Annotated in this window: 104 protein-coding genes, 4 tRNA genes and 1 pseudogene (1 of these 109 running past the window's edge); 72 read left to right on the forward strand and 37 right to left on the reverse strand. The window is 69.7% G+C overall.

All coding sequences use genetic code 11. The annotated features are described in order from the left end of the window. From hemL to LY41_RS18815, 8 genes are all read left to right on the forward strand, one after another. Positions 1–116, forward strand: the 3' end of a protein-coding gene (hemL, locus tag LY41_RS18780) for a glutamate-1-semialdehyde 2,1-aminomutase (protein ID WP_253865388.1). The gene continues 1,207 nt to the left of window position 1, outside the view; only the last 116 of its 1,323 coding nucleotides appear in the window; its start codon lies beyond the left edge, outside the window; it ends in the stop codon at positions 114–116. Further along, entirely contained in the window at positions 113–742 is a 630-nt protein-coding gene (locus tag LY41_RS18785; RefSeq protein WP_253865390.1) for a histidine phosphatase family protein, read from the forward strand. Before hemL ends, LY41_RS18785 begins: the two co-directional genes overlap by 4 nt. After that, positions 739–1,350 (forward strand): TlpA disulfide reductase family protein, encoded by a 612-nt coding sequence (locus tag LY41_RS18790; protein WP_253865392.1) that lies wholly within the window; start codon positions 739–741, stop codon positions 1,348–1,350. Before LY41_RS18785 ends, LY41_RS18790 begins: the two co-directional genes overlap by 4 nt. A 264-nt stretch (positions 1,351–1,614) precedes the next feature. Beyond that, on the forward strand, positions 1,615–2,373 hold the full coding sequence (locus LY41_RS18795) for a cytochrome c biogenesis CcdA family protein (protein WP_253865579.1): 759 nt from the start codon (positions 1,615–1,617) through the stop codon (positions 2,371–2,373). Between the two features lie 5 nt (positions 2,374–2,378). Beyond that, on the forward strand, positions 2,379–4,130 hold the full coding sequence (gene resB / locus LY41_RS18800; RefSeq protein ID WP_253865580.1) for a cytochrome c biogenesis protein ResB: 1,752 nt from the start codon (positions 2,379–2,381) through the stop codon (positions 4,128–4,130). A gap of 12 nt (positions 4,131–4,142) precedes the next feature. Then, complete coding sequence (gene ccsB / locus LY41_RS18805) at positions 4,143–5,135, forward strand: c-type cytochrome biogenesis protein CcsB (protein ID WP_253865393.1); 993 nt, start codon at positions 4,143–4,145, stop codon at positions 5,133–5,135. A 225-nt stretch (positions 5,136–5,360) separates the two neighbouring features. Continuing rightward, on the forward strand, positions 5,361–6,770 hold the full coding sequence (locus LY41_RS18810) for a MinD/ParA family ATP-binding protein (protein WP_425563731.1): 1,410 nt from the start codon (positions 5,361–5,363) through the stop codon (positions 6,768–6,770). Positions 6,771–6,925: 155 nt separating this feature from the next. Then, positions 6,926–7,378, forward strand: coding sequence for an acetyltransferase (locus LY41_RS18815; protein ID WP_253865397.1), 453 nt, complete (start codon positions 6,926–6,928; stop codon positions 7,376–7,378). Here LY41_RS18815 and LY41_RS18820 read toward each other — a convergent pair. The 3 genes from LY41_RS18820 to LY41_RS18830 form a co-directional block, all read right to left on the reverse strand. Beyond that, positions 7,362–7,658, reverse strand: a complete 297-nt coding sequence (locus LY41_RS18820) for a transposase (protein ID WP_253865399.1) — start codon at positions 7,656–7,658, stop codon at positions 7,362–7,364. The two genes, LY41_RS18815 and LY41_RS18820, sit on opposite strands and share 17 nt — an antisense overlap. 290 nt (positions 7,659–7,948) lie before the next feature. Continuing rightward, the gene (locus LY41_RS18825) at positions 7,949–8,143 is read right to left on the reverse strand and encodes a hypothetical protein (RefSeq protein WP_253865401.1); all 195 of its coding nucleotides are present in this window, start codon (positions 8,141–8,143) and stop codon (positions 7,949–7,951) included. 109 nt (positions 8,144–8,252) lie between these two features. Then, positions 8,253–8,462 (reverse strand): BldC family transcriptional regulator, encoded by a 210-nt coding sequence (locus LY41_RS18830; RefSeq protein WP_253865402.1) that lies wholly within the window; start codon positions 8,460–8,462, stop codon positions 8,253–8,255. 215 nt (positions 8,463–8,677) lie between these two features. On the opposite strand from LY41_RS18830, the gene LY41_RS18835 reads away from it, so the two are divergent. Genes LY41_RS18835 through cds1 form a run of 3 tightly spaced genes read left to right on the forward strand, consistent with a single transcriptional unit; the run spans position 8,678 to position 10,740 of the window. Beyond that, positions 8,678–9,154 carry an Lrp/AsnC family transcriptional regulator gene (locus LY41_RS18835; RefSeq protein ID WP_253865403.1) on the forward strand — a complete coding sequence of 159 codons (477 nt, stop codon included), beginning with the start codon at positions 8,678–8,680 and terminating at the stop codon, positions 9,152–9,154. Between the two features lie 3 nt (positions 9,155–9,157). Further along, complete coding sequence (locus LY41_RS18840) at positions 9,158–9,667, forward strand: DUF4229 domain-containing protein (protein WP_253865405.1); 510 nt, start codon at positions 9,158–9,160, stop codon at positions 9,665–9,667. A gap of 5 nt (positions 9,668–9,672) precedes the next feature. Beyond that, a complete protein-coding gene (gene cds1, locus LY41_RS18845) occupies positions 9,673–10,740 on the forward strand; it encodes an L-cysteine desulfhydrase Cds1 (RefSeq protein ID WP_253865581.1) in 1,068 nt (355 codons plus the stop codon). A gap of 144 nt (positions 10,741–10,884) precedes the next feature. Here cds1 and LY41_RS18850 read toward each other — a convergent pair whose 3' ends face one another. After that, positions 10,885–11,757 carry a 1,4-dihydroxy-2-naphthoate polyprenyltransferase gene (locus tag LY41_RS18850; RefSeq protein WP_253865407.1) on the reverse strand — a complete coding sequence of 291 codons (873 nt, stop codon included), beginning with the start codon at positions 11,755–11,757 and terminating at the stop codon, positions 10,885–10,887. Between the two features lie 371 nt (positions 11,758–12,128). Between LY41_RS18850 and LY41_RS18855 the strand changes: the two genes are divergently transcribed. Next, on the forward strand, positions 12,129–12,932 hold the full coding sequence (locus LY41_RS18855; RefSeq protein WP_253865409.1) for an alpha/beta hydrolase fold domain-containing protein: 804 nt from the start codon (positions 12,129–12,131) through the stop codon (positions 12,930–12,932). Between the two features lie 33 nt (positions 12,933–12,965). Here the strand turns inward: LY41_RS18855 and LY41_RS18860 are convergent, their stop codons facing one another. After that, positions 12,966–14,237: an AMP-binding protein gene (locus LY41_RS18860; protein WP_253865411.1), complete on the reverse strand. Its 1,272-nt coding sequence runs from the start codon at positions 14,235–14,237 to the stop codon at positions 12,966–12,968. Positions 14,238–14,405: 168 nt separating this feature from the next. Between LY41_RS18860 and LY41_RS18865 the strand changes: the two genes are divergently transcribed. Next, the gene (locus tag LY41_RS18865; protein ID WP_253865413.1) at positions 14,406–14,561 is read left to right on the forward strand and encodes a helix-turn-helix transcriptional regulator; all 156 of its coding nucleotides are present in this window, start codon (positions 14,406–14,408) and stop codon (positions 14,559–14,561) included. Positions 14,562–14,685: 124 nt separating this feature from the next. On the opposite strand, the gene LY41_RS18870 is transcribed toward LY41_RS18865, so the two are convergent. Continuing rightward, entirely contained in the window at positions 14,686–15,609 is a 924-nt protein-coding gene (locus LY41_RS18870; RefSeq protein WP_253865415.1) for a 1,4-dihydroxy-2-naphthoyl-CoA synthase, read from the reverse strand. A gap of 48 nt (positions 15,610–15,657) precedes the next feature. Here LY41_RS18870 and menD point away from each other — a divergent pair, with 48 nt between their 5' ends. Both menD and LY41_RS18880 read left to right on the forward strand, forming a co-directional pair. Further along, entirely contained in the window at positions 15,658–17,388 is a 1,731-nt protein-coding gene (gene menD, locus LY41_RS18875) for a 2-succinyl-5-enolpyruvyl-6-hydroxy-3-cyclohexene-1-carboxylic-acid synthase (RefSeq protein WP_253865416.1), read from the forward strand. Between the two features lie 141 nt (positions 17,389–17,529). After that, on the forward strand, positions 17,530–18,000 hold the full coding sequence (locus tag LY41_RS18880; RefSeq protein ID WP_253865417.1) for a DUF3592 domain-containing protein: 471 nt from the start codon (positions 17,530–17,532) through the stop codon (positions 17,998–18,000). Between the two features lie 77 nt (positions 18,001–18,077). Here LY41_RS18880 and LY41_RS18885 read toward each other — a convergent pair whose 3' ends face one another. Beyond that, positions 18,078–18,905 (reverse strand): inositol monophosphatase family protein, encoded by an 828-nt coding sequence (locus LY41_RS18885; protein WP_253865419.1) that lies wholly within the window; start codon positions 18,903–18,905, stop codon positions 18,078–18,080. A gap of 307 nt (positions 18,906–19,212) precedes the next feature. Between LY41_RS18885 and LY41_RS18890 the strand changes: the two genes are divergently transcribed. From LY41_RS18890 to LY41_RS18930, 9 genes are all read left to right on the forward strand, one after another. Beyond that, positions 19,213–20,331 carry a glycosyltransferase family 4 protein gene (locus tag LY41_RS18890; RefSeq protein WP_253865421.1) on the forward strand — a complete coding sequence of 373 codons (1,119 nt, stop codon included), beginning with the start codon at positions 19,213–19,215 and terminating at the stop codon, positions 20,329–20,331. Positions 20,332–20,496: 165 nt separating this feature from the next. Further along, positions 20,497–21,051 carry a hypothetical protein gene (locus LY41_RS18895; protein WP_253865422.1) on the forward strand — a complete coding sequence of 185 codons (555 nt, stop codon included), beginning with the start codon at positions 20,497–20,499 and terminating at the stop codon, positions 21,049–21,051. A 5-nt stretch (positions 21,052–21,056) separates the two neighbouring features. Continuing rightward, complete coding sequence (locus tag LY41_RS18900) at positions 21,057–21,692, forward strand: DUF3558 domain-containing protein (protein ID WP_253865582.1); 636 nt, start codon at positions 21,057–21,059, stop codon at positions 21,690–21,692. Between the two features lie 19 nt (positions 21,693–21,711). Then, positions 21,712–21,924 (forward strand): hypothetical protein, encoded by a 213-nt coding sequence (locus LY41_RS18905; RefSeq protein ID WP_253865423.1) that lies wholly within the window; start codon positions 21,712–21,714, stop codon positions 21,922–21,924. Positions 21,925–21,956: 32 nt separating this feature from the next. Next, entirely contained in the window at positions 21,957–22,568 is a 612-nt protein-coding gene (locus LY41_RS18910) for a DUF3558 domain-containing protein (RefSeq protein ID WP_253865425.1), read from the forward strand. Between the two features lie 19 nt (positions 22,569–22,587). After that, positions 22,588–22,800, forward strand: coding sequence for a hypothetical protein (locus tag LY41_RS18915; RefSeq protein WP_253865427.1), 213 nt, complete (start codon positions 22,588–22,590; stop codon positions 22,798–22,800). 38 nt (positions 22,801–22,838) lie between these two features. Continuing rightward, positions 22,839–23,447, forward strand: a complete 609-nt coding sequence (locus LY41_RS18920) for a DUF3558 domain-containing protein (protein WP_253865429.1) — start codon at positions 22,839–22,841, stop codon at positions 23,445–23,447. Between the two features lie 79 nt (positions 23,448–23,526). After that, a complete protein-coding gene (locus LY41_RS18925; protein WP_253865431.1) occupies positions 23,527–24,957 on the forward strand; it encodes a hypothetical protein in 1,431 nt (476 codons plus the stop codon). A gap of 6 nt (positions 24,958–24,963) precedes the next feature. Beyond that, positions 24,964–25,701: an ESX secretion-associated protein EspG gene (locus tag LY41_RS18930; protein ID WP_253865433.1), complete on the forward strand. Its 738-nt coding sequence runs from the start codon at positions 24,964–24,966 to the stop codon at positions 25,699–25,701. A gap of 60 nt (positions 25,702–25,761) precedes the next feature. Here the strand turns inward: LY41_RS18930 and LY41_RS18935 are convergent, their stop codons facing one another. Both LY41_RS18935 and LY41_RS18940 read right to left on the reverse strand, forming a co-directional pair. Further along, positions 25,762–27,300 carry a class I adenylate-forming enzyme family protein gene (locus LY41_RS18935; protein ID WP_253865435.1) on the reverse strand — a complete coding sequence of 513 codons (1,539 nt, stop codon included), beginning with the start codon at positions 27,298–27,300 and terminating at the stop codon, positions 25,762–25,764. A gap of 227 nt (positions 27,301–27,527) precedes the next feature. Then, positions 27,528–28,496, reverse strand: a complete 969-nt coding sequence (locus tag LY41_RS18940; RefSeq protein ID WP_301297284.1) for a phosphotriesterase family protein — start codon at positions 28,494–28,496, stop codon at positions 27,528–27,530. A gap of 124 nt (positions 28,497–28,620) precedes the next feature. On the opposite strand from LY41_RS18940, the gene LY41_RS18945 reads away from it, so the two are divergent. The 19 genes and pseudogenes from LY41_RS18945 to LY41_RS24110 form a co-directional block, all read left to right on the forward strand. Then, positions 28,621–29,226, forward strand: a complete 606-nt coding sequence (locus LY41_RS18945; protein ID WP_253865438.1) for a QsdR family transcriptional regulator — start codon at positions 28,621–28,623, stop codon at positions 29,224–29,226. Positions 29,227–29,336: 110 nt separating this feature from the next. Next, positions 29,337–30,080, forward strand: a complete 744-nt coding sequence (locus tag LY41_RS18950; RefSeq protein WP_253865439.1) for a class I SAM-dependent methyltransferase — start codon at positions 29,337–29,339, stop codon at positions 30,078–30,080. Continuing rightward, on the forward strand, positions 30,077–31,348 hold the full coding sequence (locus LY41_RS18955; protein ID WP_253865441.1) for a geranylgeranyl reductase family protein: 1,272 nt from the start codon (positions 30,077–30,079) through the stop codon (positions 31,346–31,348). The genes LY41_RS18950 and LY41_RS18955 overlap by 4 nt, the downstream gene beginning before the upstream one ends. Positions 31,349–31,968: 620 nt before the next feature. Further along, positions 31,969–32,376: an NADH-quinone oxidoreductase subunit A gene (locus LY41_RS18960; RefSeq protein WP_253865584.1), complete on the forward strand. Its 408-nt coding sequence runs from the start codon at positions 31,969–31,971 to the stop codon at positions 32,374–32,376. 6 nt (positions 32,377–32,382) lie between these two features. Next, positions 32,383–32,931, forward strand: a complete 549-nt coding sequence (locus LY41_RS18965) for a NuoB/complex I 20 kDa subunit family protein (protein WP_253865443.1) — start codon at positions 32,383–32,385, stop codon at positions 32,929–32,931. A gap of 9 nt (positions 32,932–32,940) precedes the next feature. Further along, complete coding sequence (locus LY41_RS18970; RefSeq protein ID WP_253865445.1) at positions 32,941–33,699, forward strand: NADH-quinone oxidoreductase subunit C; 759 nt, start codon at positions 32,941–32,943, stop codon at positions 33,697–33,699. Positions 33,700–33,850: 151 nt separating this feature from the next. Then, positions 33,851–35,224: an NADH-quinone oxidoreductase subunit D gene (locus LY41_RS18975; RefSeq protein WP_253865446.1), complete on the forward strand. Its 1,374-nt coding sequence runs from the start codon at positions 33,851–33,853 to the stop codon at positions 35,222–35,224. Then, the gene (nuoE, locus tag LY41_RS18980; RefSeq protein ID WP_253865447.1) at positions 35,221–35,985 is read left to right on the forward strand and encodes an NADH-quinone oxidoreductase subunit NuoE; all 765 of its coding nucleotides are present in this window, start codon (positions 35,221–35,223) and stop codon (positions 35,983–35,985) included. Before LY41_RS18975 ends, nuoE begins: the two co-directional genes overlap by 4 nt. Before the next feature lie 73 nt (positions 35,986–36,058). Continuing rightward, a complete protein-coding gene (gene nuoF, locus LY41_RS18985; RefSeq protein WP_253865448.1) occupies positions 36,059–37,417 on the forward strand; it encodes an NADH-quinone oxidoreductase subunit NuoF in 1,359 nt (452 codons plus the stop codon). Next, entirely contained in the window at positions 37,414–39,954 is a 2,541-nt protein-coding gene (locus LY41_RS18990; RefSeq protein WP_253865450.1) for an NADH-quinone oxidoreductase subunit G, read from the forward strand. The genes nuoF and LY41_RS18990 overlap by 4 nt, the downstream gene beginning before the upstream one ends. Further along, complete coding sequence (gene nuoH / locus LY41_RS18995) at positions 39,954–41,336, forward strand: NADH-quinone oxidoreductase subunit NuoH (protein ID WP_253865452.1); 1,383 nt, start codon at positions 39,954–39,956, stop codon at positions 41,334–41,336. The genes LY41_RS18990 and nuoH overlap by 1 nt, the downstream gene beginning before the upstream one ends. Further along, a complete protein-coding gene (nuoI, locus tag LY41_RS19000; RefSeq protein WP_253865453.1) occupies positions 41,323–41,889 on the forward strand; it encodes an NADH-quinone oxidoreductase subunit NuoI in 567 nt (188 codons plus the stop codon). Before nuoH ends, nuoI begins: the two co-directional genes overlap by 14 nt. Beyond that, positions 41,886–42,833, forward strand: coding sequence for an NADH-quinone oxidoreductase subunit J (locus LY41_RS19005; protein ID WP_253865455.1), 948 nt, complete (start codon positions 41,886–41,888; stop codon positions 42,831–42,833). Before nuoI ends, LY41_RS19005 begins: the two co-directional genes overlap by 4 nt. Continuing rightward, positions 42,830–43,129 (forward strand): NADH-quinone oxidoreductase subunit NuoK, encoded by a 300-nt coding sequence (gene nuoK / locus LY41_RS19010; protein WP_183779849.1) that lies wholly within the window; start codon positions 42,830–42,832, stop codon positions 43,127–43,129. Before LY41_RS19005 ends, nuoK begins: the two co-directional genes overlap by 4 nt. Positions 43,130–43,323: 194 nt before the next feature. Further along, complete coding sequence (gene nuoL / locus LY41_RS19015) at positions 43,324–45,222, forward strand: NADH-quinone oxidoreductase subunit L (protein ID WP_253865457.1); 1,899 nt, start codon at positions 43,324–43,326, stop codon at positions 45,220–45,222. Further along, positions 45,219–46,766 carry an NADH-quinone oxidoreductase subunit M gene (locus LY41_RS19020; RefSeq protein WP_253865459.1) on the forward strand — a complete coding sequence of 516 codons (1,548 nt, stop codon included), beginning with the start codon at positions 45,219–45,221 and terminating at the stop codon, positions 46,764–46,766. The genes nuoL and LY41_RS19020 overlap by 4 nt, the downstream gene beginning before the upstream one ends. A 6-nt stretch (positions 46,767–46,772) precedes the next feature. Then, entirely contained in the window at positions 46,773–48,347 is a 1,575-nt protein-coding gene (gene nuoN, locus LY41_RS19025) for an NADH-quinone oxidoreductase subunit NuoN (protein ID WP_253865586.1), read from the forward strand. A gap of 238 nt (positions 48,348–48,585) precedes the next feature. After that, positions 48,586–49,614: a polyprenyl synthetase family protein gene (locus LY41_RS19030; RefSeq protein WP_253865461.1), complete on the forward strand. Its 1,029-nt coding sequence runs from the start codon at positions 48,586–48,588 to the stop codon at positions 49,612–49,614. Between the two features lie 1,997 nt (positions 49,615–51,611). Continuing rightward, positions 51,612–51,809: pseudogene (locus LY41_RS24110) on the forward strand (sunset domain-containing protein); the annotation flags it as partial. A 190-nt stretch (positions 51,810–51,999) separates the two neighbouring features. Here LY41_RS24110 and LY41_RS19040 read toward each other — a convergent pair. The 4 genes from LY41_RS19040 to LY41_RS19050 form a co-directional block, all read right to left on the reverse strand. Further along, positions 52,000–53,064, reverse strand: coding sequence for a 2-oxoacid:ferredoxin oxidoreductase subunit beta (locus tag LY41_RS19040; protein WP_253865462.1), 1,065 nt, complete (start codon positions 53,062–53,064; stop codon positions 52,000–52,002). After that, a complete protein-coding gene (locus LY41_RS23695; protein ID WP_301297285.1) occupies positions 53,061–53,195 on the reverse strand; it encodes a hypothetical protein in 135 nt (44 codons plus the stop codon). The genes LY41_RS19040 and LY41_RS23695 overlap by 4 nt, the downstream gene beginning before the upstream one ends. Continuing rightward, entirely contained in the window at positions 53,192–55,108 is a 1,917-nt protein-coding gene (locus LY41_RS19045; RefSeq protein WP_253865463.1) for a 2-oxoacid:acceptor oxidoreductase subunit alpha, read from the reverse strand. Before LY41_RS19045 ends, LY41_RS23695 begins: the two co-directional genes overlap by 4 nt. A 178-nt stretch (positions 55,109–55,286) precedes the next feature. Next, positions 55,287–55,733 carry an Lrp/AsnC family transcriptional regulator gene (locus LY41_RS19050; protein ID WP_253865464.1) on the reverse strand — a complete coding sequence of 149 codons (447 nt, stop codon included), beginning with the start codon at positions 55,731–55,733 and terminating at the stop codon, positions 55,287–55,289. Between the two features lie 73 nt (positions 55,734–55,806). Between LY41_RS19050 and LY41_RS19055 the strand changes: the two genes are divergently transcribed. Next, a complete protein-coding gene (locus LY41_RS19055) occupies positions 55,807–56,868 on the forward strand; it encodes a dimethylarginine dimethylaminohydrolase family protein (RefSeq protein ID WP_253865466.1) in 1,062 nt (353 codons plus the stop codon). A 150-nt stretch (positions 56,869–57,018) separates the two neighbouring features. Here LY41_RS19055 and LY41_RS19060 read toward each other — a convergent pair whose 3' ends face one another. The 7 genes from LY41_RS19060 to LY41_RS19090 form a co-directional block, all read right to left on the reverse strand. Further along, on the reverse strand, positions 57,019–57,783 hold the full coding sequence (locus tag LY41_RS19060; RefSeq protein WP_253865468.1) for an MBL fold metallo-hydrolase: 765 nt from the start codon (positions 57,781–57,783) through the stop codon (positions 57,019–57,021). A gap of 72 nt (positions 57,784–57,855) precedes the next feature. Further along, positions 57,856–58,257, reverse strand: a complete 402-nt coding sequence (locus LY41_RS19065) for a VOC family protein (RefSeq protein ID WP_253865469.1) — start codon at positions 58,255–58,257, stop codon at positions 57,856–57,858. Positions 58,258–58,430: 173 nt separating this feature from the next. Then, on the reverse strand, positions 58,431–59,297 hold the full coding sequence (locus LY41_RS19070) for a metal ABC transporter permease (RefSeq protein ID WP_253865471.1): 867 nt from the start codon (positions 59,295–59,297) through the stop codon (positions 58,431–58,433). Beyond that, positions 59,294–60,175, reverse strand: a complete 882-nt coding sequence (locus LY41_RS19075) for a metal ABC transporter permease (protein ID WP_253865587.1) — start codon at positions 60,173–60,175, stop codon at positions 59,294–59,296. The genes LY41_RS19070 and LY41_RS19075 overlap by 4 nt, the downstream gene beginning before the upstream one ends. Positions 60,176–60,279: 104 nt before the next feature. Next, on the reverse strand, positions 60,280–61,008 hold the full coding sequence (locus LY41_RS19080; RefSeq protein WP_253865473.1) for a metal ABC transporter ATP-binding protein: 729 nt from the start codon (positions 61,006–61,008) through the stop codon (positions 60,280–60,282). Further along, positions 61,005–61,202: a hypothetical protein gene (locus tag LY41_RS19085; RefSeq protein WP_253865475.1), complete on the reverse strand. Its 198-nt coding sequence runs from the start codon at positions 61,200–61,202 to the stop codon at positions 61,005–61,007. The genes LY41_RS19080 and LY41_RS19085 overlap by 4 nt, the downstream gene beginning before the upstream one ends. Next, on the reverse strand, positions 61,199–62,215 hold the full coding sequence (locus LY41_RS19090; protein ID WP_253865476.1) for a metal ABC transporter solute-binding protein, Zn/Mn family: 1,017 nt from the start codon (positions 62,213–62,215) through the stop codon (positions 61,199–61,201). The genes LY41_RS19085 and LY41_RS19090 overlap by 4 nt, the downstream gene beginning before the upstream one ends. A gap of 224 nt (positions 62,216–62,439) precedes the next feature. Between LY41_RS19090 and htpX the strand changes: the two genes are divergently transcribed. After that, a complete protein-coding gene (gene htpX, locus LY41_RS19095) occupies positions 62,440–63,300 on the forward strand; it encodes a zinc metalloprotease HtpX (RefSeq protein WP_253865478.1) in 861 nt (286 codons plus the stop codon). Between the two features lie 295 nt (positions 63,301–63,595). Here htpX and LY41_RS19100 read toward each other — a convergent pair whose 3' ends face one another. Further along, the gene (locus tag LY41_RS19100; RefSeq protein ID WP_253865479.1) at positions 63,596–64,198 is read right to left on the reverse strand and encodes a TetR/AcrR family transcriptional regulator; all 603 of its coding nucleotides are present in this window, start codon (positions 64,196–64,198) and stop codon (positions 63,596–63,598) included. Between the two features lie 61 nt (positions 64,199–64,259). Here LY41_RS19100 and LY41_RS19105 point away from each other — a divergent pair, with 61 nt between their 5' ends. Continuing rightward, positions 64,260–65,450 (forward strand): MFS transporter, encoded by a 1,191-nt coding sequence (locus tag LY41_RS19105; RefSeq protein ID WP_253865480.1) that lies wholly within the window; start codon positions 64,260–64,262, stop codon positions 65,448–65,450. A gap of 165 nt (positions 65,451–65,615) precedes the next feature. On the opposite strand, the gene rfbA is transcribed toward LY41_RS19105, so the two are convergent. The 3 genes from rfbA to LY41_RS19120 form a co-directional block, all read right to left on the reverse strand. Then, on the reverse strand, positions 65,616–66,497 hold the full coding sequence (rfbA, locus tag LY41_RS19110; RefSeq protein ID WP_253865482.1) for a glucose-1-phosphate thymidylyltransferase RfbA: 882 nt from the start codon (positions 66,495–66,497) through the stop codon (positions 65,616–65,618). Between the two features lie 50 nt (positions 66,498–66,547). After that, positions 66,548–67,696, reverse strand: a complete 1,149-nt coding sequence (locus LY41_RS19115) for an exo-alpha-sialidase (RefSeq protein ID WP_253865484.1) — start codon at positions 67,694–67,696, stop codon at positions 66,548–66,550. Between the two features lie 476 nt (positions 67,697–68,172). Further along, entirely contained in the window at positions 68,173–68,664 is a 492-nt protein-coding gene (locus tag LY41_RS19120; protein WP_253865486.1) for a YajQ family cyclic di-GMP-binding protein, read from the reverse strand. A gap of 153 nt (positions 68,665–68,817) precedes the next feature. On the opposite strand from LY41_RS19120, the gene LY41_RS19125 reads away from it, so the two are divergent. Together LY41_RS19125 and LY41_RS23935 are read left to right on the forward strand one after the other, a co-directional pair. After that, a tRNA-Tyr gene (locus tag LY41_RS19125) sits at positions 68,818–68,899 on the forward strand. Between the two features lie 466 nt (positions 68,900–69,365). Next, positions 69,366–69,572, forward strand: coding sequence for a hypothetical protein (locus tag LY41_RS23935; RefSeq protein WP_308292278.1), 207 nt, complete (start codon positions 69,366–69,368; stop codon positions 69,570–69,572). Between the two features lie 87 nt (positions 69,573–69,659). On the opposite strand, the gene LY41_RS19135 is transcribed toward LY41_RS23935, so the two are convergent. Next, positions 69,660–70,232 (reverse strand): QsdR family transcriptional regulator, encoded by a 573-nt coding sequence (locus LY41_RS19135; protein ID WP_253865489.1) that lies wholly within the window; start codon positions 70,230–70,232, stop codon positions 69,660–69,662. Positions 70,233–70,483: 251 nt separating this feature from the next. On the opposite strand from LY41_RS19135, the gene LY41_RS19140 reads away from it, so the two are divergent. Then, positions 70,484–71,539 (forward strand): esterase/lipase family protein, encoded by a 1,056-nt coding sequence (locus LY41_RS19140; RefSeq protein WP_253865490.1) that lies wholly within the window; start codon positions 70,484–70,486, stop codon positions 71,537–71,539. A gap of 111 nt (positions 71,540–71,650) precedes the next feature. Here LY41_RS19140 and LY41_RS19145 read toward each other — a convergent pair whose 3' ends face one another. The 3 genes from LY41_RS19145 to LY41_RS19155 form a co-directional block, all read right to left on the reverse strand. Beyond that, positions 71,651–71,899, reverse strand: a complete 249-nt coding sequence (locus LY41_RS19145; RefSeq protein WP_253865492.1) for a hypothetical protein — start codon at positions 71,897–71,899, stop codon at positions 71,651–71,653. A gap of 635 nt (positions 71,900–72,534) precedes the next feature. Beyond that, positions 72,535–73,974, reverse strand: a complete 1,440-nt coding sequence (locus tag LY41_RS19150) for a carboxylesterase/lipase family protein (protein WP_253865493.1) — start codon at positions 73,972–73,974, stop codon at positions 72,535–72,537. A gap of 24 nt (positions 73,975–73,998) precedes the next feature. After that, positions 73,999–74,916 carry an MBL fold metallo-hydrolase gene (locus LY41_RS19155; RefSeq protein WP_253865495.1) on the reverse strand — a complete coding sequence of 306 codons (918 nt, stop codon included), beginning with the start codon at positions 74,914–74,916 and terminating at the stop codon, positions 73,999–74,001. A gap of 136 nt (positions 74,917–75,052) precedes the next feature. Between LY41_RS19155 and LY41_RS19160 the strand changes: the two genes are divergently transcribed. Further along, positions 75,053–75,955 carry a helix-turn-helix domain-containing protein gene (locus LY41_RS19160; protein ID WP_253865496.1) on the forward strand — a complete coding sequence of 301 codons (903 nt, stop codon included), beginning with the start codon at positions 75,053–75,055 and terminating at the stop codon, positions 75,953–75,955. An 874-nt stretch (positions 75,956–76,829) separates the two neighbouring features. Here LY41_RS19160 and LY41_RS19165 read toward each other — a convergent pair. Next, positions 76,830–77,459, reverse strand: a complete 630-nt coding sequence (locus LY41_RS19165; protein ID WP_253865498.1) for an HNH endonuclease family protein — start codon at positions 77,457–77,459, stop codon at positions 76,830–76,832. A gap of 408 nt (positions 77,460–77,867) precedes the next feature. Between LY41_RS19165 and LY41_RS19170 the strand changes: the two genes are divergently transcribed. Continuing rightward, positions 77,868–78,191 (forward strand): SDR family NAD(P)-dependent oxidoreductase, encoded by a 324-nt coding sequence (locus LY41_RS19170; RefSeq protein ID WP_301297366.1) that lies wholly within the window; start codon positions 77,868–77,870, stop codon positions 78,189–78,191. Between the two features lie 84 nt (positions 78,192–78,275). On the opposite strand, the gene LY41_RS19175 is transcribed toward LY41_RS19170, so the two are convergent. After that, a complete protein-coding gene (locus LY41_RS19175) occupies positions 78,276–78,929 on the reverse strand; it encodes a TetR/AcrR family transcriptional regulator (RefSeq protein WP_253865589.1) in 654 nt (217 codons plus the stop codon). Positions 78,930–79,454: 525 nt separating this feature from the next. Here LY41_RS19175 and LY41_RS19180 point away from each other — a divergent pair. The 7 genes from LY41_RS19180 (at position 79,455) to LY41_RS19210 (ending at position 86,569) form a co-directional block, all read left to right on the forward strand. Then, positions 79,455–79,940, forward strand: coding sequence for a carboxypeptidase-like regulatory domain-containing protein (locus LY41_RS19180; protein ID WP_253865501.1), 486 nt, complete (start codon positions 79,455–79,457; stop codon positions 79,938–79,940). A 2-nt stretch (positions 79,941–79,942) separates the two neighbouring features. After that, the gene (locus tag LY41_RS19185; RefSeq protein ID WP_253865592.1) at positions 79,943–81,148 is read left to right on the forward strand and encodes an MSCRAMM family protein; all 1,206 of its coding nucleotides are present in this window, start codon (positions 79,943–79,945) and stop codon (positions 81,146–81,148) included. A gap of 167 nt (positions 81,149–81,315) precedes the next feature. Continuing rightward, the gene (locus LY41_RS19190; protein ID WP_253865502.1) at positions 81,316–82,071 is read left to right on the forward strand and encodes an SDR family oxidoreductase; all 756 of its coding nucleotides are present in this window, start codon (positions 81,316–81,318) and stop codon (positions 82,069–82,071) included. A 20-nt stretch (positions 82,072–82,091) separates the two neighbouring features. After that, positions 82,092–82,949, forward strand: a complete 858-nt coding sequence (locus tag LY41_RS19195; protein ID WP_253865504.1) for a LysR family transcriptional regulator — start codon at positions 82,092–82,094, stop codon at positions 82,947–82,949. Between the two features lie 94 nt (positions 82,950–83,043). Beyond that, positions 83,044–84,234 carry an MFS transporter gene (locus tag LY41_RS19200; protein ID WP_253865506.1) on the forward strand — a complete coding sequence of 397 codons (1,191 nt, stop codon included), beginning with the start codon at positions 83,044–83,046 and terminating at the stop codon, positions 84,232–84,234. Between the two features lie 181 nt (positions 84,235–84,415). Next, positions 84,416–85,633: a formaldehyde dehydrogenase, glutathione-independent gene (gene fdhA, locus LY41_RS19205; protein WP_253865507.1), complete on the forward strand. Its 1,218-nt coding sequence runs from the start codon at positions 84,416–84,418 to the stop codon at positions 85,631–85,633. A gap of 231 nt (positions 85,634–85,864) precedes the next feature. Next, the gene (locus LY41_RS19210; RefSeq protein WP_253865509.1) at positions 85,865–86,569 is read left to right on the forward strand and encodes a tyrosine-protein phosphatase; all 705 of its coding nucleotides are present in this window, start codon (positions 85,865–85,867) and stop codon (positions 86,567–86,569) included. Between the two features lie 91 nt (positions 86,570–86,660). On the opposite strand, the gene LY41_RS19215 is transcribed toward LY41_RS19210, so the two are convergent. From LY41_RS19215 to LY41_RS19225, 3 genes are all read right to left on the reverse strand, one after another. Further along, on the reverse strand, positions 86,661–87,146 hold the full coding sequence (locus LY41_RS19215; protein ID WP_253865510.1) for a DUF309 domain-containing protein: 486 nt from the start codon (positions 87,144–87,146) through the stop codon (positions 86,661–86,663). Next, positions 87,139–88,830, reverse strand: coding sequence for an aa3-type cytochrome oxidase subunit I (gene ctaD, locus LY41_RS19220; RefSeq protein ID WP_253865594.1), 1,692 nt, complete (start codon positions 88,828–88,830; stop codon positions 87,139–87,141). Before ctaD ends, LY41_RS19215 begins: the two co-directional genes overlap by 8 nt. Before the next feature lie 381 nt (positions 88,831–89,211). Further along, entirely contained in the window at positions 89,212–90,231 is a 1,020-nt protein-coding gene (locus tag LY41_RS19225) for a GNAT family N-acetyltransferase (RefSeq protein WP_253865512.1), read from the reverse strand. A gap of 292 nt (positions 90,232–90,523) precedes the next feature. Here LY41_RS19225 and LY41_RS19230 point away from each other — a divergent pair, with 292 nt between their 5' ends. The 6 genes from LY41_RS19230 (at position 90,524) to LY41_RS19255 (ending at position 95,227) form a co-directional block, all read left to right on the forward strand. Next, positions 90,524–93,310, forward strand: a complete 2,787-nt coding sequence (locus tag LY41_RS19230) for a putative bifunctional diguanylate cyclase/phosphodiesterase (protein WP_253865514.1) — start codon at positions 90,524–90,526, stop codon at positions 93,308–93,310. A gap of 119 nt (positions 93,311–93,429) precedes the next feature. Further along, a tRNA-Thr gene (locus tag LY41_RS19235) sits at positions 93,430–93,501 on the forward strand. A gap of 212 nt (positions 93,502–93,713) precedes the next feature. Continuing rightward, a tRNA-Met gene (locus LY41_RS19240) sits at positions 93,714–93,787 on the forward strand. A 54-nt stretch (positions 93,788–93,841) separates the two neighbouring features. Continuing rightward, entirely contained in the window at positions 93,842–94,009 is a 168-nt protein-coding gene (gene rpmG, locus LY41_RS19245; protein WP_075848953.1) for a 50S ribosomal protein L33, read from the forward strand. 373 nt (positions 94,010–94,382) lie between these two features. Next, complete coding sequence (locus tag LY41_RS19250; protein WP_253865515.1) at positions 94,383–94,832, forward strand: MaoC family dehydratase N-terminal domain-containing protein; 450 nt, start codon at positions 94,383–94,385, stop codon at positions 94,830–94,832. Continuing rightward, positions 94,829–95,227 carry a MaoC family dehydratase gene (locus LY41_RS19255; protein WP_253865516.1) on the forward strand — a complete coding sequence of 133 codons (399 nt, stop codon included), beginning with the start codon at positions 94,829–94,831 and terminating at the stop codon, positions 95,225–95,227. The genes LY41_RS19250 and LY41_RS19255 overlap by 4 nt, the downstream gene beginning before the upstream one ends. A gap of 5 nt (positions 95,228–95,232) precedes the next feature. Here LY41_RS19255 and LY41_RS19260 read toward each other — a convergent pair whose 3' ends face one another. The 3 genes from LY41_RS19260 to LY41_RS19270 all read right to left on the reverse strand — a co-directional run bounded on the left by LY41_RS19260 (position 95,233) and on the right by LY41_RS19270 (position 98,201). Next, a complete protein-coding gene (locus LY41_RS19260) occupies positions 95,233–96,192 on the reverse strand; it encodes a DUF1648 domain-containing protein (RefSeq protein WP_253865517.1) in 960 nt (319 codons plus the stop codon). Beyond that, complete coding sequence (locus tag LY41_RS19265) at positions 96,189–96,539, reverse strand: GntR family transcriptional regulator (protein ID WP_253865519.1); 351 nt, start codon at positions 96,537–96,539, stop codon at positions 96,189–96,191. The genes LY41_RS19260 and LY41_RS19265 overlap by 4 nt, the downstream gene beginning before the upstream one ends. 429 nt (positions 96,540–96,968) lie before the next feature. Further along, a complete protein-coding gene (locus LY41_RS19270; protein ID WP_253865521.1) occupies positions 96,969–98,201 on the reverse strand; it encodes a pyridoxal phosphate-dependent aminotransferase in 1,233 nt (410 codons plus the stop codon). Between the two features lie 216 nt (positions 98,202–98,417). Between LY41_RS19270 and LY41_RS19275 the strand changes: the two genes are divergently transcribed. The 5 genes from LY41_RS19275 (at position 98,418) to rplA (ending at position 101,359) form a co-directional block, all read left to right on the forward strand. Beyond that, positions 98,418–98,490, forward strand: a tRNA-Trp gene (locus LY41_RS19275). Between the two features lie 34 nt (positions 98,491–98,524). Continuing rightward, positions 98,525–98,959 carry a preprotein translocase subunit SecE gene (gene secE, locus LY41_RS19280; RefSeq protein ID WP_253865523.1) on the forward strand — a complete coding sequence of 145 codons (435 nt, stop codon included), beginning with the start codon at positions 98,525–98,527 and terminating at the stop codon, positions 98,957–98,959. 81 nt (positions 98,960–99,040) lie between these two features. Further along, positions 99,041–100,024 (forward strand): transcription termination/antitermination protein NusG, encoded by a 984-nt coding sequence (gene nusG, locus LY41_RS19285; RefSeq protein ID WP_253865524.1) that lies wholly within the window; start codon positions 99,041–99,043, stop codon positions 100,022–100,024. Positions 100,025–100,111: 87 nt separating this feature from the next. After that, on the forward strand, positions 100,112–100,546 hold the full coding sequence (gene rplK / locus LY41_RS19290; protein WP_253865527.1) for a 50S ribosomal protein L11: 435 nt from the start codon (positions 100,112–100,114) through the stop codon (positions 100,544–100,546). 90 nt (positions 100,547–100,636) lie between these two features. Next, positions 100,637–101,359, forward strand: a complete 723-nt coding sequence (gene rplA / locus LY41_RS19295) for a 50S ribosomal protein L1 (protein ID WP_253865528.1) — start codon at positions 100,637–100,639, stop codon at positions 101,357–101,359. A gap of 143 nt (positions 101,360–101,502) precedes the next feature. Here the strand turns inward: rplA and LY41_RS19300 are convergent, their stop codons facing one another. Beyond that, complete coding sequence (locus LY41_RS19300; RefSeq protein WP_253865529.1) at positions 101,503–102,564, reverse strand: hypothetical protein; 1,062 nt, start codon at positions 102,562–102,564, stop codon at positions 101,503–101,505. A 319-nt stretch (positions 102,565–102,883) separates the two neighbouring features. Here LY41_RS19300 and rplJ point away from each other — a divergent pair, with 319 nt between their 5' ends. The 3 genes from rplJ to LY41_RS24115 form a co-directional block, all read left to right on the forward strand. Beyond that, on the forward strand, positions 102,884–103,429 hold the full coding sequence (rplJ, locus tag LY41_RS19305; RefSeq protein ID WP_253865531.1) for a 50S ribosomal protein L10: 546 nt from the start codon (positions 102,884–102,886) through the stop codon (positions 103,427–103,429). Between the two features lie 52 nt (positions 103,430–103,481). After that, on the forward strand, positions 103,482–103,874 hold the full coding sequence (rplL, locus tag LY41_RS19310; protein ID WP_253865533.1) for a 50S ribosomal protein L7/L12: 393 nt from the start codon (positions 103,482–103,484) through the stop codon (positions 103,872–103,874). Positions 103,875–104,122: 248 nt separating this feature from the next. Further along, positions 104,123–104,317, forward strand: a 195-nt coding sequence (locus LY41_RS24115) for a helix-turn-helix domain-containing protein (RefSeq protein WP_372493322.1), incomplete at its 3' end; no start/stop codon positions are given.

A 104,317-nucleotide genomic window follows, 5' to 3' on the forward strand; every position in this document is an offset into this window, starting at 1 on the left:
TCGAGGCGTGGTTCGTCAACGCGGCGATGCTCGACACGGATTTCGAGGCCATCGAGGCGGCCGCACCCGCAGCCGCCCGCGCTGCGGCGTCGGCGACCCCGCCGGAGCGGGCATGACCCGCACGATCGTCCACCTGCTGCGGCACGGCGAGGTCCACAACCCCGAGCGCATCCTCTACGGACGGCTGCCCGGGTACGGGCTGTCCGACCGCGGCAGGCAACAGGCGGTCACGGTCGCGCAGGCGCTGACGGCGCACAACCTGGTGCGCGTCGTGGCCTCGCCGCTGCAGCGGGCGCAGGAGACGGCCGCGCCGGTCGCAGGCGGGCACCGGCTCGACGTCGTCACCGACGAGCAGCTCATCGAGGCGGACAACACGTTCGAAGGCCTGCGGGTCAGCGTCGGCGACGGGGCGTTGCGCCGGCCCCGGCACTGGCCGAAGCTGCGCAACCCGGTGCTGCCGTCGTGGGGCGAACCGTACGTCGACATCGCACGCCGCATGCTCGGCGCCGTCTACCGGGCGCGGGCCGCCGCGGAGGGCGGCGAGGTGCTGTGCGTGTCGCACCAGCTGCCGATCTGGACCGTGCGCAGGTTTCTCGAAGGCAAGCGGCTGTGGCACGACCCGCGGGCCCGGCAGTGCTCGCTGGCGTCGCTGACCAGCCTGGTGTTCCGTGAGGAGGAGCTCGTGGACATCGTCTACAGCGAACCTGCAGGCGCGACGGACCCGACGGTGACCGGCGCATGAGCGGGCGTGGCCGCAACGGCAGGTCGCTCGGCACCCGGCTGGCGGCCGCCGTGCTCGTCGGCGGTCTGGCTCTCACCGGCTGCAGCATGGGCGACGGCTCGGCGGCGACGTCGTTCAACTTCGTCGCACCGGGCGGGAAGACCGACATCACCTACACCGGCGCCGACCGGCAGGAGATGCCCGAGATCAGCGGCGAGGACCTGTTCGACGCCGACAAGGAGATCTCCAGCGAGGACTTCCACGGCAAGGTGCTCGTCATCAACATCTGGGGCCAGTGGTGCGGACCGTGCCGTACCGAGGCGCCGGAGCTGCAGAAGGTGTACGACCAGACGAAGGACGAGGGCGTCCAGGTGCTCGGCATCGACGTGCGCGACTTCGACCGGTCCGCACCGCAGGACTTCATGCGTAACCGTGACCTGACGTACCCGTCGATCTACGACCCGTCGGGGCGGTCGCTGCTGGGGCTGACCGGATATCCGCGCAACGTCGTCCCGTCGACGATCATCGTCGACAGGCAGGGCCGCGTCGCCGCGGTGTACCTGCGTGACCTGCTCGCGGGCGACATCCTCCCGGTCGTCCGCGACCTGGCCGACGAGGACGGTTCCTGACCCGACACCGTGTTGCGGCTTCCGGAGACCGTGTTGCGGGTTCCGGGGACCGTGTTGCATGTTCCGGGGGCCGTGTTGCGGGTTCCGGGGGAGTCGCGGATCGTCCGTCACCCGGCCCCGTGATCGGTCAGGGCCCGGAGTCGTCGTGGCCTCGAGCCGCCAAAAGTGACGGGCGCCGCATTCTCGCAGGTGGAGGCAGGGGGCGGCGAGTTAACACCGACCCCATTCCCTAGTCTGGGTGTCGTGAACGCGACCGAGCTGGCGATGTCAGGGCCGCTGCTGCTGGCCGCAGCCGTGGCGTTGCTGGCCGGCACGATCTCGTTCGCGTCGCCGTGCGTGGTGCCGCTCGTCCCTGGCTACCTCGCCTACCTCGCCGCGCTGGTCGGCTCCGAAGCCCCGGCCGTCGACGCCGGGGAAGCCGGTGAGAAACGGAAACGTGGCAAGCGTTCCGTCGTCGGCGCGACCGCGCTGTTCGTGCTCGGCTTCACCGTGGTGTTCACCGCCGGGGTCGGCAGTCTCGTCTGGCTCGCCGACGCGCTCCTCGTGAACGCCGAGACGCTGCAGCGCATCGGCGGTGTGATCACCATCTTCATGGCGTTCGTGTTCCTCGGCTTCGTACCCGGACTGCAGCGGGAGGTGCGTTCGCACCACACCCCGCGCGCAGGCCTGTGGGGCGCGCCCGTGCTGGGCGCCGTGTTCGGACTCGGCTGGACGCCCTGCATCGGACCGACGCTGTCGGGTGTGCTCGCGATCTCCGCGGCCAGCGGCAGCACCGGTGCGCGCGGGTTCGTGCTCGTGCTCGTCTACTGCGTCGGCCTGGGACTGCCGTTCCTGCTCATCTCGGCGGGCACGAAGTGGGCCGTGTCGGCGACGGCGTGGCTGCGCCGCAACGGCAGGCGGGTGCAGATCTTCGGCGGCGCGCTGCTGCTCGTCGTCGGGGTCATGCTGGTCACGGGCCTGTGGATGGACCTCACGTCGTGGCTGCGGGACGCCTTCATCACCGACACGAGGTTGCCCCTGTGACTCCAGTGCCCGACCGGATCGACGCGACGGACCGGACCGACGAGCCCGACAGCGCCGCGCCCGCCTATCGCGCGACACGGCTGCGCAGGGCATGGGCGCCGGTCCGCAACACCTGGCGCGGCCTGACGTCGATGCGCACTGCGCTGATCCTGCTGTTCCTGCTGGCGGTCGCCGCGCTGCCGGGGGCGCTGTTGCCGCAGCGGTCGGTCAACGAGCAGAACGTCAACGGCTACCTGGCCGAGTACGGCTGGTGGGGCAGGCTGCTCGACAACCTGCAGCTGTTCGACGTCTACTCCAGCGTCTGGTTCTCGGCCATCTACCTGCTGCTGATGGTCTCGATCATCGGCTGCCTGGTGCCGCGGACATCGGACTATGTCCGGAGCATGCGTTCCAAGCCGGTGCTGACCCCGCGCAACCTCCGCAGGCTGCCGCATCACGAACGGGCCGAGACCTCCGACGACGTCGACGCCGTGATGGCCGCCGCGCGCAAGCGCCTGCGCGGGTGGCGCCTCACCGAACGTGAGGAGGCGGGCGGGGCCCGCAGCATCAGTGCCGAACGCGGCTACCTGCGTGAGACCGGCAACCTGCTGTTCCACTTCGGCATGCTCGGCGTGATCATCTCGTTCGCCGGGGGAGCGCTGTACTCGTACGAGGGTCAGGTCATCGTCCTGGCCGACGGTTCGGAGTTCTGCAACGCCGGTATCTACAACTTCGACTCGTTCCATCCGGGGCTGCAGGTCGACGGGACCGGACTGAACCCGTTCTGCGTCCAGGTCAACGACTTCCACGCCGAGTTCGAGCGCGGCCAGCCGGTGTCCTACGAAGCGAACATCGACTACCAATCGGGCGACGACCTCGCCGAGGGTGATTGGCAGCAGTACGACCTCGCGGTGAACGAGCCGCTGCGCACCGCGGGCGACCGGCTGTACCTGCTCGGCCACGGTTTCGCGCCGACGTTCACCGTGACCTATCCGGACGGGCAGAGCCGGACGCAGACCATCCAGTGGCGGCCGGTCGACCAGACCACCCTGCTGTCCGAGGGTGCGACGAAGTTCGAGGAACCAGGCATCACCGACCCGGTGGAACGGCGGGAGCGGCAGCTCGCCGTGACGGGCCTGTTCGCGCCGACGCCCGCGATGCACGGCGACATCCTGTCGTCGGCGGGTCCCGAGCTGACGGATCCGACGGTCGCGGTCGACATCATGCGCGGCGACCTGGGGGTCGACTCCGGACGGGGACAGTCGATCTTCGAGATCGACCAGTCGATGGTGGACGAGGGCAGGCTCGAACGGGTGGCGCGCGAGAACCTCGAGGTCGGCGAGTCGGTGACCCTCGAGGACGGGACGACGGTCTCGTTCGACGAGGTCGAGCGGTTCGTGTCGCTGCAGGTCTCCCACGATCCGCTGCAGAACTGGGTGCTCGCCTCGGCGATCGTGATGTTCGCGGGGCTCGGGGCGTCGCTGTTCATCAAGCGGCGCAGGCTGTGGGTGCGGGCCACCCCCGCGGGCGGCGGTTCCCGGGCCGGTGATGCTGCCGGCACCCCGGCCGACGCGGCCCCGGTCGACGCGGCCCCGACCGGCGCGGCAGCGGGTGACGCGGCAGCGGGTGACACGGCAGCGGGTGACACGGCAGCGGGTGACACGGAAACCGAAGAACGACGTACCGTAGTAGAAGTGGGCGGGCTCGCCCGCACCGATCAAGCCGGGTACGGCGAGGAGTTCACGCGGATCGCAGCCGAACTCCTCGGCCGGAAGTAGAAGGGCCTGGAGATGCCGGTCAACGAGACGTTGTCGCAGTACAGCGACTGGTCGTACACCACATCCGTCGTCATCTACATCCTGGCGATGGTGTTCTTCCTCGTCGAGCAGTCCTTCGGCCGACGCGGTCAGCAGGCGGCCGAGCGCACCCGCAGTCGTGAGCTCGTGGGCGCAGGCGCCGGAATCGACAACACGGCCCCCGGAGTCGGCAACACGAGCCCCGGAGTCGGCAACACGGGTGGTGGGCGCACCCGGGCGGAGCGGTTCGGTCGCATGGGCGTCGCGCTCACGGTGCTGGGCCTGCTGCTGCACGCCTCGGCCCTGGTGCTGCGCGGCCTCGCGACGGACCGGGTGCCGTGGGGCAACATGTACGAGTACGTGATGATCACGTGCCTCGTCGCCATCGCGGCCTGGTTGGTACTGCTGCGCAAGTATCCGGTGCGGCACCTGTCGATGTTCGTGCTGCTGCCGAACGTGATCCTGATGTTCATCGGCGGCACGTGGCTCTACGCCGTTGCCGCTCCGCTGCAACCCGCGCTCCAGTCGTACTGGCTGATCATCCACGTCGCGGCCGCCGCGGCGTCGTCCGGCGTGTTCCTCGTGCCCGGTGTCGCGAGCATTCTCTACCTGGTCAAGGCGCGCAACGAGAGTCACCCGGAGAAGTTCGCGAAGTTCGCGGCCAGGCTGCCCGCGAAGGACGTCCTCGACCGCATCGCGTACCGGACGACGGTGTTCGCGTTCCCGGTCTTCACCTTCGGCGTGCTGTGCGGAGCGGTCTGGGCCGAGGCCGCGTGGGGACGGTTCTGGGGTTGGGATCCGAAGGAGACGGTCGCCTTCATCGCGTGGCTCGTCTACGCCGCCTACCTGCATTCGCGTGCCACGGCGGGCTGGCGCGGGAACCGTGCCGCGGTCATCAACGTGATCGGTTTCGCGATGACTGTTTTCAACCTGTTCTTCGTCAACCTCGTGACGACGGGCCTCCACTCGTATGCGGGAGTCGGCTGACGGAAGCGCCGAGTGCCGGGTAGCGTCGCACCTGGTACGACGACCATGCGGAGGAAGGCAGCGGTGACCGCAGCGAACGACCCCAACGGGCAGGAACCGCAGAAGCCTCATGGAGCGCACCACCTCCACGACGCCGCGGAGGTCACGGGTGACGCCACGGATTCCACCCCGGCGCCCACGAATGCGGCGCCCGCGGACCCGTTGAGTGCGCCCGACAGCCCGGAGGTGACGCAACGCGTCGGCCCGCCCCCGGCCCAGCAAGCACAGGCTCAGCAGGCCGGTCAGGCGGCCCCGGGTGAGGAGACCCAGCCCGCGGTGCATTATCCGCCCCAACAGCCGTACGACCCGAACCTGCCGCCCCTGACCCCGGACCGGACGACCGGTGACGGCGCGCAGCAGGTGCACGCCGCGCCGTACCAGCAGTACGCCCAGCCGCCGGAGGCGCCGCGCGATTCCTACGCACAGCGGTACTTCGAGGGGCAGCCCGGGCAGTTCGGCGGGCCCGCGCAGCCGCCGCAGGGGCAACCCCAGCCGCCGCAGGGACACCCCCAGCAGCAGGCCGCGCCGCAGCAGCCGCAGGCGCAGCAACCGCAGGCCCAGTACCCGCCGCAGGCCCAGTACCCGCAGCAGGGGCAGTACCCGCCGCAGGGGCAGCCGGGCGAGCAGGGGCTGCCGCCGTTGCCGCAGCCGCAGCGCTCCGCCCACGGAGCCGGTGACCTGGCGGGCAGCAGTCTCGTCAAGCAGACCAAACGGCCGCCCCGGTCGGGCTGGCGCAAGGCCGTGTACGTCGGCACCGGCAAACTCGTCAATCCGGGTGAAGGCCCCGCGGACCGCGCGGAGCGGGATCTGACCGCACGGGTGCAGCAGCCGCTGCGCGGGTGCTACAAGATCGGCATTCTCAGCCTCAAGGGTGGCGTCGGGAAGACGACGACCACGACGACGCTCGGGTCGACGTTCTCGTCGCTGCGCGGGGACCGCGTGATCGCGGTGGACGCCAACCCGGACCGCGGCACGCTGTCGCAGAAGATCCCGATCGAGACGACGGCGACCGTGCGTCATCTGCTGCGGGACGCCGTGGGAATCACGCGCTACAGCGACGTACGGGCCTACACGTCACAGGGCGGCAGCAGGCTCGAGATCCTCGCCAGCGAGCAGGATCCGGCCGTGTCGGAGGCCTTCTCCGAGGACGACTACCGCAGAGCCGTCGACCTGCTCGAGCACTTCTACAACATCGTGCTCACCGACTGCGGCACCGGACTGATGCACTCGGCGATGAAGGGTGTTCTCGACCTCGCCGATTCGCTGGTGATCGTGTCGTCGGGGTCGGTGGACGGCGCGCGCAGTGCGTCCGCGACCCTCGACTGGCTCGACGCGCACGGCTACGGCGAACTGGTGCAGCGTTCGATCACAGTGATCAACTCGGTGCGTCCGAAGTCCGGATCGGTCGACCTGGACAAGCTCACCGCGCACTTCTCGGCCCGCACGCGCGGCGTGGTCAAGGTGCCGTTCGATCCGCACCTCGAGGAAGGTGCCGAGATCGACCTGGACCGGCTGGACAAGGAGACCCGCACGGCGCTGCTCGAGCTGGCCGCGACCGTCGCGGACGGTTTCGCCATGGACCGTCTGGCTCACTGACGACACGGCTCACTGACGACACGGCCCACTGACGGCGTGGCCCGCTGACGGCGTGGCTCACTGGGCCGTGTTGCTAAACGGGCGACGGCGGCGTGTTCGCCCGTCATCGTGCGCTCTGGAAAGATGGGCCGATGTCTTCGCGGGAGGAACCTGCCGTGCCCGTTTTGAGCATTCGGCCCTCGATCGGAGCTGAAGAGTATCGGGCGCTCGCTGCGATCTGGCGTAGGGCTGTGGACGCCACGCACGACTTCCTAGCAGAAGCGGATCGAGATGAGATCGAGGCCGGACTGCAGTCCGCCTACTTTCCGGCAGTCGTGCTCTCGGTCGCAGAGCGTGATGGTCGACCGGTGGGATTCTCGGGCGTGCTCGACGGAACGCTGGAGATGCTGTTCGTCGATGCGACGCAACGTGACGGTGGAATCGGCACCGGGCTTCTAGCCCATGCGATCAAGGATCACGGCGTCACCAAGGTTGATGTGAACGAGCAGAACGTCTCGGCCGTGGGCTTTTATGCTCACCGTGGATTCGAGGTCGTCGGTCGCAGCGAGACCGATGAGGCCGGTCGGCCATACCCGCTGCTCCACTTGAGGCTCAGTAGGCCGTCCTGACCTGCTGATCCGCCCCGAGGCAGGCTTCCAGAGGCGAACTACAGCCATTGGAACGGCCGATCGCGTGATCGGGAGGCTCCTCACTGAACTTCTTGTAGCTCGTGTTCCAGTTCCCGAACCGCTCCGGCATGTCCCGACACGGAGCCCCGGTGCGGAACCGCCACGCCGTCGCCTCGACCACCGTGCGGCGATCCACCGGCGGGCGGCCCGTGGCCTTCGCAGTCGGGAACAACCGGCCGATCACAGCCCACACCTCATCTGAGATCACATCACGCGACACGACCGCAACCCTCACCCGCGCGCCACCAAGGCCGGTTCGGCAACACGCCCCAGGGGGCCTGGCCCACTGACGGCATGGCCCGCTGACCGGAAGCGTTCCCTGCGCACCGATCGTTCGGGCATCGGCCGCACGCTCTCGTGCCACCCGGTCGTCGACACGACGTCGGCCGCGGCCCCGTCGTGGTGGACGGAGTCGCGGCCGAGGCGCGGTTGCGGGGTGGACGCGTGCCTGCCGATCCGCGAGCGAGCCGTCCGAGGCCGCGTACGCCGAACCGGGGTATGCGGACCCGGCTACTTGGTGTCGTCCTCGTCGGGACGTTTCGGCTTCTGTTCGCCGAGCTTGCGCAGGAATTCCGGGTCGTCGTCCGGCGCGACCGGGTTGGCGCGATCCGGTCGAGTGCCGGCACCGACGCGCTCCTGGCTCAGCAATCGCCACACCACGACGGAGATCGTGATGGCGCCGACCACCGCGAGCAAATACAGCATGCCCGCTCCTTCCCATGGGCTGACTGGTACCAGCCTAACGGGTCGGCGGGTGGCGCCGGGCCGCAACGGGCGATCCGGACAGGGTGTCGCTGCCTCGGCGAGGCGAACCTCAGGAGTTCTCCGGCCCTCCGGGGTCGGTGGTCAGCTCCGCGAGCAGCTCGTTGACCTCGGCCTCCCGGAACCGGCGGTGTCCGCCCGGGGTGCGGATGGAACCGATCCGGCCCGCCGTGGCCCAGCGTGTCACCGTCTTCGGATCCACTCGGAACAACGAGGCCACCTCACCGGGGGTGAGCAGCCGTCCTCCTGTGGTTGCGGTCACGAATCCGCCTCCTTCGAACCACCGTTCATGTCAGTCCGGATGCAGGACTGTTCCGTAATCGTTGCACTCCGCCCGTCAGGTACTCGAACGGTGTTTGCCGAGTAAAGAGGAGGTAATGGACAAACGGGCCGGTTCGGACATTTTCCCAGGTCGTGGTGCTGCCGGGATCGAACCCGGACGGGCGTCGTGCGTCAGGTGGCCTTTAGCGTGGCCGCGTGGATCGTCTCGACCGTCAGATCATCGCCGCCCTCCGGGACAACGGCAGGGCGACGTACGCCGACATCGGCAGGACCGTCGGGCTGTCGCCGTCGTCGGTGCACGAGCGGGTCGGCAAGCTCGAGGCCGCGGGCGTCATCACCGGGTACCACGCGACGGTCGATCCGCGCTCGGTCGGCCTCGGCGTGACCGCGCTCGTCGGTATCCAGCCCACGGACACGGCCTCCAACGACGAGATCGCCGACGAGCTGGTCGGGCTGGCCGAGGTGGAGAGCTGCTACGCCGTGGCGGGCGACGAGGCGTTCGTGGTCAAGGTGCGCGTGGACACCGTCGACGAGCTCGAGCACACGCTCGGCAGGCTCCGCCGGATCGACGGCGTCGCGCGCACGCGCACGACGGTGGTGCTGTCCACCCGGTTCGAGGGCAGGCCCAACAACCGTCTACTCGACGCCGAGGACGACGGCGTAACCTCGTAAAACGTGAACGCACCGGCATCGTCGGCCGCCGCGGCCCCGTCGCGGCTGGGCCGGGACCTGACGTTGTACCTGCTCGCGCGGTTCGCGCTCGTCGTGGCCATCGCCGCGGTGCTCACGGTCGCCGGAGTGCCGCTGCTGGTGGCGGTGCTCGTCGCGCTGGTCGTCGGCCTGCCGCTCGGCATGCTGCTGCTGCGTGGTCTGAACGCCCGCGTGACCGCCGGGCTCGCCGCACGGAACAAGGACCGCGCCCGCGAGCGCGCCCGGCTGCGTGCCGAGTTGCGCGGTGAACGCATCGAGACGGATGCCGGTACCGACCCGGAGGACACGGACGCCGCTGCCGAGGCGGACGGCTCTGCCGAGGTTGACGCCGGTACCGAGGTTGACGCCGGTACCGACTCCGGCACCGATGCGGATTCCGCCGGTGACGCGACGGTGGACGGTGCTGCGGACGCGGAGGACGAGAGCTCCGACGGTGGGGCCGGGTCCCCGACGGGAAAGAAGGCGGACGAGTGACCGCGGTGCCGGAACGGCGCTGTTGGGTGCGCGAGGCCATCCGCATCATCGAGGCCGACGCCAACCGCTCCGCCGACACGCATCTGCACGTCTTCCCGCTGCCGCCCGAGTGGGGCATCGATCTCTACCTCAAGGACGAGTCGGTGCATCCCACCGGCTCGCTCAAGCACCGTCTCGCGCGCTCGCTGGTGCTGTACGGCCTCGTCAACGGGCAGATCGGGCCGGAAACGACGCTGATCGAAGCCTCCAGCGGCTCCACCGCCGTGTCCGAGGCCTACTTCGCGCGGATGCTCGGCCTCGACTTCGTCACCGTCGTCCCGCGCAAGACCAGCCAGGAGAAGATCGACCTCATCGAGTTCTACGGCGGGCGCTGTCACTTCGTGGACGTCCCGGTCGCGATGTACAGCGAGGCCGAGCGGCTCGCCTCCGAGTGCGGTGGGCACTATCTGGACCAGTTCACCTACGCCGAGCGGGCCACGGACTGGCGCGGCAACAACAACATCGCCGAGTCGGTGTTCGCGCAGCTGGAGCTGGAGCGGAATCCCGTGCCCGCGTGGATCGTCGTCGGCGCGGGCACCGGGGGCACGAGCGCCACGTTCGGCCGCTACGCGCGCTACCGCCGCTACGACACCCGTATCGCGGTCGTCGATCCGGAGAACTCGGCGTTCTACGGCGCCTGGGAGACCGGCACCCGCGACTACGCCACCGGCATGCCGTCCCGCATCGAGGGCATCGGGCGGCCGCGGGTGGAGCCGTCGTTCGTGCCGGAGATCATCGACGACATGATCCGGGTGCCCGATGCGGCGTCCCTGGCGGCCATCCGGTTCCTGCGCGAACGCACCGGGCACTGGGCGGGCGGTTCCACCGGCACGAACCTCTACGGCGCGTTCACGATCATCGCGCGCATGCTGGCTGCAGGGGAGCGGGGCAGTGTGGTGACGCTGCTCTGCGACGGCGGCGACCGCTACGCCAACACCTACTACGACGACACCTGGATCGCCGAGCAGGGCCTCGAACTCGAACCGCACCGCGACGCCCTGTACCGCTTCCTGGACACGGGCCGCTTCCCGTAGGCGGGGACCGGCGCCCCGGTGTCCCGGTGCCCCGAAGGGCACCTTCGGGGCACCCAACACAGCCACGCGTCAGCGTTCCCGTGAGGGGTGGTGGCCGGGCCCGCGGGCGGGCGCCTCACCTGTTCCCTTTGCGGGGTACTCGGACTACGACAGGGCGAGGGCGGCGCCGGCGAGGACGGCCCACGCCAGCATCGCGATGCCCGTGTCGCGCAGTACCGGGACCAGGTCCAGGCCCGTGCGGCCGCTCGCCACCGTGCGCACCGGTGCGACCAGCGGCGCCGCGGCCGCCAGCGCGATGAACGCGAGCGGATGCGCCACCCCGAGAGCCACCGTCACCAGCACGGACACCGTGGCCAACGCGACGTACAGCCAGCGCGAGCGCGTGTCCCCGAGCAGCACGGCCAGAGTGCGCTTGCCCGACTCGGTGTCGGTGGGAATGTCGCGCAGGTTGTTGGCCACCAGCACCGCCGAGGACAACGCGCCCACCGCGACCGCGCAGCCCAGCGCCTCCCAGCTCACCGCGCCCGCCTGCACGTACACCGTGCCCAGCACCGCGGCGAGCCCGAAGAACACGAACACGGTGACCTCGCCGAAGCCCTTGTAGCCGTACGGGTTGCGCCCGCCGGTGTAGAACCACGCCGCGGCCAGGCACATGCCGCCCAGCAGCAGGAGGCGCCAGTGCCCGGTCGCGATGACCAGAGCCAGGCCGAACACGGCCGCCGCGCCGAGGCAGCTCACGGCCGCCGTCAGCACCTGGATCGGCAGGGCGGCACCGGACCCGACGAGGCGCAGCGGGCCCACCCGATCGGCATCGGTACCGCGGACGCCGTCGGAGTAGTCGTTGGCGTAGTTCACGCCGACGATCAGGGCCAGCGCCACCAGCAGTGCCAACAGGGTCCGCCACCACGAGAACGCCCCCAGCTGGGCGGCCGCGCCGGCACCGGCCAGTACGGGTGCGACGGCGTTGGGCAGCGTGCGCGGACGTGCGCCTTCGATCCACTGTGCGACTGTCGCCATGTCCGCATTCTTTCGCGGGCCGGATGCGGCCCTGTCGGCAGGCGGGGCTCGAGCCCCCAGGGGCACTGTGGTTGCGCCCTCCCGTCTGCCCGACCACCACCCTTCAAGGTGGCGCTGACCGACGGCTGCTCTGCTGGAATGTCTTCCGGCGGGTACTGTCGTCGATCGTTCGCCCTCACGCAGCGCGATTACGCGTTCCCGACACCCCGGAGCTGGCTCTGATGCGCCTTCCCGAACGGGTCATCCCCCTGTATCTCCGTGCCACCGGCAGGAATCGCGTGTTCCGCTCTGCCGGACATGCGCGCGCCCACGTCGACCGCCTGGCGCTGCGGCCCCGCTCTTACGCACCGCCGCGTCGGCTCGGTTCCCCGGTGACCGTGGATGTCTCGCGCCGCGACGGCTGGCCGGTCTATCGCGTACATCCCGTGGACGCCCGGCCCCGGGGATCGGTGGTGTACATCCACGGCGGAGGCTGGGTGAACGAGATCGCCGCGGCGCACTGGCGGCTGGTGGCCCAGATCGCCGCCGAGGCCCGGACCACGGTGGTGGTGCCGATCTATCCGCTGGTTCCGTTCGGCACGGCGGAGGCCGTGGTGAACGCCGTCGCCGACCTCGTCCGGGAGGTGGGCGAGGTGCACGGGGAGGTACGACTCGCCGGTGACTCCGCCGGGGGCCAGATCGCACTGTCCGCCGCGATGGTTCTGCGGGACCAGCACAGCGTCACCCTGCCGAGGACCCTGCTCATCTCGCCGGCGCTGGACCTCTCCTGGTCGAATCCGCGGATCCCGCAGGTCCAGCCCGACGATCCCTGGTTGGCGGTGCCCGGCGGCCGCGTCTTCTCGGACCGCTGGCGCGGCGAGCTGCCCACCGAGGACCCCCGCGTGAGCCCGCTCGCCGGGGATCTGGCGGGGCTCGGCCCGCTCACCGTCTTCAGCGGCTCCCACGACGTCCTCAACCCGGACGCGCACCTGCTGCGCGACCGTGCGAGAGCTGCAGGGGTCGAGACGGAGTTCCACGAGGGGGAGGGGCTCGTGCATGTCTACCCGCTGCTGCCCACCCGAACGGGCGAGGCGGCGCGGTCGATCATCGTCGAGCGCCTCACGGTCGGATCATCGTCGAACGGGCCGGAGGACGCCGAGCGTTCGGCAGCGTCGACGAGCATCCGGATGTCGTAGCACTCCAGCCGGTTCAGCAGCACTCCAGCCGGTTCAGTCGTCGAAATGGGCGCGGACCGCGGCGCGGTCGACCTTGCCCGGGCCGATCAGCGGCAGCTCCGGCAGTTGCCGCACCAGCTTCGGCACGGCGGCGCGGCCGAGACGGTCCCGGACGAGCGCGCGCAGTTCCTCCTCCAGGGCCTCGGACGGCTTCCCCTCGGTACCGGAGCCGTCCGCGTCGTCGGCGCCGGTCGTGGCCGCCCCGGGGACGATCACCGCGGCGATCCGCTCGCCCCATTCCGGGTCCGGCACCGCCACGACGCACGCCGCGCGGACCTTCGGGTGGGCCGTCAGCGCCGCCTCGACACCGGCGGCGGGCACCTTCACTCCGCCGGTGTTGAGCATGTCGTCGATCCGGCCGAGCACGGCGAGGGTGCCGTCGTCGTGGAGCGCGCCGACGTCGTTGGTGCGCAGCCAGCCGTCGGCGGTGAACGCCTGCCGGGTGAGGTCGGGGCGCAGGCGGTAGCCGTGGCTGAGCATCGGGCCCGAGAGTTCGATGCGATCGCCGTCGCCGAGCCGGACGGCCGCACCCTCGAGGGGAATCCCGTCGTAGACGCAGCCGCCGGCGGTCTCGCTCATGCCGTACGACGACACGGCACGTACGCCCGCGTCGGCGGCGCGCCGGGCGAGCTCGTCGTCGAGCCGGGCGCCGCCGAGGACGATCGCGTCGTAGGCCGCGGCGGCCTCCACCGCCTCCGGGCCCGCGGCGAGCAGCCGGGCGAGCTGGGTGGGCACGAGCGCGGTGTAGTACGGCCCTTCGGAATGCGGACCGGGCGCGCCGAGCAGGTCACGCGTGGCGGCGGCGAACGCGTCGGGGTGGAAGCCCTCCGCGATGTCCAGCGTCGTCGGCGGCATCCCCGCGAGCTGCGCGCGCGTGAGCACCTGCAGTCCGCCGACGTAGTTCGCGGGGGTGGCGAGCAGCCAGCGGCCGGGGCCGCCGAGCCGGGCGTGCGTGGCGCGCGCCGAAGCCAGCAGTGCCGACGCCGACAGCAGCACACCTTTCGCCTCGCCGGTCGACCCGGACGTCGGGATGATCACCGCGGTCTCCGGTTCGACGTCCGGCTCGACGCCGGGTTCGAGGCCGGGGTCGGCAGCGGTGTCCGGTCCGGTGGGCTCGCCGGGTGTCATCGCTTCGCGCAGGCTCTCGGCACGCGGATTGCGGGGATCCAGCGGCAGCAGCGGTTCGCCGCCGTCGAGCGCGGCGCGCAGCGCCCCGTCGAGCTCGGCGACCGACGCGGGCGAACCGTCCGTGTACACGACCTGCACCGCACCAGCGTAGGCGCCCGCCACCGCGGATCGTGATCACCCGCCGTCCCGTGTCGGCCGAGTGCGGCGACCCGAAGGTCGCTACAGCGTCCGCACGCATCCGCATCGACGATCAGTGGCGCAGCTGCTTCAGCCGGACCGATGCCGGATCCGAGGAGGTCGAGATCATTGACCACCACTGACAAGGCGCACGAGCCGATTCACCCGGGCCAGATCCTCCGGGAGGAGTTCCTCGAACCGCTCGGCGTCAGTGTCAACCGGCGCCTCGCACTGGCCGAGATCGGCGACCTCGACACCATCACGCCGACGGCACCCGCCGGCTGACCCTGGCCGTCGTGCGCGATCCCGGACGGGCAACGATCGCCGTCCGGGCTCGCGCACGTGTCCCGCGGCGTGCGGGGCTCGTGACCTCTGCGGATCAGTAGTGGGCGGGTCAGTAGTGCGCCGGTCAGTAGTAGTACGGGTGGTCGGTCCAGTCGGGCTCGCGCTTCTCGAGGAAGGCGTCCCTGCCCTCGACCGCCTCGTCCTGCATGTACGCCAGCCGCGTGGTCTCGCCCGCGAACAGCTGCTGGCCGACGAGCCCGTCGTCGATGAGGTTGAACGAGTACTTGAGCATGCGCTGGGCCGTGGGCGATTTGCCGAGCGTCTGCAGGCCCCATTGCAGGGCGGTCGACTCGAGTTCGGCGTGCGGCACGGCCTTGTTGATCGCCCCCATCGCCTCCGCGTCGGCTGCGGAGTAGGCGGCCCCGAGGAAGAAGATCTCCCGCGCCTTCTTCTGCCCGACCTGCCGCGCCAGGTACGCCGAGCCGAACCCGCCGTCGAACGATCCGACGTCGGCGTCGGTCTGCTTGAACCGGCCGTGCTCGTCCGAGGCGAGTGTGAGGTCGCACACGACGTGCAGCGAGTGCCCGCCACCCGCGGCCCAGCCGGGAACCACCGCGATGACCGGCTTCGGCATGAACCGGATCAGCCGCTGGACCTCGAGGATGTGCAGCCGGCCCGCGCGCGCCGGATCGACCGTGTCGGACGTCTCGCCGCTCGCGTACTGATACCCGGACCGGCCCCGAATACGCTGGTCACCACCGGAGCAGAACGCCCAGCCGCCGTCGGAGGGCGACGGGCCGTTGCCGGTGAGGAGCACGCAGCCGACGGCGGAGCTGGTTCGCGCGTCCTCGAGCGCGCGGTACAGCTCGTCGACCGTGTGCGGGCGGAACGCGTTGCGCACCTCCGGACGGTCGAACGCCACACGGACGACGTGCTTGCCCGAACGGCTCTCGGTGGAACGGTGGTAGGTGATGTCGGTGAAGTCGAACCCCTCGACGGGCGTCCACGCGGCCGGGTCGAACAGTTCGGATACCTGGGTGTCATGCACGCCTGGGACAATAGGCGGTTCCACCCGAACAGCCGAGGGGGCTCGCACGTGAACCCTTCCACCGCGCAGGCGAGGGTCATCGTCGACGAGCTGGTGCGCAACACCGTCTCGCACGTCGTGCTGTGCCCCGGGTCGCGCAACGCGCCGCTGTCGCTCGCGCTGTCCGACGCGGAGACGGCGGGCAAGCTGACCCTGCACGTGCGCATCGACGAACGCGGCGCCGGATTCCTCGCACTGGGGATCGCGGCCCGCACCGGACGTCCCGTCGCGCTCGTGTGCACCTCGGGGACGGCGGCGGCCAACTTCCACCCCGCGGTGCTCGAAGCCGACCGCGCCGGGGTGCCGCTGATCGTGCTCACCGCCGACCGGCCGCCGGAACTGCGCGCGGCCGGCGCGAACCAGGTGATCGACCAGCAACGCCTCTACGGCGGTGCGGTGCGCTACTTCGACGAGCTCGCCGTCGCCGAAGCCCGCGCGGGGCAGAACGCCTACTGGCGCAGTCAGGTCTGCCGCGCCTGGAACGCGGCCTACGGCGAGTGGCGGTGCGGCCCGGTCCACCTGAACGTGCCCTTCCGCGAACCCCTCGTGCCCGCCGCGGGCGACGACAGTGGCGGGGCGTCGGGCGGTGTCTCCGTCGGCTCGGTGGGCGGTGTCTCCGCCGGCTCCGAGTGGTACGAACCTCTCGACGGCAGGCCCCGCGGCGCGCGTTGGACCGAGCTGCCCGAGTACGGCGCCCTGCCGTCGTTCGTGATGCCGTCCACGCGGCAGGGCCTGGTCATCGCCTGCGACGCCGGGGTGCACGCGGCGAGCGAATGGGCCGCCGAACACGGCTGGCCGGTGCTGTCGGAGACCGGCGGCCTCGGGCTGGGCGGCGACACGGCGATCCCCGGCGGGCCGTGGCTGCTGGGCGTCGAGGAGTTCCTGGCCGAACACAAACCGGAACAGGTGCTGTGCATCGGCAGGCCGACGGTGTTTCGCCAGGTGCAGCGGCTGCTGTCGGATCCGGCCGTCGAGGTGCTGCTCGTGCGCCCCGATTCCGACTGGCCCGCGCCGGCCCACAACGTGCGCCAGGTGGGGCAGTGGTTCGACGCGCCGACGAAACCGTCCGACCCGGAGTGGCTCGCGCGCTGGCAGTGCGCCGACGCCGCGGCGGTCGAGGCGGTCCACGACACGCTCGCGCGCGAGCCGTGGCCCAGCGGACTGCGGGTCGCCGAGGAACTGGTGCACGGCCTGCCGCGGGATTCGCTGCTCGTGGTCGGCTCGTCGAACCCGGCGCGCGACGTCGCGCTCGTCGGTGGCAGGCGGCCCGACGTCCTCGTGCACCGCAACCGCGGAGTGGCGGGCATCGACGGCACCGTGTCGACCGCCGTCGGCGCCGCGAGTGTGCACCGCGGGCCGTCGTACGCGCTGCTCGGCGACCTGACGTTCCTGCACGACAGCAACGGCCTGCTCATCGGTCCCGCCGAGGACCGTCCCGACCTGGCGATCATCGTCGTGAACGACGACGGCGGCGGCATTTTCTCGCTGCTGGAGCAGGGCGCGCCGGAACACCGCGACGGGTTCGAGCGGATCTTCGGCACCCCGCACGGCGCCGACCTCGGCGCGCTGTGCGCGGCCTACGGGGTGCCGTACCGCCGAGCGGGCGACCTCGAGGAGTTCCGCGCCGCGCTGGCGCCCGAACCGGGGCTGCGGGTCATCGAGGTGCGGGCCGACCGGAGCCGTCACCGCGAGCTGCACGCCGCGCTGCGCGATGCGGTGACGGCGGCCGTCTCCGGCTGAGCCGGCAGTGCAGCGTGGTCGTAATCGTTTCCCGTCCTGGCGCGCTGTGCGTGCCCTGGTGGGTGCCGAGCCGGTGGTGGTCGCCTCTCCGGCGCGGGTGGTGGACGGAGACGGGCGGGAGGGAGAACTAGGATCCCGGGCGTGACCGCTTCCGATCCGCGCAGGCAACGTGCGTGGCGTATCGGCGCGTGGGTCGTGCTCGGCCTCGCGCTGCTGATCACCCTCGAATGCGCTGTGCTGTCCGCGGGTGCGTGGGTCAACGACCGCGACATCGCCGAGAACCACGGCGCCGCCGTCGCCCAGGTCGAGCAGGTCACGTGGGATCGCACCCTCATCCGCTTCGACACCCCCGACGGCGAATCGCACAACCCCGACCTCGGCGTGCTGTACCCGCAGGGGCTGAGCCAGGGGCAGCTCGTGCGCGTCGAGTACGACACCACCGAGCCGGACCTGGTGAAGGTCGCGGGCCGCACGTGGGTGCTCACGCTGCTGCCGACGGGCACGACCGCGCTGTTCACGTGGCTGGTCGCCGGGCCGTTGCTGTGGCTGCTGCGACGGCAGGCGGGCGGGCGCATCGCGCCGCACCGTCGCCGCAGGCAGGCCGCGGCCTGACATCGTCGCGTCGGGCTCTGCCGCGCACCACGTGGACAACCGCACGACCCGAGCCCGGCCCGCCGGCCGGCGGGCCGTCACTCCCGGCAGCTCGACCACCAGGAGAGGACCTCGTCGGCCACGTCAGGGGCCGCCACGAGGACCCCGTCGGGCGGCAGCACCGCGGTGCCGCCGCGGCGGTCGAGCACGACGGCGCCCGCTTCGACGGCCACTCCGAGCGCACCCGCGATGTCCCATTCGCGGTATCCGTGCAGTACGGCGGCGACCGCGTGCCCCAGCGCGACCTGTGTGACCGCGAGTGCCGACGAACCGAGCACGCGGGTGCCGGTGTGGGCGGCCGCCGCGCTGTCGAGGAACCGTGACAGGCCCGGCCACGCATTACCGCCGCTGAGCTCGGTGCACACGATCGAGCCCGCCGTCCTGGTACGTCCCGGCACCTGGACGAGCGTGCCGTTGGCGCGGGCCCCGCGGCCGCGCCCCGCGGTGTAGATCTGCCCCCGGTACGGGTCCGCCACCACACCGACGACCGGACCGTCCGCGTCGACCAGCGCGAGGCTGTAGGAGCACCACGGAATGCCCGCCACGTAGTTGGCCGTGCCGTCCACCGGATCGACCACCCAGCGGTACTCGGCCCCGTCAGCGCCCGTGTCGTCGTCGTACTCCTCGCCGACCACCGGGATGCCGGGAAACTCCGCGGCCAGCACGCGGCGAGTGTGCCGTTCCAGGGTGCGGTCGGTGTCGGTGACCCAGTCGAATGGCGATTCCTTCGTGGTCGGCCGTGCGCCGCGGCCCGCTGTCGCGGTGATCACGTCGGTGGCGTCGGTGGCGAGGCGGCCTGCCACTTCCAGTGCGCGGGAGAGCAGTCCGGGGTCGACCGTGCGCAGCGTTCGGGACGAGAGGGTCATGCCGCTCCAATGTGGCGGCGGCGAGTGACCTGCGTGCGACGTGCAGGTGACACCCCACCCGCGATCCGACGACGACTCGACCGAGGGACGCCACGTCGTGCCCCGAAGGGCACCTTCGGGGCGCTCAAAGCCCCGAATCTTCCCCTCGTGACGGGCCGCTCCTCCCGTGACGGTGCCTCTCCGGCGACGGCTGCACCGGCGACGACGGCACCGGGCATACGGCACCGGCGACAGTGTTCGGCGCGCGTTCCCCGGCGCGTTACGCGGGAGTGGCGGGACGGCCGCCGGAGCCGGGAACGCTGGGCCCGTGCGCGTTGCCATCGTCACCGAGAGCTTCCTGCCGCAGGTCAACGGCGTGACCAACTCCGTGCTGCGGGTCGTGGAGTACCTGACGTCCCGCGGTGACGACGTGCTGGTCGTCGCGCCGGGTGCCGGACCCGAGGAGTACTGCGGCGCGCCGGTCGTGCGGGTGCCCGCCGTGGACCTGCCGGTGGTCGACACCCTGCCGGTGGGCGTGCCGACGCGCACGGTGCTGACGGCGCTGGCGGCCTTCGGTCCGGACGTGGTGCATCTGGCGTCGCCGTTCGTGGTGGGTGCGCGCGGGCTGGCAGCCGCCCGCCGACTCGGCGTGCCGACGGTTGCGGTGTACCAGACCGACATCCCCGGATTCGCCGAGGCGTACGGGCTCGGGCTCGGCGCAAGGGCGGCGTGGCGGTGGGTGCGCAGGCTGCATTCGCGGGCCGATCGCACCCTCGCGCCGTCGTCGGACTCGGCACACCAGCTGCGGCTGCACGGCGTTCCGCGGGTGCATCGCTGGGGACGTGGGGTGGACCTCGAGCGGTTCGACCCCGCCCACGCCGACGCGGACCTGCGTGCCGAGCTGGCCCCGGACGGCGAACTGCTCATCGGCTTCGTCGGCAGGCTCGCCCCGGAGAAGGAGGTCGGCAGGCTCGCCGCGCTCGCGGCTGTTCCCGGGGTGCGGGTGGTGATCGTCGGCGACGGCCCGGAACGCGAATCGCTGCGCGAGGCGCTGCCCGGTGCGGTGTTCCTCGGGGTGCGCTACGGCGACGAGCTCGCCCGCAGCTACGCGAGCCTCGACGTGTTCGTCCACACCGGACCGCACGAGACGTTCTGCCAGACCGTGCAGGAGGCGATGGCCTCGGGCCTGCCGGTGATCGCACCGGCCGCGGGCGGCCCGCGCGACCTCGTCGACCACGGCTCGACCGGGTACCTGCTGCCCCCGGAGCCTGATGCGTTCGCCCACATGCTGCCCGGCGTGCTCGACCTGCTGCGCGATCCGGACCGGCGCAGACGGCTGGGGGAGGCGGGCCGCACCGCGGTGCTCGGCCGCACCTGGCCCGCCGTCTGCGGGAAACTGGTGGGCCATTACGACGCGGTCCGCGGCCAGATCCTGCGAGCGGCGTGAGGACGTCCCGCACGCGCGGGTGCGGCGATCCGGTGTGAGCGTCCGGTCGGTCGGGGATCGCTGTGATTCAGCTCGCTGATCAGGTATTTTCCTCCCGGAGTGTCAGCTCTCCGTTACGCTGGGCTGCTGCACGACCTGAGGTGAGCAACGGGGGAGGGTTCGGACATGTCCCAGGGCAACGACGGCGGTGCCGGTGCGTTCGCCGGTGCCGAAGCCAGTGGCGAAGTCAGTATCGAAGGCAGTACAAGCGGCAGTGGCGAAGCCAGTACGAGGGGCAGTGGCGAAGCGAGTACGAGCGGCGGCAGCTTCTGGGACCAGGCGATGTTCGCGGTGAAGGGCGACAAAGGATCCGCGACTGCCGAGGGTTGGCTGAAGGGCGACGTGACCTCCGGTCCGGGTTCCGGGGGATTCGAGATGGACCCGGAGAGCGCCGAAGACATGGTCAAGCAGGCCAAGTCGATCGCGATGGAGATGCAGGAGCAGTATCTCAAAGCTGAAGGATTGATCAAAAGCGAGCCGCCCGCCAAAGACCCCGGTAGTGAGGCGTTCCAGTCGGTCGCGGTCCCGATGTTCGGTCTCGGTGCTGACAGTGTCAAGGCGCAGTGGCAGCGCTATACCGACATCGCGGTGAAGCTGGAGAAGGCGCTCGAGATCTATAACGAGACGGACGAGCAGGCGGGCAAGGACGCGAAGAAGTCCAGCGGAGGGCTGCTCGGTTGAAGTACGTGGTCAGGGCCGCGGCGTTGGCCGCCGTGGCGATGGTGGCGACGGCGTGCGGGAGTGAGTCCGACGGTCAGCCGCAGCCGGAGCCTTCCAGCCCGGCGGAATCGACTACGTCGGCAGCTCCGAGCAGCGCCGCGGACGACGACCGGGAGCTGCCGCACAGCGGGGCACCCGCCGTGAAAAACCCGCTCCCGAAGTCCGTCCTCGACGGTGACCCGTGTACCGATGCGCTGACGAAGGCCCAGGTGAAGGAGTTCCTCGGGGGTGCGGCCACGAGTGACGATGCAGACGAGCCGAGACTGGGACCAGGGTGTAGCTGGTCGAACCAGGACACTTTGGCCTCATTCGTCCTGAACTACGACGTTGCGGATGGTCAGGGCTTGAGCGGCGCGTATGCCAACGCCAAACGGCGGAGGGAATTCAACGAGATCGAGCCTTTCGAGGGTTTTCCCGCGGTGCAGTACCACGAGAGCGACGTGGACCGCACATGCACCACTGTGGTCGGGCTCGCAGATGAGTACGGATTGGTCATGTCGTTAGCCATCGGCCCCAATCGCGCTGAAGAGGTCCAGGACCCGTGTGACGCGGGTCGCATGGTGATGGAACGTGTCGTCGGCAATCTGAAGGCGAAGGCCTGAACCGTACGAATCTGGCCTGATGCCGTCCCAGACGAAAGGCGTAGCGGGGACGCTGCTCGGTTCTGAGGAGGATCTGGCCGAGTCGGATGCGGCCGTGCGATTCGTGATCGCTGGGACGCAGCGCTACACCGACATCGCGGTGAAGTTGGAGAAGGCGCTCGAGGCCTACTACGAGACGGACGAGCAGGCGGGCAAGGACGCGAAGAAGTCCAGCGGAGGGCTGATCGATTGAGGTACCCGGTCAGGGCCGCGGCGTTGGCAGCTGTGGCCGTGGTGGCGACGGCCTGCTCGAGTGAGTCCGACGGCCAGGCGCAACCCCAGCCGTCCAGCCCGGCCGCGTCAACCGTGACGGCAGCGCCGAGTAGCGCCTCGGACGACCACCAGGAGCTGCCGCACAGCGGGGCGCCCGCCGTCACGAACCCGCTCCCGAAGTCGACCCTCAATGGCGACCCATGTGCAGATGCCCTGACTGGCGGCCAGGCCGAGGAACTGCTGGGCGAAGGAGTCTCGGCTGAGCGGGATGACCTGGAGGAAATTGGTGTGGGCTGTTATTGGTCGAACCAAGATACGAGGGCGTCGTTCAGCCTTCGCTATGCAACAGCTGGAGGCGACGGGCTGAGTGCGGATTACGCCAATGCCAAACCCAAGATGGCCTTGTTCAACGAGGTCGATCAAGTCGAGGGGTTCCCCGCTGTCCAATACAAGGAGAGCACGGATGATCTCATGTGCACGACTTCGGTCGGTCTGGCCGACGAATATTCCCTGATATCGACGTTGTCTGTGGGTACGAATGGAGCTGAGGAAGGCGACGATCCGTGCGAAGCGGGTCGCATGGTGATGGAACGTGTCGTCGGCAATCTGAAGGCGAAGGCCTGAATCGTACGAATCTGGCCTGATGCCGTCCCAGACGAAAGGCGTAGCGGGGACGCTGCTCGGTTCTGAGGAGGATCTGGCCGAGTCGGATGCGGCCGTGCGATTCGTGATCGCTGGGACGCAGCGCTACACCGACATCGCGGTGAAGCTGGAGAAGGCGCTCGAGGCCTACTACGAGACGGACGAGCAGGCGGGCGAGGACGCGAAGAAGTCCAGCGGAGGAATGTTCGGTTGAGGTGCCCGGTCAGGATCGCGGCGTTGGCTGCCGTGGCGATGGTGGCGACGGCGTGTTCGGGTGGTGAGTTCGACGGCCAGGCGCAGCCCCAGCCGTCCAGCCCGGCCGCGTCGACTGTGACTGCCGCCCCGAGTAGCGCCTCGGGCGACGCCCAGGAGCTGCCGCACAGCGGTGCGCCTGCCGTCACGAATCCGCTCCCGAGGTCCGTCCTCGATGGTGATCCGTGTAGCGATGCGTTGACGAAGGCCCAGGCCGAGAAGTTCTTCGGTGACGCCGTGACGAGCGAGGACGCCGACGAACCACGGCTGGGACCGGGGTGTCGCTGGTCGAACCAGGAGGCTCTGGCGGGGTTCACGCTGAACTACGCCACTGCGACCGGTGGAGGACTCAGTACGGCCTACGCCAATATCAAGCCGCAGGCCGACCACTTCGCGGAGGTTGAACCCATTGACGGTTTTCCAGCAGTGCAGTACTGGCATAGCGACGACAAACGAACATGCTCGACCGTAGTCGGCATCTCGGACGAGTACGCCGTGATCATGACCTTGGGCGTCGGTTCCAAGAGTGCTGAGGAGGGCGACGATCCGTGTGAGGCTTCGCGCATCGTGATGGAACGGGTCGTGGGCAATCTGAAGGCGAAGGCCTGAACCGTACGAATCTGGCATGATGTCCGTATCGAGGATTGCTGCGGGACGTCGAAGGGTCGCGGGGCATAGGGGGACCGTGATGGGGAAGTTGTTCGGATTACTGGACGAGCTGGACGTGCAGAAGGGCAAGGTCCTGCTGGAGCAGATCAACCCGTTCTCCGGGGCGATGGATGTGCACGAACTGGTGCGTCGAGTTCGCGAGGGGGACGCGGCGAAGTGGCAGACCACGGCCGAGGAGATGTCCGGCGTCGCGACCGCCAGTGACAACGCCGCCAACAAGGGGCGGGAGATGCTTCAGGCTCTGGAGAGTTCCTGGTCCGGGGCGGGCGCCGACGCCGCCTCCGAGGCCATCGGGTCCAGTATCAAGGTGACACAGGACGCGGCCGACCTCTACGGGCGCAATGCCGAGTACTTCACCTCGAACTCCGGGCAGTTCGAGGGCATCAAGAACCGGCTTCCCGACGTGCCCTCCAAGCCGCCCGAGACGGGCATGTGGGATTCCGTCACGCCGTGGGACACCGATGCCGAGGACGCGGCCAACCAGTACAAGGCGGATGTCGACGCGGTCCGGACGATGTACTCCGGCTACGAGGGCGATGTCCGCCAGTCCGCCTACGACATGCAGGCCGACTTCGGGCGGATCGAGGACCTCGGCGGCGACTTCGGCTCCTTCGAGCGCGGCGGGTCCGACTCCGGCGACGACTCGGGCTCGGGGGTCATCGACATTCCCGGCCCCGGTGACGGCGGCGGTGACACGGGCCGTCCGGTCGCTCCCGTCGGCCCGGTCGGCGGCGGCCCGGAGCCCAGTGACCGGTCCGTTCCGCCCGGTGACGGCTACCGGTCGTCGAACCCGGGCCCGACCCCGAACGATGACACCGGCACCTCCGGCTACACCCCGCCGAGCACGGTGACCCCGCCCGCGGCGAACTATCCGGGTCCGAACGCCCCCGGCGGTGTGCCGGGCAACACCGGTTTCGGTCCGAACGGCGGCACGTCCGGCACCACGGGCTTCGGTTCGACCGGTTTCGGCCCGAGGGGAACGCCGGGAACGAGCGGGTTCGGCCCCGGCGGCGGCTCGTCCAGCGGCGGCACGGGCGGACGCTCCTCGGCCCCCGGCATGGGACGTGCGGGCGGCTACTCCGGCGGCGCGGGCGGCGGTTATTCCGGCGCGGGCGGCGCGGGTGGCAGCGGCGCGCCCGGCTCCGGCGCGGCACCGGGCTCGGGCAGGATGACCGGCGCGTCCCCCGGTGGTTTCGGCCCGACGGGCTCCGGTGGTGCCGGCGCGGCCGGTGGTGCGGGTGCCGCTTCGTCCTCGGGCGGTGGCCGCGGCGGCATGATGGGCGGTATGGGCGGCGCGGGCCGTGGCGGCCAGGGCGGTGGTGACGAGGAGGAGCACCAGCGCAAGTACATCGCCGACACCGACGAGGCGTTCGACCTCACCGAGGGCGAGGAAGTGCTGCGCGATCCCGTCACCGGACACGTCGTCACCCCGCCCACCATCGGCGAGTAACCCCTCATGGCCGTCCTGACCCGACCCGTCGTGCTGCCACGGGAGATCCTGCTGCACGTGTGGGAACTCGAAGGGCTCGGCGAGACCCACCCCGTTCTCGGCGCGCGCACGAAATACGTGCCCATGGACCTCAAGGGCGGGACCGACCGCGCCTGCTTTTCCGCACTGGAACAGCTGGGACTCGCCGAGGGTGACACGCCCACCCGCGAATTCCGCGTCGCACTGCGCGTGCTGAACTCACCGGTCCGGGACCTGTACTGCTACAGCGAAACCGCCCACGGGAAACTCCAGTTCGCCGCCGCATCCGGCGGTGGCGTGACCGTCGGGGTGCAAGTGGACGGTGACCTGGTGACGCTGGCGACCACCGGCGAGGACGAGCTGATCGACGGATTTCTCTCCGAACTTCCCGAATTCCCGCCCGCGTCGGTCCCGCCGCTGCACACGACGAAACAGAATTTCGCGCAGCGCGACGAGAACCACGACATGTTCGCCGCGAAACAGAGCCCGGAAAAGCAACTCGAAAACGTGATGAAAGCGCCGCGGCTGGGCGTGCACCAGGTGTACGCCGGGGGCCGCACGTCCGACGGCGGCTACCGCAACAGCAAACCGTTCACCGTCGTCGACATCCGCGACCGGGGACGCGTCGTCACGTTCACCGACCCCGACGGCGGCCTCCACTGCCTGCCCGGCGATCACGGCACCCTGACGAACACGTTCCTCGCCACCTGGCAGTCGTTGCCCTGACCGGGGAGGCCGGACCGCCCTGCACCTGCCGGAACACGGAGCCGTTCGGCGGTCCGCTCCTCACCGCAGGGGATCGCCCCATTCGACGTCGCTGCGCAACCGGCTCTTGAGCAGCTTGCCGCCGGGATTCCGGGGCAGCGGCCGGTCGGAGACCACCACGTATTGCGGGAGCTTGAACTCGGCAAGCTGCTCGCGGCAGTGCTCGATCACCGCGTCGACGTCGACCCGTTCACCGCTGCCGTGGATCACTGCGCCGACCTTCTCACCCATCACTTCGTCGGACACGGCGACCACGGCCGCCTCGGCGACACCGGGCGCGTCCGCCAGTGCGGCTTCGACCTCGATGCTGGAGATGTTCTCGCCGCCCCGGTTGATGATGTCCTTGACCCGGTCGACGATGTGCACGCGCCCCGCGTCGTCGACGCGGACGACGTCGCCGGTGTGCAACCAACCGTCCACAATGGTCGCAGCATCGGCGTCGGGGCGGTTCCAGTAGCCACGGGTCACGTTGGCGCCGCGCGCCACCAGTTCGCCCACCGCGGGGTCGTCGCCGACGGGCACGATGCCGAGCCGCACCGACGGGACCGCGTACCCCACCGAGTCGGCGTGATCGACCGCGTCGTGATCGGGCAGGATCGTCATGAGCGAGGCTGTTTCGGTCATGCCGTACCCGTTGAACAGCTGCGCGCCGGGAAACGCCCGCTTGAGCGAGACCACCAGCGAGGGCTCGATCGGCGCTCCGCCGTAACCGACCCAGCGCACGCCCGAGACGTCCGCATCGGCGAAGGCATCGCGGCGCAGTGCCAACGCGTACACCGCGGGCACGGTGACCAGAAACGAGATGCGTTCCGCGGACACGGCGGAGATCAGCTCTCCGACATCCAGCGACGGCATGACGACCGCGGTGCCGCCGAGGTGGACGGCGGTCAGCAACTGCGAGTTGCAGCCCGTCACGTGGAACAGCGGCACCGAGATCAGCGTCCGCAGTTCCTCACCCACGTCGCGTGGGACCCCGAGGCAGTGAGCCATGTTCTCGGCGTTGGTCACGAACGCCTCGTGGGTGGTGGGCACTCCCTTGGGGTTGCCGGTCGTGCCGGAGGTGTAGAATAACGCGGCCACGTCGTCGGCCGTCGCATGCTCGGTGACGTACGGTTCGCCGTCGGGCAGCGGCGTGTCGGCAGCGAGGTCCACCGCCGTTCCCGCGTCGGACAGGACGAACTCGACCTCGGGCTGCGCCGAACGCGTGTTGACGGCGACCGCCACGGCGCCCGCCATCACCGTTCCCCAGAACGCCAGTACCCAGTTCGTGCCCGCGGCGTAGCGAACCGCCACGCGGTCACCCGGGCCGACACCGCGGGCCCACAGTCCTCCGGCGACGCGGGACGCACGCTCCCACAACTGCCGGTAGGTCAGCCGCTCCGCGCCCAGCTCCACCACGGCCTCGCTGTCCGGACGCGTGTCGACCTGCGTCCGGAGCAGGTCGAGCAGCGTTTCCGGCAGGTCGTCGTAGTGCGGCGCACCGTCGCGGCTCGACACGCCGTCGGCCGGGAAGGGGTTGTGGCGGCGGGGAATCTCGATCACTGCCGGGCTGGTAGCCATCGTCGCTGTCCTCCCTCGTCGGAGCCCGGCATCGTCGGCGACCGCGTTGCCGCACGGCTGCGTGTGACGGCACCCCGGCCGACGTGGCCGGTTCGAAGTTGCCGGTTCGAAGTGACACTTTCCGGAGCAAGCGCTGTCCGGAGCAAGTGCTGTCCGGAGCAAGTGCTGTCCGGAGCAAGCGCTGTCCGGAGCAAGCGCTGTCCGGGGTAGCACTGTCCGAAGTGGTCCTAGGCGAAGTATCGCCGCGGATTTCCCACCAGCATCGTGTCGATCTGTTCGTCGGTGACTCCGCGCTCACGCAGCGCCGGCAGCACGTCGTCGCTGATGTGCGTGTAGATCCAGTTGGGGACCGCCGCGGCCTTGTCCTCCTCGGAGAACCAGTCGATGAAGCACGAGGCGTCGTGCGAGAGCACCATCTTCTCGGCATAGCCGCGCTTGGCGAGTTCGGCCACGGTGTCGACGCGCTGCTGGAACGGCAGCAGCACGTCCAGTCCGAATCGGTCCATGCCGAGGTACGACCCCGCGTCGGCCAGCGCGCACAGGTGATCCAGGTCGGTGCTGTCGCCCGAGTGCCCGATGACGACCTTGCTCAGGTCCACGCCCTCCTCGGCGAGCACCTTCTGCGCGACCAGCCCCGACTGGGTGTGGACGTTGGTGTGCACGGTGATCGGCACGCCCGTCTCGACGTGTGCCTGTCCGACCGCGCGCATCACGCGTTCCACGCCCGGGGTCAGGCCCTGCTCCTCGATGGCGCACTTCAACAGCCCGGCCTTGACCCGGGTGTCGGCGATTCCCTCGCGAATATCGGTCACGAACAGCTCGACCATCGGCTCCGGCCGGTCGAACAGCAGCCCCGGACCCGTGTGGTGGAACTGGAACGGGACGTCGTTGTAGGTGTACAAGCCGGTCGCGGCGATGATGTTGATGTCGACCTGCTCGTTGATCCGCTGAATGCGCGGGATGTAACGGCCGAGGCCGATCACGGTGGGGTCGACGATCGTGTCGATGCCCCGGGACTTGCACTGCTGCAGTTTGTCGACCGCGTCCGCGACCCGGCGGTCCTCGTCCCAGCGGTTCGGATAGTCCGGGTAGTTCTGCCGCATCTCCTCGCCCAGCACGAACACGTGCTCGTGCATGAGCGTGTTCCCCAGCCGATCGACGGGTATCGGACCGCGGACGCTCGGGACCTCCGTCAACTGAATGCCTCCTCGTTGAAGCGCACGATGCACCGCGGATCATGTATCGCGGATCGCAGCGGGACAGTCGGCAAGTTTGTCCCGCTACTGACACAGAGTCAAGATTTGTCTCATACTTGATCGCATGGGCGACCTGCAGAACCGGTCGGGCGCACGCCTCGGCACCCGGCTGAGCCGACGGGCCGTCATCGACGCCGCGACCCGGCACTATCTGGCCTGCTCACCGTTGGACATGTCCGCGCTCGCCACCGAACTCGGCATCGGCCGCTCCACGCTCTACCGGCTGGCCGGCAACCGCGAAGAACTCGTCGCCACCGTGCTGGCCGAGCAGACCGACCTCACGTTCCGCCGCACGGCCGACCGCGTCGCCACGGCCGAGACCGGAGCCGACCGCGTGCTCGCCGTGCTGGAGCGGTTCATGCGCGCCGTGTCCGACGCGGCGCCCCTGCAAGCGCTGTCGAAGCGGGAGCCGTTGCTGTTCGTCCGCGTCGCGCTGATGCCGGGGCCCGTCGAGCACACGTCGACCCGGCTCGTCGCCGAGCTGCTGACGCAGGAGCACGCCGCAGGCAGGCTGGAACTGACGCTGCCGCCGGACGTCCTCGGACAAGCCGTCATCCGCATGTGCGATGCGCACCTCTACGCCCCGCTGCTCGGCAAGCCCGAGCCCGAGATCGACACCGCGCTCGACCTGGCCGCCGCGCTGCTCGGCATCACCCCGCGTACCCCGTAGACCTCGGGTACTCGGCGGCCGCGCCGCACGTGCCGCGTGGCCGGGCTGCCGGCCCTTCGCCCACCACCACCCAAGGAGACACGCTCCGCGTGGCCACCTAAGCTCCAACCATGTCTCGTGCGTCGCTGGACAAGGACCCTCGCGAGGTCGCCGCCATGTTCGACGGTGTTGCGGCCGGCTACGACCGTGCCAACTCGGTCATGACCTTCGGTTTCGACCGGCGCTGGCGGGCCACGACGGCCGGAGCCCTGGACGCACGCGAAGGCGAGCGGGTGCTCGACCTCGCCGCAGGCACCGGCGTGTCCACCGAGGAGTACGCCCGTGACGGCGCCTGGTGCGTCGCCGCCGACTTCTCACTCCAGATGCTCCGCAACGGCCGCGACCGGGGCCTTCCGATGGTCGCCGCCGATGCCCTCACCCTGCCGTTCGCCGACGAGTCGTTCGATGCCGCGACGGTCACCTTCGGGCTGCGCAACTTCGTCGACACGAAGGCCGCGCTCGTCGAGATCATGCGGGTCGTCAAACCCGGCGGCAGGCTCGTGATCTGTGAGGTGTCGACGCCGACGTTCGCGCCGATCCGGTTCGTCTACCGCAAGATCGTGCTGCGGCTGCTGACGTGGCTCGGCCGCCGCGCCGCATCCAACCCGGAGGCGTACGGCTACCTCGCCGAATCCATGCTGACCTGGCACGACCAGCGGTCGTTGGGCGAGGTCATCGCCTCGGCGGGCTGGACGAAGGTCGAATGGCTCAACCTCACCTTCGGCGCCGTCGCCCTGCACCGGGCCCGCAAACCCGAGCCCGAACAGCCACCGGCGCCCGAGCCGGCAGGCAGCCCTGCCAAAATCGACCCATGACTCAGGATGCCGAGGTCATCGTCGTCGGAGCGGGACCGGCGGGCTCGACCGTCGCCACGTACCTCGCCCGTGCGGGCGTGGACGTGCTGCTGTTGGAGAAGACCACGTTCCCGCGCGAGAAGGTGTGCGGTGACGGGCTGACCCCGCGCGGGGTCAAGCAGCTGATCGACCTCGGCCTGGACCTGAGCCCGGAGGCGGGCTGGACGTTCAGCAAGGGTCTGCGGATCATCACCGGCGACCTGCACCTGCAGCTCGACTGGCCCGACCTGACGAGCTACCCGCCGTACGGGGTGTCCCGCACCCGCCACGACTTCGACGAGCTCCTCGCGCGCACCGCCGTCGACGCGGGCGCGCGGCTGCAGGAACGCACCACGGTCACCGGCGCGCTCACCGACGAACGCACCGGTCGCGTCGTCGGCGTCGAAGGCAAGGCAGGCCCCGACAAACAGCCGGTGAGCTACCGCGCCCCGCTCGTGCTCGCGTGCGACGGCGTGTCCGCGCGCCTGGCGCTGTCGGTCGGCATCGAGAAGAGCGACAACCGCCCGATGGGCGTCGCCGTCCGCCGCTACTACACGAGCCCGCGGCACAACGAGGAGTACATCGAGGGCCACCTCGAACTGTGGGACCGCGCCGACCCGGCGAACCCGAAACTGCTGCCCGGCTACGGGTGGGCCTTCCCGCTCGGTGACGGCACGGTCAACGTCGGGCTGGGCATGCTGTCGACGTCGGGGTCGTTCCGCAACATCAACTACCGGAAGCTGCTGCGTTCCTGGCTCGACAGTACGCCCGAGGAATGGGGCTACCGCGAGGAGAACGCCGTCGGCAAGGTCGGCGGTGCCGGACTGCCGATGGGCTTCAATCGCACGCCGCACTACCGCGACGGGCTGCTGTTGCTCGGCGACGCGGGCGGCATGGTCAGCCCGTTCAACGGCGAGGGCATCTCGGCCGCGATGGAGTCCGCACAACTGGCGGCCGAGCACGTCGTGCAGGCCCTCGCCCGCCCGGAGGGGCCGTCGCGGGAGCGTGCGCTCGCCGGCTACCCGCGTGCCGTGGCCGACCTGATGGGTGGCTACTACCGGCTGGGCAACACGTTCGCCAAGCTCATCGGCAAGCCGAAGGTCATGCGTGCCGCCACGAAGTACGGGCTGCGCGTCAACCCGATCATTCCGCTCGTCTACAAGGGCCTGTCGGGCTGCTTCGACGAGAAGGGCGGCGACGCCGTCGATCGCATCATCGCCGCGGCCTCGCGCGTGACGCCGAGCGCCTGAACCGCCCGGCCGCGACCCCTCGCGGCCCGGCGTGCGGCGTGGCATTCATCACGTCCGATTTCATGATCGACATGGCCACTGCCGTCGGTGATCCTTTTGTGCTGGTGATGGCCGGTGCGGCCGTCGATGACGGCGGGGATCAGCCCCACGACTTAGGTCTGCCTCAGTCGTCAGGGATCTGCCGGGGGCTAGCGACACCGTGTGACTCGCGTCCTACACTGACCCCATGCTTTGTGAAGCGGTTCACAACCACTTAGAGATGCTTGTGAACGATTTCACGACGTCAGTGCGTCGCGTGCCACCACGGGCGCATGCACGGGCGTGCAGATCGCTGTGATCTGCACCGCCGGGAGCGTGGCAGGGGCGTAGTCCGCGTCACGGCCACCGGCGGACCGGCAGTACCCACAACGCCGACACACCCAACAACGCCGAAACACCCAACAGCGCCGACACACCCAACAGCGTCGACAAACCCAACTACGTCCGAACGCAACGTCGCGGAAAGGATGGTGCCCGCAGTGAACGTCACGTTCGCGCCGGCCGGATTCGCTTCGGCGAGCCGGGCTCCGGCCGAGCACGCGCCGGCAGGCCCGGGTCTCACCGAGACCCCGGCCGATCAGGTGCTGGCCGGCGGGCAGCTGCTGGCCCAGGATGCGGCGGCCGGCATCGGGATCTACCTGCCCCTGGTGTTGCTGATCGTTCTCGCGACCGGGTTCGGAGTGGTCTCGGTGCTGCTGGGCCCGCTCGTCGGCCCGAGCCGCTACAACAAGGCGAAGACGACCGCCTACGAATGCGGGATCGAACCGTCGCCGCAGCCGATCGCGGGCGCGGGCCGGATGCCCGTCGCCTACTACGTCACGGCGATGCTGTTCATCCTCTTCGACATCGAGATGGTCTTCCTCTTCCCGTACGCCATCGCCGCGGACGCGCTCGGGTTGTGGGGGCTCGGCGCCGTGGCGCTGTTCATCGCGACGTTCTTCATCGCCGACTTCTACGTGTGGCGCCGCGGCGGCCTGGATTGGAACTGATGCGCCATGGGTCTTGAGGAGAAACTCCCCAACGGAATCCTGCTCGCCTCGCTCGAGGGCGTCGTCAACTGGGCGCGCAAGAACTCGATGTGGCCGGCGACGTTCGGCCTCGCGTGCTGTGCCATCGAGATGATGACCAGCGGCGGGTCGCGCTACGACCTCGCGCGCTTCGGCATGGAGCGCTTCAGCGCCACGCCCCGGCAGGCGGACCTGATGATCGTCGCGGGCCGTGTGACGCAGAAGATGGCGCCGGTCCTGCGGCAGATCTACGACCAGATGGCCGAGCCGCGCTGGGTGCTCGCGATGGGCGTGTGCGCCTCATCGGGCGGCATGTTCAACAACTACGCGGTCGTGCAGGGCGTCGACCACATCGTGCCGGTCGACATGTACCTGCCCGGTTGCCCGCCGCGGCCGGAGATGCTGCTCGACGCGATTCTCAAGCTGCACGCGAAGGTCCAGGACGAACCGATCAACGCCCGCCGTGCGCAGTTGCGCGCCGAGAGCGGTGCCGAGACGGAGATCATCCCGTCGTCCGTCAAGTACGCGAAGAAGTAGGGCGAGGCCATGGCTGACGAGGACACGCAGAACCCACGGACCGGCGGGGAGAACTCGAGCGCCGAACGCCCCGAGTCCGGTCTCGAGCCGCACGGCTCCGAGCCCGCCCGGGTGGTTGCCGGTCACGAGCGCAGGGGCATGTTCGGCGTCTCCGGCAGCGGTGACACGTCGGGCTACGGCGGACTGCGCCTGCCCGCGTACTCGCCGCCGCCCGCGGAACGTCCCTACGGCGGCTGGTTCGACGACTTCGCCGACGAGTTCTACGCCGCGCTCGCCGAGAACGGTATTCCGGTGGAGGCGATCCTGCAGGTGACCGTCGACCGTGGCGAGATCACCTTCTACGTCGACCGGGAGCACCTCGTCGCGATCTGCCGGGTGCTGCGCGACGACGAGGGGCTGCGCTTCGAGATGTGCAGTTCGCTGTCCGGTGTGGACTACGGCGAGGACGTGCCGCAACGGCTGCACTCGGTGTATCACCTGCTGTCGATGACCTACCGGCGCCGCATTCGCCTCGAGGTCACGATGGACATCGAGGACCCCCACGTGCCGTCCGTCGTGGACGTCTACCCGACGGCGGACTGGCACGAGCGCGAGGCCTACGACATGTTCGGCATCGTCTACGACGGCCACCCCGCGCTGACCCGCATCCTCATGCCCGACGACTGGGAAGGGCATCCGCAGCGCAAGGACTACCCGCTCGGTGGGATTCCCGTGGAGTACAAGGGCGCGGAGATCCCGCCGCCGGACACGCGGAGGTCGTACTCGTGAGCTTTCCGCCGAAGTACGTGTTCCCGCTGGAGGCGCGGAGGACACCGCCGAAGTATGTGTTCCCGCTGGAGGCGCGGAGGACACCGCCGAAGTACGTGTTCCCGCTGGAGGCGCGGAAAACACCGCCCGTTTCTTGCCCGCTGGAGGCGCCATGACCACTAGCGACCACATCGCCGACGTGTCCACGGGCACGGACACGACTCCGGAGGGTTCGGACAGCACGCCGTACGCCGAGCCGCGGGAGACCACCGAGGGCCCGGTCTACACCGTCAGCGGTGGTGACTGGGACGACGTGCTCTCCGATGCGTCCCACGACGAGCGCATGGTCATCAACATGGGCCCGCAGCACCCGTCGACGCACGGTGTGCTGCGCCTGGTGCTGGAGATGGAGGGCGAGACCGTCACGCAGCTCCGGTCGGTGATCGGTTATCTGCACACGGGTATCGAGAAGAACTGCGAGTACCGCAACTGGACGCAGGGCGTCACGTTCGTGACGCGCATGGACTACCTGTCTCCGCTGTTCAACGAGATGGGCTACTGCCTCGCGGTGGAGAAGCTGCTCGAGCTCGAGGTGCCGCGCCGTGCGCAGTTGTTGCGGGTGCTGCTCATGGAGATCAACCGCATCGGGTCGCACTTCGTCTACATCGCCACCGGCGGCATGGAGCTCGGTGCCACGACGGCGATGACGCTGGGTTTCCGCGAGCGCGAGGAGGTACTGCACCTGCTCGAGCACCTGACGGGTCTGCGGATGAACCACGCGTTCATCCGTCCCGGTGGGCTGGCGCAGGACATGCCGGAGGACTTCGTCGAGAAGGTCACCGAGTTCTGCGAGCTCATGGACGAGCGGCTGCCGCTCTACGACAAGCTCTTCACCGGTCAGCCGATCTGGCGCAACCGGCTCAAGGGTGTGGGGTACCTGCCGCTCGACGCGTGCCTGGCGCTCGGCGTGACCGGCCCGGTGCTGCGGTCGGCCGGGGTGGCGTGGGATCTGCGTAAGACCGATCCGTACTCCTGTTACGAGGAGTTCGACTTCGAGGTGCCGACGTCGACGGATGCCGACTGCTGGGCCCGGTATCTGCTGCGGGTCGAGGAGATGCGCCAGTCGTTGCGGATCATCCGGCAGGTCCTCGAGAAGCTCGAGCCCGGTCCGGTGATGGTCGAGGACCGCAAGGTCGCCTGGCCGGCGCAGCTGTCGGTCTCCAGTGACGGCATGGGCAACTCGCTCGAGCACGTCCGCAAGATCATGGGCCAGTCGATGGAGTCGCTGATTCACCACTTCAAGCTGGTCACCGAGGGGTTCCGGGTGCCGCCGGGTCAGGTGTACTCGACGGTCGAGTCGCCGCGCGGCGAGCTCGGGTTCCATCTCGTCTCCGACGGCGGGACGCGCCCGATGCGGGTGCACACGCGCGAACCGAGTTTCGTGAATCTCCAGGCGATGCCGGCGATGTCGGAGGGCGGCCTGGTCGCCGACGTCATCGCGGCCGTCGCATCGATCGATCCGGTGATGGGGGGAGTGGACCGATGAGCAGCGGTACCCCGAACGACGACACCCCGAGCACGGCGACCCGGTTCGGCGAGGACACGGTCGCCGACGCGCGCGAGCTGATCGGCCGGTACCCGCAGTCGCGGTCCGCACTGTTGCCGCTGCTGCACCTGGTGCAGTCCGTCGAGGGACACGTCAGCCAGGAGGGCATGGCGTTCTGCGCCGAGCAGCTCGGACTGTCGGAAGCCGAGGTCGCGGCCGTCGCGACGTTCTACACGATGTACAAGCGCAAGCCGTGCGGTGAGCATCTGGTGAGCGTGTGCACGAACACGCTGTGCGCGGCGATGGGCGGCGACGCGATCTACAAGCGGCTGCAGCAGCACCTCGGTTCCGACGGTGCGCCGCTCGGCCACGAGGAGGTCGCGGGTACGCCCGGCGAGAGTGGTTCGCTCATGCTCGAGCACGCCGAATGTCTCGCCGCGTGCGACCTGGCCCCGGTGTTGCAGGTCAACTACGAGTACTTCGACAACCAGACCGAGGCGGGCGCGGTCGAACTCGTCGACGCGTTGCGGCGCGGCGACAAGCCGCATCCGACCCGCGGGGCTCCGCTGTCGGATTTCAAGACCGTGGAGCGGCAGCTGGCAGGCCTGCTGCCGGAGGACGACGACGAGTTCTGGACCGATGTGGACGGACCGTCGCAGGCCGTCGAGACGATGCGTGGCGCCCAGCTGGCCGCGGACCGCAGCTGGACGGCACCCGCGGCGCCCGAGGACGTGCCGCTGCCGGAGGTGGAGGCGAAATGAACGACCATCGCGCATGTCCCGTTCATGGAGCCGACCGGGTGCGGGTGTCCCGCAGGACACGGGTGGAGGCGAAATGAGTACCCCGGAGAACGCTCCGTTGACGCCGGTGCTCACGAGGCGGTGGTTGTCGCCGCAGTCGTGGCGGTTGGAGACGTACGAGAAGCTCGAGGGCTACACGGCGGTGCGGAAGGCGCTGAGCGCCTCGCCGGAGCAGGTCATCCAGCTGGTGAAGGATGCTGGCCTGCGCGGTCGCGGCGGTGCGGGTTTCCCGGCGGGCGTGAAGTGGGGCTTCATGCCGACCGGTGACGACAAGCCGCACTACCTGGTGATCAACGCCGACGAGGGCGAACCGGGCACGTGCAAGGACATTCCGCTGATGATGGCGGATCCGCACGCGCTCCTCGAAGGCTGCATCATCGCGGCGTACGCGATGCGTTCGCACCATTGCTTCATCTACATCCGCGGTGAGGCGCTGCACCCGATGCGCAGGCTGTACGCGGCGGTGCGCGAGGCGAAACAGGCGGGCTACCTGGGTCACGACATTCTCGGCTCGGGATTCGACCTGGAGATCACGGTGCATGCGGGTGCGGGCGCGTACATCTGCGGTGAGGAGACGGCGCTGCTCGACTCCCTCGAGGGCCGTCGCGGTCAGCCGCGGCTCAAGCCGCCGTTCCCGGCCGCGTCGGGGCTGTACGCGGCGCCGACGACGGTCAACAACGTCGAGACGATCGCGACGGTGCCGTCGGTGATCAACGGTGGTTCCGAGTGGTTCCGCGCGATGGGCAGCGAGAAGTCGCCCGGCCCGAAGATCTACTCGATCTCCGGTCACGTCGAGCGTCCCGGTCAGTACGAGGCTCCGCTGGGCACGACGCTGCGGGAGCTGCTCGAACTGTGCGGCGGGATGAAAGACGGCATTCCGCTGAAGTTCTGGACGCCGGGTGGTTCGTCGACGCCGCTGTTCACCGCCGACCACCTGGATGTGCCGCTGGATTTCGAAGGCGCCGCGGAGGCCGGGTCGATGCTGGGCACGACGGCGGTGCAGGTGTTCAACGAGACCGTGTCGGTGCCGTGGGCCGCGATGAAGTGGACGCAGTTCTACGAGCACGAGTCCTGCGGCAAGTGCACGCCGTGCCGCGAGGGCACGTTCTGGCTGGCGCAGGTGCTGGAGCGCATGGTCGACGGCCGGGGCAGTGAGCAGGACATCGACACGCTGCTCGACGTCTGCGACAACATCGGCGGCCGTTCGTTCTGCGCGCTCGGCGACGCGGCGGTGAGCCCGATCCAGAGCGGTATCAAGTACTTCCGTGACGAGTTCCTCGCGCTGTGCGAGTCGAACAGGCCCGCGCAGGGGGACGGGGCGGCCGAGTCCCGGGACCCCGTGTCGCAGGGCAGTGATTCCCAGGCCGCGCAACCGGTTGGAGCACAGGCATGACCGTGGCACCGGAGTTCTCCGATGTGGACGTACCGGAGGGGTACGTCAAGCTCACCGTCGACGGCGAGGAGGTCGTCGCGCCGAAGGGCGAGCTGCTGATCCGCACCGCCGAGCGACTCGGCACGGTGATCCCGCGGTTCTGCGACCATCCACTGCTCGACCCGGCCGGCGCGTGCCGCCAGTGCCTGGTCGAGGTGGAGATGAACGGCCGTGCGATGCCGAAGCCGCAGGCCTCGTGCACGATGACGGTCGCCGACGGCATGGTCGTCAAGACGCAGGTGACGTCGGAGGTCGCCGACAAGGCGCAGCAGGGTGTGATGGAGCTGCTGCTCATCAACCACCCGCTGGACTGCCCGATCTGCGACAAGGGCGGGGAATGCCCGCTGCAGAACCAGGCGATGGCCCACGGCCGGACCGATTCGCGCTTCGTCGACAAGAAGCGCACGTTCCCGAAGCCGTTGCCGATCTCGTCGCAGGTGCTGCTCGACCGGGAGCGTTGCGTGCTGTGCCAGCGGTGCACCCGGTTCTCCGACCAGATCGCGGGTGATCCGTTCATCGAGCTACTCGAACGCGGTTCCCACCAGCAGATCGGCACCGCGGAGACGGCGGATGTGCTCGACGCCGCGTCGCACACCTCGAGCGGCCAGCCGTTCCAGTCGTACTTCTCGGGCAACACCATCCAGATCTGCCCGGTCGGCGCGCTGACCAGCTCCCAGTACCGGTTCCGCTCGCGTCCGTTCGACCTGGTCTCGACGCCGAGTGTGTGCGAGCACTGCTCGTCCGGCTGTGCCGAGCGGACGGACTTCCGCCGCGGCAAGGTGATGCGCAAGCTCGCGGGCGAGGACCCGGACGTCAACGAGGAGTGGATCTGCGACAAGGGCAGGTTCGCCTTCCGGTACGCGGCGGCCGAGCAGCGCATCCGCAGGCCGTTGGTGCGCAGCGCCGAGACGGGCGAACTGGAAGAGGTCTCGTGGACGGAGGCGCTCCGGGCGGCTGCCGACGGGCTGGTGAAGGCGCGTGACGGCAAGGGTGCCGGGGTGCTTCCCGGTGGCCGCGTGACGCTCGAGGACGCCTACTCCTACGGCAAGTTCGCGCGCATGGCGCTGCGCACGCACGACGTCGATCACCGCGCACGGGCGCATTCGGACGAGGAGCTGGACTTCCTCGCCTCCCGGGTCGTGAGTGACGGTGGTCCGGCCGGCGGCGGTGTGACGTTCGCCGACCTGGAGGCCGCGCCGGTCGCGCTGTGTGTCGCGTTCGAACCGGAGGAGGAGTCGCCCGCCGTCTTCCTGCGGTTGCGCAAGGGCGCCCGCGCGGGTGACGTCAAGGTGGTCCACATCGGACAGTGGGCGTCGCCCGCGGTGGACAAGACGTTCGGCGAACTGCTCGCGTGCCCGCCCGGCGGCGAGGCGGATGCGGTCGAGGGCATCGCCGAGCACGCACCCGACCTCGACGAGGCGCTGCGCGCCGACGGGGCGGTCGTGCTGGTCGGCGAACGCGCCGCCGAGGTGCCGGGCCTGCCGACGGCGCTGCACCACCTGGCCGAACGCACCGGTGCTCGCCTCGCGTGGATCCCGCGCAGGGCGGGTGAACGCGGCGCCGTCGAGGCCGGGACACTGCCGACGCTGTTGCCGGGCGGACGGCCCGTCGCCGACGCCGACGCCCGCGCCGAGGTGGAACGCCACTGGGGCCTCGAGGCCGGGACGCTGCCCGCGGAGCCGGGACGCGACGTGACGGGCATGCTGAACGCGATCGTCACCCGCGACCTGGGCGGACTGCTCGTCGGCGGCGTCGACCTCGACGACCTGCCCGACCCGGCCCTGGCCCGCAAGGCGTTCGACGCGGCCGAGTTCGTCGTGTCGCTGGAGCTGCTGCCGAGCACGGTCACGCCGTACGCCGACGTGGTGCTGCCGATCGCTCCGGTCGACGAGAAGGGCGGCACGTTCGTCAACTGGGAGGGCCGCCGCAGGCCGTTCACCGTGACGCTCGACGGCACCGGTGCGCTGACCGACTGCCGGGTGCTCGACACGCTCGGCGTCGAGATGGACACCGACCTGTTCACCCAGACACCCGACGCCGCACTCGGCGACCTCGACCGACTCGGCGCCCCGAAGGGAACAGGCGCCGCGAAGGGAACATCTGGGGCGTTGAGCGCCCCAAAGGGCACCTTGGGGGCGCTCAACGCCCCGAAGGTGCCCTTGGGGGCACCAACTGCTCCGCCGACGCCGGGGTCGGGGCAGGCGCTGCTGGCCACGTGGCGGCAGCTCGTCGACGACGGGTCGCTGCAGATCGACGAACCCGCGCTGGCCGGCACCGCGCGACGTGTCGTCGCCCGCATGTCGCGGGCGACCGCCGACGGGCTCGGCGACCACGTGACGGTGTCGACCGGCCGCGGATCGGTGACGTTGCCCGTCGAGATCACCGACATGCCCGACGGTGTCGTCTGGCTGCCGGGGAACGCGCCGGATGCGAAACTCCGCGCCACACTCGGTGCCGGGCACGGCGCGGTCGTCGACATCGCCGGGGGTGACCGGTGATGACCCCGTTTCTCGCGCAGGCGGCCACCGAGCCGATCAACCGGGCGGAACTGCTCGCCGACGACCCGTTGTGGCTGATCCTGCTCAAAGCCGTCGTGGTCATGCTGATCGGCCCGATCTTCACGGTCGTGCTCATCGTCGGTGAGCGCAAGACCGTCGGCCGCATGCAGAACCGGACCGGCCCGAACCGGGTGGGGCCGTTCGGCATGCTGCAGTCCCTCGCCGACGCGGTGAAACTGCCGTTCAAGGAACAGGTCATCCCCGACACGGCCGACCGGAAGATCTACTTCCTCGCGCCCGTGCTCGCGGTGGTTCCCGCGCTGATCGGCCTCGCCGCGATCCCGTTCGGCGGCGAGGTGACGATCTTCGGTGAACGCACCGTGCTGCAGCTGATCGAACTGCCCGTGAGCGTGCTGCTCGTGCTGGCCGGCGCCTCGATCGGCGTGTACGGGATCGTGCTCGGCGGCTGGGCCTCCGGTTCGCCGTACCCGCTGCTCGGCGGGCTGCGGTCGGCGGCGCAGGTCATCTCGTACGAGATCGCGATGGGCCTGTCGATCATCGGCGTGGTGCTGTACTCGCAGTCGATGGCCACCAGCGGCATCGTCGCGGCCCAGGCCGAGGGCGGCTGGTACTTCTACTTGCTGTTGCCGAGCTTCGTCATCTACATGATCTCGATGGTCGGCGAGACCAACCGGGCCCCGTTCGACCTGCCGGAGGCAGAATCCGAGCTCGTCGGCGGGTTCCACACCGAGTACAGCTCGATGAAGTTCGCGATGTTCTTCCTCGCCGAGTACTCCAACATGGTGATCGTCTCGGCGTTCGCGACGACGTTGTTCCTCGGCGGCGGCATGTTCCCGCTGGCCGGGGCCGACGCCGCGATCAACCAGGGCTGGTGGCCCGCCCTGTGGTTCCTGGCGAAGATGTGCGTGATCCTGTTCGGCTTCATCTGGCTGCGCGGCACGCTCCCGCGGTTCCGCTACGACCAGTTCATGAAGCTCGGCTGGAAGGTGCTCGTGCCGGCCGCGCTGGTGTGGCTGCTGCTGATCGCCACCGTCCGCGCGCTGCGCAACGCCAGCGACGTCTCCACCGGCCAGATCCTGATCATCGGCGGCGTGGCGATCGTCGTGGTCGTGCTGCTGATGCTGCTCATCCCGGAAAAGGAGATCCCCGACGACGAGGGAGTCGTGACGACCACCGGTGGCGGGCATCCGGTGCCCCCGCTGGATCTGAAGGTCCCGGAGACCACGCCGCGCAGGAAGGCTCTCGACGCGAAGCGCAGGTCCGAGGAGAAGCAGCAGACGGAGTTGACTTCGTCGACGGCGGGCTCGCCGGGTGCGCCCGGCGGAGGCTCGAAGGAAGGAGAGTCCCATGGGGATCTTTGATCCGGTCAAGGGATTCGGCGTCACCTTCGGGATGATGTTCAAGAAGGTGGCCACGGAGGAGTACCCGGAGATCGGCGCTCCCGCCGCGCCGCGGTACCACGGCAGGCACCAGCTGAACCGCCATCCCGACGGGCTCGAGAAGTGTGTCGGCTGTGAGCTGTGCGCGTGGGCGTGCCCTGCGGACGCGATCTTCGTCGAGGGCGGTGACAACACCGAGGAGGAGCGGTACTCGCCCGGTGAACGCTACGGCGCCGACTACCAGATCAACTACCTGCGCTGCATCGGCTGCGGACTGTGCGTCGAGGCGTGCCCCACGCGGTCTCTCACGATGATCAACTTCTACGAGCTCGCCGACGACAACCGGCAGGACCTCATCTGGACCAAGGAGGATCTGCTCGCACCGCTGCTGCCCGGCATGGAGCAGCCGCCGCACCCGATGCGCCTCGGTGACAACGAGCAGGACTACTACGTGGGCGGTCCCGCCCTCGCCCGCGGTCGCGGTGTGCCGGAACAGGAGACCGTGGAGACCGACACCGAGGAGGCGGTCCGATGACCGCGGGGACGCCGCTGGTGCTGGCTCAGGCCGGGACCGACGCGATGGTGTCCACCGGTGAGGCCGTCGCGTTCTGGATACTCGGCCCGGTCGCGGTGGCGGGCGCGCTCTGCATGATCTTCGCGCGCAACGCGGTGCACTCGGCCCTGTGGCTCGTGATGACGATGCTGTCGCTGGGGATGCTCTACATGCTCCAGCAGGCGCCGTTCCTGGGATTCACGCAGATCATCGTCTACACCGGCGCGATCATGATGCTGTTCCTGTTCGTGCTGATGATGGTCGGCAGGGAGTCCTCGGACTCGGTGCTGGAAGTCCTGCGTGGACAGCGGCTCGTGGCGGCGGTGCTCGGTATCGGCATCGCGGGCGTGCTCGCGGGTGCGCTCACCCGTGCGCTGACCGAGGTGCCGGCCGCACCCGCGATGAACCCGTGGACCCCCGAGGGCGGCGGTGCCGGTGGTCTGGCCCGCGTGATCTTCCAGGACTACCTGTTCCCCTTCGAGCTCACGTCGGCACTGCTGATCACCGCTGCGGTGGGCGCGATGGTTCTCGCATTCACCGACCGGCATTCGAAGCAGGGCAGGCGCAGCCAGCGCGACCTCGTCGAGGCGCGGTTCCGCGGCGAGTACGAACGCCCCTCGCCCAAGCCCGGGCCCGGCGTGTATGCGACGTCCAACTCCGTGGCGACCCCCGCGCTGCTGCCCGACGGATCGATCGCGCCGGAATCGCTGTCCGACCTCATCGAGTCGACCCCGACGGCGCAGTTGCAGGCTCACCGCAAGCAGCTCGCGAGCCGCGAGACGGGACCGGACACACACGCGCTCGTCGGCGGCGAACCGCGCGACGGCTCCGGCGACGGTGACGATGCCGGCGACGGCGACGCCGCTGCCGACGATGCGGCGAAGGGCACGGAGGACGCGGTGACGGCCACGGAGGACAAGGCATGACCCCGACGTACTACCTGCTGCTGTCGGCGCTGCTGTTCAGCATCGGCGCGGTCGGTGTGCTGGTGCGGCGCAACGCGATCGTCGTGTTCATGTGCATCGAGCTGATGCTCAACGCCGTGAACCTCTCGCTCGTCACGTTCGCGCGCATCAACGCCGACATCGACGGACAGGTCATGGCGTTCTTCGTGATGGTCGTGGCCGCAGCGGAGGTCGTGGTCGGACTGGCCATCATCATGGCCATCTTCCGCACCCGCCGCTCCGCCTCCATCGACGACACCAACCTGCTGAAGTACTGAACAGGCCTAGGGCGAGAGAAGAAGGTAGGAGACCTGCGTATGTGCTCGGGTGGGACGCGCCCAGGCGGCGATCTACTGCGTTGGCGACCGCTCGAGTATCCGAATACGAGTCGCGGCCGCCTGCCTTGTAGCTCATCCACCGGGACGCGTCCGGGTGGTCACCCTGCCAACGTGGGCCCCGAAGGGAAATAGTTGTGATCGCATCATCGTGGCTGCTGGTCGCGTTCCCGGCGCTCGGTGCGCTCGTGCTGCTGGTCGGTGGCAAGCGCACGAACTCGTGGGGCCACCTGCTCGGCTGTGCGACCGTCGCGGCGTCCTTCGTGTACGCGCTGGCGTTGTTCGCGTCGGAATCGCTGAGCCAGGCGGCGGACACGACGCTCTGGTCGTGGATCCCGGTCGAGGCGCTGCAAGTCGACTTCGGACTGCGGATCGACCCGCTGTCGATGACGTTCGTGCTGCTGATCACGGGCGTCGGCGCGCTGATCCACGTCTACTCGATCGGCTACATGTCCGACGACCGGGATCGCAGGCGCTTCTTCGCCTATCTGAACCTGTTCGTCGCGTCGATGCTGATCCTGGTGCTGGGCAACAGCTTCGTGATGCTGTACCTCGGCTGGGAGGGCGTCGGCCTCGCGTCGTACCTGCTGATCGGCTGGTACACGGATCGCCCCGCCGCGGCGACCGCGGCGAAGAAGGCGTTCCTGATGAACCGCGTCGGCGACGTCGGGCTCGCCATCGCGATCTTCCTGATGTTCAAGCACATCGGCAGCACCAGCTACGACGCGGTGTTCGCCGGCATCGGGGACGTCTCGCCGGGCGTGGTCACGGCGATCGCGCTGCTGCTGTTGCTGGGTGCCTGCGGTAAGTCGGGCCAGTTCCCGCTGCAGGCGTGGCTGCCGGACGCGATGGAAGGCCCGACGCCGGTGTCGGCCCTGATCCACGCCGCGACGATGGTCACCGCGGGCGTCTACCTGATCGCACGCGGCGCGCCGATCTACAACCTGACCGAGGACGGCAGGCTGGTGGTCGCGCTCGTCGGCGCGTTCACGTTGCTGCTCGGGTCGATCATCGGCTGCGCCTACGACGACATCAAGAAGGTGCTGGCCTACTCCACCGTGAGTCAGATCGGCTACATGATGCTCGCCGTCGGGCTCGGCCCGTTCGGTTACGCGCTCGCCATCGCGCACCTGCTCACGCACGGCTTCTTCAAGGCCGGGCTGTTCCTCGGCGCCGGGTCGGTCATGCACGCCATGAACGACGAGGTCGACATGCGCAAGTTCGGCGGGCTGGCGAAGAAGCTGCCGATCACCGCCGTCACGTTCGGTCTCGGCTACCTGGCGATCATCGGGTTCCCGTTCCTGTCGGGCTACTTCACCAAGGACGCCATCATCGAGGCGGCGTTCGGCCAGGAGGGCTGGCGCGGCTGGGTGCTCGGCGGATCGGCTCTGCTGGCCGCGGGCATCACGGGCTTCTACATGACCCGCCTGATGCTGCTGACGTTCTTCGGCAAGGAGCGCTGGCGTGGGGCGACATCCGCGGACGGCCGCGAGTTCCACCCCCACGAATCGCCCCGGTCGATGACCGCGCCGATGATCGTGCTGTCGATCGGGTCGGTCGCCGCGGGCGGCTTGCTGATCGGCGGGGACACGCTCGCCGAGTTCCTCAGCCCGTCGGTCGGGGCGCTGCAGGTGAGCGACCACGGTGTACTGCCGCACGCGCTGATCCCGTGGTTGACGGTTCTCGTGTCGGCGCTCGGCGTGTTCGGTGCGTGGGCGCTGTTCGGCCGCCGGGACACGTCGGTGGAGCGGCCCGAGCGGGTGTCGTGGCCGGTGCGCGCGGCGCGGAAGGACCTGTACGGCAACGCGCTCAACGAGGCACTCGTCGCGACGCCGGGCATGTGGCTCACGCGGTCCGCGGTGTTCCTCGACAACCGGGGCGTCGACGGCGCCGTCAACGGGCTCGCCGCCGCGTTCGGCGGCGGCTCCGGACGGCTGCGCCGGATGCAGACCGGTTTCGTCCGCTCGTACGCACTGTCGATGCTCGGCGGATCGTTCCTGATCGTCGGCGCACTGTTGTTGGTGAGGTTCGGATGACCTGGCTGCTCGCACTGATCCTGCTGCCACTGCTCGGTGCGGTGGCCGTGGCCTTCCTGCGCCGCAACGACCGGCTGGCCACGATGACCGCCTTCGCGGTGTCCATTGTGGAACTCGTGCTGATCCTGCCGCTGTGGCTGAGCTACGACCCGGGCGGGGAACGGCTCCAGCAGGTGTCCTCACTGGAGTGGATTCCCGCGTTCGGTGTGCACATCTCCTTCGGTATCGACGGCATCGCGCTGCTGATGATCGCCGTGATCGCACTGCTCGTGCCGGTGGTGTTCGCCCTGCTGCGCTCGACGGACAAACTGCCGGAGGACAAGGACATCGGCGGTCTGCTGTCGCTGATCCTGCTGCAGCAGTCGCTGACGATCGCCGTGTTCGCGGCGACGGACGTGTTCCTGTTCTACGTGCTGTTCGAGATCATGCTCATCCCGATGTACTTCCTCATCGGCGGCTACGGCGGGCCGAGGCGGCAGTACGCGGCCGTGAAGTTCTTCCTCTACTCGTTCCTCGGCGGGTTGATCATGCTGGCGTCGGCGATCGGCGCCTACTCGCTGGCCGCCGACGAACTCGGCGAGGGCACGTTCGACTGGGCCACGCTGGCGGGAGTCGTCAGCGAGGCGCCGCTGGAGACCCAGATCTGGCTGTTCCTCGGCTTCTTCCTCGCCTTCGCGATCAAGGCGCCGCTGGTGCCGTTCCACACCTGGCTGCCCGACGCGGCCAGCCAGGCGCCGGTGGGCGTGACGGTGCTGCTCGTCGGCGTGCTCGACAAGGTCGGCACGTTCGGCTTCCTGCGCTACAGCCTGCCGATGACACCGGACGCGAGCGCCGAACTCGCCCCGTTCGTGCTCGTGCTCGCCGTCGTCGGCGTGATCTACGGGTCGATGCTCGCCGCCGGGCAGACCGACATGCGGCGCTTCGTGGCGTACGTGTCGATCGCCCACTTCGGATTCATCGCGCTCGGCATCTTCGCCTTCACCCAGCAGGCCGTGGCCGGCTCGGCGACGTACATGCTCAACCACAGCCTCGCCACGGGCATGCTGATCCTCGTGCTCGGCATCGTCGCGGGCCGCGGCGGCGACACCCGGATCGACGCCTACGGCGGGATGGCCAAGGTGACGCCGGTCCTGGCGGCGATGCTGCTGATCGCGGGCCTGTCGGCGTTGTCGCTGCCCGGCACGAACTCGTTCATCAGCGAATTCCTCGTGCTGCTGGGGGCGTTCGACACCCGGCCCGCGTACGCGGTGATCGCCACCGTCGGCATGGTGCTGGCCGCGGCCTACATCCTGTGGCTGTACCAGCGGATCATGACCGGGCCCGTGCGCGGCGACGCGATGCTCGCCGCGGCGCCCGGACCGGGCACCGCGGCGGCCCCGGAGGCGGGCGCCCGCAAGACGATCCGCGACCTGGGCGGACGGGAGATCGCGGCACTGGCGCCACTCGTGGTGCTGATCATCGGGCTCGGCTTCTACCCGAAACCCGTGCTGGACACCGTCAACCCGTCGGTCGAACAGACCATCACCGCGGTGCAGGAAAGGTAACCGGCCATCGTGAATCCGTTTCTCGCGCAGCAACTGCAACCCGTCGACGCTCCCGGGATCGACTGGGGCGCGATCCTGCCCATGGTGATCGTGTTCGGCGCCGCGTGCGTCGGAGTGCTGGTCGAGGCGTTCGTGCCGAAGCACCAGCGCTGGTCCGGACAGGTCGTGCTGACGCTCGGCTCGATCGCCGCCGCGGGTATCGCGCTCGGCGCGTACGTGAGCGGACGGCCCTCCCACGGCGTACTGACGATGGCGGGGACGCTGTCGATCGACACGCCCGCGCTGTTTCTGTGGGGAACGCTGCTGGCACTGAGCGTCGCTGCGGTGCTGATGATCGCCGATCGGTCCGTCGAGCCGGGCGGTTCGTTCGTCGCGCAGGCCGGTATCGCACCCGGCACGGTGCAGGACCGTGCGCAGGTGCAGTCCACCGGGATGCAGACCGAGGTGTTCCCGCTCGCGCTGTTCGCACTCGGCGGCATGATGGCGTTCACCGCCGCCAACGACCTGCTGACGATGTTCATCGCCCTCGAGGTGCTGAGCCTTCCGCTGTACCTGATGTGCGGGCTGGCCCGCAGGCGGCGGCTGCTGTCGCAGGAGGCGGCGGTCAAGTACTTCCTGCTCGGCGCGTTCGCCAGTGCGTTCTTCCTGTACGGCCTCGCGATGCTGTACGGCTACGCCGGTTCGGTGCGGCTCGCCGACATCGCGACCGCCTCCGCCGGCACCGACCGGTCCGACACGCTGCTGTTCGCCGGCTTCGGCCTGTTGATGGTCGGCCTGCTGTTCAAGGGCTCGGTCGGGCCGTTCCACACGTGGACGCCCGACGTCTACCAGGGCGCGCCGACGCCGGTGACGGCGTTCATGGCTGCGTGCACGAAGGTCGCGGCGTTCGGCGGGATCCTGCGCGTGCTGACCGTGGCATTCGAAGCCACCAGCTGGGAGTGGCGCGGCGTGATGTGGGCCGTCGCGATCATCTCGATGGCCATCGGCGCGGTACTGGGCCTGACGCAGACCGACCTCAAGCGGATGATCGCCTACTCCTCGATCGCGCACGCCGGATTCCTGCTCATCGGCACGATGGCGCTGACCGACGAGGGCCTGTCGGGCACGTTGTTCTACCTGCTCGCCTACGGGTTCACCACGCTCGCCACGTTCGGTGTGATCTCGCTGGTGCGGGACTCCTCGGGCGAGGCGACGCACCTGTCGGCGTGGGCGGGCCTGGCGAAGCGGTCGCCCCTGCTGGCCGGCGTGTTCACGTTCCTGCTGCTCGCGCTGGCCGGCATCCCGTTGACCAGTGGATTCATCGGCAAGTTCGTGGTGTTCTCCGCGGCGCTGTCCGACGGCATGGCTCCGCTGGTGGTGATCGCGCTCGTCTTCAGTGCCGTGGCGGCCTTCTTCTACCTGCGGGTCGTCGTGCTCATGTACTTCTCCGAACCCGCGCCCGACGGGCCGACGGTCAGCGTGCCCGGGGCGTTCACCACGGCGTCGATCGCGCTGGGCGTGATCGTCACGCTGCTGCTGGGCATCCTGCCTGCGTTCGCTCTGGACTGGGCGGGTGCGGGCGGTTTCGCGCTCGGCGGGTGACGGCGAAGCCTGCTCCGCGATGTCTGCCGGGTGCCGCCGGTACCAGACGGCAGGCCGCCGGCACCGGCAGCCGGGGCGGCCGTCGGCGCCGGTGGTGTCGACGGTCACGTCTGAGCAGGGCGAATGCGTGATCGCGCTGTGAAGACTTGCCAGTAGGCTGGGGCCGGTTTTGACCGGGCGCCTGCCGCCCGGGTCGGGACCGGCCGTGCAACCCAGTGCCGAGAGGGCGGAGCGAGCAGTGTCAGTGCGTGACGGCGCCATCGAAGAACTGCGCGCCTCGGTCGGGCTGCAGATCGACGACGAAGCGCTGCTGACGGATCTCGCGGGCGGCCTGGGCGCGGTGGAGAACCTGCTGCGCGAGGTCGTCCGCAGTGACGTCGCCGCGGTCAACGAGGCCGCCCGGCACCTGGTCGAAGCCGGGGGCAAACGTTTTCGTCCCCTGTTCACCCTGCTGGCGGGGCAGTTCGGCGCCACGGGTGAGGACGCGCGTGAGGGAGTGGTGACCGCGGCCGCGGCCGTGGAACTGGTCCACCTGGCGACGCTGTATCACGACGACGTCATGGACGAGGCGACGATGCGCCGCGGTGCGGAGAGCGTCAACTCACGCTGGGACAACACGGTTGCGATCCTGACCGGCGACTTCCTGTTCGCGCACGCCTCGCGGCTGGTCGCCGACCTCGGCACCGATGCGGCGCGCATCATCGCCGAGACGTTCGGCGAGCTGGTCACGGGGCAGATGCGGGAAACGGTCGGCCCCGGCGAGGGCGAGGACCCGATCGAGCACCACCTCACGGTGATCGGGCAGAAGACGGGGTCGCTGATCGCCACGTCGGGGCGGTTCGGCGGCATGCTGTCGGGCTCGGCGGACGAGCACGTCGAGTCGCTGCGCCGGTTCGGCGACATCATCGGCACGGCGTTCCAGATCTCGGACGACATCATCGACATCGATTCGCCGTCGAAGGAATCGGGGAAAGCGCAGGGCACGGACCTGCGAGAGGGTGTGAAGACCTTGCCGATGCTGTACGAACTCGCCGAGGACCGGCCCGACCCGAGGCTCGCCGAGCTGCTCAGCGGCCCGATCTCCGGTGATGCGGAGGTTGCCGAGGCGTTGACATTGTTGCGTTCGTCGCGTGGCCTGGAACACGCACGCGCCACTCTTTCAGGCTACGCTCAGCGCGCGAGGACGGAGCTGGCGTCGTTGCCGCCGACTCCGGCGCGGGATGCCTGCGAATCGGTCGCCGATTACCTCGTCGCACGTACCCACTGAGGGAGGACACCGCACCAATGTCCATTTTCGGGCAGGTCTGGGTGTTCAGCGCGATCGCTTTCGCGCTGGGCGCCTTCCTGGCCTGGGTTTTCCTGGTTCGGCCCGCACGCAGGCAAATCCGGAGCCTCGAGGAGAGACTCGTGGCCCGCGAGGCCGACCTCCGCCGGATCTCCGAGCCCGCCCTCGGTGCGGCTGGTACAGCGCAGGGCCGGACGGAGCGTGCCGACCCGTTCAGCGATGCCGACGAAGCCCTGGCCGGGACAGGTGGGTACGGGTACGGCTCGGAGGTCGGCGCGTCCGACGGGCCGGAGCCCGAGACCTCCTGGCTCGAGCGCGACAGCCTCGCCGGTGAGTACGCGGGCGATGGCTATGAGGACCCGGCCGACGACTTCCACCTCGCGGACCGGCCGGACGACCTCGAGATCCCCGGTGACCGTGACGCCTACGACACCGGTTCCGGTGACTACGATTCCGGCTCGGGTGACGAGCCCGGTTACGGTCACGAGCCCGGTTACGACTCCGGTTACGGCTCCGACGCCGGGTACGCGGCTGCGGCTCTCGACCACGCGGCCGAGCGGGGTTCCCCCGACGACGCCGGTTTCGACGCGACCCGCTACGACAGCCCCGAGTACGACGGCGGCGGTGACGACGGCGCCGACTACCGGGGCGGCTACGACGCCCGCTACGACCGGGAGGACGCCGGATACGACCGGGCCGGCGACGAGCCCCATGGCGCCGCGGCCGACTACGCCGCGGTCGACTACGCCGCGGCTGCCTACGAGCCGGCGGGGTACGAGCCTGCTGCCTACGCCGCGGCTGACTACGACGCCGGTGCTTACGACGTCGGTGCTCACGACGCCGGTGCTCACGACGCCGGTGCCGACGACGAGCGGACGCAGTACGTGGCCGCCGCCCCGGGTGCCGGCGAGGACGCCCCCGTCTCGTCGGTGCTCGACCCGGACGAGATGCGCAGCGTGCCGGCCGCGGATTCGGCCGATGCCGAGTCGACGCAGCTGATCGGGCCGGATTCCCGGCCCGAGGCGGCCGAGGCGGCCGAAGCGGACACACCGGACGAGGCCGCTGGGGCCCACTCAGCCGAGCCGGACGACGCCGGTCGGCCGAATGCCACGGGTTCCGCACTGAATCCCGGCGCTCCGTTCCGTCCTGTCACATCGTTCGAGGCGACGACCGAGCTCCCCGTCGGCGCCGTCGGTGAGGGCGGCGACCTCGACCCGTCGGGACGGGCCGGCGGAGTGAACACCGCCGCCGCCGACCCGGTGGAGGCGGGCGAGCTCGACACCGCGTCGGGTGAGCCGGACGCCGCCGGTGACGAGGCGACGGACCGGTCAGAACGACCCGGAAGCCTGTTCGAGCCGACCCCGGTCGACGACGAGGGCGAGGACGAGGGCGAGGACGACGTCGCCGCTGGGCAGCCGGTTGCCGACGACGCCGGTGCGGGCAACGCCTTCGGAGGCGGCGATCCGGCGTCGAACGGTTCGGGTGAGGTGCCGGCGGATCCGCCTGCATACGCGTTCGGCGGGCCGGACACCGGTCCCGACGAAGACCCCGTGGAATCGACGAACATCCTGCCGAAGCGCACGCCGCGGCAGCGGCCACCGGGCGGGTTCGACGCGCCGAAACCCGTCCAGCCTTCGATGCGGGCGATCACGCGCCGCGAGCCCGATGCGGCGGCGCAGAGCGGTTCGCTGTTCGAACCGGCGGCGCCGGGTGACGCGGCGTCGTCGCAGCCCGCTGCCGAGCCCGCCGCCGACTCGGGGAGCGCGGGGGACCAGGCCGGGCAGGTGCCGTCGGGCTCCCAGCAGTTGACGAAGTTCGTCACCCCGGCCGGGCAGGTTCCCATCAGGGACGAGGCCGTGTCCGGGCAGGACACGGCCGATCAGGCGGCGGATCCCGGCCAGGCGGGTGCGGGCCAGGCGGGTGCGGACAGGAGCGCCGACCAGGCGGGTGCGGACCAGGCGGACGCCGAAGCGCCGAAGGCGGGACCGTTCGGTCCGGGGTCGGCGATGCCGCTGCCGGGCGGTGGCAGCCCGTCACCCGAGTTCACGGTGAAGGCGAGCGTCACGGCGCTGCGGTACGTCACCGACGCCGCACCGCAGTACCCGCGCATGGTCGCCGAAGTCTGGTTCCGCAGCCCGGCCGACGCCGAACGCGTCGGCTTCCGCCCCCTCGCCTGACGACCGCACGAATGCCCCCAAGGGCACCTTCGGGGCGTTGGACGCCCCAAAAGTTCCCTTCGGGGCGTCCGCCGACACCCGCTCGCCAGCCTGACCACCGCCCCGGGCGGCCCGGGGCCTTCGGCACCCGGACGACGAAGGGGCCCGCCGGAAACGCATCCGGCGGGCCCCTTCGTCGACGTGATCGGCTCTACTCGACCGTCCAGGTGTCCTTGCCGGTGAGCAGGGACTGCAGATCGGCGGGCTTGGCTTCCTGCGCCTGCTGCACCTGGGCACGAGCCTGGTCGTCATAGGTCTCACGGGCGACCTGGCGGAAGATCCCCGTCGGGATGTGACTGAGGTGCTGGTCGCCGAGCCGGGACAGCGCGAACCCGTAGGCCGTGTCCTCGATCGACGGGTCGTGCACGACGAGGTTGTCCTCGCCGATGTCGGCGACCTTGCCGACGTCGAGGCCCCCGTAACCGGTCGTGGTGACGCCGAACTCGTTCTCGGCACCGAACCGGATCGGCTCGCCCGGGGTCAGCGGGATGAGCCGCTGCGCCGCTTCGTCCTTGTCCTTGAGCATGTCGAACGCACCGTCGTTGAAGATCGGGCAGTTCTGGTAGATCTCCACGACCGCACTGCCGCGGTGCTGGGCGGCGGCGCCGAGGACCTCCGTGAGGCCCTTCTTGTCGGAGTCCAGCGCGCGGCCCACGAACGACGCCTCGGCACCGAGCGCGAGCGAGACCGGATTGAACGGCGTGTCCACCGAGCCCATCGGGGTCGACTTGGTGACCATGCCGGGCTCGGACGTCGGCGAATACTGACCCTTCGTCAGACCGTAGATCCGGTTGTTGAACAACAGGATCTTCAGGTTGACGTTACGGCGCAGCGCGTGGATCAGGTGGTTGCCGCCGATGGACAGCGCATCGCCGTCACCGGTGACGACCCACACCGACAGATCGGGCCGGGTCGTGGCCAGGCCGGTCGCGATCGACGGCGCACGGCCGTGGATCGAGTGCATGCCGTAGGTGTTCATGTAGTACGGGAACCGGCTGGAGCAGCCGATACCCGAGACGAACACGATGTTCTCGCGCTTGAGACCCAGCGTCGGCAGGAACGACTGGATGGTGTTGAGCACGATGTAGTCACCGCACCCGGGGCACCAGCGCACTTCCTGGTCGGACTTGTACTCCTTGGCCTTCTGCGGCTCGTCGGTCGTGGGAACCAGGTCGAGACCGCCGATGCTGGGCAGGCCCAGATCAGTCGCTGTCATGCTGCCGCCTCCGCGGGAACGAGTGCGTCGTCGGTGCCGGTTGCCGCCGCCGCGGGAACGAGTGCGTCGGCGGTGTTGATGGCCGCCTCCGCGGTGAAGAGTGCGTCGGCGGTGCTTCCGTGGTCGGTCATGCCGTGCCGACCTCCCGGATGGTGTCGGTGAACACGCCTTCGAGCTCTTCGGCCTTGAAGGGCAGTCCGGCGACCTTGTTGTAGGACTGGATGTCGGTGAGGTACTTGGCGCGCAGCAACAGCGACAGCTGGCCGAGGTTCATCTCGGGCACGATCACGTGGTCGTAGGCGTCGAGTACCTCGCCGAGGTTGGCAGGCAGCGGGTTGAGGTGACGCAAATGCGCCTGGGCGATCGGCATGCCCTTGGCCCGCACCCGGCGTGCCGCGGCACCGATCGGGCCGTACGTCGAGCCCCAGCCGAGCACCAGCACCCGCGCGTTGCCGTTGGGGTCGTCGACCTCGACGTCGGGCACGTCGACGCCGTCGACCTTGGCTTGGCGCAGCCGCACCATCTTGTCGTGGTTGTCGGGGTCGTAGGAGATGTTGCCCTTGCCCTCGGCCTTCTCCAGGCCACCGATGCGGTGCTGCAGCCCCGCCGTGCCGGGCAGCGCCCATTCGCGGGCGAGGGTTTCCGGGTCCCGCTGGTAGGGCCAGTGCTCACCGGACTCGTCCGGGGCGTTGGGCTCGGTGGCGAACTCGACCGACAGGTCGGGCAGTGTGCTCGCGTCGGGGATCAGCCACGGCTCGGAGCCGTTGGCGACCGCCCCGTCCGAGAGCAGCAGCACCGGCGTGCGGTACTTCAGTGCGATCCGCGTGGCCTCGATCGCGATGTCGAAACAGTCGGCGGGCGTGGCCGGCGCGACGATCGGCACGGGGGATTCACCGTTGCGGCCGAAGTAGGCCTGCAGCAGGTCGGCCTGCTCGGTCTTGGTCGGCAGACCGGTCGACGGGCCGCCGCGCTGCACGTCGATCACCACCAGCGGCAGCTCGGTCATCACTCCCAGCCCGACCGTCTCGGCCTTCAGCGCGATACCCGGGCCGGACGTCGACGTGACGCCCAGTGCACCGCCGTAGGCGGCGCCGAGTGCCGCGCCGATGCCCGCGATCTCGTCCTCGGCCTGGAACGACGTGATCCCGAAGTTCTTGTGCTTCGACAGCTCGTGCAGCACGTCCGAGGCGGGTGTGATCGGGTAGGTGCCCAGCAGCACCGGCAGCTTCGCCTGCTGACCGGACGCGACGATGCCGTAGGCCAGGGCCGTGTTGCCCGTGATCTGGCGGTACGTGCCGGGCGGGAGCTTCGCGGGGGCGATCTCGAACGTCGTGCCGAACGCCTCGGTCGTCTCGCCGTAGTACCAGCCCGCGCGGAAGGCCAGCACGTTCGCCTCGGCGACGTCGGGCTTCTTGGCGAACTTCTCGCGCAGGTACGCCTCGGTGCCCTCGGTCGGCCGGTGATACATCCACGACAGCAGCCCCAGGGCAAACATGTTCTTGCAGCGCTCGGCGTCCTTCTTGCCGAGGCCGGTGTCGGCCAGCGCCCCCTGCGTCAGGGTCGACATGGCGACCTCGTGGACCTCGAACGCCGACAGCGAGTCGTCCTCGAGCGGGTTCGACTCGTAGTCGACCTTGGCCAGGTTGCGCTTGCCGAACTCGTCGGTGTTGACGATCACCGTGCCGCCCTGGGGCACGTCGTCGATGTTCGCCTTCAGCGCCGCCGGGTTCATCGCGACGAGCACGTCCGGGCGGTCACCGGGGGTGAGGATGTCGTAGTCGGCGAAATGCACCTGGAAGCTCGAGACCCCGGGAATCGTGCCCTGCGGTGCGCGGATCTCCGCCGGGAAGTTCGGCAACGTCGCGAGGTCGTTGCCGAAGGCGGCGGCTTCCGACGTGAACCGGTCACCGGTCAGCTGCATACCGTCGCCGGAGTCGCCGGCGAACCGGATCACGACGCGCTCGAGCCGGTTGACCTCTGTCGGTCGGGACGCCGACAGCGCCTCGATGCCGGCCGTTGCGCTGCCGTTCGCACTCGTGCTCATGGGCCAGGAAATCCCTCTCTGACGATTGGCGCGCCCAGCGCGCAATACTTCGAGATTACTTGTTGTTTTCAGGGCGAGCGGACCTGTGTGATCTGCCTTACCTATGACGCGGGAGTAACAGTCCCCTGATTCCATCAACTGAGACGACGGCGAGCTCATCGAGCCCGTGCCCGGACGGTCATTCGCCCGGGTCCGGGGAACGCTCCAGCAGGGTCGACAGCACGACGGTCGACACGGTGCGGTCGATGATCTCCAGGCCGCGGAGACGTTCGAGCGCCGATTCGAGGTGATGGATGTCGGATGCGCGCAGATGCACGATCGCGTCGGCCGCGCCCGACACCGTGTAGGCGGCGACCACCTCGGGCAGCGGTTCCAGGTGGGAGCGGATGCGGCCGGGGGAGACGTTGCCCTGGCAGTGCACCTCGACGAACGCCTCCGTGCCCCAGCCGAGAGCTTCCGGATCGACCACCGCGGTGAAGCCTCGCAGCACGCCGTCCTCGAGCAGCCGGTCGACGCGGCGTTTCACGGCGGGCGCCGACAGTCCGACCTCCTTGCCGATCTCGGCGTAACTCGACCGCGCGTTCGCGACGAGTCGGGAAACGATCCGCTGGTCCAACGTGTTCATACGCAATGATTAGCACACTGGTTCGCAATCCTCGTCGATTGTTTGCGTGACCAGGCGGTTCTACATTCGAAGCATGACAGGCGATCTCGCGCTGCCCGTACGTGTCCCGACTCCCCGCCACTACCTGATGTGCCCGCCGCGGCACTTCGCCGTGGAGTACTCGATCAACCCGTGGATGGACCCGGATCGGCCCGTCGACGTCGAGCTGGCCATGCGGCAGTGGACGACGCTGCGCGACACCTACCGCGAGCTGGGCCACACGGTCGACGAGGTGCCGCCGCAGCCGGGGCTTCCCGACATGGTGTTCGCCGCCAACTCGGGGACCGTCGTCGACGGGCGCGTGCTCGGGTCGCGGTTCCGCGCACCGGAGCGCGCCGCCGAGGCCGAACACTTCCGGCGCTGGTTCGTCGAGAACGGCTTCCGCGACGTCACCATGCCGCGGCAGATCAACGAGGCCGAGGGCGATTTCGTCTGGACCGGCGGGCTGCTGCTCGCGGGTACCGGCTTTCGCACCGACCCCGGCGCCCATGCCGAGGCGCAGGAGGCGCTCGGCGTGCCGATCGTGTCGCTGCAGCTGATCGACGAGCGCTACTACCACCTGGACACGGCGCTGTTCGTGCTGTCGGGCGAGTCCGACGGTGCAGGATCGGCCGCCGGCCACGACGCGGGTGCCGACGCGGGTGCCGACGCCGGTGTTGCAGGTTCCGGACGCCGTGTTGCAGGTTCCGGGGCCCGTGTTGCGGGTTCCGGACGCCGTGTTGCGGGTTCCGGGGCCCGTGTTGCGGATTCCAGGGAGCGTGTTGCGGGTTCCGGGGGAGACCGCGGTGCTGTCGCCGGGGTCGGCGACGGCGGGACTCGGGCGCAGATCGCCTACTACCCGGAGGCGTTCTCGGAGGGGTCACGGCGCGTGCTGCGGCGGCTGTTCCCACACGCGGTCGTCGCCACGAAGGCCGACGCGGAATGCTTCGGGCTCAACGGAATCTCGGACGGCCGCCACGTCGTCCTGCCCACGGAGGCGACCGGCCTGGCCGAGCAGCTCACGGCGCGGGGCTACGAGGTGCGGTTCGTCGACATCTCGGAGCTGCGCAAGGCAGGCGGCGGCCCGAAGTGCTGCACCCTGGAGATCCGCAAGTAGCCACGCGTGTTCTGCGCCCGCCCGTTGCCCGGCCACCGCCCCCAACGCCGCGCTGCCGCGCGACTGCCTGCCCGCGTGTGTTCTGCACTCGTGCACACCTCGAGGTCGGACAACGGCGGCCGTGTTGTTTGCCACCGTTGTCGCACGTCGTCAGAGCGTGAAGGTTTCGCCCGGCGCCGCGTACTCGACGTCCCTGCCCAGCAGCGCACCGGCGCGGGACGTCGCGTCCGCCGGAGTCAGGAAGCGGCCGACGTGCGTGACGATCAGCCGGCGGGCGCCCGCGGCCCGGGCCGTGTCGGCGGCGTTCTCCGGCGTGTGGTGCACCTGCCCGTCGGCCGGTGCCCGGTCGCTTTCGGCCTCGCACAGCAGGACGTCCGTATCGACCGCCAGGTCCGTGAGCGCGGTGCACGGGGCCGTGTCGCCGGAGTAGGTCAACGACGTTCCGGAGCCCTCGACGCGCGCGGCGAACGCAGGCATGTCGTGGCGGACCGCCCGGCTGGTGATCGTCAACGCGCCGACCTCGGCCCGGTGACCGTCGTACAGCTCGTGGACCGCGAACGCGGCTTCGACGGGGCTGCGGCCGGGGCCGTTGGTGAGGAAGTGGGCCAGCCGGTCGGCGGTGCCGGGCGGGCCGTACAGCGGGATCGGCGCGGCGAGGTCGATGTCGGCGAACAGCAGCGCGTAGTAGGCCGTGAGCAGGTCGGCGCTGTGGTCGGCGTGCAGGTGCGAGATCCAGATCGCGTCGAGCTCGTCCACTCGCGTGTGCCGCTGCAGCTCGGCGAGGGTTCCGCTGCCCGCGTCGATCCAGACACGGGTGTCGCCGCTCGTGACGAGGTAGCCCGAGCACGGGTTGTCGACCGTGGCGTACGGCGTGGCGGAGCCCAGCACCGTGAGCAGCAGTTGATCACTCGGCATTCGCGCAGCCTACGGTCGTCGTCGGCGCCGGTGCGAGGGCGTTTTCGAAGGTGCGCGGTCACCCGGCGTGGGTCACGACTCGGCGTGCGAGGTGTCGATCACGCAGAAGCGGTTGCCCTCGGTGTCGGCGAGCACCACGAAGTCCGGGTCGGCGGGGTAGAGGTCCCAGTCGACCCGCGAGGCACCCAGCGACACCAGTCGTTCGACCTCGGCCGTCTGTTCCTCGGCGTCGGCGGCGTAGAGGTCGAGGTGTACGCGCGGGTGTTGTTGGACCGGCGAATCACTCGAATCCAGCGCGATGCCAGGGCCGTGACCTTCGCGCGGCGTGAGCACCACGAAATCGTCGTTGACCTTGCCGTCGCGCGGGACATAGTCGAGCGCCGCGCTCCAGAAGGCGACGGCCCGGCGGACGTCGGAGGCTCCCATGACGATCGTTCCGAGGTGCAGCACACGGGCACTCTCCACCGCGGTCATGGCGACGTCAACACGGCCTCCGGAACCCGCAACACGGCCTCCGGAATCCGCAACACGGGCCCCGGAATCCGCAACACGGGCCCCGGAATCCGCAACACGGCCTCCGGAACCCGCAACACGGGCCCCGGAATCCGCAACACGCGTGCACGGGTGCAGGACACGCGCGAAGGGGGTCAGGTGCGGGCCCTCCAGCGGGCCAGCAGGCCGCGGCGCGGGGCCAGCACCAGGGTCAGCGCGAACAGGACCCCGCTGGTGAGGCCGATCGTGCCGGGGATGGACGTGTCCAGCGACACCGCGACGCCGTGTCCGGCGACCGACGCGATCCACCCGCATCCCGCCGCCACGACGAGCATCGACCCGAGTCGCACCGTGAGCAGCCGCGCCGTCGAGGCGGGCACCACGAAGAACGTGATCACCAGGATCGCGCCGACACTGTCGAACGCCACGACGGCCAGTCCTGCGACGGCGACGAGCAGCACCTGGCCGGTCAGCCGCCCGCGCAGCCCCGCCAGCTCGGCGAACGCCGGGTCGAACGTCGCCGCCTGCAGCGGCCGCCACAGCACCACCACGAGCAGCACCACGGCCACCGTGGCCACGCCGGTGATCACCAGCGACCGCGGCAGGTCGGCCCCGAACAGCGACATCGTGCGCAGCGGCGCGAACGTCAGGTCGCCGTAGATCGCCGAGTCCAGGTCGATGTGCGCTCCCGACGCGAACCGGCTGATGCCGAGGATGCCCAGCGAGAACAGCGCAGGGAACACCAGCGCCAGTGCCGCGTCCGATTCGATGACGCCGCTGCGCCGCAGCCAGTCCGAACCGAGCACGCACAGCACGCCGAACGCCGTCGCACCGGCGACCGTCCACAGTGAGGCGCGCTCGCCGGTGAGCAGGAAGATCAGCACGATGCCGGGCAGGACGGCGTGGCTGACGGCGTCGGGCAGCAGCGCCTGGCCGCGCAGTACGAGGAGCCCGCCGAGCAGCGCGCACGACGTCGACAGCAGCCCGGCGATCACGATGATCATCACGTCGTCGGGCGTCATCGGGCGGCCCCCTCCCGCAGCCTGCCCGCACGGGCGCGCGCGATGACGCCGCGCCGGGGCGCCAGCACCACGGCCAGCACCGCGAGAGCCGTCGCGAGCAACACGATCACCGGACCGGCCGGCAGTTCCGCGCGCCCGGACACGAGCCCGCCGACCGCGCCGCACGCTGCCCCGACGACGGCCGACAGCGGTAGCAGTGCCGCAAGCCGGGTCGTGAGCTGGCGCGCGGTGACGACCGGTGCGACCAGCAACGCGACCATCAGGATCGCGCCGACGGTGCGAACGCCGAGCACCACCGCGAGCGCCAGCAGTCCCGTGCTCGCGGCGTCGACGACCCACGTGCGCACGCCCGCGACGGCCGTGAATCCCGGATCGAACGTCGCCGACCGCAACAGCCGGAACCCCAGCAGGATCACCACGACGGCAACGCCCGCGCCGGCGAGCGCCACGACGATGTCGCGTTCGACCATCCCCGCGGTCTGGCCGAGCAGGTACTCGTCCAGACCGGACTGCTGCGCGTTGCCGCTGTCGGAAATGCCGGTCAGCAGCACGATGCCGAGCGTCAGCGACACCGACAGCACGACGCCGATCGCCGCGTCCGAGCGCAGCCGCCCGGTGCGTTCCAGCGCGATCATGGCGAACGCCGCGAGCGTCGCCGAGACCGCCGCTCCCAGCAACAACAGCTCCGGCACCTTGGCACCGGTGAGCAGGAACGCCACCGCGACGCCTGCCAGGGTGCCGTGGCTCATCGCGTCGCCGAACATGCTGCGCTGACGGAGCACGGCCAGCGGCCCGAGGAGTCCCGCGACGAAGCCCACCACCGCCGTGCCGACGACGACCACGGCGTCCGGATACGACAGCGGCAGGGCGTCCAGCAGTCCGCCGAGCGGCCCGGCCTGCAGGGATCCCGGCTGGAGAGCGCCCGGTTGCAGGGAAGCCGGTTGCAGGGCGCCCGGTTGCAGGGAGCCGGCCACGACCGCACTCACCGGGCGGCCAGCGGCGCCATGCCGTAAGCGCGTTCGAGACTGTCGGGGGTGAGCACATCCGCCGGAGTGCCCGCCGCGACCACGGTGCCCGCCATGAGCACCGCGTGGTCGAAGTGATCCAGCACGTCGCGCAGGTCGTGATGCACGGCGATGACGGACGCGCCGTCGCGGCACAACCCGGTGAGGATCTCCAGCAACGTCGCCTCGGTGCGCGCGTCGACGGCCGTGAACGGCTCGTCGAGCACGATGAGTTCCGCGCGCTGGGCGAGCGCTCGCGCGAGGAACACCCGCTGCCGCTGCCCACCGGAGAGCTCGTCGATCGGCCGGTCGGCCAGATCCGTGACGCCGACCTGCGCCATCACGTCCGCCACCAGCTCGTCGTCGCCGGGAGTCAGCCTGCGCAACCAGCCCCGGTGCGGGTAGCGGCCCATCTCGACGACCTGCACGGCCGTGATCGGGAAGTCCTTCGCCACGGCATCGGACTGCGGGACGTACGCCACGCGCTTACGGACGCGGCGCAGCGGCTGCCCCAGCCAGCGCACCGTGCCGCGCACCGACGGCACCAGCCCGAGCGCCGCCTTGACCATCGTCGACTTGCCCGCGCCGTTCGGCCCGACCACCGCGCTGAGCACACCCGCGGGGATCTCGACGTCGACGCCGGTCAGCACCGGACGCCCGCCGTAGGAGGCGCTCATACCCTGCAGTCGAAGTGCTGGCTCGGTCATACCTCGGCCTCCGTGGAAACGAGTGCGTCGGCGGTGGCCTTTTCCGCCTCCGCGGGAGGAAGTACGTCGGCGGTGGCTGTTGCCGCCTCCGTGGGAGGAAGTGCGTCGGCGGTGGCTGTTGCCGCCTCCGCGGGAGGAAGTGCGTCGGCGGTGGCCTTTTCCGCCTCCGCGGGAGGAAGTGCGTCGGCGGTCATGTCAGTCCCTCCGCGAGCGTCGCCGCGTTGGCGCGCAGCATGCCCAGGTAGCTGCCGTCGGATCCGGTCGAATCGGAGTACAGCTCGCCGCCGACGCGCACGTCGCCGCCGCGGTTCCGGGCCGCGGCGACCATCGAGTCGACGGTCTGCCGGGACACGCTCGTCTCGAGGAACACGGCCGGCAGGTTTTCGCGGGCGAGCAGCTCGGCCACCCGTGCGACGTCGGCCGTCGTCGCCTCCTGCTGGGTGGAGATGCCCTGGATGGCGACGACATCCATGCCGAACGCGTCGCCGAAGTAGCGGAAGGCGTCGTGCGAGGTGACGAGCGTGCGGCGGTCGGCGGGGATGCGATCGATGGTGCGCTGGACCCGGTCGGCGGCGGCGCGCACCTCGTCGCGGTAGGTGTCCCCTCGGCGGCGGTAGTCGGCGGCGTTGTCCGGGTCGAGCTCGGCGAGCCGTCCGGTCACGGCGTCGACCGCGTGTGCCCACAGCGCGGGGTCGTGCCAGATGTGGGGGTCGTGCTCCTCCTCGGGGGCCGCGTCGGCGGGCGGGCTCAGCAGCTGATCCTCCGGCACGGCTTCGCCCGCCAGCAGCACCGGCTTCGTACGCGCGACCTCGTCGAGGGTGCGCTGCAGCGAACCCTCCAGGTAGAGCCCGACGGCGATCACCGCGTCGGCGCGGCGCATCTCGCGCAGATCACCCGCTTTGGCCTGGTAGAGGTGCGGGTCCACGCCGGGGTTCATGAGCCGCACCGTCTCGACGTCGTCGCCGCCGATGCGGCGCACCGTGTCGTCGAGGAACGTCGTGGTGGTGACGATGCGGAGGGTGCCGCCGTCCGCGCGGACCGGCTGGAGGCCGTAGCCGACGGCGCCGGAGATCGCCAGGACGAACACCACACCGAGGGCCACGAGCGCACGGCGATCCCGCCGCCGAGCGCGCCTTCGCCGCTGTGCTCGCCGGTGATGCGCCTCGGCGCCGGACGCCGCGGTACGGCCGTCACCAGTGTCGTTCATGCTCCACCTTCGAATTTCGGTGTGCCGAACTCTACTGTACGACTAGGCGAACACACTCGCGGCTGTGGCGTGATACACGGTTCGTTACCTCGTCCGAAATAGACTCACACGCCGCTGACGTGGAACTTCGCCGGGCGGTCGGACGTTGAACCGTACGCCGGGCCACACGCGGTGGCACTCACGGGGACGGTTCCCGCGCCCGCGGACCGGGAGGAGGTGAGCCGGTGCACAGGCACCACAACGGTCTCAAGACGGCACTGCTGCTGGGGCTGATGAGCGCGCTGATCGTCGGCATCAGCGGCCTGTTCGGCAAGGGCGCGCTCATCATCGGACTGCTGATCGCGCTGGCCGTGAACGGTTACGCCTACTTCAACTCCGACAAGCTCGCGCTGAAGGCCATGCGTGCGCAGCCGGTGTCGCAGGCGCAGCAGCCCGCGATGTACCGGATCGTGCGCGAGCTCGCGACCTCCGCACGGCAGCCGATGCCGCGGCTGTACGTCAGCCCGACCCGCGCGCCCAACGCGTTCGCGACCGGTCGTAATCCCCGCAACGCCGCTGTGTGCTGCACCTCGGGCATTCTCGAGATCCTCGACGAACGCGAACTGCGCGCCGTGCTCGGCCACGAACTCTCGCACGTCTACAACCGGGACATCCTCATCTCGTCGGTCGCGGGTGCGCTCGCGAGCGTGGTCAGCGTGCTGGCCAACATGGCGATGTTCGCGAGCATGTTCGGCGGCAACCGCGAGGGCGGGAATCCGATCGGCATGCTGCTGCTGGCGCTGCTCGGGCCGGTCGCCGCGGGGGTCGTCAAGATGAGCGTGAGCCGCTCGCGCGAGTACGAGGCCGACACCTCGGGCGCCGAGCTGACCGGCGACCCGCTGGCGCTGGCATCGGCTCTGCGGAAACTGGAGCAGGGGACGAGTGCGGCACCACTGGCGCCGGAGCCGAAGCTCGCATCGCAGTCTCACCTGATGATCGCGAACCCGTTCCGCCCCGGCGAACGGATGTCGAAGCTGTTCTCCAGCCACCCGCCCATCGACGAGCGCATCCGCCGCCTCGAGGACATGGCCCGCCGCCAGTTCTGACACCCAGGTATGCGCGTGTTGCGCTTTCCGGGGCTCGTGTTGCGTTTTGCGGGGGCTGTGTTGTGCCTTCCGGGGACCGTGTTGCGCCATCGCGTGCGTGGCCCGCGTCCGGCGGCGCGTGTCCCGCGTTCAGTGCCACGTGTTCTGCAGTCCAGCAGCCCCGACCTTCAACGATGCTCCGACGTGCGACCGCCTGCCCGGACGTCACACGGTCGCGCGAACTGCAAGGCGGGCCCGCGAATCCGCAACACGGCCCCTGGAAAACGCAACACGGCCCCTGGAAAACGCAACACGGCTACGGCCGGTGTTGCAGTGCTCGGCGGGCGAACTCGACCGTGTGCTCGCGCAGCAGCGCGTGCCGTTGTGACTCGTCGACGTCGCGGACGAGGAACCCGGCCAGTTGCGGCATCGCGTGCGGCCAGCAGGCGAGCCCGAGCAGGGTGAGCAGGGTGGCGGCGGTGTCGTGCCGGTCGGCGCCGTGCGGGGTTGCGGCGCCGCCGGGGGTGTCGCCCAGCGCCTCGGCCAGGGCGGCGACCTTCCCGTCGTAGGCCTGCGCGCGCCCGTCGTGATCGAGCACCGGACGGTCGCCGTAGTGCAGCGACTCCCACAGCAGCAGGCGCAGCAGCAGCGGGTGGTCGCGGTGGTAGTCGTAGAGCTTGCCGACGTACTCGGCCAGGTCGCCTGACGGCACGCCGATTCCCGCCGCGTGCTCGGCCTTCGCGTCGGTGATCACGGCGTCGAACAGCTTCTCCTTGCTGCCGAAGTGGCCGTAGATGCGCTCCTTGTTGACGCCAGCACGGGCTGCGATGGCGTCGACGCGCGCGCCGGCGATGCCGTGCGCCGCGAACTCGTCGCGCGCCGCGGTGAGAAGTCGTTGCCGGGTGCTCATGGCGTTCATGTCTACCAGGTGACCAACTGTCCAGTTGACATCCAACTAGTTGGTTGGACAGGATCGCGGCATGCCCACCACGGACGTACCCGCACGCGGCGCCGCGCACTCCTGGGCCTCGCCCGGTCGAACTCTCGCGACCTTGGTGACCAGCGGCGTCGTCGGCGTCGGCCAGACCTACGCCGTCATCCCGCTGCTGCCGGCCATCGCCGACGACTTCGGAACCTCGACGTCCGCAGCGACCTGGACGGCGACGGCCTTCAGCCTCACGTTCGCACTGAGCTTCCTGCTGGCCGGGCCGCTCGCCGATCGGTTCGGCCCACGCCGCGTCATCCTCGCCGGACTCGTGGCCGCGGCCGTCACGACGGCGGCGGTGCCGCTCGCCTCGTCGTTGGCGGCTGCCGTGGCGCTGCGCTGTGTGCAGGGCGCGGCGGTCGCCATGCTCGTGCCGACGGGATTCGCCTACGTCACCGCTCAGCTCGAACCGGGCAGACGTCCGGTGGCGTTCAGCGCGCTGGCCAGCGCGGGTATCGCTTCGGCCGTGGTGCTGCAGGTGGCCGCACAGCTGCTGGCACCGATGGGCTGGCGCGCGGTGTTTGTCGCGTCAGGTGGGGCGTTCCTGCTGCTCGTCGTGCTCGCGGCGACGCTGCTGCGTCCGGATTCGCGGGGCGTGACACCGCGGGCGGAGTCGGTTCTCGCCGCGCTCGTGGCCGTGCCGAAACTGTTGGTCCGCCCGCGGCTGCTCGGGTTGTACCTCGCGACGGCGGCCCTGCTGGGTGCGTTCGTCATCGTCTACACGGTCGTCGAGCTCGCGGGACCCGCCGCGGTCGACAGTCCCGGCGCGATGCTGGCCCTGCGCGCGAGTGCGCTGCCGGCGGTCCTCGTGGCGCCGCTGCTGACCCGCGTGCTGTCGACGGTTCCGCCGCACGTCCGGGCAACCGTGTCGCTGGCGGTGTCGGCGCTGGCCGCGCTCCTGCTCCCGACGGCGGGCGGGGACGTGGTCGCGCTCGCCGCGGTGTTGTTCGTGTTCGTCGGCGGGATCGCGGTCGGATCGCCGGGACTGGTCGCCTCGATCCACGGTCACGCGGGCGGGTCGGTCGGTGCGGCGACCGCGCTGTACACGGCGTCGCTGTTCCTGGGTGCCAGCGCGGGGCCGCAGCTCGTCGCCGCTGTCGGCGGATTCACCCCGACGCTGCTGGTCACCGCTGGAATTCTCGCCGTGGCGGCAGGGGTGGTGTGGATCTCGACGCGCGGCGACTGAGCTGCAGGGCCGTTCCGCTTCCCTGCGTTGTGCCCCCGCGAGTTCGTATTGTGCTGCGAGGACGCAACACAGCTCCTGGAAAACGCAACACGGGCTCCGGAATCCGCAACACAGCCCCCGGAATCCGCAACACGGGCTCCGGGCTTCGCAACACGCGCCACGGGGTCAGCCGGTGGCGCCGGCCGCCTTCGCGATGTCCATGACGTAGTCGCCGTAGCCGCTCTTGGCGAGCTTCGCGCCGAGGCGGTGGCATTCGTCGGCGTCGATGTAGCCCATCCGCAGCGCGACCTCCTCGAGGCACGCGATGCGCACCCCGGTGCGGTGTTCCAGCACCTGCACGAACTGCCCCGCCTCGAGCAGCGAATCGTGCGTGCCCGTGTCCAGCCACGCGAACCCGCGCGAGAACTCGACCAGCCGGGCGCGGCCTTCGCGCAGGTACGTCAGGTTGACGTCGGTGATTTCCAGCTCGCCGCGCGGCGACGGTGTCAGGCTGTGTGCGATGTCGACGACCTGGTTGTCGTAGAGGTAGAGCCCCGTGATCGCCTTGTTCGACCGCGGCGCCGCGGGCTTCTCCTCGATCGAGAGCAGGGCGCCGTCCGGGGCGATCTCGCCGACGCCGTAGCGCTGCGGGTCCTTCACCGGATAGCCGAACAGCACACAGCCGTCGAGTCCGGCGGCCTCGGCCTGCAACGTCCGCGAGAAGCCCTGGCCGTAGAAGATGTTGTCGCCGAGGATCAGCGCCACGTCGTCGCCCGCGATGAAGTCGGCACCGATGACGAACGCCTCGGCCAGCCCGTTCGGCGCAGGCTGCTCGGCGTAGGAGAGTTCGAGACCGAACTGACTGCCGTCGCCGAGCAGGCGCTGGAAGTTCGGCAGATCCGACGGCGTCGAGATGATCAGGATCTCGCGGATGCCGGCCAGCATGAGTACCGAGATCGGGTAGTAGATCATCGGCTTGTCGTAGACGGGAAGCAGCTGCTTCGACACGGCCTGTGTGATCGGGTGCAGCCGTGTTCCGCTGCCGCCCGCCAGCACGATGCCCTTCATCGCCCGCCCTTCATGCCGCATCCGTGGCCGAGGCTCAGCCTTCCGGGGGATCAGGGTACCGGCTGGCGCGACGGGCCGGTGCCGAAAAAGACCCGGCAGCCGCCGCCGGTGCGGTCCGCGGTGGCCTGCAGCACGGTGTCGCCGCCGTCGACCGGCAGCAGCGACGGGCTGTAGTTCGGGCAGGGGTCGTCCACCGGGTCGGCGACCGCCACCGGTGCGGGCACCTCGTACCACGCGCCGGAGCCGGGGTCGTCGTTGGCGAGGATCGTCCTGCCGTTGCCGTCGGTGGCTGTGCCGTCGGCGTTCGCGTAGATCTGGCCGATGAGCAGGATCCGCGTGCCGTTCGGGCCGCCGGGGAAGAGCGAGATCGTCGGCGAGTGCCGGAAGTGGTGGCCCTCCGGGGTGGCGACCTGCGTGCCGGGGTCGGCCGGATCGCCGAAGTCCTCGCCGTCGTCGGAGATCGTGAAATACGGATCGCAGAACCGCTCGCCGAAGTTGCAGATCTCGTAGCTGAAGTAGTGCCGCCCGCCGGGGAGGCGGCGCACTATCGGCATGCCGGGGCGCACTTCCCACGGCGAGATCGTCAACGTGCGCGCAGGGGAGCTCCAGTCGTGGAGGTCGTCGGTGGCTCGGCGTGCGAGAAACTGGTCGAACTCGCGCCCGCCGCGCTCGTCGGCGTAGTGCAGCTGCAGCGTGCCCGAGTCGTCGACGTCGAACTCCGGTTCCCACACGCCCGGCGCGCCCTTCGACGTCACCGGTTCGGACACGAAGTCCCACGAGCGGCCGGTGTCGGTGCTCGCCCAGATGCGAATGCCGATCTCCCGGGTGTCGCGCGGGGCCTTCTGCCGGTAGCTGGCCGCCCACAGCAGCGTGCCCTTCGAATACCGGCCGATGCTCCGCGGCAGTTCGTACAGCGTGCCGCAGCACATGCCGCGGCCGTAGCGGCCCTCGGGATCGCGGATCTCGCCGACCTGGTGGAAACTGCGGCCCTCGTCGGTGCTCTCGTGGACCGGCGCGTAGAAGCCGCGCTCGTCGGTGCTGGTGACCGTGGCGAGGATGCGGCCGTTGTGGTCGGTGTGGCCGTGCTGGGTGCGGATCAGCCGTGGGTACGCGCCGTAGCCGTCGTGCAGCAGTTGCCGGTCGGCGCCCTGCGCCACCGCGGGCGTCAGCGCCAGGAACAGGACGACGCCGGCGACCACGGCGAACGTCCGGTGCAGTGGCGAGCGGCGACGCGGAACGCGATCCCGGGACGACTGTGGGCGGCTGGTCGACGGCCCAGTGGTAGACGTCCCAGCGGTCGGCGGGCTGCTGGTCGGCGGATTGGCGTGCACGGAAAACCCCCGGTGTCCGACGGCGACCGGGAAAGTCAAACACGACCAGGTGATGCATGGTCGGCGATTCACGAGGGTTCACCGAGGCGACACAACGATGTCCGTCGTCCGGGGACCCTCAGCCGGGGGATTCGCTCATCGAGGCGCCGGGCACGCGGTGCGATGCGGCTGGGCGGCAGCAACGGCGGCGGCCGTGCCGTGCTCACGCGTGGGCGACGTTCGCGTTGGGGTCTGCACACGCCTGAGGTCGTCGGACGAGGAACGCGCCGGAGCCGCGATCGATGCGGCCCCGGCGCGGCCCCGGCCGGAGAAGGAGGTGGTGATCAGCAGCCGGCCCGGATGCCCTACCGGAAGTTCATGAACTGCAGCGCGATGCCGAAGTCCTTCTCCTTCAGCAGTGCGATCACGTCCTGCAGATGGTCCTTCTTCTTGCCCGACACCCGCAGCTGATCCCCCTGGATCTGCGCCTGCACACCCTTCGGGCCCTCGTCCCGGATGTACTTGGAGATCTGCTTTCCCTTGTCCTGCTCGATGCCCTCGACGATGGAACCGGACACCTTGTACGTCTTGCCCGACACCGCAGGCTCGCCCGCGTCGAACGCCTTCATCGACACGCCACGCTTGACCAGCTTCTCCTTGAAGACGTCGACCGCGGCCTTCACCCGCTCCTCGGTCTCGGCCTCCACGACGATGGCGTTGTCACCCGACCACGCCACCGACGCGCCCGTGCCCCGGAAGTCGAACCGCGTCGACAGCTCCTTGGCCGCCTGGTTCACCGCGTTGTCCACCTCTTGCCGGTCGACCTTGCTCACCACGTCGAACGACGGATCCGCCACGACTGAAGCACCTCGCTGTCTGGTTCGGGTGTGATCGAGGACGTGGCCGCCGACGCGGCCACACCGGGTAAGCGTAGTCATCGGGTACCCGGGTGTGGGCGCGCCTGCCGAGGGCGGTAGGCTTGCATCTTGCCGGACGCGGAGCCGGCACCCGGCGGGTTGCCCGAGCGGCCAAAGGGAGCTGACTGTAAATCAGCCGGCACTGCCTTCGTGGGTTCGAATCCCTCACCCGCCACTCGATCGAAGGCGCCCCCTGCTTGTCGCTGGGGGCGCCTTCGCTGTTTTCGATCATCGTCGTGTTTTCTGGGGGCGCAGCCCCCAGACCCCGCCCGGGGTGGTCCCCGGACCCCCGTTGTCGGTGGTTGCGCGGGAGCCCCCTTTGCCACGAACGCCGCCTCCGGAATCCGGTCGGCGGCGCGGAGGTCCACCGTCCGGGCCGAGCGACGAGCCGGTGTGGGTTCCGGCGTACGACATCGACGTCTACCCGGTGACGAACGCCCAGTACGCGCGCTTCCTTGATGACCGGAAGTCCGTTCGGCTCATAAGGATAGTGGCCACGGTCGGCCCCTTCGTCGCCTTCCTTATTGGTCTCACTGCTTTGGTTCCAGGGTTTCAGTTGGCAAGTCTCTTATGGGATCCGACATCCGGCGCGGAGATCTTGTCTGGAAGTCCAGGTGGGGAAATTTACTGACCAGACGTATGTGGGTGGTCTGGAACGCGGCGAGCGAAATCCGACTTTGAGAGCGGTGGAACGCATCGCTGAGCATCTCGACATGGAACCGCTCGACTTGCTGATCGAGGACGATGCCGCGCCCCCGCGCACATCATCTGAAGAGCGTGTGAGAACTGCCCTCGCCGTCGAAGACCGCGATGTCACCGACGATCGCGATCGCTGGCAGTCTCGCTAAGACAGTTTCGATCATCCGGTCAGGCGGGCATGTATTTGGCGAGTGCAGCCAGGGGGCGGTGACGAGCCGGTCGGTGGGCGCCGTGGTTCAGGCGTCTCGCAGGAGTGTTGCGACGGCCTGGCGTGCTCTTACGGGGTCGGGTTCGGCGCCAGTGATGATGTCCGCGTAGATGAACGATTCGATGATCCGGACGACGAGGTAGGCCATGTCGGGCAGGTCGAGGGGAAGGGCATCGACGTCAAGGTGAGCGCTGAGCAGGTCTTGAATGGTCCCGACCATGCGGGCCTGCAGTGATCCCGCTCGGGTGGTCAGCAAGCGGAGGGCACGCTCGGGTTCTCGCCGCAGGTAGGCGCGGAAGTACTCGGTCGTGGTGAGGATTTCGGCGAACTGGCCGAGCGCGTCAGCGACGCGAGCGCCGCCGTTCCCCGTCGCTGAGGCCACCGCGTCGCGGAGGGCCGGTTCTGCCAATGACCAGAGGACCTCGGTCAGAAGTTCGTCGCGGCTCCCCACCCAGCGAAATAGCGTCGCCCGGCTGACGCCGATTCTAGCTGCGAGGTCCTGCATCTCGATGCGTTCGCCGGCCATGAAACATCGCCGAGCGGTCTTGAATGCCGCCAGGGCATCGCCCCCGCGCTCGACGCTTACCAGCCGGTGCGTCAATGGCGTCTCGCTGATCCTCTTACCCCCTCGCAGGCGGTCGGATGAGTCGTCTACGGCGGCTGTTCGCCGACGAGCCAGGCTAGCATCGCGCGTCTCGCTTGAAGTCGCACAAGCGGATGAGACATATTCTGATGTGTTGCATTCGTCCTGCGGGTGGGGTAAACAAGCCAGTCATGCGGACGCATCCGCATCCGAACCGTCAATGGCGACGAGGTGTCCCACCCCGCGCCCTTCACCGCTGGAGGAGTCCGGTGAGCAGACCCGTAAGCAGGCTTGCACCTGCCGCAGTGATCACAGCGGCGCTGGCGTTGATCATCAGTATTCTGACCGTCCCTTCTGGATGGGCGAGCACAGGCGCCCATGACGGTGATCCGGATTTTGCGCCGATCGACCGTCCGGGACCAGCACTGTCGGTGCCTGACTCGAAATTGTCGAAGAGCTTGCATTGCACGGCCAATACCGGTCGGTCCAAGGCCAACGTGGTACTGCTCGTGCATGGGACAACCTCGACTCCGGGGGAGAACTTCGAGTGGAACTGGTATCGCGCGCTGGACCAGCTGGACCGCCCCTACTGCTCGGTCACACTGCCGAACCGCGCCATGAGCGATGCCCAGGTGTCTGCGGAGTACGTGGTGAACGCTGTGCGTCACATCCACGAGTCGACTAACCGAGAGGTGGACATCCTTGGGCACAGTCAAGGCGGACTGGTGCCGCGGTTTGCCATCCGCTTCTGGCCAGACATCCGTCCCATGATCGACGATTACGTCGGTTTCGGGGCAACCAATCACGGCTCGATTATGGTGAACGCGCTCTGCCCGCCAATCGTCGGCTGCGCACCGGCACTGTGGCAGCAAACAGCGGACTCGAACTTCACCAAGGCAACGAACTCGGGAGCCGAAACTTTCGCGGGAATCTCCTACACGAATATCTACACGCACACGGACGAATTCGTGCAACCCGCGTTGAACGACAGTGGCACCAGCTCACTGCACGGCGGAAACGGCCGGATCACCAACGTCGCTATACAGGACGTCTGCCCGACCAGCCTGGCCTCGGAGCATATCGCAATTGGCACATACGACCCGGTCGCCTATGCGCTGGCGATGGACGCGCTCGATCACGACGGACCCGCAAAACCGAAACGAGTCCCCTCGTCGACGTGCGCAAAACCCTTCATGCCCGGCGTTGACGCCGCCAGATTCCCGACCGAGTACGTCAACACCATGACTGGTATCGCCGGCACCCTTGTCCTGAAGGCGCGGACGGCCCAGGAACCCGAGCTCCGCTCTTATGTCTTCGCCGACTGACCTCCGGCTCGTGATCGCCGAATCGTAATCGGGAGCCGCCATCCGCGTCGCCCAGGTCGTGCAGGGCAAGGTTCCCTATCAGCCGGCACTGCCTTCGTGGGTTCGAATCCCTCACCCGCCACGCACGAGAAACGCCCCGGTGACCTGGAAAGACAGGCCAGCGGGGCGTTTCTCGTGTGTGCGGTGGTGCGCAGCCCGATGCGGTCCGTGCCGGGTGTTCACGGCAAATACGCGGCAAAGGCTCCAGCCGCCGCCGAGCTGGCGCTCCACGCGCTCGCGGTCGGCTTGCTCACCGCCGTCGATGCACTTGGCATAGACGCGCAGCAGTACCGCGACGCTGTGGCCGGCCCACTCGGCCACTTTCGTCGGAGGCACTCCGGCCGCCAGTCAGTGGACACCGCAGCGTGGCGAAGGTCGTAGGGGCGTTTGGCGAGCGTGCTGTTTGAAGCTGCGGTGGGCGCCTGTTGACGAGCCGCCGCCCGCACGCGGCCGTACACCGAGCTGCTGATCCACCCGCCGTGACGAGCACCGCGGAAGAGGCGCCCGTCTCGCGCCGTGCCGAATCGTGCGAGGTGTTCGTGCAGGAGTGGGGGAGGGCACGGCGCGGCCCACGTCGTCCTCACGGTGTTTCAGCGGACCTTCCTCGCTCGACTTTCCGGAGTCCGTCCACTCTTGGCCGACCTCGGGTCGTGCCCTTTCGAGCCGGAGTTCGCCCCATCCAGAGCCGGGCAAGGAGAGGTTCTCCTTCCTCAGGTTGGCTGCCTCTTCGGGGCGCAGGGCGATCTTGCCGACGGCGCGCGGGCCCTGTGGCGGGCGGCTTACTGATGGCCTCATGATCCGGGAGCGTGCGTCGCCGGTGCGTGTCCGGGACGCGACGGGAGATGCCGGCCGTATCGGTGATGTCCTGGAGCGTTGCCATGGCGAGAAGTCTTGTGGGCGTAATCGGTTGCCGGAGTGTGTGCGACCGACAGCGTCCCTGTCCGGTGAGGCGGCTCTCAGTAGCCGAGGGTCTGCGCCACGGGGCGCTGCGGATCGTACGCGGCCCAGCCCGGGTTCCCGGTCCTGGCGAACGCGACCCAGGCGGCGTGCACATGGGCCGCGAGGTCGGCTGGGGCGGGGTCGGGGCCGAGCAGGCCCGTGTTCCGGTGCAGCCACGGCTTGTCGGCGATGTCGAACACGAAGGGCAGTTCGACGGTATGGGCAGCGCCGAGTCGCCCGTCCAGTGCCGTCGATCGATACCCGAACGAGTAGACGTGCGTGCGGCCGCCCGAGATCCGCGCGTGGGCCTGCGCCATGTGCGCCGTGCCGGCTCCGAACAGGGCCTCCCCGAGCACTGCGGAGCGCAACTCGCCGGGTGTCGCGTCCGACAGTGCCGCGCGGCGCGCGGCCACACCGGTCGCCGGGTCCTCGTACACCCTGGCGGCGATGGCGTGTACGTCTGCCTCCGTGGAGGAATCCAGGTTGCCCTGCGGCACGACATAGAGGTTTCCCTCTTCGGTGTTGGTGCCGATGAGCAGGTCGATGTCACCGGCCGGGCCGTCGGCGAGCGCGTCGGCGGGCTGGCTGGCGAGGACCAGGCTGAACGGGCTGAGGCCGGCCAGTGGGTCCGTGGCGGTGCTGGTGCGCAGGTCGAGTCCGGCCAGTGCGGGCAGGATCTCCAGGAAACGCTCGTCCGGGATCGCGGCGAACGCTTCGGCGGTCGGTTCGACGCCCAGCGCGACGGCCGCCGCAGCGGTGACCCGCCGCGCCTGCTCCGGAGTGAAGGCGCCGGTGCCGCTGCCGCTCTGGACGATCGTTCGCCGGAACAGGCCTTTGGCCTCCGGTGTCGCGAGCAGTGCGCCGGTGAGCGTGGCGCCAGCGGACTGGCCGAAGATCGTGACGTTGTCCGGGTTACCGCCGAACGCCGCGACTGTGGCCTGGACCCAACTGAGTGCGGCGAGCACGTCGAGCAGCCCGCGGTTGGCCGGAGCACCCGCCAGGTCGAGGAAACCGGGGACGCCGACGCGGTAGTTCACCGTCACGAGGACGACGCCGTCGCGGGCGAACGCGCGCCCGTCGTAGAGCGCGGCGCGGGTCGAACCGGTGACGAACCCGCCGCCGTGCACGAAGACCATGACGGGGCGCCTGCCGCCGTCCGCGGCGGGCGTGCGGACGTCGACGGTCAGGTACTCCGCGCCGGGCACCCAGCCCGGCCCGAAGTACGGGATCATGTCGAGTCGGCCGAAGTCGCGGGCCGGTTGAGGAGCCGTGGGCGAGGGCCGCGTGCCGTCACGGACACCCGACCAGCCCGGGTGCGGCACAGGCGGCGCGAAACGGCTGGCACCGGCCGGGGCTGCCGCGTAGGGGATGGCACGGTAGAACTCACCAGCCTCGTCGTGGATGCCGCGCACGGTGCCCGCTGGGGTTTCGACGACCGGGTTTGCATGCTGGAGCACGGAAACGCTTCCTCTCTTGGGGCTTCAGGAGATGCGGGAGAAGCCCGCCCACTCCTTGATCGCGAACTTCGACCCGTTACGCGCGACCTCAGCGGCGCCCTGGCCGCCGAAGTGCGCCGGGAAAACGAGCGCGTTGTTCTCGGCGGCGTGGCCGAGCAGCTTGTGCCGGGTGGCCCGGGACTCGGCCGGGTCCTCGCAGAAGCAGGAATTGGTCTTCGGCTCCACGATCTGCAGCGCGGTGTGCACCAGATCCCCAACGAACAAGGCCTGGTCACCTCCGGACTCCAGAGAGAGCACGGACGAACCAGGGGTGTGCCCTGGAGCAAGACTGAGCCATAGGTTCTTGTCGATCCGGTACGACCCGTCCCACAGGTGGGTCATCCCCGCCTGGTGGACCGGCGTGACGCTGTCCTCGAAGACGTTCTGGTTCCCGCGGCCGAACACCGTCTTGTGCTCGTTGGCTGGGTCCCAGAACTCGAAGTCCCGCCGCGTCATCAGGTATGTGGCGTTCGGGAAGGTCGGCACCCAGGTCCGGCCGTCGAGCTGGGTGTTCCAGCCCACGTGGTCGACGTGCAGGTGGGTATTGACCACGATGTCGACGTCCTCGGGCCGCACCCCGGCGGCGGCGAGGTTGTCGAGGTAGTCGGTGTCCCGGCGGCTCCACACCGGCGCGTAGGGCCGGTCCTTGTGGTTGCCTACGCCGGTGTCGACGAGGATCGTGCGCCCTTCGCTGCGCAGCAGCCAGGATTGGATCGCCGAGTGGCACTCGTCTGTCTCCTGGTTCCAGAAATCGGGCGCCAGCCAGTCTCGGTGCTCGTCCCAAGAGCCGTCGGGACTGCCTGGGAAGAACTGGCCCGGAGTTATCTCGACCGAGCCGTAGTACTCCTTGATGCGGGTGACGGTGACATCGCCCAGGGTGATCTGCTCCGGGGTCTTATCCATGAGGTTCGTCCTTGAGTTCGGGAACATGGCCGATGAGGCAGAGCCTGGACACACGGGCGCGCACGAACCACTCCCGGGTTGTCCTACCCCTCGCAGGGGGTGGCTGGGATCGGGCCGTGCCCCGGATACTGAGGGCATGGACGGACCTGGCCCACTCGGTGATTTCCTGCAGGCCAGACGGGCGCTGCTGCGACCCGAAGATGTCGGTCTTCGCGACCTCGGGCCCCGCAGGCGGGTGGCCGGGCTCCGGCGCGAGGAACTGGCGCAGCTGGCGGGCGTAAGTGTCTCGTACTACACGCGGCTGGAGCAGGGCCTGTCCCGCGGGGCATCGGCCGAGGTGCTTGACGCGATCGCCCGCGCTCTGCTGCTCGCCGACCACGAGCGCGAGCACCTCGACCGGCTCGCCGACGCTGCCCGCCGCATGCCCCGGGTGCGCCGCCCTCGACCCGAGAAGCTCGCCGATGAGACGCGCGACCTCCTCCGCGCCGTCAACGGTGTCCCGGCAATGGTGCTTGGCCGCCGTACGGACGTGCTGGCATGGAACACTCTCGGGCACGCTTTGCTGGCCGGGCATCTGGACTTTCTCAGCCCGGATGATCCGGCACGGCGCCCGAACATGAGCCGGATGCTGTTCCTGGACCCGCACTGCCGGGAGCTGTACGCGGACTGGAAGCGCAAGGTGTGCGCGGTGGTCGGCAACCTGCGGATCGCTGTCGGCAGGCACCCGGAGGACCCGCTGCTCGCGGAGTTGATCGGCGAGCTGACGATGAAGAGCCCGGAGTTCGTCGCACTATGGCGGGACCACCGCGTGGCGCCGTGCGATGCTGCGTCCTACGAACTGCACCACCCCCTCGTCGGCACGGTGACCGTGACACAGCAGACACTGTCGATCGCCCGCTCGCCGGAACAGGTGCTGATCGCGTGCACGACCCCCACCAACTCCCCCTCCGAGGAGGCCCTCGCGCTACTCCGGCAGATGCGTGGCAGCCGGGCACCTCATATGGACAGCGTCGGGGTTGCCGAGAGGATGTCCCGGTAGGTGCAGGCGGTCCGGACCCCGGCTGAGTCAGGACCTCCAGGCCCGGCTAGGGCAAGAGGCGGTTTGGTTCTGCGGCGCTCTCGGGGGAGTGGACCGAGAGTGTCCTCAGCCGCATGCCCGCACGGTTTTGGCGGTCTCGCGGATGATCGTCGTGAAAGCGCCAAGCATCGCGTCGCAGTCGTCGCGGACCTCCTCCATCGTCCGGTGCCATCGCGCCTCGCGCCTTGGGGCTGACGGGTCTTGAGAGCGGCTGAAACACTCCGGGGTGTTCCAGCCGTCCTTGTGACAGGTGTGACCCAAAGAGAGAGTGGGAAGCGACGGCCGGGGACGGGTGTCACTCTGTCACTCTCGTTTGGCAGCGGGCTGAAGTCGTCACCCGTGATCGTCGTGACCGTCGCTGACGGTGAATTCCGGCGGAAGCCGGGTGAAGTCCGAGTTCTGGCCGGTGGCGAGCACGGCCGTGCGGAACGAGAGCCGCGGTAGCAGGCGGTAGCAGATCGATCAGCGGTTCGGTCACGACGTTGGGCAGGTTGCCGCCGAGACCTGACAAGCGGTCGGTTGTCCTTCGCCGTTGCAGGCAGGGTTGTGACGCAAAGGTCCGGCGAACTGCCGCCAGCGCAGCCGACTGGCCCCAATACGCCCCCAAACAGGGCGAACTTGTCAAGAAACCACGGGTCAGGACGGGATGCAGCTTGCGCCCTGTAAATCGGTCGGCACTGCCCTCGGGGTCGAATCCCTCATCTGCCACTCGATCGGAGGCGCCCCTGCGACGAGGAAGGGGCGCCGTCGATGTCATCGTTCCGCTCGGTGTCCGGCCCCGGGTTCTGGACCTCTCGCGGTGGACACCTCGGATTCCGCCCGTCACCGCCGATCGTCACTCGCAGCCGGCCAGGACGTCCCGGATCGCCTCGGCTTCGGCCTTGTCGACCGTGAGTTCGTAGCGCTGCTTGATCTGCACCCAGGTGGTCACATAGCCGCAGCGGTCCTCGTCCGGCAGCCAGGTCGCCGGGTCCCGGTCGCCCTTCGACCGGTTCGACGAGGCGGTCACGGGCACCAGAACGTCGGGGTCGTTCGCGTATTCTTCACGCTGCTGCTCGGACCAGTCACGGGAGCCGGAACGCGCCACCTCGGCGAGCGGAACCCAGTGGTCGACGTCCAATTCGGACGGATCGGTGACGGTTTCGCCGTCATAGATGCTGGTCCATTCCCCGGACAGGTCGCAGTCGTCGCCGACAGTGATGCTGCGGCCCCGCTCCCGCAGCGCGGCGTCCCGTGCGTCACAACCGTTGCCGACCGAGCTCCAGTGCGGCCAGTCGTCGCGGTCGTAGGGGGCGCCCGTGTCTTCCGGCGCGACCGTCAGTTCGGACAGATCCGCAGGCCCGGTCGCGGTGGAATCGCCGCCGTCACCGTCGAGGTCGAGGCCGCCGGACAGGTAGTAGCCGCCCACGGCCAACACCGCGACGACGGCGACGAGGAGGGCTTTGGTGCGGGTGCGCGTACTCATCGGGAACCTTTCGGCGGGACGTGGAACGTTCGGTGAAACCCGGCGATGATCATCCGGTATGCGTGTCCCCTCGCGGCGTGGGGGAGCGAGCAAGATCAGCAAGATCACGATGTCAGGTCCGGTGATCCCCGTGGCGACTCCCGGGACGGTCGACGCCGGGTGGTCCGCGCCGAGCGCCGCGGTCGCCGAGCGATCCGTGTCACGAGCGCTCCCGACGCGGGCCGGTTCGCCGCCCCGCGTTGTAACCGTTCCCCATGACCAGCGCATCTTCTGCCTGCCGACGCCGCAGCTCCGCGACTTCCTGCGCACCTGCCGGGCGCGGCTCACACCCGGTGACGTCGCCCTCGCGTCGGCAGGCAGGCGCCGCACCCCGGCCTGCGGCGCGAGGAGGTCGCGTCACTCCCGCTGCTGTCCGAGCACGCCTCGGTCGTGAGCGACGCGTCGTGGACGCTGCACCGCGGCATGGCAGGCGGATCGCTCTACGCGGCGACGAAGGCAGCCGTGCACAACCTGGCGCACACGCTCGCGGCCGAACTGGGGCCGCAGGGCATCCGGGTCAACTCGGTGAGCCCCGGCCACATCGAAACGCCGATGTTCCACGAGAACGTCGACGCCGACGCGCACACCGCCGTGATCGACCGGCGGGGCCGTCGTGTCCTGGCCTCTCCCGCGGCGTCCTACATCAACGGGCAGGACCTGGTCATCGACGGCGGCCTCGTCGCCGCCGCGTGAGCGAGCGGCTCCGCTGCGGCGACCTTCACGAGGGCCGTGCCGAGGCGGGCCGTGCCGACCGGGCCGCCCGGCACGCGCGGCCGGTCAGCTTACCGGGGCCTGCCAGAGCCCCACGATCGCGTCGATGAGCCCCGTCGCGGCGTCGCGCCAGGTGTCGCGAGGCGTCGGCATGTCCGCCGCGAGCGCGCGTTCGCGGTCGGCGGCCATGTGCATCATCAGGTGCTTCGTGATGTCCGCCCGCTCGGCGCGCACCTGCGCGGGCAGGTCCGCCACACACTGCTGAAGGCCCTGCAGCGCCGTCGCCATCGCCGGATCCGCGCGGAACCGGTCGTCGAGGATCGGCTGCAGCGTCGGCTCGGTCACCAGCTGTGCGTTGAACCGCGCGAACCACGTCGGCCTGCCCAGTGCCGCGAGGTGGTCGGTTATCGGCAGCACGATGCACGCGACCCAGTCCCGCAGTTCCGGTTCGTCGCCGACCTGCGCCACGTACTCGGCGCGCCTGCGCCCCAGTGCGCTCTGGTGCCGGTCGACCAACGTTGTGATCAGGTCGTGTTTCGTGCCGAAGTGGTAGTGGACGGCTGCGTTGTTCCCCTGCCCCGCGGCTTCGCTGATCTGCCGGTTCGACACGTTGTAGACGCCGTGCTCCGCGTACAGCCGCTCCGCCGCGCCGAGGATGACCTCGCGCGTCGAGCCCGTGGCGGGCACCTGTTCCGGTCGCCGGGGTGTCCTGTCGGACATGGTCACCGTGACCCCCTTGCCGTGCTGGGCGTGCCGACGCCTCCTCACCGGTTGCCTGCCGACACGAGCACCACATCATCACACATCACGACCGGTCAGGCTCAGTGTTACGAACCGTGATTCGGCCGTCATGAAAAGGAGCCTCCTGTGGGTGACTCAGTCGTGTTCTAATCGGGTTGTTTAACTGTGGGTAGCGCCAATCCACTGGGTGTGGCGGTTGGAGGTGTGGTCGTGTCCGGAGGTGAACACACGCGTGGTCGGCTCGCACGGCGACGGGACCCGCCCAGGTGAGGATGTGATCGCCGCGCCGCCGGTGCGCGCCTCCGGAGCGTGTGCACCCTGTGTCGAACAGTTGCTTCTGATGTTGCGAGGGTGGTAAACACCGGTACTTGCGTCACTCATCCGGAGGAATTTCTGCATGTTGCAGGTTTGGGTACGGGTGTTCCTGTCGGCCGCTGCCCGGCGTCACCGCGGGCCGGGTCCGGCATGCAGCTCCAGGAGCCGGGACAGCCTGTGGAGGGACCTGTGAGGTTGTGGAAGCGGCGCTCCGCCGCGGCCGAGTCGCAGCGGCAGACGGAGACCCCGCCCGGCGAGACGGAGCGCGAGGCACCGGCGACGTTCCGGTCGGCCACGGCTCCCGACGGCCAGGACGGTCTCGGCGGCCACGAGGCTCGCCCCGTCCCGCCGTCGCCCGCTCCCACGTACGGCCACGACCGGGTGTCGTCCCGAACGGTGCGCGGCCGCGTGCTGCGTGCCGACGCCGCGGGAGCGTCCGCGGGCGAGCAGACGTTGCCCGCCGTCACCACCGTCACCGCCCACCGCCGCGACGGCACCGTCACGGGCAGCACCGTGAGTGAGGACGGGGCCTACGTGCTCGACGGGCTGCCGGCCGAACCGCTCACGCTCGTCGCGGTGGAACACCCCGCGGTGCACGAGGACGTCGTCGTCCGCGCCGGAGACCAGCGGCACGACATCTCGCTGCCCGCCTTCCCGCGGAAGGATCTCCGGTGAGTATGCGCGACGAATTCCCGCAGTGGCCGCAGGAGGAGCCGTCGCCGAACGGCTTCGGCGTGGGCGGGCCCGGCGTGGGCGCTGCGAGCGTGGACGGCACCCGCCCGCCCAACGGATCGAGTCGTGTGAACGGCAGCGCCCTCGGCCGTGACTCCGGTCGGCCCGCCGACTCCGGCGAGGCCGGGGAACCCGGTGGCGAGTCCGGCGATCTCGGCGACTTCAGCGACCTGGACGGACTCAGCGACCTCGGCGGGCTCGGCGATCTCGGTGACCCGGGGCAGGCGGCCGCAGGAGCGGACGGCACGGTCCGTGACTTCGGCAGTATCAGCGGTCTGCACGGCATGCGGGCGAGGGCACTGGGCGGGCAGCAGCCGACCACGGTGCTGTCCGGCGTCGTGCAGGGCGGGCAGCGTCCGCTGTCGGAGGTCACGGTGACCGTCACCGACCGCACCGGTTCGCAGTGCGCGCGGGCGACCACGGACGCGAGCGGTGTGTTCCACGTGCCCGGCCTCGAACCCGGCAGCTACGTGCTGGTGTTCGCCCGCGCCGGTTACCGGCCGCAGGCGATGGTCGTGCCGCCGGGGCCGATGCCGTCGCGCCTCGACGTCACACTCGAACCGACGTCCGGCGTCGGCGGTACGGTGCGGGAACGCGTCGCGGGCAAGCCGATTCCCGGTGCCACCGTGACCGCGATCGGTGCGGCGGGCGAGGTCATCGCCAGCACCGTGTCCGGAGAGGACGGTACCTACCACCTCGCGGGCGTCGATGCTCCGCAGATCACGCTCGTCGCCGCGGCACCGCTGGCCGACCCGGTCGCGACGGTCGTCGCGCTCGACGGCGGTTCGGTCACCGACGCCCATCTGGAACTGGAACTGCGGGGAGCGCTCACGGGCGTCGTCACCTCCGGTGGCTGGCCGTTGTCCGGTGTGCGGCTGTTGCTGCGCGGCGCCGACGGCACGGTGGTCAGCTCGACCGTCACCGACGACGGCGGCCACTACCGGTTCGGTGCCGTGCCTCCCGGCAGCTACACGGTGACGACCGCACCCGCGGCCCCGTGCGTGCAGACGATCGGCCCGAACGCGACGCTCGCCGACCTGCGCACGGGTGCGCCGCCCGCAGGCGACGGTGCCGGTGGGGACGCTCCCGGCGCGGGACCGGCCACCGAGGTGTTCGCCGCGGTCCCGCCGCCCCCGCCCCGCGGAGGCTGACGCCTGCACCCCGGAGGCCGACACCCACCCCGGAGGCTGGCACCCACCTCGGCCGGTGGGCATCCACCGTGGTTGTGACCCCACGCGAATCGTGTGTTTCCCCTGGTGGCCGCGGTGCCCCTAGCGTCGGTGCCGACATCGGCGAATCGACGTGAGGGAGTCACACCATGGCCGAAACGGACCTGCGCGACAAGGTGGTCGTCATCGGAGGCGGCGCCAAGAACCTGGGCGGACTGCTCGCCACGCGGCTCGGTGAGCTGGGCGCGAAAGTGGTCGTTCACTACCACAGCGACGCCTCCGCGCCGGACGCCGACAAGACCGTCGACGCCGTCACGGCGGCGGGCGGCGAGGCCGTGACCGCACAGGCCGACCTCACCCGCGTGGCCGACGTGCGAGCGCTGTTCGACGCTGCGGTGGACCGCTTCGGGCGGGCCGACGTGGCCGTCAACACCACGGGCATGGTGCTGCGCAAGCCGATCCTCGAGACCACCGAGGAGGAGTACGACCGCATGTTCGCCGTCAACTCCAAGGCGGCGTACTTCTTCATCCAGGAGGCAGGCCGCAGGCTCAGCGACAACGGCAAGATCATCAGCCTCGGGACGTCGCTGCTCGCCGCGTTCACCGACGGCTATTCGACCTACGCGGGCGGCAAGGCCCCGCTGGAACACTTCACCCGCGCCGCGGCGAAGGAGTTCGCCGACCGCGGCATCTCGGTCAACGTCGTGGCGCCGGGCCCGATGGACACGCCGTTCTTCTACCCGCAGGAGACGCCGGAGCGGGTCGAGTTCCACAAGTCGCAGGCGATGGGCAACCAGCTCACCCACATCGAGGACATCGCCCCGATCATCCTGTTCCTGGCCACCGACGGCTGGTGGTTCACTGGTCAGACGATGTTCCCGAACGGTGGCTACACCACCCGCTGACCGCTGCGAAAGGCTGACGCGTGGGTCTGGACCTCTACAAGCTCGACCACCTCGTCGCCGTGGCCGAGGAGGGCAGCTTCACCCGCGCGGCCACCCGGCTGCACCTGTCGCAGCAGGCACTGTCCACATCGGTCCGTTCGCTGGAGCGGCAGGTGGGAGTCGACCTGCTGGCACGCGGTTCGTCCGGCGTGAGTCTGCTGCCCGCGGGGGAGGCGCTGCTGGCCGACGCGCGCGTACTGCACGGCGTCGCGCGCTCGGCCGTGCAGCGGGCGCGGCGGATCGGCCGCGGTGAGCGGGAGACACTGCGCATCGGCCACACCCCCGCCGTCACGGGCGACGAGGTGACCGCGCTGTTGCCTGCCGCCGACCACGACACCCGGGTCAATCAGCGGTACCCGGACGAGCTGACCCGTGACCTGCTCTCCGGGGAGCTGGACCTCGGGCTGTGCCGCGCGATGCCGCCGGCCCGCGGTCTGGCCCGCACGGTCGTCGCGGCGCAGCGCCTCCACGTCGCCGTGGCCGCGGACCACCCGCTGGCCGCTCGCACGCAGGTGCAGCTCTCCGACCTCGCCGACCAGGAGATCATCGTCTGGGGCGAGCCGGGCCGGTCCGGCTACACCGACCTGCTCGTCGGCCTGTGCCGCGGTGCGGGGTTCGAACCGCGCACCCGCCGGAACCCGGTGCAGGGTACGCCGCCGGTCACTGCCGTCGCCGGTACACACGGTGTCGCTTTCGTGACCGCTGCGCCGGGGGTCGCCGCGGGTGGCGGGGTTCGCGTGGTGGAGCTGGTGCCCGCGGCCCGGGTTCCGCTGCACGCGCTGTGGCCGCAGCACACGGCCTCGGATGCCAGGGACGTGTTCCTCGAGTCCGTCAGCTGACCGCCGGCGGCGCCCTCCCTGCCACGGCCGGGGCGGGCGCCGCCGCATACTGAGGCCGCCGGGTGGTCGACACGATCAGGAGCAGGGGGCCTCGATGCCGGGGGAGCCGGGCCGCACCACGCGCTGGTATCCGCACCTGTGGGCGGGCACCCTGCTGACCCAGGCCGCCTACAACGCCGCCCGCATGCTGGTCTCGTACCGCGTGCTCGAGCTCGGCGGCGACGGTACGGTGCTGGGCGTCATCACGGCGCTGTTCGCGTTGCTGCCGCTCGTGGTCGCGGTGCCGGTCGGACGGGCTGTCGACAACGGCCACCCCGCCGGTGTGCTGCGCGCCGGGGTCGCGGCGACCGTCGCGGCGCTGGTCGTACTGGCCCTCAGCGAGGACCTCGTCGTGCTCGCGGCGGGCAACATCCTGCTCGGGTTCGCGCAGATCCTCGTCACGGTCGCCGGGCAGGGGTTCGTCCCGCTGCTGTCCGACTCCCGCGACATCGACCGGCGCTTCGCAGGCTGGGCGCTCGCCGCGTCGATCGGCCAGACGGCCGGACTCCCCGTGGCGGGCGTCGTGACATCGGCGAGCAGCGGCTCCGGTGGCGTGTCGACCACGGCGGGGCTGCTGGCGCTCGCGGTCCTGTCGGCGCTGGCGCTGCCGTCCGCGTTGCTGATGCCCGTCGTCGGGTCGCAGCGGGCGCGCGCCGACCAGCGCGGCACCGCCCAGTCCGTCCCGGCGATGCTCACCACGCCCGGCATGCGGCCCGCGATGTTCAGCAGTCTCGTCGTGCTGACCTCGATGGACGTGCTCGCCGCATTCCTGCCCGTGCTCGGCCAGCAGCACGGCTTCGGCGTCCTGACCGTGACCGTGCTGCTGATGCTGCGCACCGGCGCGGCGATCGTCGCGCGCACCTTCCTGCCCGCGCTGCTGCGTGTGGTGCAGCGGCGGTGGATGTTGCTGGCCGCGACGCTGTGTTCGGCCGCCCCCATGGCACTGATCCCGGTGATCCCGAACCCGGTGGTGATCGGCGTGTTCCTCGTGGTCGTCGGACTCCTCTGGGGTGTGGGGCAACCGCTGACGATGAGCTGGGTGGTGAGCCTGGTGACCGAGCGCAGCAGGGCGTCCGCGCTGTCGCTACGGCTCACCGGGAACCGTCTCGGACAGGTACTCGTGCCGCTCGGCGCGGGCGGTATCGCCGGCGTGGCGGGCGCCGGGTCGGTGTTCCTCGTGACCGGGGCACTACTCGGCCTCTCCGGCGGATTCACCTGGCGGGCCGTGCGCAGCCGGCACGTATGAGCCCGCCGACCGACCCGCGTGTCCTGCACCCAGACGCGCGTGTCCTGCGTTCGTGCGCCTGAGGGGCGGGCGGACGATCGCCGAGTGGTCGTTCGCCGGATGGTGTTCACCGCGCCGCGCGGCTACGTTGACGAATGCGTGGGTACGCATCCGACCGGCCAGCAGACAAAGGGGTTCGCAAATGCCGGACAATCGCGTTGTCGTGTACAAGTCGCCCGGTGAAGTCGCGGTGGAATCGATCGATTACCCGAAACTGGAACTGCCCGGCGACGTCGTCAGCGGGCTCGGGATCAAGAAAAAGGCGCCGCACGCGGCGATTCTGAAGATCGTCACGACGAACATCTGCGGCAGTGATCAACACATGGTGCGCGGGCGTACGACGGCGCCCGTGGACCAGAGCCTCGGCCACGAGATCACCGGTGAGGTCGTGGAAACCGGCGAGGACGTCCTGTTCGTCGGCGAGGGGGACGTCTGCTCGGTGCCGTTCAACATCGCGTGCGGACGGTGCCGGATGTGCAACGAGGGCAAGACCGGAATCTGTCTCAACGTGAATCCCGCCCGGCCCGGTGCGGCCTACGGCTACGTCGACATGGGCGGCTGGATCGGCGGGCAGGCCGAATACGTCATGGTGCCGTTCGCCGATTTCAACCTGCTCAAGTTCCCGGACCGGGATCAGGCGCTCGAGAAAATTCTCGACCTGACGATGCTGTCCGATATTTTCCCGACCGGATACCACGGTGCGTACACGGCGGGCGTCACCACCGGATCGACCGCCTACGTCGCCGGGGCCGGCCCCGTCGGGCTGGCGGCCGCGCACGCTGCACAGCTGCTCGGAGCGTCGGCGGTGATCGTCGGCGACATGATCCCGGAGCGGCTCGGGCAGGCCCGGAGTTTCGGCTGCGAGACGGTCGACCTGCGCACCGACGCGTCGTTGGCGGACATGATCGAGCAGATCACCGGCGAACCCGAAGTGGACGCGGCCGTCGACGCCGTCGGTTTCGAGGCGCGCGGACACGGCAAGGATGCGGGCGAACAGCCCGCGACCGTGCTCAATGACGTCATGGGTATCGCGAGGGCGGGCGCGTCACTCGGCATCCCCGGCTTGTACGTCACCGGCGACCCCGGCGCCCCCGACGAGAACGCCAAGGTCGGCCAGCTCGGCGTGCGGATCGGGCTGGGCTGGGCGAAGTCCCATTCGATGACCACCGGCCAGTGCCCGGTGAAGCAGTACAACCGGCAGCTGATGAATATGATCCTCAGCGGCAAGGCCGACATCGCGAAGGCCGTCAACGCCACGACGATCACGCTCGACGAGGCACCGCAGGGGTATCAGGAGTTCGACAGCGGCGTGGCCCGCAAGTTCGTCATCGACCCGCACGGCATGGCCCCGGCGGCCTGACACCGCCCTGCACGCGGAGCCGTGTTGCGTTCTCCGGGGCCCGTGTTGCGTTTTCCGGGGCCTGTGTTGCGGGTTCCGGAGATCGTGTTGCGGGTTCCGGAGCCGTGTTGCTCCCGCCCATCGCTCGGCCCTCATCGGCGCTCCGGTGCTCGGCCGCTCCGTGGGCCGGGTGCGTGGGGCCGGGGCGCTCCCGTCGCGCAACGAGGGCCGGACGCGACGCGTCCACTCTGTATGGAACGACATGTGGGGTGGGAAGGCAGTTACAACGCACGTGACCTCGGCGGCCTGCCGACGGCTGACGGCGGCATGATCACGTGGGGCGCGGTCGTGCGGTCGGAGGAACCGCGGTGGTTGACCGGGGCCGGGTGGAGGTCCGTGTGGGAACACGGGGTGCGGACCATCGTCGATCTGCGCAACGACGACGAGCGGGCCGACGCCGTCGTTGCCGAGGGGATCGACGTCGTGCACGCACCGCTCGACCCGGTCGGCGACGACTTCTGGACCTACTACGCCGAAACGGGCCTGCACGCCACACCGCTGTGCTACCGCGACCTGCTGGACAAGCGGCCGGACCTGGTCGCCACCGCTGTGCGCGCCGTCGCGACCGCACGGTCGGGAGGGGTGCTGGTGCACTGCGCGGGCGGGCGTGATCGCACCGGCCTGCTGGTGTTGATCCTGCTCGGTCTCGTCGGCGTGCCCGGTGACGTGATCGCCGACGACTACGAGCTCAGCCGCCAACGGCTCCCCGGGATGTGGGCACGGCTGGGCATGCCGGACGACGAGCCGAAGATCCTCGACCTGCTCGCCTCCCACGGCACGACGCCGCGAGAAGCGTTCCTCGACGTGCACGCCGGCCTCGATGCCGAAGGTCTACTGCGTGCGGAAGGGCTCGAAGACGCGGACCTCGCCGCATTGCGTCACCGACTCGTGGCGTGACGGGCTGCTGTGGACAGATCGGCGCAACACGGCCCCCGGAATCCGCAACACGGCCCCCGGAATCCGCAACACGGGCTTCGAGGTGCAGGGGTCAGGGGCGCAGGCGTGGGGCGAGCGTCGAGGCGTCGGGCGGTTCGGTGTGGGCGGGCATGCCGGAGGCGAGGGTCGTCGCCCACTCGCGCAGGCCCGCGACGTCGATGCCGTGCGGCGCCTCGCTCGCGAACGGTTCGATGGATTCCGCACCGCGGGTGAGCAGCGAGGCGGCGCCGGCGAAGTTGCCGCGTGCCGCGTGCGTCAACCCGACGGCCAGCTGCGCCAGCCCGCGCCACAGTCCCTGTTCGGCATCCGGCCCCGACTTCCACGCGTCTTCGAAGACCTCGTGCGCGTGGAACGGCTTGCCGTCGTCGAGCAACTGTTGCGCCTCGGTGACCGTCGCGTCCGGCGTGCGCTCCACACCCTCCGGTGCTCGTTCCACTCCTGGTGCGCCGTACGGCAACGGCCTGCCGAGGCCGTCGCGCGGGCGCGCGTTGCGCGCCCTGCCTTCCGAATCCCTGTCGCGCTGCAGCCGTTCACTCACGCCCCGAGTCTGACACGTCTCCTTCGTCGCCGGCCGCCTCCGAGGTGGGTCGCGCGTCGTGCGGTATGGCCTTGCCGGTGAAGGTGATGTGGCCTTCGTCGTGGAGCCGTTCGAGCATGTGCGGGTAGTGCAGCTCGAATGCGGGCCGTTCGGAGCGGATGCGCGGCAGCTCGAGGAAGTTGTGCCGCGGCGGCGGGCACGTGGTCGCCCATTCGAGGGAGTTTCCGTAGCCCCACGGGTCGTCGGCCTCGACGGGATCGCCGAACCGCCAGCTGCGCATCAGGTTCCACACGAACGGCAGCATCGACGCGCCGAGGACGAACGCGCCGATGGTCGAGACGGTGTTGAGTGCGGTGAACCCGTCGCTCGGCAGATAGTCGACGTAGCGGCGCGGCATGCCTTCCGATCCGAGCCAGTGCTGCACGAGGAACGTCGTGTGGAAGCCGACGAACGTCAGCCAGAAGTGCAGTTTGGCCAGCGGTTCGTTCATCATCCGGCCGGTGAACTTCGGGAACCAGAAGTAGATGCCCGCGAACGTGGCGAACACGATCGTCCCGAACAGCACGTAGTGGAAGTGGGCGACGACGAAGTAGCTGTCGTGTACGTGGAAGTCGATCGGCGGCGCGGCGAGCAGGACGCCGGTGAGCCCGCCGAGCAGGAACGTCACCATGAACCCCAACGACCACAGCATCGGCGATTCGAAGGTGATCCGACCCTTCCACAGGGTGCCGATCCAGTTGAAGAACTTGACGCCCGTCGGCACCGCGATCGCGAACGTGAGCAGCGAGAAGAACGGCAGCAGCACCGCGCCGGTTGCGAACATGTGGTGCGCCCACACGGCGAACGACAGGGCCGTGATGCCGATCGTCGCCAGCACCATCAGCCGGTAGCCGAACAGCGGTTTCCTGCTGAACACCGGGATGATCTCGGTGACGATGCCGAAGAACGGCAGCGCCACGATGTACACCTCGGGATGGCCGAAGAACCAGAACAGGTGCTGGTAGAGGATCGCGCCGCCGTTGGCGGGGTCGAACACGTGCGCGCCGAGCAGGCGGTCGGCGTACAGGCCGAGCAGCGCGGCGGTGAGGATCGGGAACGCAGCCAGCACCAGCACGCTGGTGAACAGAATGTTCCAGGTGAAGATCGGCATTCGCCACATCGTCATGCCCGGCCCGCGGAGGCAGACGATCGTCGTGATCATGTTGACCGCGCCGAGGATCGTGCCGAGACCGGACACGACCAGTCCCATGATCCACAGGTCACCGCCGATGCCGACGGAGAACTCGGCGCGCGAGAGCGGGGCGTAGGCCGTCCAGCCGTAGTCCGCCGCCCCCGCAGGCGTGACGAGGGAACTCAGCACGATCAGCCCGCCGAACAGGAACAGCCAGTACGAGAACGCGTTCAACCGCGGGAACGCCACGTCCGGGGAGCCGATCTGCAGCGGCAGCACCAGGTTCGCGAACGCGAACACCACCGGCGTCGCGTAGAGCAGCAGCATGATCGTGCCGTGCATGGTGAACAGCTGGTTGTACTGCTCCGGCGACAGGAACTGTTGCCCCGGTTGAGCCAGTTCACCGCGCATGAGCAGGGCCATCAGGCCACCGATCATGAAGAACGCCAGCGACGTGGCCATGTACATCATGCCGATGACCTTGTGGTCCGTCGTGCGCGTGAGGCTCAGCATGCGCAGCGCGCGCTTACGCGGTGGCGGCTCGTCGCGGGAAATCCGCGTCGGCGTCACATCCGTCGGGGGTGTTACCGAGTGCGTGGTCACGACGGCACCTCCACCAGCGCCTTCACCTGCGGCGAGGACAGTCCTTCCCGACCGTAGGGTGACGCGGCCGTGATCGCAGCACTGCGCCGCCGCCGCGGTCACGGGGCCGGTTGTGACGACAGGGCAGCGGTGAGTTGCGGCCGCCCCCGGAACCCGCAACACGACCCATCAAGCGCAGCTGCGCGTCAGCGCGTCGATGAGGGGTGTCGGTCGGGCGACGGGTGGGAGCAGCACGGCGGCACGAGTGCAGGACACGCGGGCCCGAGTGCAGGACACGCGGGGGAGGGAAGGTCAGCTCACCGCGGGTCTGCGGTACCAGGACGTCCACAGCGGGCGGTAGCCGTGGGCGTACCAGAACGGGGTCGAACGCGGGCTTTCCAGCGCGTGGTGGAGCAGCACGGCGTCGATGTCCTCGGAGTCGAACAGCTGGTGGGCGTGTGCCACCAGGGCGGAGCCGACACCGCTGCTGCGTGCCTCCTCGGCGACGTGCAGCGACGCCAGGTAGCCCACCCGGCGGGCGTCGACGTAGCCGGCGATCCAGTTCGCCTCGGGAGGCAGTTCGACCTCGAGAAACCCGAGCGGCCTGCCGTACAGCTCGGCGACCCACAGCTGCGGCACCGGCGTGTCGTCCGCGAGCTGGGCGCGTGCGTCCTCGGTCAGCCGCTCGAGCGCGTCCGCACGCGGCGTGACGACGCCGAACTGCGCGTCGTAGGCGTGCAGCTCGGCGCGCATCCTCGTCAGGGTGGGCAGGTCCTCCTCCGCGGCCGCGCGGATGCGCACGCCCGGTACCGCGGGCGGGCCCGCGCCCAGCCGGTTGGCCGGCCGCACGGCGAGTATCCGGTTCGCCGCGAACCCCCGGCGCAGCAATGCCGTCGACCCCGTCGTGTCCCTGCTCGGCCGCGTTACCACCGCGGCGGTGTCCCAGCCGTACCCCTCGTCGTAGGAGACGGCCTCGGCGAGCTGGTCCTCCCACCGGCAGAGCAGCCCGTCGACCGCCGCGGTCGGATCGTTTCCCGTCACGCGCAGGTCCAGGCGGTACTCGACCAGCGGCCGCCACAGCGACCCCATCGAGCCCGGAGCGACCGCCGACCGGGTCGCGAACGCCAGCCCGTCGCGCGTACGCAACACGGCCGAGGTCGACGCCGAGGCGGCCGGGTTCGTGAACGCGGGGAGCAGCGTGTCCGTTGCCGCCATCCGTTCGGCGTATCCGTCGAGCACGACCGCGTCGCGATCGGCCCCGCCGCGGGGCCCGCTGCGGTCGTGCCTCGTGTCGTGACCGGCTCGGGAGTCGCTGGTTCCCGGCGCCTGCATGTCCCACCTCATCGTCGGCATCGGCGACGTCGACCGCCTGCTATGGCGCATGTCACCGAGTGCCCATCATGACATCCGACGGGTGATCGACGACTGCTACTGGCCGCGACGGATGTCGATGCGGTATCACTCGCAGGCGGTTAACGAAGCCTTACGTTCATGTCGAGCTCACGCCGAGTTGACCCGACGGTGGTCAAATCAGATGCTTTGTCCGTCGTGCGGGGTACGGTTTATGCCTCGTTGGCGGACAGTTGCAGCCCGCATCGGGGCCTACATCCGACGGGTGACTCGCGTGACGGTGACGGAAGGGGAAGGTGGCATGGGCCAGGCACGCCGCGCGCCCGCGGGCCCGAGCGCGCAGGCAGGCGGGTCCGCCGGGCCCGCTGCAGGCGACCCCGACTCGGCCGATCGATCCGGTGCGGCCGAGCACTCGCGTTCCGCCGGTCGAGCCCGTTCCGGTCCTCCTTCCGCCTCCACCACGGGTGGGACGCGCAGTGACGAGTTCCGGTTCCGTCTCTACACCGCGTTCGTTCTCGTGCTCGGTGTACTCGGCGCCGCGGCCGTGGCCCGGTGGCAGCCGTTCGAAGGCTCCACCCATCTGTGGTGGATCGGCCCGGCCCTGGTCGTCGCGTTTCTCGGGGCCGAACAGCTCGGCGTCAACGTCGACGTGCGCAGCGGTATCTCGTGGACGATCTCCTTCACCGAGATACCGCTGGTCATCGGCTTCTTCATCGCGCCGTTCGAAGTCGTGCTGGCCGCTCACGTCGTCGCCGGTGTCACGACTCTGCTCGCGCGGCGCGTCACCGGGCGGGTGCTGTACAACGCCGGCGCGTTCCTCATTGAGGTCACCAGTGCGTTCGCCGTCGCCCACGTCGTGGCGGCCGCGCTCGGCCAGCCCGACGGCATGCCCTGGCCCGCGGCCCTCGCGGGCACCCTCGCCGCACCGCTGACGAGCACGATCCTCGCGATGGCCGCGGTGCGCGTGCTGCGGCGGCGCATGCAGATCGGCACCGTCGTGCGCCTCGCCGCGCGCATCCTCGTCGTCGGCTTCGTCAACGCCTCCGCAGGCCTGACCGGCTACCTCGTCATCGAAGGCACCCCCGGCGCCTGGCCGATCGTCGTGGCCGTGAGCACCGGCCTCGTCGCGCTGTACTGGGCCTACTCCGACCTGCTGCGGGAACAGCGCGACATGGAGGCGCTGTTCGACGTCAGCCTCATGGTCGCTCGCTCCGACCATCAGGTCGCCGCTCAGCCCGCGGGCAAACCGGGCGAACTCGAAACCGGCCTCGACCTCGACGAGTGGCACAGCATCGCCGAGCGCATCAAGGACCAGCTCGCCGCCGGTCGCGTCGTACTGCGCCTGCGCCTCGAACCCGACGAGCCCATGCACGTCCTCGTCGTCGGCGGTGACCTGCCCGCCGACGAACGGCTCCGCCCCGACGATCCGCTGCTGCGGCTGCCCGGCGCCAACGTGCGGCACTTCCGGCTCACCGACGGCAACACCGCCGTCCGGGCAGCGCTCGGCGCGCGCGGTGCCCAGGAGGCGCTCGTCGTCCCGCTGCGCAGCGGGAACCAGCTCCTCGGTCTCGTGGAGGCCCACGACCGGCTGTCGCGCTGGCGTGGTTTCGGGAAGTACGACGTGCAGCTGCTCGGCACCATGGCCAGCCATCTCGCCACCGCGCTCGACAACCGGCGGCTGCTGGCGACGCTGCGCCACGATGCGTACCACGATCCGCTCACCGGCCTGCTCAATCGGCCCGGCTTCCGCCAGATCGCCGCCGGCCCGCTCGCCGACCGGGCCGCCCCCGGCGCCCTCGCGCAGGCCGACCCCCGCATTCAGGCCGCGGTGCTGCGTCTCGACCTCGACGTCTACTCCACCGTCAGCGACGCTCTCGGTTATGCCTGGGCCGATCGCATGGTCGTCGCCGCGGGCCGTCGCATCCGCGACGTCCTCGGTGCCGAGGTTCCCCTCGCCCGGCTGGAAGGCGCGTCCTTCGCTGCGCTGCTGCTCGACCGGACCGACGAGGAGACCCGCGCCGTCGCCGAACGCCTCCGCGCGGAGGCGTCCGATCCGTACCCCGTCGAGAAACTCAGCGTCGAAGCCAATGCCATGGTCGGCTACGCCTGTACCAACGTGCCCGGTGACGACGGTGACCCGCCCGACGTCGATGCGCTCCTGCAGCGTGCCGACGTCGCGGTGCGCGCCACCCGCGGCGGCCAGGAGGTCCGCGGCTACGTGCCGAGCATGGGCCAGATCTTCCTCCGCCGCTTCCAGCTGGTCACCCAGTTCCGGCAGGCGCTGGAGGACGGCCAGGTCAGCGTCCACTACCAGCCCAAGGTGTCGCTGCCGGAGAAGAACGTCGTCGGTGTCGAGGCCCTGGTGCGGTGGATGCATCCCGAGTTCGGCCGCGTCAATCCCGACGAATTCGTGCCTGCCGTCGAGGCCACCGGGCTCGTCGGGGCGCTCACCTCGTTCGTGCTCGACGAGGCGCTCGACCGGGTGCGCCGCTGGCTCGACGAAGGCGTCGAGATCTCCGTCGCCGTCAACCTGTCCGTGCGCAGCCTCGCCGACGACGGGTTCGCCGACCAGGTGGCCGATGCCCTGGCCCGGCACGGCGTGCCCGCGCGGCTGCTGACGTTCGAGATCACCGAGTCCGCCGTCATGGCCGATCCGCAGCGCGCGTTGCCGATCCTGGGCGAACTGCACGAACTCGGCATCGAGCTCGCGGTCGACGACTTCGGCACCGGCTATTCGTCACTGGCGTACCTGCGCAGGCTCCCCGTCGACCAGGTGAAGATCGACAAGAGCTTCGTGTTCGGCATGAGCACCGACCTCGGCGATCTCGCCGTCGTGCGCTCCATCGTCGAACTCGGTCACTCGCTCGGGTTGTCCGTCGTCGCCGAGGGTGTCGAGGACGATTCGTCCCGCGACCAGCTCGAGGCCATGGGGTGCGACGTCGCGCAGGGCTACCTGATCTCGCGGCCACTGGCCGAGGACCGGCTCGAAGCGTGGCTGATGGCCCGCACCGCGCGCTCGGCAGGCCACCGCGACGAAACGATCCTGACCCTGCTGACCTGAGGTTTCTCCTGTGGTGCCGCGGAACGCCACCCCCGCGTCCGGGCGCCGCCGGTTCTCGGGTACTCTATTTGAGGATCGTTGAGCACGACCCGTTAGCTCGGTGTCGGCCCAGTGACCACGCCCCTTTAGCTCAGTGGCAGAGCGTCTCCATGGTAAGGAGAAGGTCAACGGTTCGAACCCGTTAAGGGGCTCGCGATTGGGAGAGGTCTGCCGACGGAGTGAGTCGGCCTGGATCGCTCGCTGATCATTGTGGGGGCGTAGCCCCCACGCCCCCACCCGGGGGCGTTGCCCCCGGACTCCCGGATCTGGCGTAGGCCAGGCGGGTCGAGGTGCAGGTTCGAGTGCGGGCCTCGCCACAGTGCCCGCGGTTTTCGTTGCGTTCGGGCTAGGCTGGGGTAGACAGGGCGGGGTAGCTCAGGTGGTTAGAGCACACGGCTCATAATCGTGGTGTCGCGGGTTCGAGTCCCGCTCCCGCTACTCGGACTATACGGCCACGGCGGTGGCCCACTCATCGTTGAAAGAGGAAAGACCGTGGCTTCTTCCACCGACGTTCGCCCGAAGATCACCCTCGCGTGCGAGGAGTGCAAGGACCGCAACTACATCACCAAGAAGAACCGGCGCAACAACCCGGACCGTCTTGAGATGAAGAAGTTCTGCCCCAAGTGCGGCACGCACCGTGCCCACAAGGAGACCCGCTGACCCCAGCGGCCTCCCGGGCCCCGCAGCTTTCGAACCGTCCTCGCCACATGGCGAGGACGGTTTCTTTTTGTCCGGGGTCCTCTGTCCGATCAGGCCGGCGGCGCGAATCGCCGACGGGCGCACGCACGCCCGCCGTGTTCCGAGTCACATCACCCCTCGGCGTCGCCGCCGCGTCCGGCGCGGGCGGCGGCAGTGTCGGCGTCGGCGCCGCCCCGTCACCGAAGCGCTCGCCCCTCACGTCGTATCCGTGCCCGAGGTCCAGTTCGCCGAATTTGCACGCCCCAAGGTGCTCTTGGGGCGATCCTGGCGGCAGAGGTGGCCGGCGGGTTCAGTCCAGTATGTGAAGTATTCACCGGCCGGTACAGTCGGCGCCGTGCCTTTGGATCCGTCATTCGTCGGGCGCACGTATCCGCCCGACACGACCTACGACGTCGGCCGCGCCAAGATCGCCGAGTTCGCGCGCTCAATCGGTGATGACAACCCGCTGTATCGCGACGTCGCCGCCGCCGAGCAGGCGGGCTACGACGACGTCATCGCGCCGCCCACGTTCCTGACGGTCGTCAACATCGGCGCCATCAACGCTGTCGCCGAAGACCCCGAGCTCGGGCTCGACTACGACCGCATGGTTCACGGCGACCAGCGGTTCGTGCACCACCGTCCCGTACGTGCGGGCGACCGGTTGCAGATCACCACGCACATCGACGACATCTTCGTCCGCGCGGGCAACGACTTCCTGTCGGTCCGCGCGGAGATCACCGCAGCCGACGGCGAACTCGTGTGCACCACCTACGCCCAGCTCGTCGTGAGGGGGGAGCGGTCGTGAACGTCGGAGACGAACTGCCGGCGCTGACGGTGCGGGTCACCCGAGCGCAGCTGGTCCGCTACGCAGGAGCGTCGCTGGACTTCAACCCGATCCACTGGAACGAACGGTTCGCCACCGAGGTCGGGCTGCCGAACGTCATCGCCCACGGCATGCTCACCATGGCGCTCGGCGGACGCGTCGTCACCGACTGGCTCGGCGACCCCGGCCGGGTCGTCGAGTACGGCGTGCGGTTCACCCGGCCGGTCGTCGTCCCGGACGACGACGTGGGTGCGCTGGTCGAGTTCACGGCCAAGATCGGCGAGGTCCGCGACGACGGCACCGCCCGTGTCGACATCACGGCGAAGTTCGACGGCAAGACGGTCCTCGGCAAGGCTCAGGCCGTCGTGCGGGTGTAACCGCGTCAGGCGCCGTCGCGGGCGCCGGTCAGGTCGTTGACGAGCCCGGCCGCCCGGTCGGCGTGATCGACGGTGGCCTTGACGACGTGCCCGGAGTTCAGGGTGATCGTCAGGGTCTCGCCCGCCCGCACCTTGAAAGCCGTGTAGCCGACGCCGCGGCGCAGGCCGTACCCGCCTGCGCTCCCCATCGTCATCTCCTCGGTGTTGGCGGAGGCGATCTCGTCGTACGTCAGGGTCCGGTTCGGGAATCCGAACAGGCCGAGTGACAGCGTCACGCCGGTCGTGTCGACGCGGACGCGCACCCGGCAGACCGCCGCCATCGCGAGGACGACGACCAGCACGGCCAGCGCGAACGGCATGACGCCGAGGCCCGGGATCGAGACATGCAGCAGGGCGTACCCGAGCACGGCGACGAGGCCGCCGAACGCCATCGGGTAGTTGGTGCCGCCGCCGATCCACGACGCCCGTTCGCCGGGCTGCAGGCCCGCCGACGGCAGGTCGCGCGGCTCGGCGGGTGCCGGCCGTTCGGTCGGTCCTGCGACGAGCGTCGCGGCCGCACCTGCCGCGACGCTCAGCCCCAGTGCCCATCCGACCGCCGACCAGGCGGGTCCCGCGTCGCGCCACGACGTCGCGTCGAGCGCCGCGTACATCGAACCGGCCAGGACACCCGCGGGCAGGGTCGCCAACCAGGCCACGAAGCCCACCGCACTGCGGGGCACCACGGCCCCTCGAAGTCTCGACACGAGCACCGTCACCAGGGTCACCAGGGTCAGTACCGCGCCGATGCCGAGCGTCACACCCGTCATCGTGGACAGTTCCGCCGACCGGTCGGGGCCCGTGAGACCCCAGTGGGCCGCGACGACATCCGGCAGCCTGTCGGCCCAGGCGGCTTGCAGCGCCCAGGTGCCGCCGAGGACCGCGAGCGGAACGGCGCCGCCCGCCAGCGCGAGCCTGGTGGTTTTCATGCGAACTTCTCCTTCACGATCTCCGTGAGCTCGTCGGGGCCGATCCCCACGCGGCGTGCCTCCTCGACCAACTCCCCGGCCAGAGTGTTGAGCCGCGCACGGGTGTCGGCCGCGCCGGTGACGACCGCGCCGCGCCTGCGGCGCAGCTCGATCAGCCCTTCGTCGCGCAGCACTCCGTAGGCGCGCAGGACGGTGTGCACGTTGATGTCCAACGACGTCGCCACCTCCCGGGCGGGTGGCAGCTGCTGACCCCGGGTGAGTTCGCCGTCGGACAGGCCGCGTCGCACCGACGCGGCGACCTGTTCGAACAGCGGCGCCTGGGACGCCGGGTCGATCCGGATCAACATTATTCTAACTGTAATAGAACAAACGCGCTATAGGGAAGTGGTCGCCGAGCCGCGTGCCGACAGGGCGATCCGTGACACGAACTCGGCGAGCGCAGGCAGGGGACAGCGCGTCGAGGCGGCGTGGTGGTCGGGTGGGGGAAGCCGCAACACGGTCCCTGGAGGGCGCAACACGGTCCCTGGAGGGCGCAACACGGTCCCCGGAGGGCGCAACACGGGCTTCGGAACCCGAAACACACCGACGGGAGTGCAGGACATGCGAAACGGCCCCTCGGAGTCGGTTGCTCCGAGGGGCCGTGCGCCGGGTTGCCGTAGCGCCGGGTTGCCGTAGCGCCGGGTTGCCGTAGCGCCGGGGTGCCGTAGCGCCGGGGTGCCGTAGTGCCGGGTTGCTGCAGCGGCCGGGTGCCGCAGCGCTGGGGTGCTTCGTGGCGGTTACTTCGCCTCGGCCAGGAGGTTCGCCACGCGGTTCACGCCTTCGACGAGGTCGGACTCGGCGAGCGCGTAGGAGAAGCGGAAGTAGCCGGGCGTGCCGAACGCCTCGCCGGGCACGACCGCGACCTCGGCCTCGCGCAGGATCAGGTCGGCCAGTGCGACCGTGTCCTCGGGTCGCTCGCCGCGGATCTCCTTGCCGAGCACCGCCTTCACGGACGGATAGGCGTAGAACGCACCCTCCGGCGTCGGGCATTCGACGCCGGGGATGTCCGACAGCAGCGACACGATCTTCTTGCGCCGCGCGTCGAACGCCTCCCGCATCGAGTGCACGGCGTCGAGCGGACCGGCGACCGCGGCCTCGGCGGCGCGCTGGGCGACGTTGGAGACGTTGCCGCACAGGTGCGACTGGAAGCTCGACGCGGCCTTGATGACGTCCTCGGGACCGATGATCCAGCCGACGCGCCAGCCGGTCATCGAGTAGGTCTTGGCGACGCCGTTGAGGATCAGCGTCCGGTCGGCGAGCTCGGGCACCACGGCGGGCATCGACGCGGCCGCCACGCCGTCGTAGACGAGGTGCTCGTAGATCTCGTCGGTGACGACCCAGATGCCGTGCTCGAGCGCCCACTTGCCGATGGCCTCGACCTGCTCGCGCGGGTAGACCGCGCCGGTCGGGTTGGACGGTGAGTTGAACAGCAGCACCTTCGTGTTCTCGGTGCGCGCCGCCTCGAGCTGTTCGACCGTCGCGAGGTAGCCGGTCGTCTCGTCGGCCGTCACCTGCACCGGAACACCCCCCGCGAGGGTGACCGATTCGGGGTAGGTCGTCCAGTACGGCGCCGGCAGCAGCACCTCGTCGCCCGGGTCCAGCAGCGTGGCGAACGCCGAGTACACGGCCTGCTTGCCGCCGTTGGTCACGAGCACCTGGGACGGGTCGCAGCGGAAGTCCGAGTCGCGCAGCGTCTTCTCCGCGATCGCCTCGCGCAGCTCGGGCAGGCCGCCCGCGGCGGTGTAGCCGTGGTTGACCCGCTCGCGGGTGGCCTTCGCCGCGGCGTCGACGATGTAGTCGGGCGTGGGGAAGTCCGGCTGCCCCGCGCCGAATCCGATCACCGGGCGGCCCTCGGCCTTGAGAGCCTTCGCCTTCGCGTCCACCGCGAGCGTCGCGGACGGGGTGATGCCCGCGATCCGGGCGGACACTCGGGGACGGGGACGGGCGGGTGTGGTTCCAGGTGTGGCCATGACTACAGTTTTCCACGCACCCGCCCGGCCCTGTCACCTGGGCCGAAGCGGGTGTGCGAGCAGTTGTCGACGGCGAACCGGGCCTCGGTTGCAGAGCGCGATCGGCCTTGCCGTAGACTGTTGCACTTGGAACGTTCGACGGTTGTTCCTGCCTTCGTTCTCGCGATCGGATAAGGATCGAGATCGGATGGAGGGACGGACTGCGTGAACGTTCAAAGGGGTGTAGCTCAGTTGGTAGAGCAGCGGTCTCCAAAACCGCAGGTCGCAGGTTCGAGTCCTGTCGCCCCTGCGTTGATGTGTCAGGTTAGGCAGAGGAGTGGCTCGTGAGCGAGGACGGCGAGAAGGATCAGGGGAAGGAGTCGAAGAACTCCGACCCTCGTCCGAACACCGCCGCCGCTCGCCGTAAGCGGCGCGCCGCTGCCTCCGGCACGGGCAAGGACGCCAAGGCGGGCAAGTCCGCTCCCCAGGGGAAGGCGGGCTCGGGTCCCGCCAAGGGCGCCACCGCCGGCAAGGACCGGCCCACGCCGAAGCGGAGCGGCACGACACAAGAGAAGACCGAGAAGCATTCGCTCTTCGCCCGGATCGTGCGGTTCCTTCGCGAGGTCTGGGGCGAGCTGCGGAAGGTCATCTGGCCGACCCGCAAGCAGATGATCACCTACACCGGCGTGGTGCTGGTGTTCGTGGCCTTCATGATCGCCCTGGTCTACCTGCTCGACTTCGTCTTCCTTGAGGGAGTCGACGTCGTATTCGGCAACTAGCGCCTTGGCCAGGCCTCGCGGGTGGCGGGAGCGGATCGCCGCGCCCGCGACGACACACGCGATCAACTGAGAGGACGGAAAGTGACCTCCGAGAACGGCTCAGACGAGCAGGTGCTCGCGGCCACCGACGTGGACCCGGCCGAGGCCGCCGACACGCCTGCGCCGGTCGCCGAGACTGCAGAGGTCGACGAGCACGCGGAGGCCGGCACCGCCGACACGGCCGGTGCTGACGAGTCCGCAGGCGAGGCCGACGACACCGAGGGTGTCGAGGGTGCCGACGACAGCACCGATTCCGACGACAGTGCCGACAGTGCCGAGGCACCCGCCGTCGACAGCGCCGAGGTTTCGGCCGACGCCGGCGAGGGCGACGGCACTGCCGACGAGGGCGACCGGGCCGGTGCCGAGAGCGAGACCACCGAGACCGAGACCGCCGCAGACCCCGTGGCTCAGCTGCGCGCCGAGCTGAAATCGCTTCCCGGCGAGTGGTACGTCGTGCACTCGTACGCCGGTTACGAGAGCCGCGTGAAGCACAACCTCGAGACCCGTCGGCAGACGTTGGACGTCGAGGACTACATCTTCCAGATCGAGGTACCGACCGAAGAGGTCACCGAGATCAAGAACGGCCAGCGCAAGCGGGTGAACCGTAAGGTCCTGCCCGGTTACGTCCTGGTCCGCATGGAGCTCACGGACGAGTCGTGGGGCGCCGTGCGCAACACGCCCGGTGTGACGGGATTCGTCGGCGCCACGTCGCGGCCGTCGCCGATCACGCTGGAAGAGGTGCTGAAGTTCCTCGCGCCGCAGGTCGAGCAGGAGGCGCCCGCGAAGGCCACGAAGGGCGAGTCCGCCACGCCGGACACGCAGGCCGCGCCGTCGTCGTCCGCCTCCGCGGTGCAGGTCGACTTCGAGGTCGGCGAATCGGTCACCGTCATGGACGGCCCGTTCGCGACGCTGCCCGCGACGATCAGCGAGGTCGACGCCGGTGGCCAGAAGTTGAAGGTCCTGGTGTCGATCTTCGGCCGGGAAACGCCGGTCGAGCTGTCGTTCAACCAGGTCTCCAAGATCTGACGGCCGCTCCCACAGCAGGGAGCACGCCGGAAGGCCCCCGCGCCACGGCAGGTGCGTGGGGAGAGCAACGCTGAACAGGAAACGGAAATGCCACCCAAGAAGAAGAAGCTTGCAGCGATCATCAAGCTGCAGATCCAGGCGGGTGCCGCGAACCCTGCGCCCCCGGTCGGCCCCGCGCTCGGTCAGCACGGCGTCAACATCATGGAGTTCTGCAAGGCGTACAACGCGGCCACGGAGAACCAGCGTGGCAACGTCGTGCCGGTCGAGATCTCCGTGTTCGAGGACCGCTCGTTCGACTTCAAGCTCAAGACGCCGCCGGCGGCCAAACTGCTGCTGAAGGCGGCGGGAGTCGACAAGGGCAGCGGTGAGCCGCACAAGAACAAGGTCGGCAAGGTCACGATGGACCAGATCCGCGAGATCGCCGAGACCAAGAAGACCGACCTCAACTCCTACGACGACGACCAGGCGGCCAAGATCATCGCCGGCACCGCCCGGTCGATGGGCCTGACCGTCGTCGACTGAGTCTCGAGCGCCTCCTCGTGAGGCGCGCCGTGGAAGGGCCAGGCGCTGGCCCGCACCACAACTGATCCACTCCGCACGTAAGGACAGAGCATGACCAAGCGCAGCAAGGCCTACCGTCAGGCCGCCGAGCTCGTCGATCAGACCCGGCTGTACGCCCCGCTCGATGCGGCGAAGCTGGCCAAGGAGACGTCCAACGCCACCAAGATGGACGCCTCGGTCGAGGTCGCGATCCGGCTCGGCGTCGACCCCCGCAAGGCAGACCAGATGGTCCGCGGCACCGTGAACCTGCCGCACGGCACGGGTAAAACCGTCCGCGTCGCTGTTTTCGCCACCGGTGACAAGGCCGCCGAGGCCGAGGCCGCCGGTGCCGACGTGGTCGGTTCCGACGATCTGATCGAGCGCATCCAGGGTGGCTGGCTCGAGTTCGATGCCGCGATCGCGACCCCGGACCAGATGGCGAAGGTGGGTCGCGTGGCCCGCGTGCTGGGCCCGCGTGGCCTGATGCCGAACCCGAAGACGGGCACGGTGACGCCCGACGTCACCAAGGCCGTCAAGGAGATCAAGGGCGGCAAGGTCAGCTTCCGCGTCGACAAGCAGTCGAACCTGCACCTGGCGATCGGCAAGGCGTCGTTCGAGACCGACAAGCTGGTCGAGAACTACGCCGCGGCCCTCGACGAGGTGCTGCGTGCGAAGCCGTCCGCCGCCAAGGGCCGCTACGTCAGGAGGATCACCTTCACGACGACCATGGGCCCCGGCATCCCGGTCGACCCGACGCGCACGCGCAACCTCCTCGCCGAGGACGCCAACGCCTGAGGCGTCACCGGACGCACCGAACGGGGCGGTTCACCCATCGCGGGTGGACCGCCCCGTTTCGTGCGTCCGGCGTTGCGTGCGTGCCGTGGGTTCGGCGGAGCTGCGCCGCCACAGGGCCGTTGCCGGGCAGCGGCGGGATGGGCTCAGTTCCCGGGCTGCGGGGCGGACCCGGACGGCTGCCGCTGCGACGGCGCCGCCTGCCCGGGGCAGGTCTCCGGCCCGGTTTCGTGGCCGGTGATCAGCCACTGCCCCTCGTGGTCCAGCTTCTCGGCGACGAACACTCCGAGCGCGGGCCCGCCGCTGATGGTGAACGAGCACGAGTCGATCCGTTCGAGCTCCGACGTCGGCAGATAGCCGCGCGGATAGACGGACTCGGCGTAGTCGTTGACGTGCGTGACCTCCTCGTGCAGCGCATTCACCGCCTGGCGGCAGTCGTCGAAGCCGAGATTCTCCGCGAACCGTTGCTGCGTGGCCTCGTCGAACCGGCCGCACGCCTTGTCCGCGTCCGGCAGGCCGGTGTCCGGGTCCGCCTGGGCGATCGCGTCGTAGACCGAGCGCACCGCCGCGTACGGATTGTCGGCGAGCAGCTCGGTGGCGTGGTAGGAACCGCCGCCTCCGCGGGCGTACTCCTCGGTGGTCTGATCGCTGGCGCCGGTGCCGAAGAAGTGGTCGTAGGCCCACGTCGCGGCGATCGCCAGTAGCAGGAACGCGACGAGCCAGGCGAGGAGTTTCTTGCCCAGCCAGGTCAGCCAGCGTGGTGCTCGCCTGCCCGGCCGCTGCGCCGGTTCGGGCAGCCGTTCGCCCCCGTTCGTGAGCGCTGCCTGCTCGGCGGCGGTGGTCGCCGGGGCCTGCGGCGGCGAGTACGGAGCCGGCGGGTACTGGGCCGCCTGCGGTGTGCCCGGCGCGCCTGGTGTGCCCGGTACGACCTCACCGCCCGGCTGCGGCTGCCCGGCCTGCTGGGACTGCTGGAACTTGAGGAACTCCTGGAACTGCTGGAACTGCTGGAACTGCCGCAGCTGCTCCGCATCGACGGGAGGGGCAGGGTCGACGGGGGAGGAAGCGTCGGGTGCCGCGGCAACCGCCGGCTGGATCTCCGTGCCCGACGGCGGCGTCGGGGCGGCCGCGTCCGGCGGGCAGGAGGAGTCCGGGGAGTCGCCGGGCCGGTCCGGTTCGCCGTCCGCCGGATCGGTTCGCTGTTCCGTCACGCGCCCATGATGCCTGCTCACGCTCTGCACGCGAGAGTCGTGTGTCGCCCCGGGTGCCGGCTGCTCTGCGCCGTGGGCGTATAGTCGACACCGGTTCTACCGAAGACCGCTGGTCTTCCCGGGGCTACCTCGGGAACGAAGGCCCGCCGGACAGGCGGCGACCCGCGCAGGGCGGAACGAGGATCGTTCGCACGGCTTTCCGTGTGAACCGACGCCCCGAGCTGCTGCGCTGGATTTCGCTGCGCGCGCCGGGGCGTTTGTCGTTTCCAGGGTAGTTGGCGGGCAAGCCAGTGGTCACCAGCCAAGAGAGGAGGCGACCATGGCGAAGCCCGAAAAGGTGGAGGCGGTCGCCGAGATTGCGGATTCGTTCCGCAACAGCTCGGCCACGGTCATCACCGAGTACTCCGGCCTCTCCGTGTCCAAGCTCAGCGAGCTGCGCCGCGCTCTCGGCTCCACCGTGAAGTACCGGATCGCGAAGAACACCCTCACCAAGCGTGCCGCCGAGGAGGCGGGCGTCGAGGAACTGAACGAGCTGTTCATCGGTCCCACCGCGATCGCCTTCATCGAGGGCGAGCCGGTCGAGGCCGCGAAGGCTCTGAAGAACTTCGCGAAGGACAACAACGCGCTTGTCATCAAGGGCGGCTACATGGATGGCCGCTCGATGAGCGTCGGCGAGATCAACCAGCTCGCCGATCTCGAGAGCCGCGATGTCCTGCTGTCCAGGGCCGCGGGTGCGTTCAAGGCCAAGCTGTCGGAGGCCGCGTCGCTGTTCGAGGCGCCGCTGTCGAAGATGGCCCGCGCCGCCGCCGCGCTCGAGGACAAGCAGAAGTCCGACTCCGGCTCCGCGTCCGACGCCGAGAGCTGACCGACACCCACCAACCCGACTCCCGAGTCGCAAGCAAGGAAGGAACGCCATCATGGCGAAGATGAGCACGGACGAACTGCTCGACGCCTTCAAGGAGCTGACGCTGCTTGAGCTGTCCGAGTTCGTGACGAAGTTCGAGGAGACCTTCGACGTCACGGCCGCCGCCCCGGCCGCCCAGGTCGTGGCCGCCGCTCCGGGCGCCGACGCCGGTGCCGCCGCCGAGGAGGAGCAGGACGAGTTCGACGTCGTCCTCGAGGACGCCGGCGACAAGAAGATCCAGGTCATCAAGGTCGTCCGCGAGGTCATCTCCGGTCTGGGCCTGAAGGAGGCCAAGGAGCTCGTCGAGGGCGTCCCGAAGCCGCTGCTCGAGAAGGTCGACAAGGAGGCCGCCGACGCCGCCAAGGCCAAGCTCGAGGAGGCCGGAGGCAAGGTCTCGCTCAAGTGATCCGACGCCTCCGTGTGGAGGCGATCACAGCACAAGCGGGCGGATATCCCACCGGGGATGTCCGCCCGCTTTTGTATGTCCTGCGATGCCCCGAAGGGCACGGCGGGTTCTAGCGGTGGTTGCAACACCCTGAGTTGTGGGAGGTTGTGGCGATCGTGTCGGTTGTGGGTCGGCGTGAGAGGTTTGTGGCTCTGCTTGACGTGGTCAAGTGTGTGGGTTTGGCGGCGTGTGCGGTGGGTATCGATCGCGTGACGGCGCAGGGGTGGGCTCGTGCGGCGGGGTTCTGGTCGAAGCGGGCTGCCGATCCTCGCAAGGCCGAGTTCTTGGCGTTGCGGGATGAGGGTGTGACCAGGAAAGTCGCGGCCGAACGTGTGGGAGTGCACGTGCGGACGGCCCGGGACTGGGATCGGGGAATCCGACGGGTCAAGCGTGGTCGGTTGTAT

Origin of the sequence: Prauserella halophila (assembly GCF_024171895.1) — a bacterium.
Classification (GTDB): domain Bacteria; phylum Actinomycetota; class Actinomycetes; order Mycobacteriales; family Pseudonocardiaceae; genus Prauserella; species Prauserella halophila.

Coding starts and splice junctions, on each gene's coding strand:
- LY41_RS18930 (WP_253865433.1), top strand. CDS start 24,964: ATGGCCGTCCTGACCCGACCCGTCGTGCTGCCACGGGAGATCCTGCTG.
- LY41_RS18905 (WP_253865423.1), top strand. CDS start 21,712: ATGCCGTCCCAGACGAAAGGCGTAGCGGGGACGCTGCTCGGTTCTGAG.
- LY41_RS18790 (WP_253865392.1), top strand. CDS start 739: ATGAGCGGGCGTGGCCGCAACGGCAGGTCGCTCGGCACCCGGCTGGCG.
- LY41_RS19190 (WP_253865502.1), top strand. CDS start 81,316: ATGGCCGAAACGGACCTGCGCGACAAGGTGGTCGTCATCGGAGGCGGC.
- LY41_RS19055 (WP_253865466.1), top strand. CDS start 55,807: ATGACAGGCGATCTCGCGCTGCCCGTACGTGTCCCGACTCCCCGCCAC.
- LY41_RS19090 (WP_253865476.1), bottom strand. CDS start 62,215: ATGAACGACACTGGTGACGGCCGTACCGCGGCGTCCGGCGCCGAGGCG.
- LY41_RS18970 (WP_253865445.1), top strand. CDS start 32,941: ATGGCTGACGAGGACACGCAGAACCCACGGACCGGCGGGGAGAACTCG.
- LY41_RS19105 (WP_253865480.1), top strand. CDS start 64,260: ATGCCCACCACGGACGTACCCGCACGCGGCGCCGCGCACTCCTGGGCC.
- LY41_RS19085 (WP_253865475.1), bottom strand. CDS start 61,202: ATGACCGCCGACGCACTTCCTCCCGCGGAGGCGGAAAAGGCCACCGCC.
- LY41_RS18825 (WP_253865401.1), bottom strand. CDS start 8,143: ATGCTGTATTTGCTCGCGGTGGTCGGCGCCATCACGATCTCCGTCGTG.
- LY41_RS19155 (WP_253865495.1), bottom strand. CDS start 74,916: ATGGATAAGACCCCGGAGCAGATCACCCTGGGCGATGTCACCGTCACC.
- ctaD (WP_253865594.1), bottom strand. CDS start 88,830: ATGCTGAGCCTCACGCGCACGACGGACCACAAGGTCATCGGCATGATG.
- LY41_RS19100 (WP_253865479.1), bottom strand. CDS start 64,198: ATGAACGCCATGAGCACCCGGCAACGACTTCTCACCGCGGCGCGCGAC.
- LY41_RS19045 (WP_253865463.1), bottom strand. CDS start 55,108: ATGAGCACGAGTGCGAACGGCAGCGCAACGGCCGGCATCGAGGCGCTG.
- rplL (WP_253865533.1), top strand. CDS start 103,482: ATGGCGAAGATGAGCACGGACGAACTGCTCGACGCCTTCAAGGAGCTG.
- LY41_RS18955 (WP_253865441.1), top strand. CDS start 30,077: ATGACTCAGGATGCCGAGGTCATCGTCGTCGGAGCGGGACCGGCGGGC.
- LY41_RS18965 (WP_253865443.1), top strand. CDS start 32,383: ATGGGTCTTGAGGAGAAACTCCCCAACGGAATCCTGCTCGCCTCGCTC.
- LY41_RS18895 (WP_253865422.1), top strand. CDS start 20,497: ATGTCCCAGGGCAACGACGGCGGTGCCGGTGCGTTCGCCGGTGCCGAA.
- rplJ (WP_253865531.1), top strand. CDS start 102,884: ATGGCGAAGCCCGAAAAGGTGGAGGCGGTCGCCGAGATTGCGGATTCG.
- LY41_RS19165 (WP_253865498.1), bottom strand. CDS start 77,459: ATGAGTACGCGCACCCGCACCAAAGCCCTCCTCGTCGCCGTCGTCGCG.
- LY41_RS18925 (WP_253865431.1), top strand. CDS start 23,527: ATGGGGAAGTTGTTCGGATTACTGGACGAGCTGGACGTGCAGAAGGGC.
- LY41_RS18950 (WP_253865439.1), top strand. CDS start 29,337: ATGTCTCGTGCGTCGCTGGACAAGGACCCTCGCGAGGTCGCCGCCATG.
- LY41_RS19225 (WP_253865512.1), bottom strand. CDS start 90,231: ATGCAGGCGCCGGGAACCAGCGACTCCCGAGCCGGTCACGACACGAGG.
- LY41_RS19265 (WP_253865519.1), bottom strand. CDS start 96,539: ATGTTGATCCGGATCGACCCGGCGTCCCAGGCGCCGCTGTTCGAACAG.
- nuoF (WP_253865448.1), top strand. CDS start 36,059: ATGAGTACCCCGGAGAACGCTCCGTTGACGCCGGTGCTCACGAGGCGG.
- LY41_RS19080 (WP_253865473.1), bottom strand. CDS start 61,008: ATGACCGAGCCAGCACTTCGACTGCAGGGTATGAGCGCCTCCTACGGC.
- LY41_RS19210 (WP_253865509.1), top strand. CDS start 85,865: ATGGAACGACATGTGGGGTGGGAAGGCAGTTACAACGCACGTGACCTC.
- LY41_RS19020 (WP_253865459.1), top strand. CDS start 45,219: ATGACCTGGCTGCTCGCACTGATCCTGCTGCCACTGCTCGGTGCGGTG.
- LY41_RS19260 (WP_253865517.1), bottom strand. CDS start 96,192: ATGAAAACCACCAGGCTCGCGCTGGCGGGCGGCGCCGTTCCGCTCGCG.
- LY41_RS19200 (WP_253865506.1), top strand. CDS start 83,044: ATGCCGGGGGAGCCGGGCCGCACCACGCGCTGGTATCCGCACCTGTGG.
- LY41_RS19050 (WP_253865464.1), bottom strand. CDS start 55,733: ATGAACACGTTGGACCAGCGGATCGTTTCCCGACTCGTCGCGAACGCG.
- rplK (WP_253865527.1), top strand. CDS start 100,112: ATGCCACCCAAGAAGAAGAAGCTTGCAGCGATCATCAAGCTGCAGATC.
- LY41_RS19160 (WP_253865496.1), top strand. CDS start 75,053: ATGGACGGACCTGGCCCACTCGGTGATTTCCTGCAGGCCAGACGGGCG.
- LY41_RS18990 (WP_253865450.1), top strand. CDS start 37,414: ATGACCGTGGCACCGGAGTTCTCCGATGTGGACGTACCGGAGGGGTAC.
- LY41_RS18850 (WP_253865407.1), bottom strand. CDS start 11,757: ATGGCGACAGTCGCACAGTGGATCGAAGGCGCACGTCCGCGCACGCTG.
- ccsB (WP_253865393.1), top strand. CDS start 4,143: ATGCCGGTCAACGAGACGTTGTCGCAGTACAGCGACTGGTCGTACACC.
- nuoE (WP_253865447.1), top strand. CDS start 35,221: ATGAGCAGCGGTACCCCGAACGACGACACCCCGAGCACGGCGACCCGG.
- nuoI (WP_253865453.1), top strand. CDS start 41,323: ATGGGGATCTTTGATCCGGTCAAGGGATTCGGCGTCACCTTCGGGATG.
- LY41_RS19065 (WP_253865469.1), bottom strand. CDS start 58,257: ATGACCGCGGTGGAGAGTGCCCGTGTGCTGCACCTCGGAACGATCGTC.
- LY41_RS19175 (WP_253865589.1), bottom strand. CDS start 78,929: ATGTCCGACAGGACACCCCGGCGACCGGAACAGGTGCCCGCCACGGGC.
- LY41_RS18945 (WP_253865438.1), top strand. CDS start 28,621: ATGGGCGACCTGCAGAACCGGTCGGGCGCACGCCTCGGCACCCGGCTG.
- LY41_RS19040 (WP_253865462.1), bottom strand. CDS start 53,064: ATGACAGCGACTGATCTGGGCCTGCCCAGCATCGGCGGTCTCGACCTG.
- rplA (WP_253865528.1), top strand. CDS start 100,637: ATGACCAAGCGCAGCAAGGCCTACCGTCAGGCCGCCGAGCTCGTCGAT.
- LY41_RS18785 (WP_253865390.1), top strand. CDS start 113: ATGACCCGCACGATCGTCCACCTGCTGCGGCACGGCGAGGTCCACAAC.
- LY41_RS18795 (WP_253865579.1), top strand. CDS start 1,615: ATGTCAGGGCCGCTGCTGCTGGCCGCAGCCGTGGCGTTGCTGGCCGGC.
- LY41_RS19060 (WP_253865468.1), bottom strand. CDS start 57,783: ATGCCGAGTGATCAACTGCTGCTCACGGTGCTGGGCTCCGCCACGCCG.
- LY41_RS18920 (WP_253865429.1), top strand. CDS start 22,839: ATGGTGGCGACGGCGTGTTCGGGTGGTGAGTTCGACGGCCAGGCGCAG.
- LY41_RS23695 (WP_301297285.1), bottom strand. CDS start 53,195: ATGACCGACCACGGAAGCACCGCCGACGCACTCTTCACCGCGGAGGCG.
- fdhA (WP_253865507.1), top strand. CDS start 84,416: ATGCCGGACAATCGCGTTGTCGTGTACAAGTCGCCCGGTGAAGTCGCG.
- LY41_RS19270 (WP_253865521.1), bottom strand. CDS start 98,201: ATGGCCACACCTGGAACCACACCCGCCCGTCCCCGTCCCCGAGTGTCC.
- LY41_RS19070 (WP_253865471.1), bottom strand. CDS start 59,297: ATGACGCCCGACGACGTGATGATCATCGTGATCGCCGGGCTGCTGTCG.
- nuoH (WP_253865452.1), top strand. CDS start 39,954: ATGACCCCGTTTCTCGCGCAGGCGGCCACCGAGCCGATCAACCGGGCG.
- LY41_RS18975 (WP_253865446.1), top strand. CDS start 33,851: ATGACCACTAGCGACCACATCGCCGACGTGTCCACGGGCACGGACACG.
- LY41_RS19185 (WP_253865592.1), top strand. CDS start 79,943: ATGCGCGACGAATTCCCGCAGTGGCCGCAGGAGGAGCCGTCGCCGAAC.
- rfbA (WP_253865482.1), bottom strand. CDS start 66,497: ATGAAGGGCATCGTGCTGGCGGGCGGCAGCGGAACACGGCTGCACCCG.
- nuoK (WP_183779849.1), top strand. CDS start 42,830: ATGACCCCGACGTACTACCTGCTGCTGTCGGCGCTGCTGTTCAGCATC.
- LY41_RS18885 (WP_253865419.1), bottom strand. CDS start 18,905: ATGACCCTCTCGTCCCGAACGCTGCGCACGGTCGACCCCGGACTGCTC.
- LY41_RS18915 (WP_253865427.1), top strand. CDS start 22,588: ATGCCGTCCCAGACGAAAGGCGTAGCGGGGACGCTGCTCGGTTCTGAG.
- LY41_RS18935 (WP_253865435.1), bottom strand. CDS start 27,300: ATGGCTACCAGCCCGGCAGTGATCGAGATTCCCCGCCGCCACAACCCC.
- LY41_RS19005 (WP_253865455.1), top strand. CDS start 41,886: ATGACCGCGGGGACGCCGCTGGTGCTGGCTCAGGCCGGGACCGACGCG.